Below are 111112 nucleotides of genomic sequence, written 5' to 3'. Positions count from 1 at the left end.
CGCCCCATCGCCGAGGCTGCGGTCGAGGCGCAATGCGCTGTCATCGGCAATGTGGGGTTTCTGGGTATCCCGATGCTGGCGCTGCTTCTTGGCGAAAGGGCCGTCGGGCCGATCATGTTGGTATTGGCGGTGGACCTGATCGTCTTTGGCAGCCTGATTGTCATCCTGATCACCGGGTCGCGTGACGGGCGGATGTCACCGAAAATTCTGGTGACCGTTACCCTCGGGCTGATCAAGAACCCGATGATCGTATCCATCGTGCTGGGGCTGATCGTATCGGCCAATGCCATCCCGATCCCGGCTCCTATCAACGAATTCCTGACCATCCTTGGCGGGGCGGCGACACCCGGCGCGCTCTTCGCCATTGGCGCTTCACTTGCCAGCAAATCGGCCGAACGGGTGATCGTTGCAGGTTGGCTTTCGGTCTGCAAACTGGTCCTGCACCCGGCTGCGGTCGCCATCGCGGCGCTTTTTGTCTTTGACATTGATCCCTATGCGGCGGGCGTGATGATTGCCGCTGCGGCTCTGCCAGTGGCAGGCAACGTCTATATCATCGCCCAGCATTACGGGGTTGCCCCCGCCCGCGTCTCCGCCGCCATCCTGTTTTCGACCATCGCCAGCGTGCTGACGGTTTCTGCGGTCATTGCCTGGGTGACAAGTTTCTGAAGCTGCGATAGGCCTGACAGCAAACGAGTAGGATTTGAGATGGAAACGATTTCTGAAAACCGGTGCTTTGGCGGCACGCAAGGCGTTTACAAACACGCCTCGACCACCTGCAAATGCGACATGACCTTTGCTGTGTTCCTCCCCGCCGAGGCGGCGCATGGCCCTGTGCCGGTCCTGTGGTTTCTGTCCGGGCTGACCTGTACGCATGAAAACGCGATGACAAAGGCGGGTGCGCAGAACTGGGCCGCCGAACAGGGCATCGCATTGGTCTTTCCCGATACCTCGCCGCGCGGTGATGGCGTGGCCGATGATGACGCTTATGACCTGGGCCAAGGGGCGGGGTTCTATGTTAACGCGACGCAGGACCCTTGGGCACAGCATTTCCAGATGTGGGACTATATCACCAGTGAATTGCCCGAGGTGCTGGGCAACAACTTCGCACTTGATACGGAAAGCCAGTCGATCATGGGGCATTCCATGGGCGGGCACGGGGCGCTGACCATGGCCATGTCACTGCCCGGACGTTTCCGGTCTGTGTCTGCTTTGGCGCCCATCTGCCATCCGACAGCCAGCGATTGGGGCCGCAAACAGTTCACCGCTTATCTGGGGACCGACGAAGAGACTTGGAAACCCCATGACGCCACCCTGCTGATGCGCGACAACGGGTTCGCCGGGCCGATGCTGATCGACACCGGCACGGATGACCAGTTTGGCGATTTGCTGGGCACCGAACATCTGGCATCCGCCATCGCTACCCGCCGCCAATACGCGCATATCCGGCTGCAGGACGGGTATGACCATTCCTATTTCTTCATCTCTACCTTCATGGAAGATCACGTCGCCTTCCACGCCGAGGCGCTTTATCAGTGATCGTCGCACCGAAGGAGCGCACATGATCTATGTCGATGCCGATGCCTGCCCGGTCAAGGCCGAGGTCGAACGGGTCGGCACCCGGCATAAACTCAAGATGTTCGTCGTCTCAAATGGGGGCATCCGGCCCTCACAAAACCCGTTTGTCGAAACCGTCGTGGTCCCCGACGGCCCGGACGTGGCCGACATGTGGATTGCCGACCGGGCGACCAACGGTGACGTAGTAATAACCGGCGATATCCCCCTCGCCGCGCGCTGTATCGAAAACGGGGCGCTGGTGCTGAAACATAATGGTGAGGCACTGACCGAGAAAAATATCGGCAACGTGCTGGCCACCCGTGACCTGATGACCGATATGCGCGCCGCCGACCCGTTCCGACAAGGTGGGGGCAAGCCGTTCAGCAAAGCGGACCGAGCGCGGTTCCTTGATGCGCTGGAACGGATGGTGCGGCAGGCAGCGCGACCCGCCTGATCCGCCGCAATCTGTGCGAAACAGCATGGACACCGGTCGCCCTTGCTGCGACCACTGGCGATATGATCCGCACGGCCAACATATCCCCGGCGAAACTCGGCGCGTTATGCGCAGCGATTTCGGTCATTTTCTTTTCCATCAACGATGTGGCGATCAAGTTTCTTAGCGGCGGCTATGCCCTGCATCAGGTCGTGCTGATCCGGTCGGTTATCGGACTGATCCTGATCATGGTGTTGATCGCCCCGCTGACCGATGGCTGGGCCATCGCCCGCACGAAGCGGCTGAAAATGCATATGCTGCGCGGGCTATGCGTGGTTTTCGCCAATATGACCTTCTTTCTGGGGCTGGCGGCGATGGAACTGGCCGATGCAGTCGCGATCTTTTTCATCAGCCCGCTCGTCATCACCGTCTTTTCGGTGATCTTTCTGGGCGAAACGGTCGGTTCCCGGCGCTGGGCTGCGATTGCCGTCGGATTTGTTGGTGCTCTGATCATGATGCGCCCCGGCACGGACGCCTTTCAACTGGCGTCGCTGCTGCCATTGGCGGCGGCGTTCTGTTATGCTGGCATCCACGTGATCACCCGCCGGATCGGTGGCACGGAAAGTGCGGCGACCATGGCGTTCTATATCCAGATCATGTTCATCATCGTCTGCCTTGCCATGGGGCTGGCCGTCGGTGACGGTCGGTTTGGGGATCAGTCTGACCCGTCGCTGGCGTTTCTCTTGCGGGCATGGGACTGGCCGCTGCCCGCCGACTACCCCGTCTTTCTGGTCATCGGCACCGGGATCGCCATCGGGGGCTACCTGATCAGTCAGGCCTACCGGGTGACCGAGGCGTCCTTTGTCGCGCCGTTTGAATATCTCGCCCTGCCCACGTCGGTGGGCTGGGGGATGCTGTTCTTTGACGAATATCCTGTGGCGCTCGACTATATCGGCATGGCGCTGATCCTCGGGGCTGGCCTGTTCACCATCTGGCGCGGGGCGCAGACAAAATCCCCCGGTTTACAGCGGCCTTTGCGCCGCTAAGCTGATGCCCGAGCAGGAGACACCCATGCAGCAAGTCAATGCCGTCGTTTTCGATATCGGCAATGTGCTGATCAAATGGCAGCCCGAAGGGTTTTATGACCGCGTGATCGGGCCTGACCGCCGCAAGGCGCTGTTTCACGCCGTTGATCTGACCGGCGTCAACGAAGGTGTGGACCGGGGCGATGATTTTCACATCGTCTTCCATGCGCTTGCCGATCAGCACCCGGACTGGCGCGCCGAAATCCTGATGTGGCACGACCGCTGGATCGAAATTGCCAGCCCGGCAATTGATCATTCGGTTCGGCTATTGCGGACACTGCGGCAGGCAGATGTCCCGGTCTTTGCCCTGTCGAATTTCGGGGTCGAGACATTTGAGATCGCGGCGCGCCACTATCCGTTCTTCACTGAATTCGACCGGCGCTACATCTCGGGTCATTTGAAGGTGATGAAGCCGGAAGTTGCGATCTATCAGATGCTTGAAGATGATTGCGGGTTTGACCCCCAAACGCTTCTTTTCACCGATGACCGGATCGAAAACATCAGCGTGGCCGCGGAACGCGGTTGGCAAACCCATCTGTTCGATGGCCCGCGAGGTTGGGCGAACCGGCTTGTCGATGCCGGTCTTTTGACGAAAGAGGCAGCACAATGACCGTGATGATCCCCTTTGCTGAGGGCGAGGCCAATCTGGACTGGATCGCTCTGACCGATGCGCTGGCCGCCGGGCATGTCGGGCCAAAGGCGGATGTAGCGGACGTGTTCCTTTATGAGGGCGACAATACTCTGCTCAACCGCTCTGCCTGGATCGCGGGCATGGGGCTTTTGGTGAAATGCGCAACAATCTTTCCCGGCAACAAGGCGCAGGGTAAACCAGCGATCGGAGGGGCGGTGAACCTGTTTTCGGGTGTTGATGGCACGCTCGAGGCGATCCTTGATTTTCATCTGGTGACCAAGTGGAAAACTGCGGGGGACAGCCTGCTGGCCGCCCGCCGTCTGGCCCGGCCTGACAGCCGCAACATCCTGATCGTGGGTGCTGGCACCGTCGGGCATTCGCTCCACGCAGCTTACAGCGCGGCGTTCCCGGAGGCGCGTTTCACCATCTGGAACCGGTCCGTCGAAGGGGCAGCGGCATTCCACGACACTCATCCGGATGTGGCTGTGGCCGACGATCTGGAAACGGCCGTGCAGGCGGCGGATATTGTGACGGCCGCCACCATGTCGACCGAACCGCTGATTAAGGGCGAATGGCTGCAGCCAGGCCAGCATATTGACCTGATCGGTGCCTACCGTCCCGACATGCGCGAGGTCGACGATGCCGCCCTGCAACAGGCGCAGGTTTTTGTCGATAGCCGCGAGACGACCATCGACCATATCGGAGAGCTGAAAATCCCCATTGCATCACGGGCGTTTGCCGCAAATGATGTGATCGCTGACTATTATCAGCCGGATCGGTTCCGTCGGAAAAATGACACAGACATCACACTGTTCAAGAACGGTGGCGGCGCGCATCTTGATTTGATGACCAGCCGGTACATACTCGACGCCTGGCGAAGACAGGGGAGCGACCCGGGAAGGAAAAACAGTTGATCTGGTATGTGGTTATCATTGCAGCGGTTGTCGTTGTCGCAGCGTTGCCCTTTGTAATCGAAAGGTTACGGCCTGCTGTGGGGGCAACCGCACGGCATGGGGCAGATGGTGATTTTGCCCAACTGTCGCAGGGGGTGACCCATTATCGCTGGGTGGGTCCCGTCCGCGGTCCCGTGGCTGTGTTGATCCACGGGCTCGCCTCGCCCTCTGTCGCGATGGAAGAAGTGGCCGAAGGCTTGGCCACGATGGGCTATCGTGTCCTGATGTATGATCTCTATGGGCGCGGTTTGTCCGATGCGGTGTCCGGCGCGCAGGATCGGGCGTTTTTCCTGCGGCAGTTGACCGATCTTCTGGTGCATCAGAACGCGGATGAGGAACTGACCTTGGTCGGCTATTCAATGGGCGGCTCCATCGCCACGGCCTTTGCCGCCGAAAACACGCATCAGGTCAAGCGGCTGATCCTGCTAGCCAGTGCCGGCGTACAGACCAAGGAAAGCGGGTTTGCCCGGTTTTGCCGCACAACTCCAATCCTGGGGGACTGGGTGCACGCGATGTTCGCCAAGCGGCGGATCATGAATGCCATTCCCAAAAATACCCGCCGCCCGTCAGTACAAAAGGTGCTGATGGCCCAGCGGCAGGAATTGCACCGTCGCGGTTATCTGCCCGCGATCCTGTCCAGCCGGCGAGGTATGCTGGCCGAAAATCACGAGGCCGAACACCGCAAGCTGGGGCGCGAGGATGTGCCGGTTGTGGCGATCTGGGCAGAGCGGGATCAGGTGATCCCCATTTCGGCTCTTGGGGTGCTGGCGCAATGGAACCGGGCAGCACGACAGGAAGTCGTGGACGAGGCCGAACACGCACTGCCTTACAGCCATGATGAACAACTGATCACCGCACTGAAAACCGCATTGCGGGACTAGGGCGGTTTACTTGTCATAGTTATCAGAAATTGGTTGACCGCTCACATCGCTTCAGCGTTGTTCGGCCCTTCATAGAACATCGTGATACAGGCTTCCCCGCAAAACCGGGGCGTCGCCCATAGGTGGGCGTGCGCTGCGTTGGCTGCCACCGCCGTCATCTTACGCGGCGACCTGTGTGCGGATCCGCGGCTTGGTCAGCGGACCCTGCTTCTTTTCAAAGGCCAGACAGTTGCGGCCGTGTTCCTTGGCGCGGTACAGCGCCTCATCCGCTGAAAAGCGCAATTCGTTGAACCCCGGTTTACCCGGCACCCAGGTGCAGCCGACACTGACGGACACGTCAATATCCACACCATCGGCCATCACAGGTTCGGTGGCCACTGATTCCTGGCAGCGGCTGGCGACCGCATGGGCCTGTTCCGCGCTCAGATGGTTCAGGACAATCACGAACTCATCACCGCTCATCCGGGCAAAGATGTCATCCGGGCGCAGGCAGGCCGACATGCGTGCCGAAATCTCCACCAACACTTTGTCGCCGCGCAAATGACCGTGGGTGTCGTTGATCGTCTTGAAGTGATCGACATCGATGCACAACATGGCCGCCCCTTGCGACGGGTCTTTCACCCGCGGCACCTTGCCATAGTTGCTCACCGCAGCGTCGCGGTTCATCAGCCCGGTCAGCGAGTCGGTGGATGCAGCAGACCGCAGCGTGTCTCGTTCGGTGATGAAGGCACGCTCTCTGCCGATCAATGTGCTGAGCAGGAATGCCCCGAGCACATCAGCGATAAACAGTGTTGGTGCGACGGCACCAAAAAACACGTGCCGAACGGATGCCGACAGGAATAATCCCGCGACCAGATGCGCCGAAATCGCAAGGCCAAGCGCGACATAGGCCACCATGTCGTTCTTGATGCGGATACGTATCCAGCGCGCCCAGATCAGCCCCATGCCTGCAGCGATCATAAGGGCGAGCAACCCCAGATACATCCCGTCGCCACCAATCATGACCCGGGTCACCCCGGCGGCGAGCAGGGCAATCGCACCGCCGATCAGGCCGAAATATGCCGCAGCCAGCCCGACAAACAGATTGCGCATGTCCACAATGACACCATCCGCAATCTCAATCGGGGTGGACATGGCGGCGATGGCGCAGATCCCAAAAATGCCGCCCATCACGATATTAACAGTTCTTTCAGATCGCGCCGACCGGCTGAAAAAGCTGTAGGCATAGACCATCAGCAACGCCAGACCCAAGGGTTCAACAAACAGCATGATCTTTTCAAGAAATGGCATCGCGTCGGATCCTCTACAACCTGTGCGTGCCAATAGAAACCATCACGGTAAATGGATTGTTTATAACGCCACCGACCGCCCTAATTGTTCCATCCGATGTTCCAAAACTTTGCCGAAAATTTTACAGAAACCGGAGCTATGCCGTCAGGCTACCTGTGGCGTCACCCGCCGCTCCCGGATCGGCAAATGCACGATTGCGCTGAACGCGCCGACACCGACACCAACCCACCACACATGGGTATAGGTGCCATAGATGTCGTAGAGCGCGCCACCCAGCCACACCCCCAGAAACGACCCCAGCTGATGCGAAAAGAAGATGATGCCGTAAAGCGTGCCCATATAGCGCAGCCCGTAAAGATGCGCGACCAGACCGGATGTCAGTGGGACGGTCGCCAGCCAGAGACTGCCCATCGCAACCGAAAACAGGATCACCGTGCCGGGGGTAATCGGCGTTAGGATAAACGCCGCCGCAACAATTGTCCGCGCGGTATAGATGCCGGCCAACAGATATTTCTTGGAATACCGTTTGCCCGCCCAGCCTGCCGCCAGAGTGCCCCCGATATTGGCCAATCCGATCAGCGAAATCGCTACGGCCCCCAAGGCACTTGTCGTTGAAATACCCATGCCAGCCAGAATGCCACCCTGGTCAATCGGCCCGCACATTTCGGTCACCAGCGCGGGGAAATGGGCGGTGATGAACGCCAGTTGATAACCGCAGGAAAAGAAACCAAGGAAAATCAGCGTATAGGATGGATCCTTGAAGGCACGGATCAGGATCGTGCCCATGCTTTCCTCAAGCTCGGCTTTGCTGGCCTGCGCCGGGCTGCGCATCATTGGCAGGACCAGCAACGTGGACATGATCAGCCCGGCAAAGGCGACAAACGTCATCTGCCAGGTCATGAAGGTCAGCAGATATTCCGCCAGGGGCGCACCAAACACCTGCCCGGCAGACCCGGCAGCGGTGGCCACGGCCAACGCCATGGACCTGTTTTCATCCGATGCAGCCCGGCCCACCACGGCCAAAATCACGCCAAATCCGGTTCCCGCAATCCCGAACCCGACCAGAACCTCGTATAGCTTATGCGCAAGCGGCGTTGTGGCCCCGGCCGACAACAACAGCCCAGCGGCATACATGACGGCCCCGATGATAATCGCCTTCCTGTCCCCGATCTTTTCCGCAATCGCTCCGAAAATCGGCTGGCCGATCCCCCAGGCCAGGTTCTGGATCGCAATCGCCAGGCTGAAATCGCTGCGCAGCCAGCCGAATTCCTCTGCAATCGGGATCTGGAACACACCAAACGACGCGCGGATGGCAAAGCCGGTCATGATAATGATGCAACCGGCGACCAGAACCGGGGTAATCAAGGGGGCGCGATGTTCCATGCGGGCAGTTCGCGCTGGAATTGCGGGATTGTCAATCAGGACCGGCATCCACAAAAACTCCACGCAGACTCCACACTGCGAGGCCGCTCGATCCTTTATGGTCGGTCCAGCCATGCAAACTGCAGTGCGCATGTGCCGACGGTGAAAACTTCAGAGTGAAGACAAGACTAGATTTTGATGCGGGGCCGGGCGGCATTCACCGGGCCAATGGGAACCCCGTGAAATCATTTTAGGAGAGTATGATGTTTCAATCGATAAAGGCATTTACCCAAGAATACTTTGGCCGCTATATGACAGGTCTTTGCTGGACCCTTTGCGCATTCTTGCTGGTCACCCCGGTGTCAGCCCAGCAAATCCGCCATGAAATGACCCCACGCGCCGAACAGACCATGCAATCGGCCAAGCAGTCATTGCAGACGGTTGTTCAGGATATGCGGCTGTCGCGATCACAGCGCACGGCGCTTGACCGGTCCGTGGCGCCGGTACAAGGGGAGTCCCTGGCGTCGCTCGAACGCAAGCGGGAGGCGGTGTTCGCGGTGCTGACGCGTGATCAGCGCAGACAGATCAGCCTGTGGGAACGTCAGACCATGCGTGATCTTGCCGCCGCAGGGATCGACGATGAGACCGAAGGCCCAGCCACATTCATCCTGTGCGTGCTGATCTGTGAGATGTCCTGCGACAGCGATTGCAACTGCAGCTACTGCGCGCTGACCCTGCCAATCCCGGATCCTTGATTTGGCAAAGACTTGCGGATGTCCAGCCGATCAGTCTGGGCAACCGCACCACCTTAAGGCGCAATCTGGGCGGGTCGGAAACCGGTGCTGCTTGGAAGGATGATGTTTAGACCATGTTGGTCCTGCCGCTGGCAAATGGCCGTCCCGTCCAACCATAGACTCGCTCGACCACGGGCGACGCACCAACCATCTCTTCGCGGGTCATCAACAACTGCCCGCCGGATTTTTCGTAAAACGCGCAGGCGCGGGCGTTTCCATCCAGCACACAGGCGGTGAAAGGGCGGCCACCCGGACCAAAAGCGGCCTCCAGCAAGGGACGCCCAAGACCGTACCCATCGCGGATCAGGTACATCGCATAAAGCTCTTCAGGGTACCCCTGGCCCCGCCACAGAACCTCGCGCTGCGGGCCGATATGGGCAAAGCCCTTGTCCTCGATCAGCCACACGCGGCCATGGTCCTTTGACAGAACACGTGCCCAAAGGAACTGACGTTTTTCAAACGTGCGCACGGCAATCTCGGCTGCGGGCAGCAGACCGGGATAGGCCTCTTGCCAGGCCTGTACATGGACGCGCGCCAGCATATTGACGTCGTCGATAGTAGCAGGTCGCGGTGTCATCAATTCATCCTGACTTTCCAACGCAGTTCCCCCACGCTATCCAAGCATGATGACAGTGCAAGAGGCATATGAAGCCGCCGTCAAAGACGGCACGTTAACCAGTGACCCCGCCCAGATCGCGGTCTTGGCGGAGCTTGAACGGGTCCGGTCCGGTCTGGCCGAACCGGTGAAAAAGGGGCTGTTCCGCAAGGCACCGCCGCCGGTTCCGGGCCTTTACATGTGGGGCGGTGTGGGGCGCGGCAAATCCATGCTGATGGATCTGCTTTACGAACACGTCACGGCCCCCAAACAGCGCCGACATTTCCACGCCTTCATGCAATGGGTGCACAGTGAAATGACCGAAGCGCGCAAGCGCGGGGTTGATGACGCTATCGCCCCTGTTGCCGCCAAACTGGCGGGCGAGGTCCGGTTTCTGGCTTTCGACGAAATGCAGATCAGCGATATCACCGACGCCATGCTCGTCGGGCGTCTGTTCGAGGCGCTGTTCGACGCAGGTGTGACAGTGGTGACCACGTCAAACCGGCCCCCGGACGACCTTTACAAGGACGGGCTGAACCGGCAGTTGTTCCTGCCTTTCATCGACCTACTGAAACACCACATGGTCGTGCACGAACTGACCAGCGACACGGATTACCGGCAGGACCGGCTGGCAGGAACGCCCACCTACTTCACGCCCATAGATGGAGAGGCCGCCACCGCCATCGCGCAAATCTGGCATGATCTTAGCGGCGGACAATGCGAACCACTGGTGCTGCATGTCAAAGGGCGGCAGGTCGAACTGCCCCAATTCCATAACGGGGTGGCGCGGGCGAAGTTCTTTGACCTTTGCGGCAAACCGCTGGGGGCGGCCGATTATCTGGCGCTGGCCGATGCGGTGCGGGTGCTGATCCTCGAAGACATCCCCGCGCTCTCGCGCAACAACTTCAACGAAGCCAAACGCTTTGTCACCCTGATCGACGCGCTTTACGAGGCCAAGGTGCAACTGATCTGCAGCGCCGCCGCCAAGCCCGAGATGCTCTATGTCGAAGGTGAAGGCACGTTCGAATTCGAACGCACCGCTAGCCGGTTGCGCGAAATGCAGTCGGATGGCTGGGGCAAATGACACCGGTCGCGACACGCCTCTTCACATCAGCTTGACCTGACACGACAAAAACCGGTTTTTTTGATACGCTATATTCATACGGCTGTTCCCACTCACGGACCTTTACATTGGTCGAAAAGGAGTAAGCGTCATGGTTGATACCATCGGAAATCCGGCATCTTGGTTTGTGCAGGCGATCAGGCGGCGGTCTCTCTATCTCAAGGAAGGGGCGGCAGAGCTTGGCGGCGAAGCCGCAGCACCCATTGAACTCAGGGACCTGCAAATCGCTGATCTGAAGATCGCCCTGCGCAAGGGCTACGAGGATTTTGTCGCCCTGCGGACCGATGTGATGTTCATCGTCCTCATCTACCCGATTGTGGGTCTTGTCCTGACCCTTTTTGCCGTCAACCGCGAGATGTTGCCGCTCTTGTTCCCCCTCATCGCAGGCTTTGCCCTGATCGGACCGGTCGCCGCCATCGGCCTTTATGAAATGAGCCGGAAACGCGAACGCGACGGCCAGGCAAGCTGGCGCGATGCATTCAGCGTGATGCAGTCGCCATCATTCGTGCCCATTCTGGTGCTCGGGTTTTATCTGGCCGCACTTTTCATCACCTGGATGATCGTCGCCTTCACCCTCTACGGCGTTACGCTCGGGCCGGAGCCGCCGCAATCGGCGCTTGGGTTCTTCAACGACGTGCTGACCACAGGTCCCGGCTGGACCATGTTGGTGGCAGGCGTGGCGATCGGGGCAGTTTTTGCACTGGTCGTGCTGGCGATCAGTCTGGTGTCGTTTCCCATGCTGATTGATCGGCAGGTAGGCATCCCAAAGGCTGTGGTAACATCGGTCAAGATCACCCGCAAAAACCCCGTTGTTGTTGCAGTCTGGGGCCTGATCGTTGTGGCGCTGCTCGGATTGGGTGTTCTGACACTGTTTGTGGGCATGATCATCGCCTTGCCAGTGCTGGGCCACGCGACATGGCACCTGTATCGGCAGGCGGTTGTGCCGGCAGACCCGGCAGCGGCCTAACGACTGCCCCGCACCCGAAGCGGTAAAAGCAGCTCTGGAACACCAAAAACATCAGGATGCCCTGCAACACCGCAAGCGCGCCCACAACCTGTAGCACGCGCCACATCCAACGGGACCGACCCATCATCTGATCGCTGCGCATTTCGCCGCTTTGAGGGTCATAACGACCGGACACAATATCACCCGGCTGATGCGGCTTGGGGCTGAACCAGGTCGATCCGGCATATTCCGGGCGCGGACGGTCGGTGGTCTGCAGACCGAAAACGGGGCGATAGGACCGTTTGCCGTCCGTGTCGCGGCGTTCGTCCACCTGAAGAACAATCAGCGTCGCAGGCTGTGAATTTTCCAGGAACCGGGAAGACGAGGCGGTCAGAAGCCAACCGACAAGCAGGAACAGCGCGCCAACGAAGATGTATTTAAAGGCTGTCCACCGCATCCGTGTACCGATACCCAGAAACAAGAAGACAGGCGTAACGCCTGCCCACTCGCCCTGCCAAGACTGCTCTGTTACGCCTTTTTGCCCGCGGCGCTTCGTTATCGGCGAATCTATCCCGGTAAGTGATTCGGCGTCAATCCCATGATTCGCGAATCGGCAAAAAGAAGGTTGGCGACCGGCCCCAACCAAATCCTCGATGAGGATTTGCAAACAGACTTTCCGCGAAAGTCTGACGTCCCTGCCAAGACTTGCTTTGCCGTCGCACTCACCTAAACTCAATATCAGGTCGCCAATCCCGGCCTCCCCCCTTCATCACGGGGCAGCACGCAACCTGCAGGATCAGTTTCATCGCATCAGCCTTTCGGGCATCGCACATAAGAAGGGATTGTGATCGAACGCCCGTGATGGAAGGTTCTGACATGAAGCTCTCTGCCCCGATCCCCGTTCTCAAACGCCGCGCCAAGGCACGTGCTCGCGATATCGGCATTCCCCACAATCAGGCGCTTGATCAGATCGCCCGCCAGGAAGGTTTCCAAAGCTGGAGCCTGCTTTCCGCCCGCGCAGGCCAGCTCTCTGCCGGTCTGTTCGGTCAATTGGTGGCGGGCGACTTTGTTCTGCTTGGCGCCCGACCGGGGCAGGGTAAAACCCTGCTGGGTCTGCGCACATTGCTTGATGCTATCGCAACCGGGCAGCGCGGCTATTTCTTCACCTTGGAATATACATCAGCGCAAGTTCTCGAACGTATCAGACAGATCGGTGCAAACCCGGCGCAAGTCGGGCCGCAGTTTATTCTGGATACATCCGACAGCATCAACGCGACCCAAATTGTTTCTCACACAAAAGGAGCGCCAGCCGGGTCCTGCATCGTGATTGATTACCTGCAACTTCTGGACCAGCAACGCGAAAACCCACCATTGGCCGATCAGGTCACCACCCTGCGCGATCATGCGCAGACGCAGAGCCTGATTATTATCATGATTTCGCAGATCGACCGGTCCTATGACTTATCGACAAAGACCGTTCCGGATATCAGTGACGTGCGCCTCCCCAATCCGATTGATATGGGGCTATTCACAAAAGCCTGCTTTCTGCACGAGGGCGAGTTTGTGATCAGCTCGCATTCGCCCGGCTGAGCGCCTGTTCCAGATCATAGATCAGATCATCTGCATCCTCGATCCCGATGGACAGACGCAACAGGCGCGGATGCACGGGGAATCCCTCGCCTGATACCGTCTTGCGATGTTCGATCAGGCTTTCCACCCCGCCCAGCGATGTGGCGGGGTAAAACACTTCGCAATACCGGCAGACATCAATGGCGGTCTGTTCCGATCCCTTCACAATAATCGACATCATCCCACCAAACTGTCCGTCGGTCTGTTTCTTGGCCACAGCATGGCCCGGGTCGGAGGGCAGGCCGGGGTAAAGCACAGCCTCGATCTGTGGATGCCCGTCGAAATGGGTCGCGACAGCCATCGCATTTTTGCAGGCCTTCTCGACCCGCAGAAACAGTGTCCGCATCCCCCGGATCAGCAGCCAGGCGTCAAAGGATTGTAGCACCGTGCCGTGCAGCTTGCGGATCAGCGCAATCTCATCCCAGAAATCACCTGTCTCGCGCACAGACAGGACCCCGGCGGTCACATCCGAATGCCCGCCCAGATATTTGGTGGCGGAATGAAACGAGAAATCCGCCCCGAAATCCAAGGCGCGGGTCATGCAGGGGGGTGTGCCCGTACAATCTGTCATCAGCTTGGCGCCAGCGGCATGGGCAATCTCGGCAGCGGCGGCAATATCCGTCACTTCCCAATTGGGGTTGTTTGGGGTCTCGACCCAAACCAACGCGGTCTCACCCGGGCGGACAGCGGCGGCCAGTTCATCCAGATTGCCGGCGGTATAGTCGCTCAGGCTGATGCGCCCCTTGGCGGCGGCACTTTGCAGCTGGGCCAGCACCCCGTGATACATCACCTTGGGCGCCACCACATGGGCCCCGGTCGGCAGATGGTCGATCACCGCCGTACAGGCCGACATGCCCGATGAAAACAGCAGCGACTCCTTTGCCCCTTCCAGTTCTGCAATCACAGCCTCCGCCTGTGCGGTCGTCTGGCTGCCATCACGGCGATACCAATAGGGCCTGCGCACCGCGTAGTCTTCATCGCGCGCGTAGGTCGCCGCAGGCTGGATCGCCGGGGTCACCGCACCAGTGCCATCCTCAACAAAATGCAGCGCCTGCGCGATGCGGGTATGCAGCGATAGTTTGCGGTTACTGTCTGGCATCAGATGTTCCTAACTGACGGGGGCGTAGACCCGGCACAGCGGATCAACGGGGATCGGGCTGACCAGAAACGGGGTTTCGGGGGGCATCCCGCTTTCCTCGATCCAGACGCCGTTCAGGCAGAAATCCTGCGCAAAATTCCCCAGATTGAAACCAAAGCCCGGATTCCCGCAGTCATCGGCATTGCCGTTGGCGTTCCACGCCTGACTGACGCCGAGACCAATTTCGCCTGGGGTCATGAACGCGTTGCGGGCCGGGTTGAAAAACAAGGTCCAGCTGTCATTGGCATCGCGTGTCGCCATATCCCATTTTCCGAGCAAGGTCCCCTCTTGATAGCCCGCGATCTTGAACCGGGTGACATCCGCCTCTGTCACGACAGGCTTGTTCAGCGCGCTGGGCTCAATCGTCATTTGACCGGTCATGGTGTAGTCATTGGCCCCCTTCCAGCAAAAATAAAAATCCGCCGCCTGCGCGTTGGTGGCAAAAAGGGCCAGTGCCGTCGTCAATCCGCGTATCATGTCGTGTTCTCTCGCATCACATGCCCTGCAAGATACAGCGATCCGCAGATCAGAATACGGGCATTTGGCGACTTTTTGGTGATTGCCGTGATGGCATCCCGCACCGATGAGGCCGTGGTCGCCGCCAAGCCAACGCTTGCCGCGACCTCTGCCGTCTTGTCAGCCGGGATCGTATTCGCCTCACCGGGGATGGATACCGCGTGCAGGCTGTCGGCCACCGCGGCCAGCGGGGCCATATACCCCGCGATATCCTTGGTGTTCAGCATACCGCAGATCAGATGGGTCGGGCGTTTCGGTTGCTCCTTCAGGGTCGCGGCCAGCGCGTGGCCCGCCGCCGGGTTGTGGCCACCATCCAGCCACAGCTCTGCTGGGGCAGCCAGATCGACCAGCACGCCCTTGGTCAGCCGCTCCATCCGGGCGGGCCAATAGGCACGGGTGACGGCGGCCTCGCATGCCACCTCGTCCTGCCCCAAGGCGCGCAGGGCGGCAATGGCAGCACCTGCATTCATGATCTGATGGGGGCCGGGCAGGTTCGGCAATGGTAGGTCCAGCAATCCACGCTCGTCCTGATAGGCCAATCGCCCGCGCTCGGTCGTGACATGCCAATGCTGCCCATAGGCCAGCAGCGGCGCACCCAATCGCGCCGCCTGCTCTTCGATCACCTCAAGCGCTGCATCATGCTGCGGACCAACAACGCAAGGCACCTCGCGCTTGATGATCCCCGCCTTTTCACCGGCAATTTCTGGCAGGGTCTCACCCAGATATTGCTGGTGGTCCAGATCAACAGGCGTGATCACCGTCAAGGCTGGCTTGGCCACTACATTGGTTGCGTCCAACCGGCCCCCCAATCCGACCTCAAGCAGCGTGTAATCCGCCGTTGTCTCGGCAAAGGCCAGCAAGCCTGCCACCGTGGTGATTTCGAAATAGGTGATCGGTTCGCCGCCATTGGCGGCATAACAGCGATCCAGCACCTCGGTCAGGGCGTCTTCGGAAATAAATTCACCCGCCAGTCGGATACGCTCGTGAAACCGCGCCAGATGGGGGGAGGTATATGCATGCACCCTGGCACCAGACTGTTCCAGCCCGGCGCGGATCATCGCCTGTGTCGATCCCTTGCCGTTGGTGCCAGCGATATGAATGACGGGCGGTAGCCGGTCCTGCGGATTGCCAACAGCCGCCAACAGCCGCCACACCCGATCCAGCACCAGATCCATGACCTTGGGATGCAAGGCCACCATCCGTTCAAGAATAACGTCCGATTGTGCGGTCACTTGGCCTTTTCCGGCGGCAGCGGGTCTTCCAATTGCAAGGTCGCCTCCGATGTAATCTCGGGCGGCGGCAAATCGCCTTTCACAGGGGCATCCTGCTTCATCAGCAAACGAACGATCGTCACCAACTCGTCCTTGAGATTGGTGCGCTTGGTCACCCGGTCCAGCATCCCGTGATCCAGCAGGTATTCAGCGCGCTGGAACCCTTCAGGCAGCTTTTCACCAATGGTCTGTTCGATCACGCGGGCACCGGCAAAACCGATCAGGGCATTGGGTTCGGCAATCTGCACGTCACCCAGCATGGCATAGGATGCGGTCACACCGCCCGTCGTCGGATGAGTCAGCACCACCACATAAGGCAGACCCGCCTCTTTCAGCATTTGCACGGCAATGGTCGTGCGCGGCATCTGCATCAGGCCCAGAATACCCTCCTGCATGCGGGCGCCACCGGCGGCGGAAAACAGGATCAACGGACGCTTCAGCTTAATCGCCCGCTCGGCTGCGGCCACAATGGCGTTGCCCACATACATCGACATTGACCCGCCCATAAAGGAAAAATCCTGCACGGCGACGACCACAGGTGTACGACCCATCTCGCCTTCGGCGACCAGCATGGCATCTTTTTCGCCTGTCTTGCGGCGGGCCTCCTTAATCCGGTCGGTATAGCGTTTCTGATCCCGGAAATGCAGCGGATCAACTACCGGCTCAGGCACCTCAACCTCAACAAAAACGCCGCCATCAAAGATCGACCGCAGCCGGTCGCGGGCGCCAATGGCCATGTGGTGATCGCAATTGGTGCAGACGTTCAGATTGTCGGCCAGTTCGCGGTGAAACAGCATTGTGCCGCAGGCGTCACACTTGGTCCACAGGTTCTCGGGCACTTCGCGGCGCGAAAACAGGGAGTTGATCGTGGGGCGAACGTAGTTGGTGATCCAGTTCATGGGGCGGCCTTTTGCGTTAACGGGTTTGAGATATGCCGCGACGGGCGCAATTGCAATCAGGGACGCAAGCGGTGGCGCAGTATCCGCCAACAGACAACCGAGGCCAGAAAATCCAGAACAAACAGGAAAACCGGCGTATCCGCCGCCGCATAAGGGGCCACGGCCCAGGCAAAATCCGACATCGCATCCTGCGGGCTGACGAAAGCAAACAGGATCATGTTATTGGCAAAATGCCAGCCGCAGGCAGCCCCCAGATTGCCGGTCACACGCACCAGATCAGCCCACATCAGCGCATAGACAAAGATGATCGCAATCACCGGCCATGTCAGCGCACCCATCGTGGCGGGATCATAGTGCAGCAGCGCAAATGCCGCCTGCGGAACCAGCAGCCAGACCCAGGGCGACTGAAAACGGGCGGCCATCTGCTGCATCAGATAGCCGCGAAACACGAACTCTTCGGCACTTGTCTGGATCAAGGTCAGCACGATCACCAAAGGCAGCAGGATCAACACACTGCCAAGGCTGCGCTGAAACACGGCATCAAACGGCACGGACCAGATCACCAATAGAACCGCCTGCACGGCGAAAACAACAATCACCGCCACGCCAAAATGGCGCAAGGCCGGGCGCAGCGGGCCAATAACCGTGCCGAAACTGCGGCCATGCAGCCATTTGACGGCGGCCCAGACACCCAGCGTGGCACCACTGAACGTGGCCAGCAGAAACCCCAGCGACGCTGCCCCGCTTTCAGGGTCAAACTCGTCCAGAAAGCTCAGCGTTCCAAGCGCGGCCGCCACAACGCCTATGTAAACCGCCGCGATCAGCACGAAACCCACGATAATACGCCACACCGCAGGCTTACGCCGCGCAGGGGCGATAAACTGCTCGAAAGGCTCTGCAAAGACGGTCTGGCGCATGCTCTTTCCTTCGGCCTTAGCGACGCAACGCGATCCGGGCGGCAAGCCACATGATCAGCACCGTCAAAAATATCATGATGAGGGTGCAGACAACCCAGATTACCGCAAATTCGGCAATAAACGCGCTGACTTCCTCAGGATCACGATATTCGAACAAGACCAGTGCAAAGCCCGAATGTGGCCGGTTCTGAATCCCGAAGAGCATGATTGCAAAAAAGTTCGTCGTCAGATGCAGACCAATGGCCGCACCAAGCGTGCCGGTGCGGGCGGTCAGGTCTGCGCAGACGACGCCCAGCAATGTGGCCCAGACAACATAGACGAACCCTTCCAATGGGGTATTGCCGTTCCAGTAATGCCAGATACCAAACAAAAGCGACGGGATGCCCATCCACACCCAGCGGTTCATTGATAGGCAGGCCAATTGCTGCTGCAGATAACCCCGAAACACCATCTCTTCCGTGGTGACCTGGATCAGCAGTGCAATCAGGGCGAATGGCAGCAAAAGAAACCAGCTGATCAGGGGCCGTATTTCCACGATCATGCCTGCGCCGCCCCATGGCACCACGATCTGTACCACAAACAGGATGGCGATCAGGGCGACCACGACGCGGCGCAGGTCAAACCACGCGGCATCGGTCGGACCGATCAGGGACCAGAATCCGCGCCCATGCATCCGCCGCAGCGTCCACAGAAAGGCGAACGCCGGGACGGCGAACATGGCGAACTGCAACCATGTGCCAAACGCAGTGCGCCCTTCTTCAAACGCGATCTGCCCGGACAGCGGCAGCACAGCCATGATCAGGGCTGGCGTGACCAGAAAGGCGCCGACAAAGACGGCACTGACCAGAATGACATACCGCAGATCGGTCACGCTGGCTGCGGGGCGGGCAAATTGGGTCAGGGGGCCGTAAGGGTCAGACATGACGGCCAACATGGCCCCCCGATGCCACACAGGCAACCACAGTTCCACCTTGCGTCACGAGGGGGCACTATTTAGACCCGTTTCCAACAGTTTCCGGGAGAAGATCAGATGCTCAAAGGCAAGGCCGACAAAACAAATCTACCCAGCCGCCACGTGACCCAGGGGCCCGCGCGCGCGCCGCACCGGTCCTATTACTACGCCATGGGTCTGGATGAAGAGGACATCGCCCAGCCATTTATCGGCGTCGCCACCTGCTGGAATGAGGCCGCACCTTGTAACATCTCGCTCAACCGTCAGGCGCAGGCGGTCAAACTGGGGGTCAAGGCCGCCAGCGGCACGCCGCGCGAATTCACCACCATCACCGTCACCGACGGCATCGCCATGGGGCATGAAGGGATGCGCTCCTCGCTCGCCTCGCGCGACGCGATTGCGGACACCGTTGAACTGACCATGCGCGGCCATTGCTACGACGCTATCGTGGGCCTTGCGGGCTGCGACAAATCCCTGCCGGGCATGATGATGGCCATGGTCCGTCTGAACACACCATCGGTTTTCATGTATGGTGGTTCGATCATGCCCGGCCGGTTTGAAGGGCGCGACGTAACCGTCCAAGACGTGTTCGAGGCTGTGGGCCGCCATCAGGCCGGGGCGAATTCGGACGAAGAACTGCGCGCCTTGGAAAAAGTGGCCTGCCCATCTGCGGGGGCGTGCGGTGGCCAGTTTACCGCCAACACCATGGCCTGCGTTTCCGAGGCGATCGGCCTTGCCCTGATGAACTCCGCCGGGGCACCCGCGCCCTACGAAAGCCGCGATCAATACGCTCAGGCCAGCGGTGAGGCGGTCATGAACCTGTTGGAAAAAAACATCCGCGCCCGCGATATTGTCACCCGCAAATCGCTGGAAAACGCCGCCCGCATCGTGGCCTGCACCGGCGGGTCCACCAATGCGGGCCTGCACCTGCCTGCCATCGCGCATGAAGCTGGAATTGATTTCGACCTCTTTGACGTCTGCGACATCTTCCATGACACGCCCTATTTCGTCGATCTGAAACCGGGCGGACAATACGTGGCCAAGGACCTTTATGAGGTCGGCGGCGTGCCTGTCGTGATGAAGGAACTGCGCAAGGCAGGGCTGATCCACGAGGATTGCATGACTGCCTCTGGCCGGACCATGGGCGAAGAGCTTGACCTGATCGAAGGCGAGGCGGACGGCAAGGTCATCTACCCTGCCGCCAACCCGATCACCAAAACCGGCGGTGTTGTGGGCCTTAAGGGCAACCTCGCCCCCGAAGGTGCCATCGTGAAAGTGGCGGGCATGTCCGAGGAAGAACAGGTCTTCACCGGTCCCGCCCGGGTATTTGAATGCGAAGAAGACGCGTTCGAGGCGGTCAAGGCACGCGGCTACAAGGAAGGCGAGGTACTGGTCATCCGCAACGAAGGGCCATCCGGCGGGCCGGGGATGCGGGAAATGCTGGCAACCACCGCAGCACTGTCCGGGCAAGGCATGGGCAAGAAAGTCGCGCTGATCACCGACGGGCGGTTCTCCGGGGCGACCCGGGGCTTCTGTGTCGGTCATGTTGGGCCAGAGGCGGCGCATGCCGGACCCATCGGGCTTTTGCAGGATGGCGATGTGATCACCATCAACGCCATCACAGGGGAACTGACCGTCGATCTGACCGACGAAGAACTGAACATCCGCAAGGACAACTGGAAAGGCCCGCGCGAGACGATCTATGCCTCCGGCGCGCTCTGGAAATATGCGCAGCTTGTGGGCGGTGCGCGTCTGGGGGCGGTGACCCATCCCGGCGCCAAGCACGAAAAACACATCTATATGGATCTCTGATCTTGCGGATTTTTGTTTTAGGCGCGCTGGGCGGTCTGGCGATCACCGCCTGCACGCCAACAGTGACACCGGTAAAGTCGCTTTCGCTTGTCGAAGGCGAGATCACGGCAAACGCGCCCGCAGGCTATTGCGTGGACCCATCAGCCAGCAAACCCGCTGACGGGTTTGCGGTGATGTCGTCATGCGCATCGCTCGGGGCGGGGGACAGGGTGCCCGACGTGCTGGGGGTGGCGACGGTTCAGGTCGGCCCACCGGACAGCGGGACCGTGATCGGATCGGAAGAGGCGTTGCTGACATTGCTGCAATCGGATGCAGGGGCGGTTCTTCTCAGCGCTGATGGGAGTCAGGACAAAATAAGGGTGCTGGAAGCGGTGACAGGCGAAAACACGGTGACGGTGCATTTCAGTGATGAGGGTGAACCGCCAATGGCCGGGTTGCAGGGCGAAGAATGGCGCGCCTTCACCGATATTGACGGGCGGCTGGTGACAGTCGCCGTGCGCGGGCTGGCCACCGCACCGCTGCGGGACGGGACCGGGAACTGGCTCCTTAACCTTGTAGTCAACGGGCTGCTTGCAACCGGCGGTGGCGCGCCGGATGAAACATCGACGCTATAGATTGTTTCATTCTTTACAGGTGTTTGACACAATCGGCACCAGATCGGGACGGGACAAAGGACATTCATGGCGTTCAACCCCAATGGGATTATCGGCAGGTTCCTGCATCAGCGCGCCTTGGCGCGGTGGACGGCTGCAGCACGGTCCGCCCCAACCGCTGACATCGCGATACTGCGGACCCACCGCCAGCAAGCGCGGCAGTTGCGGACGCCACTGCAGGAACTGACCTATATCGCTGATACCCGGCTGGCCTTGCCCCGGATCGGATCGAATACATTCGCGCGCCCGGCAGGCACGGACTGGTCCTGGCGGCCGCAATTGTGGCGGGGCGCTTTACCCAAACGAGGGATCGCACCTGCCCTGAACAAATCCAGCCTCGGGCCGGACCTGACGATCTTCCACGATTGTGGAACCAGCGAAATCTCGCTCCGGCAGGTGCGTAATGCGCGGGATCACGACCTTGCGGCCTTCGGGGTCACGCTTGAGGTGTTTCGCTTTGACGGGACTTTCCTGTCGCTTGTTCTTGACCTGCCGACCGGGGTCTGCGCCGGTCTGAAAAAGCAGCACCTGATCCAGCTGGCCGCCACGATAGACCGGGAAAAACCCATCAGGATACTGGCCCGGCTGAACGTCAAAAATGGACCAAACACCGAACAAATCCTGCTCACACTGCCGGATGACGACGCTGAAACAGCCGTCGAATTCGACCTCGCCTATAGCCAGCTCAATGAAAAACGGGCAGAGCGGATGTGGATCGACCTGATGTTCGAAGATCCGCAGATGAATAAGATCACCCTGCGCGATCTGAACGTCTGCAGATATCCCCGCGCCGAGATGTAGGCAGCAAAAAAGGGCTCGCCAATGACCAAAATGACGCTGACCAAAACGCGCCTTTTCGCCGGGGTCTGGGAAGGGGAACTGACCGGGGCAGGGGCGGATCAGCCCGACCTGCAGGTGACCCATCTTGGTGAGACCATCGCCGGGGTCACGCTCACCCATGATGCGGATCAGGACATCTGGCATGTCAGCATTCCGATCCCGGCACGCCTGATCAGTGACGGGGTGCAGACCTTCATCATCGGCGACGCGCAGGGCAATGTGCTCGACAGTTTCATGCTGCTCTCGGGCGAGGCGCTGGCCGAAGATATCCGGGCCGAGGTCGCGCTCTTGCGCAATGAACTGGACATGTTGAAACAGTCATTCCGGCGGCACTGCAACGAAGGCTGACGGGTGCGCCGTTACGTCGCCCGGCCCGCTTCGGATCAAAATATTCCGCCAGATCAATAGATTGTCAGAAGCACAACCATCCTGCCATGCGCCCCGTAACAAACTCGTTAACAGGGACTTGAAAGGATTTTCCCCATGAATCGTCGTTTTGCACTGAAGTCAGTCATTCTTGCCGCAGGTGTCGCCGTTGTCGCCGCCTGTACGCCTATGATGGAAAAAGAACCTGACATCGTCGACATCGCGTCCTCCAACGGTAACTTCAACACGCTGGTCGCCGCCGTTTCCGCCGCTGGTCTGGTTGAGACACTCAAGGGCGATGGCCCCTTCACCGTCTTCGCGCCAACGGATGCTGCCTTTGCGGCATTGCCAGCTGGCACCGTCGACACCCTGCTGCTGCCTGAAAACAAGGATCAGCTGGTCGCGATCCTGACCTATCACGTCGTGCCGGGTGCGGTGACCTCTGACCAACTCGCCGGTCAGCGGCTCAGCGTCGCAACCGTGAACGGGGCGGACGTACACATCGACGGTCGCAATGGCGTAAAAGTCGAAAACGCCAACGTGACCACCGCGGACATCATCGCCTCCAACGGCGTGATCCACGTGATCGACAGCGTCCTGCTGCCGTAATCAACGTATCTTTCACAAAAGCAAAAGGGCGGCCGTTTTCACGGCCACCCCCTTCTTCCCTGATCATGCTCTCAGGTGCTTGGGAACGCTGATCGTATGATCAGTTGAAGTTATAGATCACCGACACGCCCAGCGTGTTCACAGCGTCCGACAGGTCGTCATCGGATTCACTGTTGAAGTTGGTGGTATAGCTGGTGCGCAGCGACAGGGTATCTGTCATTGCCACGTTCAGCGCCAACTCGTTGGTGACGGTGGTCGCAGTTTCCGAATAAATCACGTCGGTGTCATTGGTGACATAGGTCGTCTCGGTCAGGCTGCGGAACACGTTGGACGATACCGAAGCAGCCGCTTCAGAGATATCCTCGGTCTCGCGCGGGTCGCCTTCCATCGATGTCACACGCTTTGCGGCACGGTAGCCGGGGCCAGCCTGAACCGACCACTGCGTATCGGCAGTGTTGTAGATCCGGTAACCCAGACCAGCACCCGCAAAGATGTCCTGCGTGAACTCACCTTCGCTGTCGGCCAGATTGTCATAGGCGGCTTCCAGTTTGCCATAGGCAAAGAAGGTCGCGGTCAGGTCGCGGCGATAATCAAGGCCAGCCAGCAGCGTGTCCTTTGTCTTTTCGCCGTCAACTTCGCCGTAGGCCAGGCTTGCGGTGATATCGAGGCCATTGATGCCGTCAAATGTGCCATAGCGCAGGCCAAGGCCGACATCGGTTGTGTTGTCACCGTCGCTGCTGACGGATGTACCGCGCACAGCCAGCGAACCGTAAGAGCCGATTTCGCGGCCTTCATTGCCGAAACGGCCGATGTCACGCTCGCGATCCTCCTCGATCTGCTCTTCCAGATCTTCGACCGCATCGGCAGATGCATCTTCGTTGTTGAATGTTGTGGTTTGCGCAGCAACGGCTGTCGCGATGAAACCGCTGATAGCGGCGATGATAAAGACGTTCTTTGTCATGGGTCTATCCTTTCCCAAGAAAGTGACCCGCCCTTTAAGGGGAACGGGAGCATCTCTGCTGACCCGCTATCTAGGGACAGATCATCATCAAGGGAAATTCAAAATAATCATGCTTAAAGCGATTATTTATTATGGATCAATTGTCTTGCCCATAACGTCTACCGCTTGATCCTCACTGATATCACGCAGCTTTGCGATCACCGCCTCGCCGTCGGCTTCGGCGGCTCCGGCCACTTTTGCCAATACTTGTGCGGCCCCACTGCGGATAGCGGGGTCAAGGTCCTCGCGCCACACCGCCCAGACCGGATAGGGAAAGCGCGGCGCGTCCGGGACCAGATGCAACTGCCCCGCATCCAGATACCGTTTCACATAGCGGGCGGGCAGATATCCTGCCGCCTGCCGGTTCACGATGAACTCGGCAGCCAACGCTCCCAACGCAAAGGTTAGCCCGGGATTGGTCAGGTCTGGCAGGGCCAGCGCATGGGCGCTCACAAATTCCGGGCCCCAGTCCACGAAGACATAGCGATCATCCAGATCCATCGTCGGGTCAGGCCAGGACGCGACAAGCACCAGTTCCTCCTCCAACACCTCCTCTGCCACCAACCCGGGGCGCAGCTGCGGCATATAAAGCAGGCCGACATGCATGATCCCTTCGATCAGGAACCGGGTCAGCCGATCCGGCATCCCCAGTTCGGCCCGGATATTCAGATCAGGCATATCCGCGCGCAACCCGTCGATCCAGCGAAACCCCAGCCGGGGCCACAGCGAATACTGCGCACCGATGGTCAGGGACCGGGTAAACCCCTCCGGGATCGCCACCTGCTGACGCGCTTCTTCCCAGACCCGGATCATCGACAGGGCATAACGTTCAAACTCGCGGCCCGCATTGGTCAGTTCCGCCCCGGCCTTGGACCGGGTGAACATCGGCTTGCCCAGCACATCCTCCAGCCGTTGGATGCGCAGGGATACGGCAGATTGCGTGACATAAAGCCGTTCAGAGGCCGACACGAACGATCCGGTCGCAGCCACTTCCAGAAAGGTTTTCAACAGGGTGATGTCCATTGGCTTTATCCATGCGCAAATATCGTTTTATATATATTTCTTATTCGTTTTTCTTAACTGATGATAGCGGCTAAATAAGCCTCGGCAGCCGAAAGGACCGGCATGAACGCCAGACACCTTACTAGGGAAGGATAACGAGATGAAAAAATTTGTAGCGCGCAAAGCTGTTTTGGGCCTCGCTGCCATCGCTATGATCGCCCTGAGCGCATGTTCCACAGAAAAGGTCGTCGACAACACCGTTGACGGTACGCTGTTCGTCGGTCGCGCTGCTGTCAAAGGTGTCGTGGGTGCTGGCAAACTGGCCGTGCGTGGTACAGGTGCTGCGATCAATTCGATGACTTCAGAATAAGGATCAGGGCGAATACGCCAGTGATGCAGGCAGACTGTTGTCCCGGTCTTCGCTTGTGTCGCTATAACTGATCCCACTGACCCTGCCCCATGGCAGGGTCCTTTTTCACTATCCAGTCAGTGCCTGTTCATCCGCCAGATCAACGGCACAATCGCCACGATCAGGATGGCACCGAACAAAAACGGTGCGCCGGGCAGATACAGCCCCTCACCGTTCACAAACCGCTCGAACACACCGGTCATCGCAAGCGGGGCAGCGACAGCCGCAACCGATGACAGCGACGCAATCACCCCTTGCACCAATCCCTGCCGATCTTCGCCCACACGATTGGCGGCAAAGGCCGTCATCAGCGGCGGCGCCATGTCGGACAAAGCCGCGATAGGCAGAAAGACCACCACCGCCCACACCGCGCCTGTCCCACCAAATCCGACCATGGCGATCACTGCGGCTACGGTGGCGACTTTCAGCGTCTTGAAATCGCCCAGCCGCCTGGTCAGTTGCGGCAATATACCGGCCTGCACGCCCGCGATCAGCACGCCATAGCCCGACAATGTCAGGCCGATGGTGAACCCGTCCCAGCCAAAGACTTCCCGCCCCCAGAACGCCCAAAGCGTCGGATAGACCATATTGGCGAACTCAAAGACAAAGATGCAGATCAGCGGAATGGCCAGGCCGGGGATCACGAACGCCCGGATGATCGTGCCAAACGGGTTCAGGTCACGCCGCCCGAAAGGGCGGCGGTTTTCCGGCTTCAGCGATTCCGGCAACACGAAAAGCCCAAACGCCACGTTCAGTGCCGACAGGACCGCCGCGATCCAGAACGGTGCCGTGACATGCCAGCCCGACGCCATCCCGCCCATCGCAGGCCCCAGCACAAAGCCGATCCCGAACGCGGCCCCGATCATGCCAAAGGCCGCCCCGCGCTCTTCCGGCTTGGCGATGTCGGCAATATAGGCGGTCGCGGTAATATAGGTGGCCCCCGCCATCCCTGCCACGACCCGGCCCACCAGCAGCACCCAATAGGTCTGGGCCATCGCCATGATCACATAATCAATGGTCAGCGTGACAAGGGCCGCGATCAGGACAGGTTTGCGCCCATAGGCATCCGACAGGCTGCCCACAATCGGCCCGAACAGAAACATCGCCGCGGCATAGGCCGACATCATCACGCCACCCCAGAACGCGCCCTCGGCGGTGCTGGCAGCACCCACGCGATCCATCAGGTCCGGCATGATCGGAAACACGATCCCGATCCCGATGGCGTCGATCATCAGGGTGGCAAGGATGAACAGAAAAGGACCGTTGAGTTTCATGGCGCCACACGACACGCGAAACAGGACCTAGACAAGCCCAAAAGGCTGTTTACCCGTCGCCCCCCAGATCATCCCATATCGCGCGCACCCATCGCATGATCACCTGCGCCTCTTCCCACCGGTTTGACATCTCGCGGCCCTGCGCATCGGTCATGGCATATTCCGGCGGACCAAGCTCGCAGACAAAGATGCAATCGCCCGACGCATTCCGCGCCCGCCAATCGGCCAGCCCCTCGCGCCACCAGCCCTTGAACAAGTCCACCCATTTCTGATGCTGCGGGAAGTCCAACTGCAACTGAATCTGCTGACGGGATGCCACACGCCCCTGAAAGCTGTCGGATCGCTGCAATATCCGGCTCATCAGCCCCATGTCGTGGTCGGACAAGGGAAACCAGAACTCCCGATCGACCACATAATGCGACAGGTCGGCACACATCCGCATCTGCGGAATGCGGTCCAGCAATTGCAGGGTCGTATACAGATCATTGGAGATACAGTTGCGATGCGTCTCAAACTGCACCGGTACACCAATGCGCTCCGCCATCGCGATCCATGTCTCGATCACAGGCACCATATCATCCAGCGCAATCGGCATCACCTGCCCGATCACATCCACAAACGGCGCGCCAAAATCGGCGGCCATATGCAGCGTGTCTTCAAGGCTTTCTATCGTCTTGGGAAAGGCCACTATCAGCGGCGTCAGCCCCTGCGCCTCCATATGCGGACGCACCGCATGGGCGACCGCGACATCGGACGCCCCAAGATCAATCGCCATCCCGTCAAAGCCTGCTCCCGCAACCATTTCGCAGACCTGGTCCAGCGGCAGCTTCACCGCCGTCTGGTCATGCGGCTGCATCGCCCATAGCGAGGTATAAACCTGTAATCGCCGCATGCGCTGCCCCCATGTTAGCCACAGGCACTGTCACGCAGGGCCGCAAGGCACGCAATGCAAAACTAATTCACCTCTGATCTCGCCTGCAAAGCCCGGCGGGTCATCCAGTTGGAAAACGGCACGGTCCACAACAAGGTCGCGGCGATGGCCAGCTTCTCCAGCCCGCCATCAATCCAGTCGGGGGCAAGCTTAAAGGCGGTGGCAAAAACCGCCCATAACAGCGCAGAGATTAGAAACAGACGGGCCATCGACGGTGCCGTGTCGCGAAAGGAATACCACATCAGAATCGGCCCGATCAGGTAAAGCGGACCAAGCAGGAATGTCAGCCGCGTGTGTACGCTCATCCCATCGGTTTCAGCGGTGCGACCAAAGGCATCCCACAAGCCAATCGCGACAATCACCAAGGCCAGCAAGGCAAAACACAGGATACTGGCGGTCCAGCGCTTGGTCCCAGCATGGATATGTGCCGAACCAATCGCTAGCCCCAGCAATGACGCGGCATTAATGAAAAATCCGCTATCCATGATCCAGCGGTGCGGTCCGCGGCCCAGATCGCTGACGGTATCGGCAAGGAAATCATGCTCGGCCACAAGGCTGGCCCAGATCAGCGCGCCGGTCGGGGCAACGCTGCCGATCAGGCCCAAAATCCCGCAAAAGGCCAGCAGCAAGGGCTCGATTCTGGGGGCGGACAGGGCGTCTTCGGTTGATGCAGGCATAGATCAATCCATCGTAGCAGTGCCAGTCATCAACGGCATGTGGCCCGAATGGTTCCCTGTTTACTCCGCCGGTATCCGGCTGACCCGACCACCAGCGCGGGGAATGACCCAGACCTCATCCATCGGATACTGCCTTTCATCCTTGGCCATCAGTTTGCGGATTACCTCGATCTGGAACTCGATCCAGCCCATGCGATGCACCGTGCCCGCCTTCGCCTCGATCCGGTCATTGAGGTCACGCAGTTTCCAGAACGGCACGGCGGGGAAGGTATGATGCGCGGTATGGTATGGCATCTGCCAGCACAGCCAGCGCTGCAGGGCATTGGCACGGGTGGAGCGGGTATTTTCCATGATGTCGCTTTCATGGGACAGCCCCAGATGCTCAATCGTGTTCTGCAATTGATGGATCGGCTTGGTCAGCACCATGGGGATCAGCCAGAATGTCAGCGCAGCCCAGCTTCCCAGCCAGACCGAAATCAGGGCAATCACCCCATACCCCGCCAGATGCAACCGGCTTTCGCGGATCACCTTGGCCTCTTCCTCGGCGCGGATGTAAGGCTCAATGATGATGCCCCTTGCCCGGCGGATGGTGCCCACCACGCGGTTACGCCAATAGGTAACTCCGCTCAGCCACATCAGGTAAGTGGCCAGCGTATAGGGCTCGCGAACCAACTCACCATCCCGCTCCCAGTCCTGCGTATACTGGTGATGGGCGAAATGCATGATCTGGTCGAAATCGCGGGGGAAAAGCTGGATGAACCCGATGATCCGGCCAAGATGCTCATTCAGCCTGCGGGTTTTGAACACCGTCGCATGGGACAATTCATGCTGGGCGGCATAAAGGAAATTCAGCAACACGCCCAATGCCAGCCCGGTCAGCAGCACCCACCACGTCCCGATGGCCAGAGCATGCAGGGCGGCCACGGCCACAATTGCCGCCACATGGCTCGTCATCTGCAACGCGCCGCGCAGATCAGACCGTTCCGACAGGGCGCGCAGCTCCGCCGGTGTCAGCAATTTCCGCCGTGAAAAACTCTGCTCCATGACCCGCAGGGTGGGTGCAAACCCACCATGCGTCAATCCTTAACGCGACATTCACATTTCGACCGTGCGCTGCATTAAACAGGGCAAAAACCGCTAAAGGGTCCGACGCTTTGCCGACGCAAATCCGACGCGATGCCGACAGCTCAAAATCACCAAAAGCCCTTTGTTAACTGGCGAATCACCGGACCACCGCACGCGGCCCGTTGAGCACCCCACCGAACGTTGCATCATGACGCCGCGTTTGGGGGTGACGCGCGCGTTACGCTCGGCCAAACTCGCCTCGAAACGGGAGGCGCATCAATGACCGATTATCCACATCTTCTGGCTCCGCTGGACCTTGGCTTTACCACGCTGAAAAACCGCGTGCTCATGGGCTCCATGCATACCGGGCTTGAGGAGACGAAGGACTGGAACCGCGTCGCTGAATTCTATGCCACCCGCGCCCGTGGCGGGGTCGCCTTGATGGTCACCGGTGGGATGGCCCCCAACCCTGAAGGCGGCGTTTTCCCAGGTGCCGCAGGGCTTTACACCGATGACGACATCGCCAACCACAAGGTTGTGACTGACCGCGTCCACGACGCCGATGGCAAGATCGCGATGCAGATCCTGCATGCGGGCCGCTATGCCTACAGCCCCAAATGCGTTGCCCCGTCCGCCATTAAATCCCCCATCTCACCCTTCCCGCCTCACGAGTTGGACGAGGACGGGATCGAAAAGCAGATCAGCGACATCGTGACCGCCGCAACCCGCGCGCAAGAGGCCGGTTATGACGGGGTCGAGGTGATGGGCTCCGAAGGTTATTTCATCAACCAGTTTCTTGTCACCCACACCAACAAACGCGAGGATCGCTGGGGCGGATCGTATGAGAACCGGATGCGCCTGCCAATCGAGATCGTCCGCCGGGTTCGCGAAGCCGTAGGCCCTGATTTCATTGTGATTTATCGGCTTTCCATGATTGATCTGGTGCCCAACGGATCAACCTGGGAAGAGGTCGTGCAGCTTGCCAAAGCCATCGAAAATGCTGGGGCCACAATCCTCAACACCGGCATCGGCTGGCACGAGGCACGCATCCCCACCATCGCCACATCCGTCCCTCGCCGGGCGTTCACATGGGTCACCAAAAAGCTGATGGGTGAGGTCCAGATCCCCATCATCACCTCCAACCGGATTAACATGCCGGACGTGGCCGAAAACGTGCTGGCCGATGGCTGTGCCGACATGGTCAGCATGGCGCGCCCGTTCCTTGCCGATGCGGATTTTGTGGCGAAGGCGGCAGCCGGAAAGGCTGCGGAAATCGCGCCCTGCATCGCCTGCAACCAGGCCTGTCTGGATCATACCTTCAGTGGCAAACTGTCGTCCTGCCTTGTGAACCCAAGAGCCTGCCACGAAACCGAACTGACCATCGAACCGGCTGAAACCAAAAAGAACATCGCCGTCGTGGGGGCGGGGCCAGCAGGCCTATCCGCCGCCCTGACCGCCGCCGAACGCGGCCATGACGTGACCATCTTCGATAAATCGGAAGAGATTGGCGGCCAGCTGAACATGGCCAAACAGGTCCCGGGGAAAGAGGAATTCTGGGGTCTTGTCGATTATTACCGCACCATGGTCGCCAAGGCCGGGATCACCCTGCAATTGGGTCAGGCGGCGGATGTTGACGTGCTTGCACCCTATGACGAAATCATCATCGCCACCGGCGTCGCCCCACGCGACCCGGCGATCCCCGGGCAGGACGGGCCAAACGTGCTGTCCTATATCGACGTGCTGCGGGGCAAGGCCGAGGTTGGCAAGAACGTTGCGATTGTCGGGGCGGGGGGCATCGGCTTCGACGTGGCCGAATATCTGGTAACCGACGACAGTCCCACCGAAAATCTGGATGAGTGGCTGGAAGAATGGGGTGTCGGCGACCCTGAAAACGTACGCGGCGGCCTGCGCCCTGAAGGCCCGCAGCCAGAGGCGCCGGTCCGGCAGGTCACACTTCTTCAACGCAAGTCTGAAAAGCTCGGCAAACGGCTCGGTAAGACAACTGGCTGGATCCACCGCGCGGGTTTGCAGATGAAAAACGTGCAGATGATCGGCGGCGTGAACTACGAAAAGATCGACGCCAGCGGCCTGCATGTCAGCAGCGGCGAGGGTCGTGATAACCCGCATGTCATCGCGGCGGATACGATTGTCTTATGCGCAGGTCAGGTGCCGGAGCGGTCGCTGGCCGATGCATTAATCGCCGCAGGGCGCGAGGTTCACGTGATCGGCGGTGCCGATGTCGCGGCAGAGCTGGACGCCAAGCGGGCCATTGATCAGGGTACGCGGTTAGCTGCCAGTTTATAGGCAACTTTTTGCCTTTGGTTCATCGGCCGATGAGCTTGTCCTAAGGTCAATCAAACCCCGTGAAATAAGGCACCTTGGCAGCATTGAGGCCGATTTCGTCAAGGGAATCAGCTGTTTCCACACGTGAACCAAATCCGCATTTACCCCGGTATTGTCAGGCATTGGTCCCATTCCTGCCTGATTTCGCGCCCAAGAATGGACTCAAGTTGATAGAGTTTTAGGAAGCGCGCATGGATCGTCTGACGGAAATGGAAGCCTTTGCCACGGTAGTTGACCAGGGCGGGTTCACAGACGCTGCAAAGAAAATGGGGATCTCGAAATCCGCTGTGTCCAAGCATGTTTCTTCGCTTGAGGCGCGGCTTGGTGCACGCCTTCTGAACCGGACAACACGCCGCGTCAGCCCGACCGAGATCGGGTTGGCCTATTACGACCGCGCCCGCCGCGTGCTGAATGACGCAGGCGAAGCGGATGCGCTGGTGACATCAATGCAATCGGCGCCCTCCGGCCTGCTACGCATCAGTGTTGCCACTGATTTCGGAGTTAATCATCTGTCACCCGTCTTGGGCGATTTCCTGAGCGAGTTTCCCGACATTACCGTCAATATGGTTCTGAACAACCGCTATGTTGAATTGATTTCCGAAGGCTTCGACATGGCCGTGCGCATTGGCGAGCTCGAAGACAGCACCCTGCGCGCTCGCAAACTGACCGAAACAACAAAACGCATGATCGCAAGCCCGGCCTATTTTGAGCAGTACGGACGGCCCGAGAAGATCGACGATCTCAACGAACATAAGCTGCTGCATTATTCCAACCAGGCAAATTCCGCCGTCTGGAAACTGACAGCACCCTCGGGCGAAAAACGGCAAGTGCGAACAGCAGGCTGGCTGACCGTCAATGATGGCCAGTCCCTGCTGAATGCCTGTGTGGGCGGTCTTGGCATCGCCTACCTGCCCAGCTTTCTTTACGCAGATGCCATGCGCAGCGGACTGGTGGAAGAAGCCATTCCTGACCTCCCGCAGGAAACGCAAGGCATCTACGCCGTCTACCCGCCGGGCCGGTTCACACAGCCCAAGGTGCGGGCATTTATCGATTTCCTCGTGCATGCATTTGCCGAGAAAGGCCCCGATACCTGGTAGGGCCGAACGGAGTTTTCCCAAGGTGCATGTCACCCTACTGGCGCGGCCCGTGTTGTTTGGCCGCGCTTTTTTATTGCTGATTAAATGATTGAAAAGCTTTGGTTGTCATTCTGATTCCTCTGAGGGGTCAAGATGAACAGAATTTTGCGTATGCTCGAACCGCGAAGTGGCATGGGCGTTTTCGTCCGTTTTGCGGTATTCGTATCATTGATCGGTCTTGCGAACGCGGCGTTCATGGCCTTTTACGCAGGACAGGTCGCGCCAGAGCCTCGCTTTGCCATCGTGCATGCCGTTATCGTGGGCGGGCCGTTCACCGCATTTTTCTTCTTCATGCTGATGCAGCAGGTCCGGCTGCAAAGAAAACTGTCAGCGCTGTCGCGCAAGGACGGGCTGACCGGCATCAACAATCGCCGCACCTTTATCGAGATGACAAATCGGCGTCGCCAGACGTCGCCCGTTGGGGCGCTGTTTCTGCTGGATGCCGACCATTTCAAGAAGATCAACGATACCTATGGTCATCAGACGGGCGATACATGTCTGGAAACCATTGCCTATGCCCTGCGCCGCAATCTGCGCGAAAATGACGTCGTGGGTCGCATCGGCGGCGAAGAGTTTGCAATCTTTCTGTGCGATGCAACACTGGTGCAGGCGCGCGCGATTGGCGAACGGCTGACCAAGCCGATTGCATTTCAGGGCCCACCGGACAATCCCCACCTGACCGTCACGCTGTCGGTTGGTGTGGTGATCGCGGATGAGACCCATGAACTCGATGAGCTGTTCAATCTGGCCGATCGCGCTCTCTATCGTGCTAAGGAGGAGGGGCGCGCGCGAGTTGTCGTATGGAACGAAATGACGGAGCGATCAGACATCAAGAAAGCGGGGTGATCACCGTTCCGGGATGGAGGTGATGATGACCTCGACCCTGCGGTTCGCCTCGCGCCCATCTTCGGTCGCGTTGGTGGCAATTGGGGACAGGTATCCCATTCCCTCCGCAGCCAATTGTCGGCGGTTGACCCCGTAGTCGCTGACCAACCGTTCCAGGACCGATGCCGCGCGTCGTTTGGACAGGGCGATATTGGCATCCAGCGAACCAGAGGTATCGGTGTGCCCGACCAGCGCCACTGTCATCTCTGGTGCGGCCAACAGAAAATCCGCCAGCGTCTGCAACGACGTAAATGGGCCTTCCCCAAGCTGAGAAGAACCGGTGGCGAAGGCCAGATCGTCCAGCACCACATGGCCAAGTGTACTCAACTGTTCGTTCAGGTTGCCGGTGGTGGGTGGGGTCGCGGCACGGGCAGGGGGGGCGCTTGATGTGACGAGCGGTTCATCTTCTTCTTCCGGCGGCGGACCGACGCGGGTCACTTGAATAAACCCCGCCTGCGCGGTCCGGCTGACGAATAGGCTGACATATTCGGTTCCATCTGAGACGCGACGCCGCGCTGCCAGGAAACGGAAATCGCCGATGTTGATCTGCATCTCCGGCGGGGGCAGGGTTTCGGTGCCAAAGCGGAAATCGAAACCGCCGCAAGCCTCGGTCTGGCATTCGAAAATCACGCGGAAACGCGCGTTGCGTAGCTGTTCGCGCAGCGGGCGCAGCAGTTGCAAGGTTGTGAGCGACTGGGCAGAGACGCGCCAGGCTTGCTGCGTTTTTTGCCCCTCCACAACCTCTGTCGGCAAGGTGCCGTTTTCCCAGATGCCAACCGGCATGGCATAACTGTCCAGATCGCTGACAACCTCAGTCTGCAGGCTGGCATTACTTGGAAAATCAAGGGTTTGTGCCGCAGCGGCGGTGGCCGACAACAGGACTAAAGCAACCAGCCGGACGATCATCGTGCCTGGGCGTGATAGGCATCATTGGGGCGCATATCGGTGGCCGATGCCATCCGGTTGCTCATGTTATAAAACCCGGTGACGGCGGCGATGTCCCAGATGTCGCGGTCCGAAAACCCGACCTGGCGCAGCGCGTCGCGGTCGGCCTCGGTCACCTTTGCGCTGGATACCGTCACCAGTTCGACGAATTCCAGCATCGCCGTCTGGCGCGCATCAAGCCGCGCAGCCCGCCAGTTCATCACCAGCTTTTCACCCAATTGTGGATCGCCCGACAATTGCCGGACAGCGGCGCCATGGGCGGTCAGGCAATAATAGCATTTGTTGATCGACGACACGGTGACCGCGATCATCTCGCGTTCCAGCTTTGTCAGCCCGGAATCAGCCAGCATCACATCGTTATAAAGCGCGGTGAAGGCATTGAGCTTGTCGATATCAAAGGCGTAGGCCTGCAGCACATTGGGGACCATCCCCAGCTTATCCTGGCAGATATCAAAGTATTTTTGCGTCGCTTCCGGCAGCGGATCAACCATCGGCAAATCAAGGGCGGTGGGCTGTTTGGTCAAAAGATCACTCCGGCAGGCTGCGATAATGATACTGTCCCACAACCGTCATCCCGAGGGAAGCGTAGAGCGTGTTCGCGGGCTCATTGTTCTGCGCGGCCACAAGTGTGAGGAATGCGGCGCCCTGTTCCTTGCCCCAAAGGGCCGCCGCGCGGGTCAGGTGCTTGGCCAGCCCTTGCCTGCGGTGGCCCTCGCCTACCTCAAGAGCGTGGATCATCACGCAATCGGCAGCCATCCCGACATAGACGGTGCCTGCAGGCTTGTCATTCATCCGGCCCAGCAATGTGGTCTTGGGCGGGCGGGCGCGGTCCATGATGGCGATGCGGCCCGCGCCAATGCCGCCAGCCTCCCAAATCTCGGTCTGAATGGTCAGGGGCGGCCAAACCCGGAATGCGGTGACCGGCGGAACCGGATCGGTGGCGAAGAGGTCAATCGGGGCGGCATACATGTTGACCGGGTCCTTGATGACATATCCCTGTTCTTCCAACTTGGCATCCAGCCATTCGTCGCCTTCACGGATCATGAAAAGCGGGTTTTGCCCGGCCTCCATCATCGCGGCTGCGGCCAGATCAATCTCGTGATCGGTGGCAGGCCCTTCGGCGGTGGCCGCGCTGACCCTGCTGCTGCCGCTATCATCCAGACGCACGGTCCAAGGCCCCAGCGCCTGTTTGGCAGAGGAGGGCCAGGTGCCATCAATGATGGCGTATAACTTCTGGGCACTCGGTAATGTCACGCGTTAATAATGCTTTCCAATGTTGTCATCGCCGTATCCAGTTGCGCCGCGTCAGTGCCGCGCACGACAATGTTTGACCCGTATATACCGTCTTTTTGAAAGGGATAAGAGCCGACTGACAGATCAGAGAACTGCTGCGCGAAAACGCCCAACGGGCCTGCGATGTCGCCCTCACCCCGCAACACACGCAAGGTTCTCGAAATCAGCGGTGCCCCCCCGGTCAGGGTCGGCAGGATACTGGCGACCATGGCCTGAAACACCGCCGGAACCCCCGCCATCACATGCACGTTGCGAATGGTAAAGCCCGGGGCCGCGCTGACCGGATTGTCGATCAGGGTCGCGTCGTCCGGAATGCGGGCCATGCGCAGCCGGGCGGCGTTCAGTTCTGTCCCAGCGCGGTCGTAATGCGCCTGCAGGATGGCCCGGGCGTCATCGCGCACATCAATCGGCGTATCGAACGCCGCAGCGATGCAATCGGCGGTGATATCATCATGGGTCGGGCCAATCCCGCCGCTGGTGAAAACCGTGTCATACCCGTCCGCCAATGCGCGGACAGCGGCGATGATCGCCGGGGCATCATCGCTCACGACGCGCACCTCTTTGAGGTCAATACCGGCTTCGGTCAGTTGCCCGGCCAGATAATGCATATTGGCGTCACGGGTCCGTCCTGACAGGATTTCATCCCCGATGACAAGCATGGCGGCGGTGGGGTTTGGCATTCTGGTTCTCCTGCAGGTCCGAACTGGTTATAGGGTGGCCCCATGCAATTTTCCACGCCCCTTGTGCCCGCCCGTCTGATCCGCCGCTATAAACGGTTTTTGGCCGATGTCCGGCTGGAGGACGGGCGCGAGGTGACAGCCCACTGCGCAAATCCCGGCTCCATGATGGGTCTGGCGGAGCCGGGCATGAAAATCTGGCTGGAACCGAATGACGATTCCAAGAAGAAGCTGAAATTCGGCTGGCGGCTGGTTGATCATGAAAACGGACATTTCACCGGGGTCGACACCTCCATACCGAATAAGGCGCTGAAGGCGGCCTTGATGGCGCATCAGGTGCCCGGGCTGCTGCCCTATAATATGGTGCGGTCAGAGGTGAAGTACGGCCAGAACAGCCGCATTGATTTCCTGCTGAGTGGTGAAGGCCCTGATACCTATGTCGAAGTCAAAAGCGTCACCTTGTCCCGCAGGTCGGGGCTGGCGGAGTTTCCCGACAGCGTGACCGCACGCGGGGCCAAACATTTGGCGGAATTGACGGACATGGTGCGGCAAGGCCACCGGGCGATCATGTTCTATCTCGTGCAGCGCACCGACTGCACAGCCATGACGTTGGCCGGGGATATCGATCCGGCCTATACGGCAGCCTTCGCTGAAGCAAAGGCCACGGGGGTGCAATGTCTCGCCCAGACCTGCACCATCAGCCCGGCAGAGATAGCACTGGGTGAACCGATCCCGATGCAACCCTAGAACTTGGGCATTAATTGGCCTATGTGCGTTTGCAACACCGACAAAGGAAGACACACGTGCAGACCAATAACGGCCGGATTACCAAGGATGGCATCCGTATTTACGAGGCTGGCGATTTTGCGGGGATGCATGCCGCCGGAGCGCTGGCCGCGCAGATCCTCGATGACATCGCCGACCATGTGTTTCCGGGCCAGACCACGGCAGAGATCGACCGCCTGATCACCCAGATGGTCGAGGATGCCGGGGCGACCTCGGCCACAATCGGCTATAAGGGCTATCAGCATGCCAGCTGTATTTCCGTCAATCATGTGGTCTGCCACGGTATTCCGGGTGACAAGAAGCTGAAGGATGGGGACATCCTGAACATCGATGTCACCGTCATCGTCGATGGCTGGTTTGGCGACACCAGCCGCATGTATGTGGCTGGCAATCTGTCCCGCAAGGCAGAGCGACTGATCCAAGTCACCCACGATTCCCTGATGAAAGGGATCGAGGCGGCCAGGCCGGGCAACACGTTTGGTGATATCGGCCACGCCATTCAGGTCTATGCCGAAAGCAATCGCATGTCGGTTGTCCGAGATTTTTGCGGTCACGGCCTGGGCCGCGTGTTTCATGCCCCGCCGAACGTCGTGCATTACGGTCGTCCGGGCACTGGTCCGACGCTGGAAGAAGGCATGTTCTTTACCATTGAGCCGATGATCAATCTGGGCCGCGCCGACACAAAGGTGCTGGCCGATGACTGGACCGCGGTGACCCGCGACAAATCCTTGTCAGCACAGTTCGAACATTCCATCGGGATCACGGCGGATGGCTGCGAGATTTTCACGCTGTCCCCCGGCAACCGATATCATCCCACCTGGATCACCGGGTGACGCCGAACCGGACACTGATCCCGGTTCTGAGTGCGGCGAATTTCGTCATCGGCATGGGGGCCTTTGTCCTGATCGGGATGCTGACCCCGCTGGGCGAAGGGTTGGGGATCACACCGGCCCGCACCGGCTGGATCATGACCACCTATGCATTGGCCTATGCCGTACTCTCGCCCTTGCTGGTGTCGTTGACCGGGCAGATCGGGCGGCGGCGCGTGCTCGCCTTTGCGCTGAGCACGTTTGCGGCAGCAAACCTTCTGTCCGCGCTTGCCATAAACGAAGTGATGCTGCACGGCGCGCGCATTCTGGCCGCCGCAGGTGCCGGTGTCATGACACCCGTCACCGCCGCCGTGGCCGCCGGACTGAGCGCAGAGGAAGAGCGAGGCAAGGCCCTGGCTGCTGTCTTTTTTGGCCTGACTTTGGCGCAGGTGCTGGGCGTGCCTGTGGGTAGCTGGATCGCCTACACATTTGGCTGGCGGGCGGCCTTTGGCGTTGTGGTCATGCTGGCCATTCCGGTGATCATCATGGTCTGGCGGGTTGTACCTGCCGGGCTGGCCTTTCAGGTGGTCACCCTGCGCGATCTGGGCCGTACCTTGGGCGAGGCGCGGACAATGCTGGCTGTCATGTTCACGACGACCTTCCTGACAGGGATCTATGTCGTCTACACCTATCTGGCGCCATTGCTGGAAGACACGATGGGGTACGGGCGCGATGGCATCACCATGGTCCTGATTGTTTTTGGGCTGGGGGCCGTTGGGGGCAATCTGCTGGGGGGTCGGATGACCGACCGGATCGGACCGTTCCGCACCCTTATCTGCCTGTCGATCATTCAGTTTGTCACGATGCCGCTGCTGTCGCTGCTGCCCTTGCCCGACGTTTGGGTTTTTGTGATCTGCGGGCTCTGGTCGGTGTTTGGCTGGTCCTTCATGGCCGCCCAACAGGTCAGGATCATCAGCATTGCGCCGGAAAGTGCCGCCATCGTGCTGGCCCTGAATGCCGCCGCTATCTATATCGGCGCGGCCATCGGTTCGGCCATCGGCAGCGCGGTGATCAGCGGATATGGCGTGACCGGGCTAGGTGTTGCAGGCGGGTTTGTCGCCCTTTTGGCAGTGATCCACATCTCGGTTTCAGAGGTCTGGAACCGGCAAGGGGGAAAAACGGGCGTAAATTCACCCTAAGTTCTTTGCTTGTATCCTGCTGCAGCACCGCTTACCTACCCGGTGTCGCTAGCGGTGACACCCCTTCCCAAAATCACTGATGAAAGGATGCATGACATGCACCTGACAAAGTATGCAGCCATCGCTGCCGTCTTCACCCTGACCGCGACCTCTGCCTTGGCCCAAGAGGTGACCCTGCGCTTTCAGCACTTCGTATCGCCTGCCAGCGCGAACCCGACCTATTTCATGCAGCCATGGGCTGATGCCATCGAAGAACAGTCAAACGGCCGCATCAAGGTCGAGCTTTACCCGTTCATGCAGCTTGGTGGCGCTGCACCGAACCAGTATGACCTGATCCGCGATGGCGCGATTGACGGCGGCTGGGTCATCCCCGGCTATCAGCCCAATCGTTTTCCGGAGGCTGAGGCCCTGGAACTGCCCTTCATGACCACCAAATCGGCCGAGGAAGCCTCTGCCGCTGCGTGGGAATTCACCCAAGACTACCTCATGGATGACTTCAAGGATGTGCATGTCATTGCGGCTCATATGCACGGGCCCGGCATCGTGCACAAACGTGGTGACGCGGTTGATACAGTGGATGATTTCGCCGGTCTGAAACTGCGCGGCCCATCGCGCCCCGCGACCCTGCTGCTAGAGGAATTGGGCGCCACCCCCATCGGGATGCCAGTCCCACAATTCCCTGAAGCCTTGTCAAAGGGTGTGGTCGATGGGGGCGTCATCACGTGGGAGATGTCACCATCGCTCAAGCTGAACGAGCTAACCGACAGCCACACGGATGTGGCAGGTGACCGGGCGCTTTATAACCTCTATTTCATCTGGGCGATGAACAAGGATGTGTATGACGCCATGCCCGACGACCTGCGCGCTGTCATCGACGCCAATTCCGGCATGATGGCCAGCATGTGGGCAGGCCGGGCGCATGATACTGGCGATATCGTGGGCCGTGATGTGATGGCCGCGGATGGCAACCAGATTGCGGAAATGTCAGAGGACGAAACCGCGCGCATCAAGGCGCTGGGCGAGGCGGTGACCGCCAACTGGATTATCGAGATGAACGCCAAGAGCTATGACGGTGCCGCACTTGTTGATGCCGCAAAGGCGGCGGTGCGGAACAATACTGGTGACTGAGGCGTTTACATAGCGTGAGTGGTTAACGATTATCGCGTCCGATCCTTTGGATCGGGCGTTTTTTCGTCGGTCCCGTCCAGCCTGCGCCAGATCAGACTGAGCAGTGTTTCCCCCGCCAATGGGCTGACGCAATCGGAAATCAGAACAGGCGCGCCAAATGGTACTGGCGCAGGCAGCGGCAGGCTTGCCGTCTTTTGCCTGCGCACCGTTGGTATAACGCTGAAATCGGTCGCGTCGGTCATAAGGTCAGACTAGTGGCGGCAGGCGATCAGCGCAAATCAAGCGCCAGTGCGATCTGATCAAAATTTGTCACAGGCACTGCTCCGGTCCCGTTCACCCGATCCGGATCGCCGTCAGCCACGTAGCCGAAACAGCGAATGCCAGCGGCCTTGGCCGCGTTGAACCCGGCAGGCATGTCATCAATCATCACCGTTTCGTCCGGGGTCACACCGGCATCTGCCATGATCCGCAGCAGCATATCCGGTTTCGGCTTGGGGCCGTGATGATGCCCGGTATAAATCCGCCCGGCAAACCGGTCCCACAGCCCGCTGGGGGTCAGGCTGATCTTCATCTTGGCCACGGGGCCGTTCGATGCGATGGCCCGGCCGATCCCCGCCCCGTCCAGCACGTCAATCAGATCGAATACGCCGTCAATCACCGGCACATCGTGGCGCAGCGCATCAAAGACGGCGGCGTAGAGATCATCCAGCCAGTTATCTGGCAGGGTTGCGCCGCGCCTCATCGCTTCCTCACCCACCGCCTGGATCGTCCCACCACGAAACAGGCCGGGTATTTCACTCGGCGCCAAGGGCAGGCCGTATTCTGTCAGCTTTTTCGACAAAACCACATCCGTCAAAGGCTCGGTATCGACCAGCACGCCGTCGCAATCGAAAATCACCAGCTTAGTCGCCATGGCGCATCACCGTGATCCAGGTGTCACCATAGCGGCGCTGGTCCAGCTGCATAAAACCGGGTGGCGCGATCTGGGGCTGGCTTTCTTCCCAGACGATCAAGGCACCTTCGGCGACCCAGCCGCCATTCATTGCAGCGATCAGAGCCTTGCCGCCCAGGTCCTGCCCATAAGGCGGATCAAGAAAGACTAAATCGCACGGTTCGCCCTTTGGCAGCTTTGTCGCCTCTGCCCCGATCAGTGTTACATCCGCCTGCCTGCGCAGTTTGATGATATTATTGCGGATCAGCTTTTGCGCCACCCGGCCGCTGTCGACAAAGGTCACATGAGCCGCACCGCGTGACAACGCCTCCAATCCCAGCGCGCCGGTGCCTGCGAACACATCAAGCACGCGGGCATCCGTGATTGGGTCACCAAAGCGACCCCCTTGCAGCACATTGAACAGGCTTTCGCGCACTCGGTCGGATGTGGGGCGCAGATGCGCGCCGGTATCGCCCTTGCCCACGGTCGCCAGCGCCGTACCGCGATGGGTGCCGCCGATGATCCTCACGGGTTTAGCAGTGCTTTCATATCCGTCGCCGGATCGGTGATGACCGCCGGATCAGGGCTGCGCCCTGCTTCGATCAGGCGCTTGCCGATCATATAGTTGCGCGGGTCGTTCATGGCGTCCACTGCCAGCAGTTCAGGCCCTTTGTAGTACCAGTTGGACTGCACGCCGGGGGTATCGCCCCTGCGCACATAAACATCGGTGTAGCCCCTGTTCAGTCCGGCGATCTGCAGTTTGCAGTCATACTGGTCCGACCAGAACCATGGTTTGGGCATGTAAGGCACGTCGCGGCCCATAATGTTCAACGCCACCGCCTCTGCCTGATCAATGGCATTGCCGACGCTTTCCAGCCGAATAAGCTCCTCATGAAACAGGCAAGAGGCACAGTCACCGGCGGCCCAGATATGCGGATCAGAGGTGCGGCCATAGGCATCGGTCGTAATCCCGTTATTCACCTCCAGCCCGGCACTGTCTGCCAGGATCGTCGCAGGCGTGATGCCAACGCCGACCACGGCGAAATCAAGCTGCAAGATGCTGCCATCGGTCAGCACTGCACCAGAGACATGATCATCGCCCAGCAACCGGTCCAGCCCCACACCTTCGCGAATGTCGACACCATGGGATTGGTGCAGCGCCCGGAAATAGTCGGATGTCTCAGGGGCGGCCACACGCTGCAGGATGCGGTCAGCTGCCTCGACCAGCGTGACCTCCAATCCCAGCTTGGATGCAACCGCCGCAGCCTCCAGTCCGATATAGCCGCCACCGATGATCAGCACGCGCCTGTCCGGCTGAAAGGCAGGCGCCATGGCATCGGCATCGGCCAGATCACGGACCAGATACAGCCCATCCAGCATCCCCCCGACCTCTGCAAGCAAGGTGCGCGGATATGCGCCGACGGTCAGCACAAGTTCGTCATAATGCAAGCGCTCATCGCCCGTCAGGGTCACCACCTTTGCGGGGCGGTCGATGCCCACGACGCGCGTGTCCAGACGCAGTGTGATGTTGTTGTCGTCGTAGAATTCAACGGGACGCAAATACAGGCGCTCTTCGGCCATTTCCCCAAGTAAATAAGCCTTTGAGAGCGGCGGCCGCTGATAGGGGGGCACCGTTTCAGCGCCGATCAGGGTGATGTCACCATCAAACCCTTCGGCCCGTAATTTCGCAACGAGCGAGGCGCCAGCCTGACCGCCGCCAACCACAACCACATGTGTCACGGGAAATCGCCCCTCTTCGCTGGCCCCTTGTTCAGCAGGACTCTATATGGGAAGCGTCGGAAGACACAATTACGAACAGGGGCTAATGAGATGACAATCAAAGTGGGTGACACGCTGCCGGACGCAACATTGCTGGTGATGAGCGACGATGGACCAAAACAGGTGCCGTTGGCCGACAAGGTCAAGGATCGCAAGGTGGTGATTTTCGGGCTGCCGGGGGCGTATACCGGTACATGTTCCACAGCCCATGTGCCCAGCTTCATGATCACGCATGACGATTTCAAGGCCAAGGGCGTGGACGAGATCATCTGCGTGGCCGTGAATGATCCGTTTGTGATGAAAGCCTGGGGCGACAGCACAAAAGCCAATGACGTCGGCATCACCATGCTGGCTGACGCCGAAAGCAGCTTCACCACCGCCATCGGCATGAACTTCAGCGCGCCGCCGGTCGGTTTTGTGAACAGGTCCAAGCGCTATTCGATGCTGGTCGAAAATGGTGAAGTCAAAATCCTGAACGCCGAAAGCAATCCCGGCGAATGCGAGATTTCGGCAGGCGAGACGCTGTTGGAACAAATGGACTAAGTGTGAAGCGGGCGGCCCACTGGCCGCCCATTCTTCTTATTCCGATACGTTGACAATGGTCCGTGTCGGGAAGGGGATGTTGATTTCGGCGGCGTCCAGCGCCTCTTTCACTTTCCGCTTCATATCCGCCTGATAAGCGAAGTAATCGCCACTGGCGCACCAGACACGCACCAGAAAATCAACCGAACTACTGCCAAGGTTGTTGACCTGGATAAACGGCTCCGGATCGCTCATGGACCGGGGGTCAGCCATGATTGTCTCGCGGATCACGTCTTCGGCCTGTTTCAGGTTCACGCCATAACCCACGCCAAAGGTCCATTCGGCCCGGCGGGTCGGGTAGACGGAATAATTGGAAATCGTGTTTCCCCAGACTTCCGAATTGGGAATGATGATCTGCACGTTCCCGATGGACGCCAGTTCAGTGTAGTTCAGGGTGATATCCTTGACCGTACCCATCTGGCCGTTGACCTCGACGAAATCACCAATCTTGATGGGGCGGAAGAACACGATCATCACGCCTGCTGCGACATTCGAGAGCGTGCCCTGCAAGGCCAGACCGATGGCCAGACCGGCCGCACCGATGACGGCAATGACAGATGTGGTCTGCACCCCGAATGTGTTCAGCACGAACAGGAACGCAAAGCCGACCACCACATAGCGGACGACATTGCCCAGGAAATTGAACAGCGTCACATCAAGATGGCTGTACTGTTCGCCTAGCCGGACCAATCGTTTGCGCACCCAGCCGCCAATGATAAAGCCGACGATCAAGATCAGGATCGCGGCAATTACACTGCCAAAGATCGACGCCAAAAACTCAAGCGTCAGTAAATCCGCGACGGTCCGACCATCCCAGATTTCGGTATTCAGTAACTCTTCCAACTTATTCTCCTGCGAGCGCGTCCAGTTTTGCGCCCAGTTTTGCATCCAGAGCCGACAGACCATCGGCGTCGTGGGTGGTCAAGGTCACCTCGACCATCTTGTAAACATTCGACCACTCTGGATGATGGTTCCATTTTTCGGCCCAGATCGCGGCCTTTGTCATGAACCCGAATGCCTCGACAAAGTTCCGAAACACAAATTTCTTGTGGATCGCATCACGCCCACTGACCAGTTCCCAGCCATTGTTAAGCAGGGGTTTGATCTGTGCGTCCCGTTCAGCCTCGGTCAGTTTGTCGGTCATTGGTGGTCCTCCTGATGGGATTTGCGGAAAGGTCCGTAACTGGTCAGCACCTCGATCTCGTGATCCACCGCATTGCGTTCGGCGTCAAGGTAGCGGGCGACCGCATCGCGGAACCCCGGATCGCCAAACCAGTGCAGCGAATGGGTGGGGGTGGGCAGATAGCCGCGAGCAAGCTTGTGTTCGCCCTGCGCGCCCGCCTCGACCTTGCCCAGACCCATCCGGATCGCGAAATCAATGGCCCGGTAGTAACACAGCTCAAAATGCAGGCAGGCATGATGTTCGGTGCAGCCCCAGTAGCGGCCAAACAGCGTGTCGCGCCCGATGAAATTGAGCGCGCCCGCAATGGGTCGCCCATCCCGGATTGCCAGCACCATCAGGATGTCGTTCCGCATGGTCTGGTGGGCGAAGTGAAAGAAGTTGCGCGTCAGGTACGGCGTACCCCATTTCCGGTTCCCGGTGTCCTGATAGAATTGCCAGAACGCATCCCAATGTTCCGGCTGGATCGCGTCACCGGTCAATTCCAAAATCTCACTGCCAAAGTCATTCGCCTGCTGGCGTTCCTTGCGGATGTTCTTGCGCTTGCGGCTGGAAAGGGATGACAGAAAGTCATCAAATGTCCCATAGCCATCATTGACCCAGTGAAACTGCTGACCGACCCGATGCAGCAATCCCATTTCAGCGCCAGCAATCGCTTCAGCCTCGGTGCAGAAGGTGGCATGGACCGATGACAACTCGTTATCCGCAGCGATTTGAATCGCCCCCTGGATGAGGGCGGACATGCCCGCCGCCTCGTATCCGGGGCGGGTCAGAAACCGGCGGCCCGTGGCAGGCGTAAATGGCACGGCTATTTGCAGCTTTGGATAATAACGACCACCCGCACTCTCATATGCATGGGCCCAATTGTGGTCGAAGATGTACTCGCCCTGGCTGTGCCCCTTTGCATAAAGCGGGGCGACGGCAGCAATCTGTCCGTCGATCCTGGCCGTCAGATAGCGGGGCTGCCAGCCAGTGCCGGGACCGACCGATCCGCTGTCTTCCAAGGCTTTGAGGAAACGGTGGGTCGTGAACGGGTCATCGGGCCGTCCATCCGTCGCCTCCGGGCAGGCGCAGGCGTCCCAATCGGTGGGGTCGATCCCGTTGATGCTGCCGTGGGCTGCAATTTCGATGGGTGTGTCATCCATGGGGGTTTACTTGGGGGGCTGTGGGCCGCCGTCAAGCCAGATAGCCCTCAAAGGTGACATTATCCACGATCCGCCGCGCTTCTGCCTCAGCGGCGGCGCTACGGATCGTCCAGCAAAGGATCGCGGCCCCCTGATGTTTGAGCTCCGCCACTCGAGGCCGGTCCAGATCGCCCGCTTCGTGGCTAATGAAACAGGCCCCCACGCGGTCATAATCCGGGATGTCGCGCAACCTGTCCCGGACTTGATCCGGGACCTCTGGCCAGAACTGCGCCTGATAGCTTGAGGTGACAAGGCCGCGCGGAATATCCGGTGCCAGTTCGGCCAGTTTGGTGACACTGTGCGGATTGAACGACATCAGGGCGACATCGCCAGCATATGGCTTCAGCGCATCCGCCGTTGCCTGCTCCAGCGGCCCGATATCCGGCCCCATCCCGCCATCCTGATCCTTGATCTCGATCAGCAAGGGCACACGACCGTCGACCAGCGCCAGCACATCCTCTAATGAAGGTATCGTGCCGCCGTCATCGGTCAAAGCGATCGCCTCTAATCCGGCGCGGGTACGGGCGCGAACGGCGCCGTCCTGTGCGGTCAACCGATCCAGCACATCATCGTGAAATACCATCGCATGACCATCGGCGGTCAGTTGCACATCCATCTCGATGCCATAGCCAGCCTCAATGGCCGCCTTGATCGATTTCATGCTGTTTTCTACTCGGCCCGCCTTGCGGTCATGCAAGGCACGGTGGGCAATAGGGCGATCAAAGAACGAAGCAGGTAGGCTCATTTGATCTGAAAGATTGCTTCGATCTCGACCGCGACGCCCAGCGGCAGACTTGCGGCGCTGACCGCGGCGCGGGCATGGCGGCCTTTGTCGCCCAATGCAGCCACAAAGAAATCAGAGGCGCCGTTGATCACCTTGGGTTGATCAACAAAGTCCGGGGTAGAGTTCACGAAACCGGTCAACTTGACCACGCGCACCAGCCGATCAATGTCGCCTTCGCAGGCCACTTTGAGCTGCGTCAGCAGGGAAATGGCGCATAGCTTTGCCGCTTCGGCACCCTGTTCCAATGTGAAATCGGCACCAACGACACCTTTCACCGGGCCGTTTTCGTCCTGCGAAATCTGGCCTGAGACATAAACCATGTCACCCACAGTAACGAATGGCAGATAGTTGCCCGCAGCCTTGGGTGCTGCACCCATATCCGGCAGGGTCACGCCAAGTTCCGCCAGTTTGCTTTCAATCGCGCTCATAGCATCCTCCATTGCTGCCCGGACGCTAGCGGGCAACGCAGGCGGGTGCAATCAGGACTCGCGGAAGGCCTTGGCGAAATAATCGGCCAGCGGTTTGAGGAGATACTGCATCGGGCTTCGTTCGGCGGTCCGCACAAATGCCTCCACCGGCATACCGGGGATCAGGGTCATGTCGGACGGCAGTTTATCTATCTCGCCTTCGTTCAATTGCACCTCGGCCCGGTAGTAGGACAGACCAGAATTCTCGTTCTGAAAGGCGTCAGCCGAGATCAGGGTGACTTCGCCTTTCAGCTCGGGCGTGCGACGTTGATCAAATGCGGAAAAACGCAAGGTGACCTCCTGACCCAGATGGATCTGGTCGATATCGATAACCTGCACTTCTGTGGCAATCACTAGCGGACGGTCCTGCGGGATCAGGAACAGGACCGGGTCTGCAGGCCGGATCACCGATTGTTCGGCAAAGACCTGCAGGCCATAGACGATACCCGAAACGGGTGCGCGGATATCCAGACGGTCCAACTGGCGACGCAGCGTGCGGCGGCGCTCTGACAGTTCCAGCTCGTTGAATTGCAGGTCGCGCAGACGGGTGATCGCCTCTTCCCTGCGGCTGGTGGATAAGCCAAGGATCTGGATCTCAATCTCGGTCATGCGTTCGGCGGCCTGGGCGGCTTGCGCTGTCAACTCGCCCACGCGGCCCAACAGATCGGCCTCTTCGCGTTGCAGGGCCAAAACCCGGCTCGCCTGAGCCAGGCCCCGATCCAGCAGGCTTTGCTGGTCGGTCAGTTCCCGTGCAATCAAATCACGTTGGGTCGATAATGCGGTCTGTTGCGCCTCGATCCCATTCAACTGGCTGGCGATCTGCGCCCGCTGCTGGGTCAATTGCTCGACCGCCCGCTTGCTTGACTCCAGCCGCGCCTCAAACAGACGGATCTGGCCATTGATCAGTGTTTCTGCATCGGCGTTGTCAGCTTCCAGCAAAACAGCATCAAAGACGGGGCGGTCCAGATTGTCACGCTCTGCCTCAAGACGGCCGCGGCGGGCCAGAATTTCAAACAACTGGCCTTCGACGACGGCCAGTTCCGATTGCAGGACAGACGGATCAAGCCGGATCAGTAGAGCGCCGGCCTCGACGGTATCGCCCTCATCCACCAGAATTTCCTCGACCACACCGCCATCGGGGTGCTGGACAACCTGACGGTTGCGGTCCACCTCGATCTGGCCCGATGTGATAACAGCCCCTGTAATCTGGGCCATGACTGACCATGTGCCGAATCCGCCCACAAGTATCACCAAAGCGATCAGGCCGACGGTCATATGACGCTTGGCCGACCAGCGGGTGCTTAGCGCATCGCGTTGCTGGTTCATGACACACCCCCGGTCTTGCCAACGCTTTTCTGGATTTCCTTGTGGTTCTTGACCATTTCGGCCAGCACCTCGTCCTTGGGGCCAAAGGCACGGCGGGCACCGCCTTCGATGACCAGCAACGTGTCGCATTCCTGAATGGCCGCCGGACGGTGGGCCATGATGAAAACGACTTTACCTTCGGATTTCAAGGTCTTGATCGCCTTGTTCAGCGCCGCCGATCCATCATTGTCGAGGTTCGAGTTAGGCTCATCCAGCACCAACACAACCGGATCGCCATACATGGCCCGCGCCAGACCGATGCGCTGGATCTGACCACCCGACAAACGGCCGGTGTTACTGGTCACGCGTGTGTCGTAGCCATCGGGCAGTTTCAGGATCATCTCGTGTGCGGCGGCCTTTTTTGCGGCTTTCACCACCGCGGCATCATCGGGCTGCATCGACATCCGGGCGATGTTTTCCTTGATCGTGCCGTCAAACAACTGCACGCGCTGCGGCAGATAGCCGATATGCTGGCCCAGCACGTCCGGGTCGTACTGATCCAACGCGGCCCCATCGAGACGGATCTTGCCGCCAGCAGGTTGCCACACGCCGGTCAGCACACGGGCGAGCGTCGATTTCCCGGCACCAGACGTACCGATAACACCAACCGCCATACCCGGTTTGATATCAAAGCTGATCAGACGCAGTGATGCCTGCTTTTCACCCGGTGGAACCACAGTCACCTGATCGGCGATCAAACGGGCCTTTGGCTTGGGCAATTGTGTACGCTGCTCTTCCTCGCCCACCGATCCCAACAGGATGCACAGTTTGCGCCAGCCTTCGCGGCCCTTTTGGAAAACGGCCCACTGACCGACGATCATCTCGATAGGGGCAAGCGCGCGGCCAAGCAGGATGGAACCGGCAATCATCGCACCGGGCGACAGTTCGTTCAGCAGCACCAGATAGGCACCCAGACCCAGCATCGCGGATTGCAGAAACAGGCGGAACGCCTTGGTCAGCGACGTGAATGTGCCAGAGGCATCAGCCGCCCCGATCGTGGCATCAAGCGATTTGCCACGGGCCAGTTGCCAGCGGTCAAACGCAGCCCCGCGCATCCCCAGCGAATGGACCATCTCGCTTTCGCCGCGTATCTGCGTGCCCAATTGTTCCGAGGCAAATGACGCCGCATTCGCTGCTTCAAGCGGTTTGCGGGTGGTCAATTGGTTCAGGATCGCGACGGCAACCAGAATGGCACCGCCAACCAGTGCCAGAACACCCATCGTAGGGTGAAAGATGAAAATGCCCCAGATGAAAAGGGGCGTCCAAGGCAAATCAAACAGGGCCATCAAGGCCGGCGATGTGATCAGGCGTTGGGTCGCTTCCAGATCGCGCAGGCCGGTTGCGGCCTCGCGCGGGGCGCGGTTCAGCGTCGTGGCCTTCAGGACGGCGCTGAAAACGCGTCGGTCCAGACGGGCCTGAAACCGGGCCCCGACCCGGCCCATCACGCGGCCACGGACAAAATCCAGAATACCCATCATGGTATAGAGAAACGCAACCAGCGCGGTCAGGAAAAACAGCGTCTCGAACGACCGCGAGCTCAGTACCCGGTCATAGACGCTCAGCATATAAAGCGGACCGGTCAGCATCAGCAGGTTCACGAAAAAGCTGAAGATCGCAACCATCCAGTATAAATGACGGCTTTCGCGGCGCGCCTCGATCAGTTCGGCTTCGCCCTTGGCTTTGACTTCGTCCAACATGTGCCCCAGTTCGCCTTTTCGTCGTATTCATACCCTGCGGCGGCAGGTAGCAGAAATTCAGGACAGAGTTAATGCGATTCTATGCTCTGACCTTGCGTGACGCATCCTCTAGCATGAATCGTTGATCTGGCGATAAAAATGGCCCACACAATTGGGCGATGAACCGCAAACACTATCTGACTTTGGCAGTTTTCTGCCTGCTGACGCCGGGGCATGGGCACGCCGGACCCTATGATGGCGTCTACAAACAGACGGCCAATGCTGAATGTTCTTTGGTTGGTGCCGATGGCGGATCGCTCAAGATCGCTGAAAGCATCTTTTACGGGGTCGAGGTAGAGTGCCGGATGACGAACCCCGTCGACATCAACGATATGGATGCCACGATCTATACCATGGAATGTTCCGGCGAGGGCCAGACCTGGACCGAACGGGCGATCATGATGATCGACGCGCAGGACCCGGGCATCTACATGATATGGGACGGCTACGCTTTCCGGTATGATCTTTGTGAAGAGGGTGAATATTGACCCCGGCGTCAGTTGTTCACGATCAGATCCAGCACATCCAGAATATCGTTATCCACGATTTGACCACCTTCGCTTTGCAGCAGGCCCGTTGCGGCGGGTTCTGGCGGGGCGATCATGGGCAGCGGTGTGGGCGATCTGTCCGCAAGGACGCGCACCATCGTTTCGTGCCAGATCGTGGCGGGCAGGCCGCCACCCGTTACACCTGACAAGGGGCGGTTGTCGTCATAGCCCATCCAGACCCCGGTGACATAATCGCCGGTGAAGCCGATGAACCAGGCATCGCGGGCGCCATTTGTGGTGCCGGACTTGCCTGCAACCTGCCAGCCATCAATGCGCGCCCGACGGCCGGTGCCTTCTTCAACCACCTTGGTCATCATCCATGTCAGTTGGCGGGCGGCATCCTCGCGGATGACCCGCTCACCAATGCCGGCGCCGGTGGCGTCCATCAGCAATGTGTCATCGCCCTGAATGCGCAGGTCGGTCAGGCCATATGGTGTCACCGCCGATCCACCGTTCAGGATACCGGCAAAGGCACCTGTCATCTCGATCAAGGTACTTTCGGATACACCCAGCGCCAGTGCCGGGCCAGCGGCCAGATCACCCTCGACCCCGAAGCCATTGGCGACATTGCGCACCAGTTCGCGGCCCACATCCTCGGACACAATGATGGCCGGAATGTTGCGGCTTTCGGCCAAGGCCTGAATCAGTGTCACAGGCCCCTTGAAGGTGCGGTCGTAATTCTCGGGGCACCAGTCACGCGATCCTCGCCGTTGCCAGCAGGTTGGTGCATCATCAACCATCGCATAAGGCGACATGCCCAGATCAAGCGCGGCGGCGTAGATAAATGGCTTGAAGGCCGATCCGGTCTGGCGCAGCGCTTGCGTGGCGCGGTTGAACGCCCCGGTGGCCGAGATATTGCGCCCGCCGACCATGGCACGCACGGCCCCGTCTGCAGACATCACGACAATGGCCGCCTGTGCTTCGGACCCTTCGCGCACTTCGTTTTCAAAGACCGAAATCAGGGCCTCCTCGGCGGCGGCCTGAATATCCTGATCCAGCGTCGTGCGAATGATGACGTCTTCGGTGGTGTCGCGGGTAAAGAACTCAGGCCCGCTTTCCATGACCCAATCCGCAAAGAAGCCGCCTGAATCCTGCTGGGCGGATTCGGACAGGGTGGCGGGGTTGGCAATGGCGTTCATCGCCTCTTGCGTCGAAAGATAGCCCTGTTCTTCCATCAAGCCGATCACAATCGCAGCCCGGTTCTGGGCGCGTTCGAGGTTGCGGGTAGGGGCGTTGGTGGATGGGGCAGTCAGCAGGCCCGCGAGCATCGCAGCCTGCGCCGGGTCCACCTCGGCCGCTGACACACCGAAATACCGCTGTGCAGCCGCTTCAAAGCCTCGGCTGCCTGCGCCCAGATAGGACCGGTTCAGATAAATCGTCAGGATATCTTGCTTGGAATAGGCTAATTCCATGCCTAGGGCAAAGACAGCTTCACGGGCTTTGCGGCGCAGCGATGTGCGGCGGCAATCCGCCTCATAATCGGCCTCTGATTCCCATTTGGTCGGATCGAACGGCACGCCCAGACACAAAAGCTTGGCGGTCTGTTGGGTAATTGTGGATCCGCCATGGCCTGACAGCGGGCCGCGCCCTTCACGCAGGTTGATCCGGATGGCCGACGCAATGCCGCGCGGCGAAATGCCAAGATGGCGGTAGAACCGCTTATCCTCGGTCGCGACAACGGCGTTGTGCAAATGGGGTGAAACAGATTCAGCCCTGACCATCCCGCCAAACTGATCGCCGCGCCAGGCAAAGACCTCGCCTGTCAGATCGGTCATGGTGACGGAACCACGGGTGCGGCCATCAATCAACTCTTCCATCGCAGGCATCTGGCTTGCGAAATAAAGCGAAAAGCCACCGATGATCAGGGCGGTCACCAGCCCCAGCCGCCAGCTGACGGCCCAGATGATCCGCACTGCCCAGCGGAAGGGCAGCAGCAGCCAGCCAATGGGACCTGTGGGTTTGCTCCGTTTGGGCGCTGCCTTGCGACGTTTCGTGCGGGACGACGCGGCCTTCTTCTTTGGCGCAGGCGTCTTGCCTGTGCTGCCCGCAGGATAGCGCCGTTCGGCCACCAAAGGTGTCCGTTTTTTGCCGTTTCCACTCATATTCCGCTCGACTGACTGTTCGGTCTGATTTTGCTGCACCATAGCGGGTCTTGCGACGCGCCACCACCCAGTAAGATTCCACCAGACGAGGCACAGACAGGCCGTTTTCGGACGCGGCGAAGGATCGCTGACTCGATCATCTATCTGCCCAATAAGTAGGCAGTCGACAGCTTTTGTGCAAAAAATGTGCAACAGTGGCCGGTTTAAGTGACGCTGCACCGCAGCATTGTCTTGTCCGGCGCCTTCGCGGGCGCTTTGTCTTGCCGGGCAAGCGGGCGCTGCCAAAACGGACCCGCCAAAGAATGCGCAAGGGGAAGAATGTGAAACTCATCATTGCAACAATCAAGCCGTTCAAGCTCGAAGAGGTGCGCGAGGCGCTGACCTCTGTGGGTGTGCGCGGCATGATGGTGTCCGAAATCAAAGGTTTCGGATCACAATCGGGTCATACGGAGATTTATCGCGGCGCGGAATATGCCGTGAATTTCGTGCCGAAAGTGAAGCTCGAAATCGTGGTTCAGGACAGCATGGCCGATCAGGTCGTCAACACCATCGCGACAACGGCCAAAACCGACAAGATCGGCGATGGCAAGATTTTCGTACTCGACGTGGAAAGCGCCCTGCGGGTGCGCACCGGCGAGACAAATGATGACGCGCTGTGATCGCGTAATGAGGGACAAATCAATGAATTTTTTCAAGTTTACAACAGTCGGCGCGGGTCTCGCGCTTTTGCCGACAGTCGCGCTGGCGCAGGACGCCCCGGCACCGACATTCGACGAAATCGGCCCCTATCTGATGACCACGCTGCTGTTCCTCGTGGGCGGCTTCCTCGTATTCTGGATGGCCGCTGGCTTTGCCATGCTCGAGGCAGGTCTGGTGCGGTCCAAAAACGTCACCATGCAGCTGACCAAGAACATCGCGCTATTTTCAATTGCGTCGATCATGTATTGGCTGATCGGCTTCAACCTGATGTATCCCGGCGACGGCTGGCTTGTCAGCGGCTGGCTGGGGCCGTTCTTCAGCTGGACAGAGCTTGAGGCGGTCGGCCTGGCCGCGGAAGACGCAGCATTGGATTATGCGTCTGTCGGGTCCGATTTTTTCTTTCAGCTGATGTTTGTGGCAGCCACGGCATCCATCGTGTCAGGTGCCTTGGCGGAACGGATCAAGCTGTGGCCCTTCCTGATTTTCGTCGTCGTTCTGACGGGCATGCTGTATCCGATTTCCGGTTCATGGAAGTGGGGCGCGGGCTGGCTGGACGCCGCTGGTTTCAATGACTTTGCGGGTTCGACCATCGTGCACTCTGTTGGTGGCTGGGCGGCCTTGGCCGGTGCGCTGATCCTTGGTCCCCGTCTGGGCAAGTACAAGGACGGTCGCGTGCATCCAATGCCTGGCTCCAACCTCGCGCTGGCGACATTGGGTACATTTATCCTGTGGCTTGGCTGGTTCGGCTTTAACGGCGGCTCTCAGCTTGCCGCCGGGACAGTTGGCGATATCACTGACATCTCGCGCATCTTTGCCAACACCAATATGGCTGCGGCCTCTGGCGCGGTGGCGGCATTGATCCTGACGCAGGTGATGTACAAGAAGGTCGATCTGACCATGGTGCTGAACGGTGCGCTGGCCGGTCTGGTGTCGATCACCGCTGAACCGCTGGCACCCACCTTGTTTGGCGCGCTGTGGATCGGTGCAATCGGCGGCGTGATCGTCGTATTCGCCGTGCCGATGCTGGACAAGCTGAAGATCGACGATGTGGTTGGTGCGATCCCTGTCCACCTGTTTGCCGGTATCTGGGGGACCATTGCGGTTGTCTTCTACAATGCCGAAGCGTCGTTGGTGATACAGTTGACAGGTATTCTTGCCTACGGCGTCTTCACTTTTGTGGCCAGCATCGTGCTGTGGATCGTCCTGAAAGGCATCATGGGCATCCGTGTCACCGAAGAGGCCGAAATCAACGGGCTCGATACCTCGGAACTGGGGATGGAAGCCTATCCCGATTTCTCGAAAGGCTGATCCCTTCCAAGCTGTCTTTTGAGTACTGGCCCGGGCGGAAACGCCCGGGTTTTTTTACAGGCGGGGATGGGTCAAGACCCATCTTACGACCGAATGACACGATTTTCTTGCATCAAGTGTCGATATTGCGGGAGTTTCTGCTGTAATTGGTATGATCTGCAGACGATTGCGCGATGACATTTCACGATATGCGCGCAATTTTCGCACCGAACGATTGACCAGCCAGACCGGAGCGTACCATGATCCAGACCCCTTACCTTCTGTACCTTGGCGATGCGCCTGACGGGCTTGCCGCAAAGGTGGCCCAGGGGATCAAGGACTGGCGCCCCGAAAACGCCGTTGGTCAATTCCGGATGAAAGGCTGCGGGGCTGATCTGGGCATCAATGACCTGACACTGGAAGAAGCGCGGGCCGCCGGTGCCCAGACCCTTGTGATCGGCGTGGCAAACCGAGGCGGCCATATCTCCAAGGCCTGGAAGGAGGTCTTGGTCAAGGCGCTGCAAATGGGGTTCGACATTGCATCGGGGCTGCACAATCTGTTGCGGGACGAGGACGAGCTGGTCGCCGCTGCGCGCGTGGCAGGCCGTTCGCTTTTCGATGTGCGTATCCCGTCGGTGGCTTATCCCATCGCAAACGGCAAGAAACGCACTGGCAAGCGGTGCCTGGCTATCGGGACTGATTGTTCGGTGGGCAAGATGTATACCGGCCTGGCCATGGATGCCGAAATGCAGCGGCGCGGTATGAAATCCACATTCCGCCCCACTGGGCAGACCGGCATTCTGATCACCGGCGGCGGCGTACCACTGGACGCGGTGATTGCGGATTTCATGGCCGGTGCGGTGGAATACCTAACGCCCGACAATGACCCTGATCACTGGGATCACATTGAAGGGCAGGGAAGCCTGTTTCATGTCTCCTACTCCGGCGTGACGATGGCCCTGATCCATGGCGGGCAGCCTGATGCGCTCATCCTCGCCCACGAACCGACGCGGACCCATATGCGCGGCCTGCCCGATTATGATCTGCCCAGCCTTGAGACATTGCGAGATACCGCGCTGCCTCTGGCCCGGGTGGCCAATCCGGACTGCCGGATCACGGGCATTTCAGTGAATACCCAGCATTTGCAAGAGGATGAGGCATTGACCTATATGGCCGAGGTTGAGAAACGGATGGGGCTACCAACGGTCGATACATTCCGGCAGGGGGCCGGGCGTCTGGTGGATGCGTTGGCAGAACTTTGATGCCTCCGGCGGGGATATTTATGCTCAGAAGAAGATGCGGATGCGAATTGACGTAAGCAGGGATGCCTTCCCGCTGGCACAGGTGTTTACGATCAGCCGGGGGTCGCGGACACAAGCCGATGTGCTGACCGTGACGCTGGACGGCGTCGCGCGCGGCGAATGTGTGCCTTATGCCCGCTATGGTGAAACGCTGGACAGTGTTGCGGCGCAGATCGAAAGTCTGCCCGCGACCTTAACCCGCGAAGGTTTACAAAGCCTTTTGCCAGCGGGTGCCGCACGCAACGCCGTTGATTGTGCGTTCTGGGATTTGGCCGCTAAACGGGCCGGTGTTCGTGTGTGGGAACTTCTGGGATTGACCGAACCGAAGCCACAGGTGACGGCCTATACCCTGTCTTTGGATGCGCCGGAGGCGATGGAAAAACAGGCCGCGCGGCATGCCAAGCGCCCGTTGTTGAAGATAAAATTAGGTACGCCTGACGATATGGCCCGGTTGGAGGCTGTGCGGCGGGGTGCGCCGGATGCCCCGATTATCGTGGACGCCAACGAAGGTTGGACGGCAGAGGTTTATGCCGAACTGGCCCCGCACCTGATCCGGCTTGGTGTGCAGATGGTCGAACAGCCGTTGCCTGCAGGCGATGATGAAATGCTGGGCGAAATCGTGCGCCCGCTGCCGGTTTGCGCCGACGAAAGCTGCCATGACCGCGCCAGCCTGCTCGGGCTGAAGGGCAAATATGACATGGTCAATATCAAGCTGGACAAGGCCGGTGGGCTGACAGAGGCGTTGGCGTTGAAAGAGCAAGCAATTTCAAAAGGTTATGATATCATGATCGGCTGCATGGTGGGGTCATCGCTGGCCATGGCGCCCGCAACGATCCTCGCACAAGGGGCGGCGTTTACCGATCTCGATGGCCCACTTTTGCTGGCCGAGGACCGCGCGCATCCGCTGATATTCGATGATGCGGGCGTGCATCCGCCGGATGCCGCGCTCTGGGGTTAGCTCTGAATGCCCTTGGCAGCCATGGCGTCGGCCAGTGGTCCGTCAAAGGCCACAACTTCAAGATAGGTGTGATGCTGTTTGAGTTGGCCCTGCTCAATCGCTGCGACACGCGCCGCCGCTTCTGCCGCGCTGGCAAAGACGTTGGGTGCCGCAATCAGGGCCGGTGGCCCTGAGGTCGGGACGCGGATGACGGCATATCTGGTCATGCGCGCAAGCCTATCATCAAATGACCTGCTTGACGCCACCGGCAAATCATTGGACCAACATCACAAGCGATCAGAGGGAGCCTAACCATGACCCGTATAGTTTATGTAAACGGCGCGTACCTGCCAGAGGCGGAGGCCAAAATCTCGATCTTTGATCGCGGGTTTCTGATGGCGGACGGGGTGTACGAGGTCACATCGGTGCTGGATGGCAAACTGATCGACTTTGACGGCCATGCCAAACGGTTGGAGCGATCATTGGGCGAGTTGGATATGCCGCATCCTGCGGTTCTACCTAACCTGTTGGAAATCCACAAGGAACTGGTTCGTCTGAACGAGATCGAGGAAGGGATGATCTATCTGCAGATCACCCGCGGTGCCCCGGATGACCGCGATTTCGTGTTTCCGGACCCGGAGACGACCACGCCGACAGTGGTGCTGTTCACCCAGAACAAGCCGGGCCTGGCCGATAGCCCTGCTGCGAAGAAGGGGATCAAGGTCATCTCGATCGAGGATCAGCGCTGGTCGCGCCGTGATATCAAGACGGTTCAGCTGCTTTACCCGTCCATGGGCAAGATGATGGCCAAGGCGGCCGGTAAGGATGACGCCTGGATGGTCGAGGATGGGGCGGTGACCGAAGGGACATCAAACAACGCTTATATCATTAAAAACAATACGATTATTACCCGGCATCTGGGCAATGAAATCCTGCATGGCATCACCCGCGCCGCTGTGCTGCGGTTCGCCAAAGAGGCGCAGATGAAGGTGGAGGAACGCAGTTTCACCATTGCTGAGGCACAAGAGGCGGATGAGGCCTTTATCACCTCGGCCAGCACATTCGTGATGCCGGTCGTCGAGATTGATGACGCGGCTATCGGGGCAGGTGCACCGGGGCCCGTCGCGACCCGCCTGCGCGAGATTTATCTGGACGAAAGCCGCAAGCGCGCCGTCTGATCGCGCAACGTTCGGTGGGTGGAGATCGGGGGCGCAACACCCCTGATCGGCCAAATTGACGAATCATTCGTAAACACTGGCGTTTTGCCGGATTTGGTCGGTCGGCATCGCGTCGGCAAAGCGTCGGCCTTGCGTCGGACACTTTCGGGGCAAATAGCCCAATTAACGCAGCGTGCGGTGGAAAGTGTTAAGAAAGTCTGATCCGCGGCGGGCCAAGAATATTGGAATATTCTTGGCAAAAATCTTCGAAGGTTTTTGCGGGCTGCCCTGCGCATTGGGACTTTTTACTGTCCGAGAAAGTGCTGCTGATCCAAGGGGGCGACCTGCTCCCGGTTCATATCCGCATAGATGTCTTTGCCCCTATGCGGTCCATCCGGTGTCCAGACGAGCTGCATCGTGATCTTGTCTGGCCCCGTTTCTGTGTCCAGTACGGCATAGATCAGGTTTGGGTTGTGACGCGCCTGCACCAGTTCCCGTCCTGCAAATGCGGCCAGAAAGTCGTGCCGTCGCTGCATATCGCTCGCGTTTTTGCGATAGATGTAAGCGGCAATGGCCCCAAGGAGCGGCAGTGCCACCGGGATCAGATCGACCAGCCACGCCTCGGCATGGGTTGGTGAAAGCTGAAAAAGGCGCGATAGCGGTCTGGTGTGGGCGACCAGATAAAAGGCCGCCCCAAGGTAGGCCAGAACCACGGGCGCCAGAACAAAGTACCAGACGGTCGTCCGCCGCGATGCATTTGCAACCGCACTGCCGATCAGACCTTTATCCATCTTAGCCATGCGACGTTTTGAACGCTTCCTGTGCCTCTGCGCTGGCTTCGGTCTGGTACTTGGCTTTCCATTCCGCAAAGGGCATGCCGTAGAACGCTTCGCGCCCTTCGTCCTTGCTCATCTCGATGCCCCGTTCATTGGCGGCTTCCTGATACCAGCGTGACAGGCAGTTCCGGCAGAACCCGGAAAGGTTCATCATATCGATATTCTGCACATCGGGTCGGTCCTGCATCAGGTGCTGCTGCAGGCGGCGAAAGGCGGCGGCTTCAAGTTCGATACGGGTCTGGTCGTCCATTTAGGCTCTCCTTCAAAGTCCGGATTGGGTCAGTACATCACTTAATATAGGGGCGAGCCGTTCGGCCCAAAGGGTCTGGCCGGCCGTATCGGCAATCAGATCATGCCGCAATTCGATCAGCACGTTGGGCCGTCCGTGTTGCAGCGCGTGCCGGTCGACCGCATCGCCGGGCAGGTGGCCTGCATAGGGTTCGTTGTCGCCAACGCACCAGCCCTGCGCCCGGCAGGCTGCCAGAAACGGTTGGGCCAGTCGGTCATCATCAGCGTAAAGGATCCCCACCTCCCACGGGCGGGGGTGACGCCCTTGCAGCCGTGGCGTGAAACTGTGCACCGCGCAGATCACCGGGTTTTGCATATGGGCGGCCAGATCGGCATAGGCCGCGTGGTAGGGGTGATAGAGCCGCCGGATACGCTCTGCCCGTTCCGCCTCGTCGGCATGCCTGTTGCCGGGGATGATCGTGCCGTCATAAAGGCGCATCATGATGGTCGGGTCATCTTCGCCCCGGTTGGGATCGACCACCAGCCGCGAAAAGCGCGACAGGATGGCGGGGCTGTCCAACAGCGTGGCCAGATGGCGGGTCACGCCTGCGGCCCCGATATCATAGGCGATGTGCCGGTCCATATCTGCGGGGCTCAGCCCCAGATCGCCGCCATGGACCCAGTCGGGCACATGGTTGGTGGCGTGATCACAGGCCACCAGCCAGCGGCCCGGACGGTCGGCTCCAATAATCTCAAAAGCGTCGTCAGTCATCTTGCCTGTCATTCCTTTATCACCGCGTTTAGGCTAGTTGTCGCGGGAAGGGAATTGCGCAATAAGGGCGCAAATGGGATTGTTACCGCTAACGGTCCTGCAGCATGAAGGACAGACCATGAGACGCCACCGCAACGTGAAGATTGTCGCCACGCTTGGCCCCGCTTCAAATGATTACGAGATGATCCGGGCTTTGCACGAGGCGGGCGCGGATGTGTTCCGGCTGAACATGTCCCATGGCGATCATGCAGAGATCAGGGCGCGGCACGCGATCATCCGGCAGGTGGAAAAGGATCTGAACAGTCCGATTGCAATCCTGGCTGATTTGCAGGGGCCCAAGCTGCGGGTGGGCGTTTTTGCGAAGGGCGAGGAAGACCTGGTCGAGGGTGCGGCCTTTCGGTTGGACCTGAACGATGCAGAAGGTGACGCAACGCGAGTCAAGCTGCCCCACAAAGAGATTTTCGACGCACTGGAACCTGGGGCCCATCTGCTGGTCAATGACGGCAAGATCAAGCTGCGGGTCAAGGACTGTGGAGCCGATTTTGCCGATTGCGAGGTCATCGTGGGTGGCACGATTTCCAACCGCAAGGGCGTGAACGTCCCTGACGTGACCCTGCCATTGGCCGCCCTGTCGGAGAAGGATCGCAAGGATCTTGAGTTCGTCTGCGAACTGGGGGTCGATTGGCTGGCCCTGTCATTTGTCCAGCGTGCCGCCGACGTGGAAGACGCGCGCGAACTGGCCAAGGGCCGTGCTGCCATTCTGTCGAAGATCGAAAAGCCCAATGCCGTGAAATCATTTGAGGATATTCTGGCGGCCAGTGATGGGATCATGGTGGCGCGCGGTGATCTGGGGGTCGAATTGCCGGTGCAGAATGTACCGCCGATCCAGAAACAACTGGTGCGCAAATGCCGGGCTGCAGCCAAGCCCGTGATCGTGGCGACACAGATGCTGGAATCGATGATTGAATCACCAATGCCGACCCGGGCCGAAGTGTCCGACGTGGCCACCGCCATTTACGAAGGGGCGGATGCGATCATGCTGTCGGCGGAATCCGCGGCTGGGTCCTATCCCATCGAAGCAGTCACCACGATGAACAACGTCGCAGGCGAGGTTGAGTCCGATCCGAACTATACCGAGATCATCGAGGCGTCCCGCAAATCCGAAGGGATCACGGTTGCTGACGGGATCGTTTCGGCGGCACGCGAAATCGCTGAAACCACCGATGTCAGCGCGATCTGCTGTTTCTCGCAATCCGGGACAACGGCGCTGCTCGTGTCACGCGAACGCCCGCGCGTGCCGATCATTGCGCTGACCAGCTATGTCTCGACCGCCCGTCGCCTGTGCCTGTCTTGGGGGACGAACTGTGTCGTGACCGGGGAGGTTAACCGGTTCAAGGAAGCGGTGATCGCGGCTGTGCGCGCCGCCATCGAACAGAAGCTGGCGACCGAAGACGACATGATCGTGGTAACCGCCGGTGTGCCGTTCAACACGCCAGGGTCGACGAACATCTTGCGTGTGGCGCCCTGCGCGGAACGTTTGATCTACGCCGCCGATCAGGAGTAGCATGCGTCCAAGGAAAGGCGCTGGCTATGGATATGGATCTGATCTTTGTTGTTGGGCTTGTGATTGCGGCGTTTTCGCTGCCGGGCTTTGTCAGCGCGTTTTCTGACCGGCGGTTTCCCAAGATGCCGCTGGTCATGGCCCTGATGGGCGGCGGTATGGTCTATTTCGCCATACAGCAGAATGAAGGCGCCTATACGCTGGAAACGATTGACGATGTGTTTGTCAGCGTTGTGGCCCGATATATCATCTGAATTGTCTTGCACCGGAACGGGATGCGGCCTATATGGCGGCCTTCACCCGCGCGTCCGGCCTATATGGCATGCCGAGTCGCGCGTTTCGACCGACCTTTAGATGGAGACGGAAATGCCGAAGATGAAGACCAAATCGAGCTGCAAAAAGCGGTTCAAAGTGACGGCCTCTGGCCGTGTTGTGGCAGGCCAGGCAGGCAAGCGCCACGGCATGATCAAGCGCAGCACTAAATTCATCCGTAACGCGCGCGGTACGACAACGCTGTCAAAGGCTGATGAGCAGATCATCAAGCCAATGATGCCCTACGCACGCTGATAAGGAGAATTTGATATGCGCGTTAAAGGTGGAACCGTCACGCATCGTCGTCACAAGAAAGTTCTCGACGCTGCCAAAGGATATTACGATCGCCGCTCCAAGACCTTCAAGGTCGCCAAGCAGGCTGTCGACAAGGCCAACCAATATGCAACCCGCGACCGTCACAACCGCAAGCGCAACTTCCGCGCGCTGTGGATCCAGCGGATCAACGCAGGCGTCCGTTCGGTTGACGAAACGCTGAACTATTCGAAGTTCATCAACGGGCTGAACCTGGCCGGGATCGAAGTGGACCGCAAGGTTCTGGCCGATCTGGCCGTCAACGAACCTGACGCATTTGCGACAATCGTTGGCAAAGCCAAGGATGCGCTGGCCGCCTGAGCCGAGTACTTTTTCGTATTTCAGAAACCCTGGTGAGAATATCACCGGGGTTTTTTTGTAAGATCGAAGTCCTTTTTTCTGACCGTCAGAATAACTTATGGCGTTGTCGCCTAGGTGTTTTGCAGCACGGGACAAGAAAGCCGACGAACTGATGAAATAAATCACATCGCCTGTCGCAGCGGCGGCTCGTTTGAATGAACCATACTCAACAGCCTGCAAGCGGGGGTAACTGTCAAATTCGGTGATCGCCAGTCGCTCTTAAAACACCCAACTTCCGTGCACTAATCAGTAACGTTAGCAAGTTGAACTAAACTTTACCTCCATCCGGCTTGCGCAGCGCTGGCCGGTCGTCACGTTCTGAAATCAGAAGGCTGCGATGCCGCGCAATTGTCGAATAGGTAACGACCAGCGCGCCGATCATGCCGCAAGCTCCTGTCGTGACATCGAAATGACCTGATCGCGTCCGGATGCCTTTGCCTGATAAAGCGCCATATCCGCCCGCTTGAGTACGTCGTCAAAGCTTTGGTCGCAGGTCATGACCTCTGTCACGCCGAAACTTGCGGTAATCGTGAGCTCCATATCTGAGAGGACAAACGGCGTATCACCAACAGCATCGCACAAACGTTCCGCAGTTCGTCTGGCCAAAGTGATATCAACATCCGATACCAGCACACCAAACTCCTCGCCTCCCATGCGAAATACCTCGTCGGCGGTGCGCGATCGCGCCATCAGTCGTTGCACAAAGGCGCGCAGCACCTGGTCGCCAGCGTCATGTCCGTAGGTGTCATTGATCTGTTTGAAGTGATCCATATCGACTGAAATGAACGCAAAGGGCCTGTCGTGGTCTTTCCAATTGGCCCAGGCTGTGTCGGATACCTCGTATAGATGATGCCGATTGCCCGCCCCGGTCAGTGCGTCGGTGCGCGCCATCGCCACCAGATGGTCCATCTGTTCGATCACAAGAAGCTGGGTGGCGATGCATTGGGCCAATGCCGTCAGGATCGCGGTTTCCTTGCACAGATCATCCTTGTCCTGCCGGAGCGCCACGGCTAGCGTGCCAAAGCAGCGATCCCCAGCCAGAAGCGGCACGTCAATCAGGCATTTCATCCCCGCATCGGCCAGTTTGCGGCAGTCCATAAAAGGTTGCGATGCCAGATCGCGCACAACCTCTGCCGCCCGGTTTGCAAAAACGCGGCCCAGGACCGACCCCTTTATCGGCACGGCTGTTCCTTGCGGGATGGCCTGATCGCCGTTCAACGCCTTCACGACGAGGTTATCGCCATCGGGCAATGCGATACTGCACCGATCCGCTTTGATCGCGACTGACACCCATTTGGAAAAGGATTGCAGAATTTCGTCCCTGCTTCTGGCGGACCACAAGTCAGCGACCAGCCCGATGGGGATGAACAATTGCTCTTTTGAGGTGGCATCGCATGTCACGCTGATGTCGCCTTCGCCCATGAATTGTGACCCTTTGCGGTCTGATCGCAGTTGCTTGTTCGATAGCGGCGACGCGTCAAGATATCGTAAATCCGCATGGGCCGATGGGCCTGGGGATGATGGTATGAAGCCCGGTCATGTTCTTGCACGCAGCGCGTTGGCGCGGTAGCAGGTCTGCACAGTCAAACGAGGCGCCGATATGGACGATCTGAAACAAAAATACCTTGGCCTGATAGCAGGTGCCGCCGATGAGGCCGCTATCGAAGACCTGCGTGTGCAGGCCGTTGGCAAGAAGGGCGAGATCAGCCTGAAAATGCGCGAGCTGGGCAAGATGACGCCAGAGGAACGGCAGGTCGCAGGCCCCGCGCTGAATGCCTTGAAGGACGAGATCAATTCAGCTCTGTCCGCCAAGAAATCCGCCCTTGCCGATGCTGCCCTTGACGCCCGTCTGCGTGACGAATGGCTGGATGTGACCCTGCCGTCGCGTGGTCGCCGTCAGGGTACGATCCACCCGATTTCGCAGGTGACCGAAGAGGTGACAGCGATCTTTGCCGATATGGGGTTCAGCGTTGCCGAAGGCCCGCAGATCGAAAGCGACTGGTATAATTTCGACGCGCTCAACATCCCCGGCCATCACCCGGCCCGGGCGGAAATGGACACGTTCTATACCCACCGCCGCGAGGGCGATAACCGCCCGCCGCATGTGCTGCGCACCCATACCAGCCCGGTGCAGATCCGGTCGATGGAAAAGACGGGTGCGCCGACGCGCATCATTTGTCCGGGCCGTGTGTATCGCGCTGATTATGATCAGACCCATACGCCAATGTTCCATCAGGTCGAAGGGCTGGCGATTGACCGCGATATCTCAATGGCGAACCTGAAATGGGTGCTGGAGGAATTCGTGAAAGCCTATTTCGAGGTGGATCACGTCGACATCCGCTTCCGCGCCTCGCACTTCCCGTTCACGGAGCCATCGGCCGAGGTCGATATCCGCTGTTCCTGGGAAGGCGGGACCCTGAAAGTGGGCGAGGGCGATGACTGGCTGGAAATTCTGGGGTCCGGCATGGTGCATCCCAAGGTGCTGGAAGCCGGCGGGATTGACCCGGCGGAATGGCAGGGTTTTGCCTTCGGCATGGGCATCGACCGGATCGCGATGCTGAAATACGGGATCCCCGATCTGCGGGCGTTCTTTGATTCAGATTTGCGGTGGTTGCGGCATTATGGGTTTGCTGCGCTGGATCAGCCGACGTTGCATGGTGGGTTGAGTAGGTGAGCTTTGCTGCTCTCGAGGCATATCTGGTATCATTGAGTGCGCGCAGCGCAGGGGCGATTGATTATCTGCGTGATGGTGCCTCATCCTCAAGCATTTCCCAGTACGAGTTCGATACCGGATGCGAATTCCCAACTGCATTAAAGCAGCTTTGGCGGCGTTTTGACGGTATCTCTGCAGTTGAGAGTGGACGCTTCTTTACTTTTTACCCAGATTTCATGCTGCCGCTTTCAGTTCAGGAGTCGCAAAGCGGCTACAAAATGTTCGAAGAGTTGCGGACTTCTGGAGAGTATGGTTTCGATACCCATTTTCCAAAGGGTTTTGTCCAAATAGCGCAAGTGGATGCGGGCGGGTTTTGGATAAACTGCCTGCCCAAATCAAGGACATTTGGTGCGGTATATTATCGCCTTCTCACTTCCGACCCAATGGAGCGGTTCGCTGACGATCTTTCTCAGTTCTTCAGCTTGCTGGAGCAGGCAGTTCAGGAAGGTGCTATTTTGATCGCTTCGGAGGACGATGATTATTACTACAAAGGTGATCTTGTGGCTGATGCAGACGCATTGAATCAAATTGCGCGTAGAATGCTTCCAAACTGTCCTGCCCATAACTGGGAACAAGACTGTTCGGCAGCTATGCAGGAAGAGTGGTTGAGAGTCGACTGACGCGTTGATTGAGCGGCATCCGGATGCCGGCATCTTCGAATACAGGAATCCGTCCGCTTTTCATAAATTGATCTGCTGGATCAATTTCGGAACCGCTCATACTCTTCCCCGCGGGGAGGGCGCTTTTGCAACGACGCAACCCGCACTGCCGTCACGAATAGACGCCAAGCCCCGCCAAACAGACCCGGTTCAGCCCCCCGTCTCGGTCCGGGCGCTTGCCCTTGTGTCAGCCTTCTAACCGCCCCAACACATCCAACCCCTGCATGTTCAGAAAGTGCAGGATGTCGATGAAAATCCAGTTCTCGGCCAGTTTGTCACCGTCCCGCCGATACATATCGACCACCCGCATATCGGCGGGGGCCCCAGCGGGCAGGCCCATATAGCCGCCAGCATTCGTTACGGTCAGGTTGGCCCAGCCGAAAAAGCCGCCGAAATTGCCCTCGGCCAGCCGGCAGATATGCCCGTTATAGACCCGATCCTTGATCTGGGTGCGAAACGGGCGCTGGTGTTGTGCGATGTAGCGGTCAATCGTGTAGGTCGCCCCGATCCCCTCCGGCCCCCACCAGATGAAATCATCGTGCCAGCTTTGGGCCAGTTCCTGTTGCGGGCTGTCAAAGCGCTGATGCGCGTTGATGTCACCGATCATGCGGTTGACCAGCGCGAGTGTCTGTTCGCCTTCGGCCGGTGCGGCGTCGTCGAACAGCAAACCATCATGTGTCGCCGGTCCCGGCTGGACCAGATGCATCCCCGTCTGCGGGGGCAGGGGGTATTGGCCCGCCTGCCGCATCAGGTGGATCAGGTCGCAGAACAGCGCCGTTTCGACGATCTTGCCGTCCACAACCTTGTTGAACTCGGCATAGCGCAGCATGGCGATGCGCCGGTTCGGCCTGATCCCGAGAAACGGGGCATCAAACAGGCCCATCAGATGGCCCATGGAAATGACCCAGACAGACTGGAACCCGTCAATCTCGTTCCGGCCCGCGATAAAGATATCCTGCCGTCGCTGGACCCGCGACATGGCGGTCAGAAACGGCGACCAGAACGCGTCAGCCACGGCCTGCGCCCGGTGTTGTTCATGAAACGGATGCATCCCACGCCAGTGCCAATCGGGGCTCGTGCGCTCTGCCAGAACCGAGGCCACGTTATCCGGCGTCGCCTTGGACAGCGCATCACAATGGGCGCGGACCAGCGCCTTTTCTGCCTGAAAGCTCATCCCTTTACCGCACCTGCGGTCAGGCCTGACACAATCTGGCGCTGGAAGAACAGGATCATCACGAAGAGCGGTGCCGTGACCGACACAACCGCCGCCACTGCGAACATCACGTTGCCCTTGGTTTGGGTCGTGCCAAGAAAGCTTGCGATCTTGGGCACCATGGTGTGGTTTTCCTTGGCCAGCAGCATCGAGGTGACAGCAAAGTCATTATAAGCCAGCAGGAATGAAAACAGCCCAGTGGTGATCACCCCCGGCCACATCACCGGGATAATCACATGGCGGAAGGCCTGAAACCGAGTGCAGCCATCAACCATCGCGCTTTCATCCAGATCCTTGGGGATATTCTTGAAAAACGAATGCAGCATCCACAGGGTAAAGGGCTGATTGATCGCTACCAGCACGATGATCGTCGTCGATAAATGCCCCCAGAGGTTCCATTCAAAAAACGGCAGCAGATAGCCCGACACCAGCGTAATCGGGGGCATCGCCCGAAAAATCAGCGCGAACAGCAGCAGCCAGAACGCATAGCGATAGGTCGACCGGGACAGGGCGTAACCTGCCAGTGTGCCGCAGGTCAGCGAGATCGTGACGACGCAGATGCAGACGATGGCAGTGTTAAAGGCGGCGCGCCAAAACTCTTCCTGCACCCAGGCCCCGTGATACCCATCATCGGTAAAACTGCCCCCGGTTTCAACTTGGGTCAGCGTGCCAAAGATCGAATTGGCCCAGTCTGCCTTGGAAAAGAAATCACCCTCAACCTTGAACGACCCCCATAGCGTCCAAAGAAACGGGAATGCGGCCATGATCAGCCACAGCACCAGAAAACTGGTGGCCAGAAACCGGATGCTCAGCGGGCGACGGGTGGCGACGGACATCAGGTGATCCCTTACTTTTGCGTGCCAAAGTCGCGCCAGGTGCGCACAAGGACGGGTGACAGAAGGATGGCGACGAAAACGATCGTCAGCACGGACGTGGCGGCGGCGGATGACAACAACCGCGTCTCGCCCCCCAGATCGTTGAAGATGGCATAAGATAGCGATGTCGCATGGGCCGCCGCCGCGAAACTGACGATGGGTTCGAACACCCGGAAGTTATCCATCAACTGGATCAGGGCGATAAAGGTCGTCAGTGGCACCAGATGCGGGATCACGACATAGCGGATCCGTTCCCATCGGCTGGCCCCGTCGATCATCGCGGCCTCCAGCGTGTCGGTATTTACCGTTTGCAGGCCCGCGTAGTAGACGATGAAGGCGAAAGGGGCCGAATGCCAGACGCCGTAGACCATCAGCATCGCCCACATCAGCGGCGTTGAGGCCTTGACCGACAGAGACGGATCATTGGCCAGCCATTGCAGACCGGTGCCCAGAATACCCCGCGCATCGACCATCCAGAACAGGATCAGTGACCCCACCAACGGGGTCACGATCATCGGCAGAAGCGAGAAAAAGATCGTGGGCCCGCGCAAGCGACGGGCGACCGAATTGACCGCAATGGCGATAAAGAACCCCAAAATAATGGTGAGCGGGGTCACGATGGCGGTGTAGGTCAGGGTAAAGGCCATCGCGCTGTAAAATGGCAGGTTCATCAGCGTCCTACCAAAATCGGGCAACCCGTCTGAATTCACCCATGCGCTTGCGACCTCATTAACCGCCAGGTGATTGCGATCCTTGTAGATATCCAGACCAGCCCATTTCCCCAATGGCTCCTCGGCGCGCAGGGCCTCTGTCGCCGCCTGATCCACGGTGGTCGATTGCGTGCAGCCGAACGGGCCGCAGTTCTCAACAACGATGATGACCTGTTCGTGCTTGGAATAAAGCGATTGGGTGACGACCGACACAATGGGCAGGGCGATGAAGGCGATCATCAACAGCACGGATGGAAAAACGAACCAGAAGAACGTGCTGTGTTTCATGTCGCTTGCCCCGGACTGTCTGGTCGTCGGTGATAAAGGGGGCCGCGGCCCCCTTTATCATGATCTTACTGCAAGAAGCCGTTTTCCCTGGCCGCGGCGGTATAGGCCGCCTCGATATCGGCCAGCGTCTGTTCGGCGCTTTCATTGCCCTGCAGATAGTCAGCGATATTATCACCCAATGCGGTGTGCAAAAGGCCCTGGAACGGGACCATGGGATAGGGGGTCGATCCGGCAGCAACCGAGGCAAGAACACCCTCGTTCACTTCCTGCGGCTGAAACCCTTCCATCAGCCAGACAGCCTGCGACATCGTCTCGTCATTCAGGATGTCAGGAGAGGACCCGGCCTTCATCGCCTTGAACGTCGCCACAGCGTCTTCGTCGCTGATATTCTTGGCCACGGTCCAGCCATCCCACCACAGCGTTGTTGCGGGCACACCGCTATCGCCGACGGTTAGCGGACCGCCCACCTTGGTGTTTTCATAAACCTCGGGCGCGGATCCTTCGTCATCCATCAAGACACCGGTCCGGCTGCCCCACATGTTCATCATGGCCACGTTACCGGCTTCCCATTCGGCAGATGTTGCGTTGCTGTCATGTGTCAGGAAATCGGGGTTCATATATTCCGACAGGGCCTTCATCATTTCCAGCGCTTCAACGCCTTTTTCGTTGTTGATGCTGACTTCGGCCGTGCCGGGTTTGAAGAACTCACCGCCGGTCCCGATATACATGTTGGTAAATTCCTGGGCGAGGTTCCAGCCAGCGGCATAAGCGCCACCCACAGGGTGTTCCATGATCCCGGCTTCGCGAATTTGCTGAGCGGCGGCAAGCACGTCCTCATAGGACGTGGGCACATCGGCCCCGATCTGTTCCAGCACGTCCTCGCGGTAAACAAGGTGCTGGGCATTGGCCATGAACGCCACAGCCATGACCTTGCCATCCACCGTGATCAGTTGCTGCTGCGGGATGTCGCCACCATGTTCAGCAACCAGATCATCCAACGAACGAATGACATCTTCGTTGATCAGGGCAACGATGGATGAATTGGCAACGATAGCCGTTGTGTATTCCGCCGGGTTGCCCGTCATGCCAGCCACGTTGATCTTCTGGTGATCGGCGGTCAGGTTCGCCTCTGCGGTATCGCCCGCACATTCCAATGCGGCGGCTGCCACTGACTGGATCGCCGGGAATTCATTGCCGACGATGCTCACGCGGCCTTCGGCACAGGCGTGTCCGCCCGCCAGCGCTGATGTTGCACCAAGCGCGGCGAACGCCGTGCCAAGAGTCAGATTTTTCATGATCGTCATATGCTGTTACTCTCCCAATTGTGCAGTCGTTCCGGTTGAAGGCCATGCTGCAATCATACCCGCCATACGACTTTCGGCCACGCGCGAATCGTGATCCGTTTTGCATACGTTTGCAATTAACCGGCAAATCGGGCGCTGACGCAAGAACTTTTGCGGGGTTTCAGAATGGGGCTTGCGCGAATGCCGGAATCGGGCAAGTATTTTTGCAAACGTATGCAAGGGGGCGCGCATGGCCGAAATTCAGCTGCGCAATGTGACCAAACGCTGGGGGTCGTTTGTGGGGGTCAAGGAATTTGATCTGACCATCGCTGATCAGGAATTTCTTGTGCTTCTGGGCCCCTCCGGCTGCGGCAAAACCACAACCATGCGCATGATCGCAGGGCTGGAGGATGCATCGGGCGGCGATATCCTGGTCGATGGCAAGCGGATCAACGATCTGGACCCCAAGGACCGCGATGTGGCGATGGTGTTCCAGTCCTATGCGCTTTACCCCAACATGAACGTCTACGAAAACATCCGCTTTCCATTGAAGGTGCGGGGCATTCCCCAATCGGAGCATGACGCCCGGGTCAAACGCGCCTCGGCCATGGTGGAACTGGACGACTTCCTGCATCGCAAACCAGCCGAATTATCCGGCGGACAACGCCAGCGGGTGGCACTCGCCCGCGCCGTGGTGCGCGAACCCAACGTGTTCCTGATGGATGAACCGCTGTCCAATCTCGATGCGAAATTGCGGGTTTCGACCCGCGCACAGATCAAGAACCTCAGTCATGAACTCAAGACGACCACGATCTATGTCACCCACGACCAGATCGAGGCGATGACACTAGCCGACCGGGTTGTGGTCATGAACCAGGGTGTGGTCCAGCAGGTGGGCACACCGACCGATATCTACGACCACCCGGCCAATACCTTTGTGGCGGGGTTCATCGGATCGCCCGCCATGAACCTGATCGACGGGAAATTGGAAAATGGCACCTTCACCGCCAAGAACATGACCATCTCGGGCCTGCCCAACACACATAACGGCCCTGTCACCCTTGGCTTCCGGGCCGAGGATGCCAGCGTCGCCACCGGCGAGGCCGAGGTGAACTCCACCGTCTATTCACTGGAACTTCTGGGCGAGGCGACGATGGTCACCATGCGGGCCGGGGGCACGATCATCTCGGTCAAATCCGGCAAAGAATATCGCACCGAAATTGGCGACCCCGTCAGCGCCCATATCCCCGCCGACATCTGCCACCTGTTCGACGCGCAGTCGGGGGAACGGCTATGACCCATGACACCCAATCAGCCGCATCGCTGGCCGCCGTCAAACGGATGGAGGCCGGTCTGGCCGCCGGTGAAATGGATATGACCCCCTATTTCACCGAAAACTTCATCTGGCGGGGCAATCAGGGCTGCGGCACCAAACACGGCATTGCCGAATTCCAGCGCAACTGGCAGTTTCCACTACGCGCGGCCTTTACGGACCGGGACTACAAGACCGAAAAATTCCTGGCTGACGGCGATTGGGCGGCCTGTTTCGGCCATATCGAGGCGACACATTCCGGCACCTTCATGGGGATCGCCGCCACCGGCAAGCGGGTTAGAATCCCGTATATGGACTTCTGGCGGATCGAGGATGGGCGGATTGCCGATAACCCGGTCTCGGTCGATTTCGCATCCGTGATGCAGCAGCTTGGTGTCGATGTGTTTGGCGGCCATGGCTGGGAAAACTACGACAACGGGACCGCGACACCGGCCCCACCCCAGGAAACATGATGCCACATCTGGCCAACAAACAACGTCTGAAAACTTATCTCGACGCCTTTGCGCATCCGGGCGGGCAGCATGACGCCGTGCGCGACTTCTTCGCACCGGGCGCGGTGATCCATCACAGCCATCCTTTCAATGATCTGTCCGGGCCGGACGACTACATCACCCGATTCCTGTCACCGCTCCAGACCGCGTTTCAGGGGCTTTTCCGGCGGGATTACATCCTGACCGGCGGCGCGTTTGAAGGGGCTGATTGGGTCACCGCGACCGGCTACTACGTGGGCCACTTCGCTGGCGACTGGCTGGGCATCAAGGCGACCTGCGCGCTGGCATATCTTCGCGTCGGTGAGTTTCACAGGATGGAAAACGGGCAGGCCATCGAAAGCTGGATTTATCTGGACATACCCGAATTGATGATCGCCGCCGGGCAATGGCCGATCAGCGACAGCCCGGGGCGCGACCGGGGCTATACCAGCCCGCATCGGGGACCGGCGACACAGGACGGGCTGCAACTGCATGAAAACGACCCGGCGCATAGCGAAGTTTCCGCCACGCTCGTCACGGATATGCTGCGGCAACTGGCAACACCGGACGAAGCATGGCGCCCCTATTGGCACGATAACATGGTCTGGTACGGGCCTGCCGCCTTTGGTTCCTTTGTCGGCCTCGAAAATTTCGCTGGATTTCAGGTGCCCTTTGAGCAGGCCTTTTCGCATTGGTCCGGCGGCTCCGCAGGCAATGGCGTCACCCGGCATCTGACCCGCCAGGGCGATGGCGACTATGTCTGGAGCGCGGGCTGGCCCTCACTCATGGCTGTCCGAAAGGACGTATTTCTGGGCCAGCCACCCAGCACTGATACGCTCTTGATGCGGGTCTGTGACTGGTGGCGCCGCGAAGGTGATCTTTTGGTCGAAAACTGGGTTTTCGTCGATATTCCGGATGTTCTGTTGCAGATGGGCGTTGATCTGTTTTCCGGCCAGCATGATGTGGCGCCAGGCCCCCGTATGGCAGCTTGAAAGGTATCTCGCTATGGCAATCACCTATCTGAAATCCGGCAAGCCCGAGGCCGAACGGGCCGAGGATGACGCCAAGGTCCGCAAGATCGTCGAGGATACGCTGGCCGATATCGAAACACGAGGCGATGCAGCGGTACGCGACCTGTCCGAGAAATTCGACAAATACTCTCCCCCCAGTTTCCGCCTGTCCCCTTCAGAAATCGAAGCTGCCATGGCCAAGGTCTCGACCCGTGACATGGAAGATATCAAGTTCGCGCAGGACCAGATCCGCAACTTCGCGCAGGCGCAGCGCGCCTCGATGACAGATATCGAGGTCGAAACGCTGCCCGGTGTGATCCTGGGCCACAAGAATATCCCCGTCCAATCCGTCGGTTGCTATGTGCCCGGCGGCAAGTTTCCGATGGTCGCCTCCGCCCATATGTCGGTGCTGACGGCGCAGGTGGCGGGCGTGCCCCGCATCGCCGCCTCCGCCCCACCGCAAAACGGCGCACCGCATCCGGCGATTGTCGCTGCCATGCATCTGGGTGGCGCGCATGAAATATACGTGCTGGGCGGGATGCAGGCCGTCGGTGCGATGGCGTTGGGCACCGAAACCGTTGATCCTGTCCACATGATTGTCGGCCCCGGCAACGCCTTTGTGGCCGAAGCCAAGCGGCAGTTGTTTGGGCGTGTGGGGATCGACCTTTTCGCAGGACCAACCGAGACGATGGTGATCGCTGACGATACCGTTGATGCGGAACTCTGCGCCACCGATCTCTTGGGGCAGGCCGAACATGGTTACAACTCGCCTGCCGTGCTGGTCACCAATTCCGAAAAACTCGCGCGCGGGACCCTGACGGAGATCGACCGCATCCTCGACATCCTGCCCACAGCCGAAACCGCCCGCACCTCCTGGAATGACTACGGCGAAGTCATCCTGTGTGACACCTACGACGAAATGCTGCAGGTCGCCGACGATATCGCCTCCGAACACGTGCAGGTCATGACCGACCGCGACGACTGGTTCCTTGAGAAGATGACCTGCTATGGCGCGCTGTTTCTCGGGCCGCGCACGAATGTGGCCAATGGGGATAAGGTGATTGGCACCAACCACACGCTGCCGACCAAAAAGGCAGGGCGCTATACTGGCGGGTTGTGGGTGGGCAAGTTCCTCAAAACCCACAGCTACCAGAAGGTGCTGACCGACGAGGCGGCAACACTGGTGGGCGAATACGGCTCGCGGCTTTGCATGCTCGAAGGGTTTGTGGGCCACGCCGAACAATGCAATATCAGGGTACGTCGTTACGGAGGCAAGAACGTGGCTTACGGGACGGCGGCGGAATAAATGGGCCGGATCAAATTTCTAGGAATTTGATCCCCGCAAAAGGCAGACCCCTTATGAATTTACCCCAAACCCCATCCTTCAGCCTGACCGGCAAACGCGCGCTTGTCGCCGGGGCCTCATCGGGCATCGGGCTGGGCTGCGCTGTCGCTTTGGCGGAGGCAGGCGCGCAGGTCACACTGGCCGCGCGCAATGTCGACAAGTTGCAAAACGCTGCGGCGCAGATGTCCGATGCCGGGATGCAGGTGGAAACGCTGCAATTGGATGTTTCGGACGTCGCCGGGACCGAGGCGGCAGTGGCCGAAGCGGGACCGTTTGACATCCTCGTCAACTCGGCCGGACTGGCGATCCATTCTCCCGCCACCGAAACAACCGAGGCGGATTTCGACGCTGTCGCAAACCTCAACATCAAAGGCGCCTATTTCCTGACTCGGGCGGTGGCCAAGGGGTTGATCGCCGCAGGCAAACCCGGCAGCCTGATCAATATCTCCAGCCAGATGGCCTATGTGGGCGGCATCGACCGTGCGGTCTATTGCGCCACCAAACATGCTGTTGAGGGCTTCACCAAGGCGATGGCAATCGAATGGGGCCACCACGGCATCAGGGTCAACACGATCTGCCCGACTTTCATCCGGACCCCGCTCACCGAACCGACCTTCAACAACCCCGACCGGGTCAAATGGATCACCGAAAAGATCAAACTGGGACGGGTCGGTGAAGTGGCCGATATCATGGGGCCTGTCGTCTATCTTGCGTCAGACGCCTCCGCCCTCATGACGGGCACCCATATGCTGATTGATGGCGGATGGACGGCGGATTAATGGAAAAGGTAACATCATTGCAGGTGGCCGAACTGGCCGGGGTCAGCCAATCGGCGGTCAGCCGGGTTTTCACGCCGGGTGCATCGGCCAGTGCCAAGACCATCGAAAAAGTGCGCAAGGCGGCAGAGGAGCTCGGCTATCGCCCCAATATGATGGCGCGGGCGATGATCACCGGCAAAAGCCGGATCATCGGACTGGTCGTCGCCTATCTCGACAACCAGTTCTATCCATTGGCAATGGAGCGGCTGTCGAACGCATTGCAGGAACAGGGCTATCATATCCTCGTCTTCACCGCGGACAACAGCCGGGACGATGTAGAAGAGGTGATGAAGGAACTGCTCGACTATCAGGTCGACGGGATCATCACCGCATCGGTCGGCATGACCAACGACCTGACCAACCGGTGCGCGGCGGCCGGTATTCCGGTGGTGATGTTCAATCGGGGGCAGGATGGGGATCATGTGTCTTCGGTGACCTCGGCAAATGTGGATGGCGGGCGCAAGGTGGCGGAATTCCTGCTGGCCTGCGGGCACCGCAACATCGCCCATATCAGCGGCTGGCAGGGGTCATCAACGGGGCGGGACCGGCATGACGGGTTTTGCGCAGCGCTGGCCGAGGCCGGGGTGAAACCGCAAGTGATTGACGGCAGATATGACCGTGACACAGCGGCCGCTGCCACCCGCAAGCTGATGCTGCAAGCCGACCCGCCCGATGCGATTTTCGTGGGCAATGATCACATGGCCTTTGCCGTCATGGATACGCTGCGCAGCCATCTGGGCCTGCGGGTGCCGGATGACGTCGCCGTCGTGGGCTACGATGACGTGCCGCTGGCGGCTTGGCCCGCCTATAACCTGACCACCATGCGCCAGCCGGTGAACCGGATGGTCGAGGCGACAATCACCGCGCTTCTGACCCGTATCAATGACCCGGGTGTCCCCGCCCGCCGGATCGAGATTGAAAGCCCGCTGATCCAGCGCGGCTCAACCCGTATTCCCGAAGGACTGCCATCATGAAAGGTTTTTCCAGCCGCTGGAAAGATTTCCCTGACTACATCATCGGGATCACCAAAGAGATTTGGGAAGATCGCGGCGTCGGCACGCTGAACCATTACTACGCCCCTGATATCCCCGTGCGGTCGCCCATGGGCATCCAGCGCGGCAATCAGGCGGTGATCGCCTCAACCATGGCCACGATTAACGAATTTCCGGATCGGGAGTTGCTGGGCGAAGACGTGATCTGGTCGGGTGATGCAGACACTGGCTACCTGTCATCGCACCGGCTACTGACCAAAGCCACCCATACGCGCGACGGGCAATTTGGGCCGGCGACCGGCAAACACTGGCAGGTTTACGTCATCGCCGATTGTGCAGCGAAAGAGGACACGATTTATGATGAATGGCTTGTGCGCGACTATGGCGGGATCGTGCGGCAACTGGGGATGGACCCGCGCGACTATGCAGCCTCCCTGATCGCACGCGAAGGCGGGCCAGAGACGGCCAACAAGCCTTTCACCCCGGCCATCGACGTGGATGGCGGCTATCATGGCACCGGCAATGACAATGAATGGGGTCAGCGTTATGCCAACATGCTGACCCGGATCATGAACCACGATTTCACCCATATCCGCGACAGCTATGACCGGGCGGTGATCGGCGCATATGCCGGGGCGAAACGGGCCGTTGGCTGGGATGACGTGCTGGAATTCTGGGTCGGGCTGCGGTCGTCTTTTCCCCATGCGGAGTTCAAGATCCATCACCAGATCGGGATGGAAGGTAACATGCTGCCCCCGCGCGCTGCCATCCGCTGGTCGCTGGACGGTGCACATGACGGCTGGGGCAGTTTTGGCGAACCGACGGGCGCACATGTGCATGTGATGGGCATATGCCACGCCGAATTCGGACCCTACGGGCCGGATGGTGTCGGGCTACGGCGCGAATGGGCGCTTTATGATGAAATCGCGATCTGGAAACAGATCCTGATGCAAGCGTAACATCGTCCCGGGCTTGACCCGGGACCTCGACAAAATTTCACCAAGAGGTCCCGGATCAAGTCCGGGACGGCGTAAGGAAAAGACGAGATGACACCGCAAGAGATGGAACATCGCATTGTCCGCTATGGTGATCTCCAACCCTGCAAGACCGCGTTTATTGATGCGCATACGCCGGGCTCTGATCAAAAGGAAAACTTCACCATTATCGGCGGCGGCGTGTCCGAAAGCCCCGATCAGCATGTCCATATCGCTATCCCGCATGGTTTCAACATCGGCGCCGCAGGCCAGCCGCCGAAATGCCGCAACTCGCTGCACAGTCACCGCACGGCCGAAGTCTTTTTCGTGCTCAAAGGCCGCTGGCGGTTCTTCTGGGGTCGCTACGGCAACGCGGGTGAGGTCGTGCTGGAAGAAGGGGACATCATCAACATTCCCACCGGCATCTTCCGGGGATTTGAAAATATCGGCACCGATTACGGGATGATCATGGCGATCCTTGGCGGTGATGATGCGGGTGGCGGCGTGATCTGGGCGCCGCAGGTAATCGAGGACGCGACAGACCATGGGTTGGTGCTGGGCGAGAACGGCAAGCTATATGACAGCAAGAAGGGCCAAAGCCTGCCAGATGGCGTCAAGCCGATGCCGTTGCTGACCGAGGAGGAATTGGCGGGCTACCCGGAGCCGACCACGACTGACGTGATCCCGCGCCACGTCGCCCGCTACTTGGATATGGTGGCGATGGCAGACCGCAAACCGGCCCTCGTGATCGGCGAAAACGGAATGCTGCCAGACAAGCCGGGGTTCGAGGTCGGGTTCCTGACCCGTGCCTCATCCACCACGGATATGCATCAGCATGATCGCCCGTCTGTCCTGATGCCGATGCGTGGGCATTGGCGGCTGATCTGGGAAGGCGGCGAGGCCACACTGAACCCCGGCGATACCGTATCCGTTCCCGAAAACCTGATGCACACCGCCGTGCCCGCCATGACCGGTGAGGCCAGCCTGTTCCATATCGTGGCTACCGATGATGCTGCCGGACCAACATGGACAGGTTAATGGTTAACGACCCCCACCGTACGTTGGGGTCCGACGTTTTGCCGACGCAAATCCGACGCGATGCCGACAGGAAGGAAATGCCAAAATGGCCAAAGTCTTAACAACCCACACAGGCTCTCTGCCGCGCACGCAAGAGGTCGTCGATTTCATCTTCGCCCGCGAAAATGGCGAGGCCTATGATCAAGGTGCCTTTGATGCGGCGATGACGGCGGCGGTCTCGGAAACCGTGAAAAAACAGGTGGATGCAGGGATTGATATCGTCAGCGATGGCGAGACTTCCAAGATATCATACGCCACATACGTCAAGGATCGTTACACCGGTTTCGATGGCGACAGCCCTCGCAATGCGCCCGCTGATCTGAAACAATTCCCCAGCTTTCTCAAACGTTTAGCCGATGACGGCGGCACCCCGAAATACGCGCGCCCGATGTGCGTGGACGAGGTGAAGTCAAAAGGGCAAGGCGAATTGGAAAAGGATATCGCCAATCTCAAGGCCGCAATGGCCGAACACGGGGCGAAACAGGGCTTTATGAATGCGGCGTCCCCCGGTGTTATCTCATTGTTTTTGCAGAACGATTACTACAAAACCCGCGAGGCGTATCTGGCTGCCCTCGCCGATGCGATGAAGGCGGAGTATGAGACGATCGTGGCTTCGGGCCTCGATCTGCAACTCGACTGCCCCGACCTCGCACTGTCGCGTCACATGTTGTTTAACGATTTGTCAGATGATGAATTCCTTAAAATCGCCGCCTCCCATGTGGAGGCGCTGAACCACGCGCTGGCCGACGTGCCAGAGGACAAGGTGCGCGTGCATATCTGCTGGGGCAATTACGAGGGGCCGCATGTCTGCGATATTCCGATGTCCAAGATGTTTGACACGCTGATGTCCACCAAATCGCGTTACGTGCTGTTCGAGACGTCAAACCCCCGCCATGGCCATGAATGGACCGTTTTCCGCGACCGTGCGGGCGATATACCGGATGGTAAGGTTTTGGTGCCCGGTGTGGTGGATACGACAACAAATTTTGTCGAGCATCCGGAACTGGTCGCGCAACGTATTGGAAGATTTGTGGAAATCGTTGGCGCGGATCGTGTGATTGCTGGCTCCGACTGCGGTTTTGGCACCTTCGCCGGCTTCGGCGCTGTCGACCCCGAGATCGCCTATGCGAAGTTGGGCGCATTGGCCGAGGGTGCGGCACTGGCGCAGTAAAATCCGATTGGACTGACCTGCCTTTTGGCCCATGTAATGGGCTGAAAGGACCCATGACATGCTCAACCCCGTCACCGATGCTTTTGAAGCGCAATTGCGCGCGATGCTGCCCGCCGCCGCCTTCAAGGATGACAGCGCCCCCTACCTGACCGAACCGCGCGGGCGCTGGGCTGGGCAGGGGCTTGTGATCGCCCCCGGCACGACAGAGGACGTTGCAGCGGTCGTGAAAGCCTGCGCCGACGCGCGGATTGGCATCGTCCCCTATAGCGGCGGCACCGGCCTTGTCGGCGGGCAACTTTTGCAGGATGGGCCTGCGCCGGTTGTGTTGTCACTCGAACGGATGAACCGCATCCGCGATATCTATCCATCTGAAAACGTTCTGGTTTGTGACGCCGGTGTGATCCTAGCGGATGTGCAGAAGGCGGCCGAAGGTGTGGGGCGGCTGTTCCCGCTGTCGCTTGCGTCTGAAGGATCGGCACGGATCGGCGGGCTTTTGTCCACCAATGCGGGCGGAGTGAATGTGCTGCGCTACGGAAATGCCCGCGCGCAATGCCTGGGGCTGGAGGTCGTGCGCCCTGATGGGACGATCTGGCACGGGCTGACGCGGCTGCGCAAGGACAATACCGGCTATGATCTGCGCAACCTGATGATCGGGGCGGAAGGGACGCTGGGCATCATCACCGGGGCCGCGCTGAAACTGGCCCCCCGCCCGGTTGGTGTGGGGGCCGCGATGATGGCGGTGCCTTCGCCTGCGGCTGCGCTGGACCTGCTGGCCATGGCGGGTGAGCGGATCGGCGACGGGATTTCCGCATTTGAGATCATGCATCGGCAAGGCTTTGATTTTTTGGCAGAAGTCGGGCCCGAGGTGAAACAGCCCTTTGATAATATCCCCGAATGGTGCGTCTTGATCGACGTCGGTCTGCCAGCCGGGCTGCCGCCCGAAGCGGCGCTGGAAGGGCTTTTCGAAGCGGCTTTTGAGGCCGAACTGGTCACGGATGGCGTCATCGCGCAAAGCCACGCGCAGCGCGATGCGTTCTGGCACATCCGCGAAAGCATTCCAGAGGCGAACCGTCGGATCGGATCGGTCAGTTCACACGATATCTCGGTCCCGCTCAGCGCGATCCCCGAATTCATCCAGCGCGGCAAGCAGGCGTTGGCCGAAGTGGGGGCATTCCGCATCAACTGCTTTGGCCATCTGGGTGACGGCAACCTGCATTACAACATCTTTCCCATGCCTGGGCGGACCCGCGCGGATTACGAGGCAGAACGGCCGCGCGTGAAGGAAGTGGTACATGATATGGTCCACGCAATGGACGGATCGGTGAGCGCCGAACACGGGATCGGACGGTTGAAGGTGGATGATCTGGAACACTATGGCGACCCGGTTAAGCTATCCATGCTGCGCGCCATCAAAGACGCGCTGGACCCTTTGGGCATCATGAACCCCGGTGCCGTTCTGCGCCAAGTTTGACCAAAAGGAGCGCCTGCGGCGCACGACATTTTTGGTGTGAGGAACAACCGTTGCGCAGTGTTGAAAGCACAGATGCCTCCGGCGGGAGTTATTGGGGAAGAAAGAAGATGTTAACCTTGTTCTGGGACGGTCGTGATGCGGCACAGGCTGGAGAGTTGGTGGCCGTGAAGGGAGAAGTCGCGCGGCGTCCGGACCTTAATCAGGTCAGTCTGGACCGGACAACGGGGTCGCGCGCATCTCCTGACTTCTTTCTTCCCCAATAACTCCCGCCGGAGGCTCAGTCGCCCTCGAATTCGCACAGTGCGTGGACATTCATGTCCAACGCTTCCAGCTTCTTGCGCCCGCCCAGATCGGGCAGGTCGATGATGAAGGCGCAGCCGATCACCTCTGCCCCCATCCGTTCGATCAGCTTGATCCCCGCCTCTGCCGTGCCGCCGGTGGCGAGTAGATCGTCGACCAGCAGGACCTTTTCGCCCGCTTGCAGGGCATCGTCATGGACCTCCATGATCGCCTCGCCATATTCCAGCTTGTAGGCCTGTTCGATCGTTTTGCCGGGCAGTTTGCCCTTTTTACGGATTGGTACAAAGCCGACGGACAATTGGTGGGCGATGGCACCCCCAAGGATGAAACCTCGCGCCTCCAGCCCGACCACCTTGTCAATCGGTTGGCCTGCGTAAGGGTGCAGCAACTGATCAATGGCGATACGGAAACCGCGCGCATCACCGAACAACGTGGTGACATCACGAAACATGATCCCCTCATGCGGGAAATCAGGGATGGTGCGAATGTAGTCCTGGACGGTTTTCATGGATACTCTTTCAAAGAACGCGGCCGGCGATGGCGTCGAGTTTTGCGGTCAGGGCAGGGTCCCGTTTGTCGGGGGCGGTCATCAGGGCGTATTCCAGCGCGCGGTCGCAGCCATGGGGGCAGAATGCGCGGTCTGGCCCGAGAAGTGCGGGCAGGCGGCTGACGAGGTCTTGTGCCTTGGTCCCGTTGCCCTGCAGTATTTTGATCACATCGCTGACATCGACAGCCCCATGATCGGGGTGCCAACCGTCGTAATCGGTGACCATCGCGATGGAGGCATAGCAAATCTCGGCTTCGCGGGCGAGTTTTGCCTCTGGCATGTTGGTCATCCCGATCACATGACAGCCCCATTCGCGGTAGAGCTTGCTTTCGGCCTGGGATGAGAATTGCGGGCCTTCCATAGCCAGGTAGGTGCCGCCCCGGTGGATCGTGATCCCTGCATCGCGTCCAGCGGTTTCGCAGGCGTCTGACAGCCGTTCGCAGGTCGGATGGGCCACGCTGACATGGGCCACACAGCCGGTGCCGAAGAATGATTTTTCGCGGGCGAAGGTCCGGTCGATGAACTGATCCACGATGACAAAATCACCCGGTGCCATGTCTTCGCGAAACGATCCGCAGGCGCTGACGCTGATGATATCGGTCACACCCAGGCGCTTCATCGCGTCGATATTGGCGCGATAGGGGACCGTCGTCGGCGAATGCACATGCCCGCGCCCGTGCCGGGGCAGGAAGGCCATGGGAACACCATCCAGAACGCCCGTCAGGATATTGTCAGATGGCTGGCCCCATGGACTGTCTTGACTGACCCATTCGGCGTCCTGCAGCCCATCCATATTGTAGATGCCGGAGCCACCGATGATTCCGATTTTGGTTTTCATTGGTTACCTCGTGTTAACCTGCCTGCAGGACACTGGATTGGAATGAATGAAAAGTGAACCCCGCGCGCCGTGCCGATGCAGCAACACTGCGTCACGGGGCCGATTGCAGGGGTGACAAGGGTCCTCGCGTCCTTTAGGGCGGCGCCAACACCCCCTTTATCGACAGGACATTCTATGGCCCGCGCATTATTGGCGAGTTTCGCCGACAGTCTTTCCCTTCGCGACCCTGACGCGCCGCTGACGCCGTCGCAGTTGAAGACCGAAATCCTGTCCGGCTTGACCGTCGCCTTGGCGCTGGTGCCAGAGGCCGTGGCCTTTGCCTTTGTCGCGGGGGTGGAACCGCTGGTGGGGCTTTATGCCGCCTTTATCGTAGGGCTGATCACCGCGCTGTTTGGTGGGCGTCCGGGGATGATTTCGGGGGCCACAGGTGCGCTGGCGGTGGTCATGGTCAGCCTCGTCGCCCAGCATGGGGTTGAATACCTGTTCGCGACCGTTGTCCTGATGGGACTGATCCAGATTTTTGTGGGCATCATGCGTTGGGGCAAGTTTATCCGGCTGGTGCCGCATCCGGTGATGCTGGGCTTTGTGAACGGTCTGGCGATTGTGATTTTCCTGGCCCAACTGGGCCAGTTTCAGGTGCCCGGCACGGCCCATGGTGGTGGCGGGCATGGGATGGCCAATGGCGATTGGCTGACGGGCATCCCACTTTACCTTATGCTTGGGCTGACCGGGCTGACCATGTTGATCATCTGGGTGATGCCCAAGATCACCAATGTTATCCCCGCCCCGCTTGCCGGGATCGGCATCGTGGCCGCCATCGTGATCGGCTTTGGTCTGGATACACCGCTCGTCGCTGATCTGGCGAGCATTGAGGGCGGCTTGCCGCCCTTCCACGTCCCCATGGTCCCGCTGAATTGGGACACGTTTGAGATCATTCTGCCATACGCCCTGATCCTTGCCGCCATTGGTCTGATCGAAAGCCTGCTGACCCTGAACCTTGTGGGTGAGATGACGGGCAAGCGTGGCGGGGCAAGCCAGGAATGTCTGGCCCAGGGGGCTGCAAATACGGTGACGGGATTCTTTGGCGGGATGGGCGGTTGTGCCATGATCGGTCAGTCGATGATCAACGTGAAATCCGGCGGGCGCACCCGTGTGGCGGGCGTTGCGGCGGCGCTGTTTCTGCTGGCCTTCATTCTGTTTGCAAGCGGGTTGATTGGTCAAATCCCGCTGGCCGCACTAGTGGGCGTGATGTTCATGGTGGTGATTGGGACGTTTGCATGGAACTCCTTGCGTATCCTGCGCAAGGTGCCGCGCACGGATGCATTTGTGACGATCCTTGTGACCATCGTGACAGTAGCGACCGACCTTGCAACGGCGGTGGTCGTTGGTGTGATCGTCTCGGCCCTCGCCTATGCGTGGAGCAACGCAACACGCATCCACGCCATCAAGCGCGAAAGCCGGACTGAGGCAGGCGCGCAGGTCTATGAAATTCAGGGGCCGCTGTTCTTTGGTTCTGCTGACGGGTTCATGGAAATCTTCGATGTGGAAAGCGACCCGGATGTGGTGATCGTCGACTTTGCGGCCAGTCGTGTCGCCGACCAATCCGCCCTGCAAGCGATCGAGGCGGTGGCCCAGCGATACGAAGACGCAGGCAAGGTGATCCAGTTGCGCCACCTCAGTCGCGACTGCCATCAGCTCTTGTCGAAGGCCGGGCATTTGATGATCGATAGTGACGATGATCCCGACTATGCGCTGGCCGTGGACTATAGCGTAAAAACCGGGATTATCGGGAGCCATTGAGTCCTTGAAACGGTCTCTGTGACATCATAAATCCCGTGCGCGTCCGGCAGGCCAGCGGCGCGGCAGATCGTTGCAGTTTCTGGCCCCGGATGGATCACCCATGCTGGTTGATATCCTTTTCGTTCTGGGCGGCCTGACGGCCCTGGTCCTTGGTGGCGATGCGCTGGTGCGCGGGTCCGTGGCCGTGGCCACGCGCGTCGGGCTTTCCCCGCTGGTGATTGGCCTGACGCTGGTCGGTTTCGGGACCTCCGTGCCGGAATTGATGACCAGCCTGATCGCTGCCTTCGACGGCTTGCCCGGTATCGCGCTGGGCAATGTGGTGGGTAGCAATATCGCCAATATCCTGCTGATCCTGGGTCTTTCTGCGGTGATCGCCCCTGTTGTAGCCGGTGCCGTCATTGGCCGGGATGGCTGGATCATGCTTGGCGTGACCGCCTTGTGCGCCGGCCTGATGCTGATGGGGCAGGTCGGTCGGGTCGCCGGGCTGGTCTGCGTTGTGCTGTTGGCGATCTATCTGTTTACGACCCTGCGGCAGGGACAGCTGGAGCCGGTCGCCGATATCCCGACCGAGAAAAAGCCGCTCTGGTATGGCTTTGGCTTCTTTCTCGCCGGTCTTGTCGGTGTGCTGATCGGGGCAAAGCTGCTGGTCGATGGGGCGAGTGCTATCGCGGCGGCCTTCAATGTGTCGAACGCTGTCATCGGCCTGACAGTTGTGGCCGTCGGTACGTCGTTGCCTGAACTCGTCACCTCGGTCATTGCCGCGCGTAAGGGGCAGGGTGACATCGCCGTTGGCAACGTCGTCGGTTCCAACATCTTCAACGTGTTGGGCATTCTGGGGATCACGGCTGTGGTGCATCCGCTTGACGTGCCTGCAGATATGCAAGGGCTCAGCCTTTGGGTGCTTGTTGGCGCGGCATTGGCCCCGGCTGCGATCATGCTGGCCTTTGGTCGCATCACCCGACTGGCAGGCGTTCTGATGGTGCTGGCCTATGCCGGATATACCGCCGTACTTGTCATAGGGACGTAAGCGGGCAAAAAGCTCAGTCGATTTACCGTTGTCGGTTTTTTTGCTAATATCGCGGCATTAGTAAAAAGGATCTTTATATGCCTATTCGCCTGTTTGCCGTGGGAAGCGGTGGTTTTGAGTATCGGCGCACAAGTATCAGCGTCGGCGAGGTTTTCGAGATGGCAAATATGGCCAGCGTCATGACAGCACCCAGTCGGGCGCACGCGGCAATTGCAGCCGCAGATGCCGAGGTGAATACATCCGGGCTCGAGCGCGCATTGACCGCGATGAGCGATATTCAACAGCTTCACCATTTCCGCGATGCCTGTACGACGATGCAGGCAGGCGGTGATATCATTCTGTCGTTTTCGTTTCGCAGTAGCAATTTGATGTGGGTGGACGATTCAGCACATCGCAGTTTTCGCTTGACCAACCGCATGGCAAACCCGGCTTGGCATATCCTCAATCGCATCCAGCCAGCCATGGAACGCACCGGCATGCAGGGTACTGGTGTGTTGATGAGTATTGCAATCGTCTTTAACAGCTTCCTGCAGCACGAGGCGTCGCCTGGTGGCAGCCCATTTCGCAACCCCGACCGGCCCACCAATTATCGCGGTGATGCACGGCTGAATTTTCAGTTCAGTGACTAGGGCCTGTCATCGGGGCGGTTTAGGCTGAAAACCTCGCGGATGACCGAGTAATCGCGGTAGCCAAGGCGGGTGAGAGGGTTGTATGTCGTCACGTCAAACTTGCCATCGACAATGCAATCATCGCGCAGATGCACGCCTGTGACCTCACCAAACACGGCAAAATTTGCCTCACCCGGCAGCTGCACGATCTGCGTCAGCTTGCATTCCAGCGTCGCGGGGGTGTTCGCCACGCGCGGGCAGTTGATCGTCTCACACTCTGCCTTTTCGACGCCGGCCAGCGCAAATTCATCCGTCTCACGCTCCCACGGGCCTGAGGTCTGGTTCATGATCTCGCGGGCGGCGTATTCGACGATGTTGACCGCAAACACACCCGTATCGCGGATGTTGGCCACACTATCCTTGGTATCACCCCTGTCAGGCTTCGCACTGGTTGAGGCAAACATCACCTGCGGGGGAACGTAGGCTACCGCGTTGAAGAATGAATAGGGGGCCAGATTGTCCTGCCCGTCTGCGCCGCGCGTCGCAATCCAGCCAATCGGGCGGGGCGAGACGACAGCGTTGAACGGGTTATGCGGCAATCCGTGACCATTTTCGGGTTTGTAAAACATCAAGCAGCCTTTTCGTCAGGTTTGCCAAGGGGTAGCGTGGCGCCAAGCCCTTGGCCAGACGAAAGATAAATGCAGCGAATATCCATCCAATTGGCCAGGGAAACGCCAGATGACTGGTGGGAGGTCGAGGCGCTTTATGACCTGTGCTTTGCGCCGGGGCGGACCGCATTGTCGTCCTATCGGCTGCGCGAGGACGTGCCGCCCATTGCGGAACTCTGTTGGACGGCGCGTGATCCCGACTATGTGCTGGCCGGGGTGGTCCGCTGCTGGCCTGTGAAGGTGGCCAATCAGGCGACCATTCTGCTGGGTCCCATCGCCGTCCACCCAACGCGCCAAGGCGAAGGGATCGCGGCCTTGCTGATCTACAAGATCATAGAAGCTGCCAGTGATCTGGGCTGGCCGCGCGTGTTGCTGGTGGGTGACGCGCCTTATTATCAGCGTTTCGGGTTTCAGCGGCTTCACGGTGTCAAAATGCCACCCCCCACCAACCCGGACCGGGTGCTGGGTCTGGCACTGAAAGACGCGGCGTGGGACGGGGTACGCGGCCCGGTTTGCAAGGCCAGTGATTGCAATTCGACAGGCTGACCCCATCTTAGGGAAATGAGCGAACCTGATATTATTGTCGAAAAAAACGATAAACCCGAAGCATCACGCGCCCTGTCAGCAGAGGCCCGCGAGCAGATTGCCGAAATTGCCCGCAGGCAACGCAAGGCCAAGGGCGTCCTTATGCAGGCCGTCAACTTTGTTGGTGGGCAGGTCGAGGATGGCCTGAAACTGCTGCCTCAAAAGGTCCGGCTGCAATTGAACGAAGTGGCGCGCAAGGCCCTGCGTCAAAGCTATGACGTGGCCGCGAAGTCGCGCGATGGGATGGGGCAAAGGATCGCGTCGGATCGCGCGCATAAGGTCATGGGCACGGTATCGGGTGCGGTCGGTGGTTTTGGCGGCTTGCCCACAGCGATTGCGGAGCTGCCCGTGGCCACAACGCTGATTTTCCGTGCGGTTCAAAGCGTGGCTGCGGAATACGGCGAAGACCCACTGTCAGAAGAGACGCGCTTGGAATGCCTGGCCGTCTTTGGGGCCGGTGGCCCCGGGTCAGATGATGACGGGGTCGATACGTCTTTTGTCGGCGCGCGGTTGAGCCTTTCGGGCGTGGCAGTGAACAAGCTGATCAGCAAGGTGGCCCCGAAATTCGCGGCAGTGCTATCGCAAAAGCTCGCCACTCAGACGGTGCCGGTTCTGGGCGCCGCTGCGGGTGCTGGCACAAATTACGCCTTTCTCGATTACTATGTCTCGATTGCCCATGTGCATTTCGGTTTGCGCCAGATGGTGCGCAATCATGATGAGAAAGCGGTGATTGACGAATTTCACCGCGTCCTCGCCGCTGCTGATCTGCCTCAGACCTGATAGACCAGCCAATCGGCCACGGCCCGCCGCACGGATTGATCGCCATTGGCAATGGCGTCGTCCATCACGGCTTTGACCTCTGACAGATCGACCCGGCGCAAGAGGTGTTTGACCGGTCCGATGGAGGCAGGGCGCATCGATAGGCTGCGCAGGCCAAGCGCGGCAAAGCACAGTGCCTCGACCGGGCGACCGGCATCCTCGCCGCAGAAGGAAAGCGGCGTATTGTGGACCTCGCAGCGCTTGATCACCCGCTCGATGAAAGACAGGAAACTGACATCAAGTGTGTCATAACGCTTGCGCACCCGTTCATTTTCGCGGTCTGCGGCAAAGAAGAACTGTTTCAGGTCATTGCCACCGATCGAGACGAAATCCACCTCATCAAAGAAAGCATCGGGCGCAAAGGCCAGCGATGGCGTTTCCAGCATGGCCCCCACTTCCAGACTGGACGGCAGGGGGTGCCCCAGAATTTTTTCCCTTGCGATGGCTTTGTCCATCTCGGCCTTGGCATCGCGGAATTCCCGGATCTGGGTAATGAACGGGAACATCACAGCAAGTGGTCCGCCATTCGCGGCCCGCAGCAAGGCCTGCAATTGCATGCGCAAGACACCCGGTTTGTCGAGGCCCACCCGTATCGCACGCCAGCCCATGGCCGGGTTCGGTTCATCATTGGGCTTCATATAGGGCAGAACCTTGTCCGACCCGATATCCAGTGTCCGGAACGCCACACGCTTGCCCGCGGCGGCATTCACGACACGCGAATAAAGCGCGGAAAGCTCGGCCCGCTTGGGCATCTGGTTGCGGATCAGGAATTGCAGTTCTGTGCGGAACAAGCCAACCCCTTCAGCACCCGACCCAGCCAGCGACGGCAGATCAGCAATCAGGCCAGCATTCATCTGCAGCGATATGACATTACCACATTTGGTTTCCGCAGGCAGATCACGGATCGAGGCATAGCGTTCCTGCGCGCGGGTCTGCATCGCCAGTTTGTCACGAAACGCAGCATGAACGGTATCGTCAGGTCGCAAATGGGCGATGCCCTGTTCGCCGTCCACAAGGATCGGGTCACCGTTCAGCGCCTCGCGGACAACCCCCTTGGCATTGATGACCAGCGGGATCGCCCAAGCGCGGGCAACAATGGTCGCATGGCTCCCGACAGAGCCTTCTTCAAGCACGATGCCTTTCAGCTTTTTGCCGTATTCCAGCAATTCGCCGGGGCCGATATTGCGCGCCACGAGGATCGGGTTGTCGGGCATATCGGCCTTGGCGTCGGCCCCCTGACCGGTGAGGATCCGCAACAGACGGTTGGACAGGTCATCAAGGTCATGCAGGCGCTCGCGCATGTAAGGGTCAGCGGATTTCGACAGCCGGGCGCGGGCCAGCGACTGTTCCTTTTCAACGGCAGCTTCGGCGGACAACCCGTTTTCGACATCGGCCTTCATGCGGCGCAGCCAGCCGTCTGAATTGGCAAACATGCGATACGCTTCAAGAACCTGAATCTGATCCGTGTCCGCCGACCGGGCCCCGACGAGCATATTGTCGACCGCCTTGCGCAGTTCCTCAATCGCGGCATAAAGCCGGTCATTCTCCTTTTCAGGATCGTCCGAAATCGGGTTTGTGACCACGACACGGGGTTCATGCAGGAACACCTTGCCCTCGCTGGCCCCTTCCTGCGCGACAGAGCCACGCAGCATCACGGGCTGCTGGTGACGGGCGGACAAGGCAGCCCCTTCGCCAACAAACGCGCCAAGTTCGGTCATTTCAGCGATGACCATGGCGACAATTTCGAGGGCATAGACCTCATCAGGGGTAAACTTGCGCGCGGCCTTTGATTGGACCACCAGCACGCCAAGCACATCCCCTAGGCGCTGGATCGGTACGCCGCAGAACGACGAAAACCGTTCCTCGCCGGTTTCCGGCATATAGCGGAACCCTTTTTCGGCGGGGGCGTCCGCGGTGTTGATCACACTGCGGCTTTTGGCTGTGCGGCCTACAAGGCCCTCGCCCAATCGCATCCGTGTCTGGTGAACCGCCTCGCGTTCCAATCCTTTTGTGGCGCACAGCTCCAGCGTTTCGGTATCGCGAAACAGGTAGATCGAACAAACCTCGGTCTGCATCGAATTGGCGATCAGGTTCACAACCGAATCAAGCCGCGCCTGACCCTCGTTGTCCGCTGCCAACGCCTCGCGCAAGCGGCCAAGCAGCTTGCGGCTTTCCGTTTCCAACCGATGTGGCATAAGCCCCCTTTGAGCAGACCACCCTGTGAGACGGGTTAGCCTGCCTTTTCCAATTCGAAAGCATCATGAAGGGCTTGCACAGCAAGTTCCATGTATTTTCTGTCAATCAGGACGGAAATTTTTATCTCGGAGGTTGTAATCACCTTGATGTTGATACCCTCAGCCGAGAGTACCTTGAACATCTTGGCGGCGACACCCGTATGGCTGCGCATGCCGATGCCCACAACGGAAACCTTGGCAACGCCTTCATCGGCGACCAGATCATGAAAGTTGATCTCGCCACTTGCTTTCGCTTCCTGCATGGCTTTTTCAGCGCGCAGCACCTGATCGGTGGGGCAGGAAAACGTCATATCCGTGCGTCCCTCTTCCGAGATATTCTGCACGATCATGTCCACATTGACCCCCGCATCTGACAGCGGGCCAAAGATCGCGGCGGCAATGCCGGGCCGGTCCGCGACCGAGATCAGGGTCATCTTGGCCTCATCACGGGAATAGGCGACACCGGCGACAACGTTGGATTCCATGATTTCCTCCTCATCGCAGACAAGCGTTCCGGCGCTGTCCGATGGTTCTTCGAATGATGACAGCACCCGCAGGCGCACCTTGTAGCGCATCGCCAGTTCAACCGACCGGGTCTGCAGGACCTTTGCGCCAAGGGACGCCAGTTCCAGCATTTCCTCAAACGCAATCCGGTCCAGCTTGCGCGCCTTCGATGCGATGCGCGGGTCCGTGGTATAAACGCCATCCACATCAGTGTAGATATCACAGCGTTCGGCACCAAAGGCGGCAGCAAAGGCTACTGCGGTCGTGTCAGACCCACCCCGCCCCAGCGTTGTTATCCGGCCTTCGGGGCTGATCCCCTGAAAGCCCGCGACAACGGCGACCTTCATACCTTCACCGAATTTGGCGGTGATATTGTCCGTCGGGATATCCTCGATCCGGGCGCTGGAATGGGCGGATGTGGTCATGACCGGCACCTGCCAGCCCTGCCAACTCCGCGCCGGGATATCCATCTCCTGCAGCCGCAGCGCCATCAATCCGGCGGTCACGTTTTCACCCGACGACACGATCGCATCATATTCGCGAGCGTCATAAAGCGGCGATGTTTCCTCGACCCAGCCCACCAACTCGTTGGTCTTGCCCGACATGGCCGAGACGATGACGATCACGTCATACCCGTTGGCCACCTCAACGGCCACACGCTTTGCCGCGCGTGCGATCCGGTCGAGATTGGCAACGGACGTGCCCCCAAATTTCATCACAAGCGTCGGCATCAGTCTTCCTAAGGAAACGAGGTACTTGGTCGGCGTTCCCTTTAAAGAGGCCGGGGGCGAAGGGCAATCGGTTAGTAGGGGTGCGCCTGACCGTCCCAGGTTTCGAAACAGCCAGCCGTTTCGGGGCCAAGTGCGGCGAAACGGTCTATCAACCCGCGCGCGCTTTGCTCTGTGCTGATCGCAGCGGCTGAACCGCCCATATCCGTGCGCACCCAACCGGGGTGATAGATGCCAACGCTAATACCCTCCGGCGCCAGATCAGCGGCAAGGTTCCGGCCAAGGTTCAGCGCCGCCGCCTTGCTGGCGCGATAGATATAGCTGCCACCCGGCGCGTGCGTATGCGATGCCATCTGCGAGGAAATGATGGCGATTTTGGCGTTACCCGCGCGACGCAGATGCGGCAACAGGTGCTGGATCGCCAGAAACACACCCGTGACATTCGTTGCAAATCCCTGCGCCCACATGTCAGCGGGATATCCGCCATTCAATGATTGGCCCTTGTCGGGGTAAATGCCCGCATTGCAAATCAGCAGGTCAATCGCGGTGTCTGCCAGCAACGTGGCAAGCCGGGCATGCGACGCAGGGTCGGCCACATCCAGTTCACGCATCGCCCCTGCATCCGGTTGCCGGTGCGTGCCGATAACAGTTGCGCCCGCGTCAGCATAACCATCGAACAGGGCCTTGCCGATGCCACGACTGGCCCCGGTAATCAGGATCGTCATCTATGCTTCCCCTTGTCTGGGATCAGTTCGTTTTCTTGCGCGGCACGAATGGCAGCGGCATGACGGGAATACCGTCATCAACCAGTTTCTTGGCATCGTCCAGCTTGGCCTCACCATAGATGGGTCGTTCCGGCACGATACCATCATGCATATCACGCGCCTCTTTCGCAAAAGAGGTGCCGACATAGTCGGAATTCGCCTCGACCTGCTTGCGAAGCTCGGCCAAAGCGGTCTCAGCTTTTTTGGGCACCGTGATGTCCGACGATGTGCTGACCGACGGTGCCATGACGGATTTCGTCACCGCTGTTGATCCGCAGGAGGTGCAATTGATCATACCTGCTGCCACCAGCTTGTCGAACGCGGCGCCGGACTGAAACCAGCTTTCAAAGGCATGGTTCTGGTCACATTTGAGGTGAAAACGGATCATGGCCTTAGTACCTGTACATCTGGACCGTTAAATAGGGGTTTTCGCGACCCATGCAAGTTTTGCCTACTTACGCAGCTTATGCGGGGCAAAGGTGGCGACGATGTGTTTCAGCTGGGGTTCCGACAGCTTTTTTGCCGCCTTTTTCGCGCTGAACCACTTGCGCCGCCGCTGGTGTTTTTCCGGCCACTTGCTGTGAACGTGAAGGACATGCACAGGATAGACCATCACGACAATCGGCGCCCCGTCAACCTTGAGCGGCTTGCTATAGGTATAGACCCCGACACAGTGATCAATAGCATCGCCGCTGACCCCGGCCTCTTCCATTGCTTCGGTCGCGGCGGCCAGGGCCGGTGTCTGTTTGTGCATCGGCCAGCCCTTCGGCAGGATCCAGCGCTGGCTGTTGCGACTGGTCACAAGGCAGATCTGCAACTGATCGTTCTTGATCCGCCAGCAAAGTGCCGCAAACTGCGCCCGCACATCGGTTTTCCGCCCGGTCCGAAATTTGAGGGGAAGCTGTTGTGCAGGTGATTTCGCCATGGTTCCGATCGTAAATTGGGTTACATCCCTGACATGTCTGCAGTTATTCACGCGTCACGAGGCCCGGCAACCCCCTTGCCGCGATTTATCGGGTCCGAGATCTACCGCCATTCGAGCTATGGCGCGTGGCACCCACTGCGCGTCCCACGTGTGTCGACGGTCATGGATCTGGCCCGCGCGATGGGGTGGTTGCCGCCTGCGCAGTTCATCAACAGCCCCCGTGCCAAGCCTATTGCGTTGCATGGGTTTCACACGCCGGAATATGTCGTCGCCCTGCAGGCCGCTGAAGACGCGCAAGCCGTGACCGATCATGTCCGCGAAAGGCACGGACTCGGCACACCATCCAACCCTATCTTTGCAGAGATGTATCGCCGTCCCGCCACCTCAGCCGGTGCGGCTATGCTGGCCGGTGAACTGCTCGCCAAGGGCGGTGTCATCTATACCCCGGCGGGCGGCACCCATCACGGGCTGCCCGACCGGGCGAACGGGTTTTGTTATCTGAACGATCCGGTGCTTGCGATTCAGTCCTTGCGCCGCAATGGCGCGCGCCGCATCGCCTATGTCGATATCGACGCGCATCACCCGGACGGGGTGGAACATGCCTTTGCCGATGATCCCGACACGCTGCTGATTTCCGTGCATGAGCAGAACAGGTGGCCGCGCACCGGCGCGCTGACGGATCGCGGCGCGGGCCAAGTCTATAACCTGCCGGTCCCGCCCGGCCTGCACGATGATGACATGGCGCTGATCCGCGATCAGGTGATCCTGCCGCTGGTCGCAGGCTTTCGGCCCGACGCCATCGTGCTGCAATGCGGGGCCGATGCGGTGGCCGAGGACCCGCAATCGCGCCTGACCCTGTCCAACAACGCCCACTGGGCGATTGTCGCGGCGCTGGGCACGCTCACCTCGCGCTATCTGGTGCTGGGTGGCGGTGGCTATAATCCCTGGTCTGTCGGCAGGCTCTGGACCGGCGTCTGGGCCACCCTGACCGGCGCCGAGATCCCCGACACACTGCCAGACGCTGCACAGGATGTGTTGCGCGCCTTGCGTTGGGATGGCCCGAAGCGGGCGCGCCAGCCGCAGCCGCACTGGATCACGACCTTGCGGGATGTGCCGCATAACGGTCCGATTGATGCGGATGTGCGGCAACGCGCCGATGCCCTGATTGCACGCGCAAGGGCATGGGTCTGACCCTTGCCATGCCCGCCTAACCGCCGGATAGTCGCCGCATGAAGGCGCGCATTTTCACTTTTGTTTTCTGGCTGATATTAGCGACCGCCACCAACGCGGAGGTCGTGGTTTTTGCAGCCGCAAGCCTGAGAGAACCACTGGATGCGATGGCCGCAGATTTCGGTGACGTCACTCTGTCTTACGGCGGCAGCGGCACGCTGGCGCGTCAACTAACCTTGGGTGCACCGGCGGATGTCGTTGTGCTGGCCAATGATGAATGGATGCAGGCACTTGTCACATCCGGACGGATCAGTGCGGACGGGATCGTCGATCTGGCCAGCAACCGTCTGGTGTTGATAGGTGCTGCCGACGCACCAGACGTACCGCTGACCGAGCCCGGTATCGGCACCGCCTTGAGGGACGGCCGCATCGCCGTTGGCCTGACAAACGCGGTCCCTGCGGGAATCTATGCCAAGGCCGCCCTGACATCGCTCAACCTCTGGCCCGCCTTCGCTTACAGGCTGGCCGAAACCGACAACGTCCGCGCTGCCCTGACACTGGTGATCCGCGGACAGACACCGCTGGGCATCGTCTACGCCACCGACGCTAGGGTCAGCGACGCGGTCCGCATCGTGGCGACCTTTCCCGCCGACAGCCACCCGCCCATCCGCTATCTCGGGGCCGTGACATCGGACAAGGCAGACGCAGGGGCGTTTCTGGCCTATATGTCCTCGCCCGCCGGACGCGCGCATTTCGCCGCCGCCGGATTTCTGCCGCCACAGGACCTGACGCAATGATGGAAAGCCTCGGGCCAGCGGAATGGACCGCGATCTGGCTGTCCCTGCGGGTGGCCGTGGTCGCCACGATCTGCGCGCTACCCGTAGCGGTTGCTGTGGCCTATCCGCTGGCGCGCAAGCAGTTTCCGGGTCGGCAATTACTGAACGGGCTGGTCCATATGCCGCTGGTTCTGCCGCCTGTGGTGACCGGCTACCTGCTGCTGGTTCTGTTCGGTCAGACCGGCCCTATTGGCGGGTTCCTCAATGATACATTCGGGATCACGCTGGCATTCCGCTGGACCGGGGCCGCGCTCGCCGCCGCAATCATGGCCTTCCCCCTGATGGTCCGCGCGATCCGGCTCGCGATCGAGGCTGTCGACCAAGGGCTGGAAGAAGCCGCATCAACCCTCGGTGCCTCACGCTGGCGGATATTCAGCACGGTCACCTTGCCCCTGATCCTGCCGGGTGTTCTGGCCGGCGCCATCCTCGGTTTTGCCAAGGCGCTGGGCGAGTTTGGTGCGACAATCACATTTGTCGCCGCCATCCCCGGCCAAACGCAAACCATTCCATCGGCCATCTACGGGCTGCTGCAGGTACCCGGCGGTGAACCGGCGGTGGTCGGCCTCGTCGTCGTCTCGGTCATTCTGGCCATGGGCGCACTGCTGATATCCGAATGGCTGGCGCGGCGCATGGCCCGGCAGGTGGGGCGCTGATGCTGCAGGTGAGAATCACAAGGCGGCTGGGTGATTTCACCCTTGATGTGGATGTCACAGCACCCGCAGGCGTGACCGCGATATTCGGGCGGTCAGGGTCGGGCAAGACATCCTTGGTCAACGCCGTGGCGGGCTTGCTGCGACCAGACGCAGGGCGGATCGCCGTCGGTGATCAGGTTTTGTTCGACAGCCAGACCCGGCAAAACCTGGCCCCGCAAAAGCGCCGTGTGGGCTATGTCTTCCAGGATGCGCGGCTGTTTCCGCACATGAACGTACAACGCAATCTGACCTATGGTGGCGACCACGATGCGGCGCGGGTGATCGAGGTGCTGGGGCTGGGTGATCTGTTGCAACGGCGCCCGGCGGGTCTGTCGGGCGGCGAACGCCAGCGGGTGGCACTTGGCCGCGCCCTGATGTCCGATCCGCAGATACTGCTGATGGACGAACCGCTTGCGGCACTCGACGCACCACGCAAGGCCGAAATCCTGCCCTATATCGAACGGCTGCGGGACGAGGTGCAGATACCGATCCTCTATGTCAGCCACGACATGTCAGAGGTCGCGCGGCTTGCCAGCACCCTTGTCGTGCTTGAAGGCGGAACCGTCGTCGCATCCGGCCCGGCAGGCGATGTTCTGGCACGCCCCGATGCTGTGCCGCTACTTGGCGTTCGCGACGCCGGTTCGGTCATCATCGCCAAGGTCGCCGGGCGTCTGCTGGATGACGGCCTGACCGAGGTCGCCTTCTCCGGCGGGCGCATCGTACTGCCCGGCAATCTGGGGCGGTTGGGCCAAAAGGTGCGGCTGCGGATCCCCGCGCAGGACGTGATCCTCGCGCGGGAGGCGCCCAAAGGCATCAGCGCGCTGAACGTGCTGCCCGTGACGATCACAGCCATCGAACAGGGGCGCGGTCCGGGTGTGGCAGTCGGCCTGCGGGCGGGCAATGACCAGTTGCTGGCCCGCGTGACCCGCAGAAGCGCCAAACTGATGGAACTGGCGGAAGGCCAGCAGATCTTCGCCATCATCAAGGCAACCGCCGTCGGCCCGGAAGATATCGGCGGCTAACGCGGCAAGGCCTGCGCGATGGCTTCCAGCGTCCGCGCGACCCCGCCCGCATGATCATCATAAAACGCCGTGATCTGATCTTCGGTGACCGGAACCGGGTCGTTGACGGCCCGATGCAATTCCGCCGGTGTCTGGACAAGCTGACAGACCCCCGCCGCAATCGCCTCTGTCGCGGGATATTCGATTGTCCAGATATGCGGCCCGACAATTACCGGCTTTTTCAGCGCCAGCGGCTCAATCACGTTATGCGCACCCTTGGTGACAAAACCGCCACCCACAATGGCCCGGTCGCAAAGGCCCAGATAGAAATACATCTCGCCCATACTGTCGCCCAGCAAGACGTCAACATCAGGCAGCGGACCGGCAGGTGACAGATCGGCATCCAGAAATTCGGACCTGCGGGCAAATCGGATACCCGCATCGCGCAGCATCCCCGCCACCTCGTCAAACCGTTCCGGCGCACGGGGGACATAGATGAAACAGGCATCGCGGCTTTGCCGGATCATATCAATGTACACCTGATCCTCACCCTCGACGACGCTAGTCAGGGTAAAGGTCCGCCTTCCGTTGGTCAGGTCCGCGCGAACACGCGCCGCAGCATCCAGATTCGCCTGCGGGACCGGTTGATCAAACCGCAACTCACCTGTGATATGGATGTTCGACATGCCAGCGGCAGCAAACCGGTCTTTCTGTGCCTGCGATTTCACGAAACCACCCGCGAAACCGGCCAGCAGCGTGGCCCGCAAGCCGCCCTTGTCCTTGTTGTAGCTCTTCAGCGGATATTGCGCATTGCACATGAACAGCGGCACGCCAGCGGCGCGGCAGGCCATGATCATGCGCGGCCAGATCTCGATCTCCATCACCAGCCCGTATTGCGGGGCAAAGCGGGTCAGAAACCGGCGATAGGCAAACCCGTATTCGAACGGTACCCAGACCGTGCGCACCGACCCCTCGGCGATTTCGCTGGCAAACTCGCGCTCCGCCTCGCGCCGCCCGGCCGGGGTGAAATGGGTCGTGACAACATGTTCGCCCCGGGCCAGCAGGGCGCGGATCAAGGGCGTGGCGGACCGCATTTCACCCAGTGACACCGCATGAACCCACACAGCACCCGATCGTGGATCAGGGTAACGACCGAAGCGTTCAGCAATATGCTGGCTGTAAAGCGGGTCCTTTCGTCCGCGTTTCCAAAGATAGATCAGGATCACGGGCATCAGTACCCACCACAGGATGCCATAGACCAACAAGGCGATGCGCAGCTTCGGGGGCGGAAACCTGTCAGCCATCACCGTTCTCCAGCAATTGCAGCAGATCATCAGCCAGTTGGTCCGTTCGGCTACTTGCCTGCGCGATCACGGTTCGGGCGTTTTGCGTCATTTCTTCAATCCTGTCGGATTGCAGCAGGGTCAATAAATCGTCCGCATCACTGATTTCCGCAGCCGCTTCGGCCTCGTCCAGAGCGGCAAAATCATCTGCAAAATTGGCCACACGCGGCCCATGCGCAATGGCGACATCAAGAATTGCCGCCTCCCACGGGTTATGCCCTTCGATCCCGCTGAACGTCCCGCCAATCAGCACCAGCTTGCACAGCCGATAAACCAGCCCCAGATCGCCAAACGTATCACACACCCAGATCGCATCACCTTGCGCAGGCAAGCCGCCATCAGAGCGGAACGTCACCGCCAGATCACATCCCTTCGCGATGTCATCCCGCCTGTCAGGAAAGCGTGGCGCGATGATCAGCAACGCACCGGGATCGGATTTGCAAAGGCTCTCATGCGCTGTAATGGCAATCGCTTCATCTGCGGGATGCGACGGGGCGACCGCCCAGACGGTCCGGCCCGCCAGCGCGGATGTCAGTGCGGCCAGTTCGCCTGCATCACATCCCAGCGGTGGCGCGGCAGGCTTCAGTGATCCGGTGACCGGAACCGTGGCAGGGCTGGCAAGCGCCGTCAGATGTGCCGCCGTGCTGGCATCCTGCGCGGTGATCATGTCCATCGCCCGATAGACATCCCGGTACAGTGATGCAGCCCGCCGATGCGACCTGAACGATGCCTCGTTCATCCGGGCCGCGACAATGGCCTGCGGGACACCGCGCGCGGCCAGATCGCTGACAAAACCCGGCCAGATATCCTGCTCGGCCCAGACCGCCAGATCGGGGCGAAATTGATCCAGAAACCGGCGACGATAACCCGTTGCGTCAATCGGCAGAAACTGGTGGATCGTGCAGGGCGGCAGGTTTCTGGCGAAGACCTGTGCCGACGCGGCCGTGGTAGAGGTCACCAGAAACCGCGCGGTTTCATGTTTCTCCGCCAGACGGGCAATCAGGCCACGCAACGACAACACCTCGCCCAGCCCCACCGCATGCAGCCAGATCAGCGGATGCCCCGGATGCGGCGCCAGCCCTTGTCCCAGCTTCTCCCGCCAGCGCGCCGGGTCCTCCTTCCCGCGCGCCAGACGTTTGCGCAGCAGGCGGGGCGCGATCAGCGAAAAGCCGTGGCTGGCCAGCAGATAAGCCCGCAACAACCAGCCACGCCGCATCTCAGCCCGCGGCATCGTGAAAGGTTTTCTGCATCGGCGCGTCCCAGAACGCCTCGGATTGCAGGATGCTCACGAACCTTTCCGCGGCACTGCCCCCGCCAAAAGCATCATGGCGCGGATAAGACTTACCCCATTCGCCGGTCAGGAAATCACTGATCTTCTGCGTCTCTTCGGCATCGGCAAAAAACACCGACGGGGCCTTTGCCCTGTTCGTCTGGCGGGTGCCAATATCAAGCGACGGGATGCCGATGAACGGGGCCTCGCGCACGCCCGCCGACGAATTGCCGATCATGGCGGATGCGTTCTTCATCAGTTCCGAAAAATGGGCAAACCGCATGGAGGGCAGCACGCGAAACCGGTCCGCCGGAAGCTGCGCGATCCGCTCAAAAATCGCCGCTGACCCCGGATCATTATTGGGGGCGATCAGCACGAAACTGCGGCCCGACGCATCCAGCGCATCAAACAAGGCCTTCGCCTGCGCGCCCATCGTGGCGGCTTCCGACGTGACAGGGTGGAACACACAGATCCCGTAATCATCAAACGGGATCGCATAACGTTCCTTGACCTCAGCCAGCGAAACGCCGGTCGGACCGGCATGAAAATCCAGCTCTGGCGATCCGATTGCATGAATATGGCTCGCCGCTTCGCCCAGCGACATCACTCTGCGCGCCGCATCCTCCGACGACACGAAATGATAGGTCGCCAGTTTGCTGTTACAATGGCGGTAAATCTCATCAATCGTGCCCGACACTTCGCCCCCTTCGATATGGGCGCAGCGGACATAGTTGGTGGCGCAGACAAGGGCGCAGGCCAGCGCCTCGACCCGGTCGCCATGGATGATGACCAGATCAGGGGTGTGTTCCTGCACGAAATCCGAAAACCCCATGACGGTCTTGGCCAGAATCATATCCTGCGGATCACCCTCGCGCTGGTTGAGAAACTCATGCACCTGCACGCCGCTGGTGCGATGCACCTCCAGCTTGGTCAGTCCGTACCGGTCCAGCATATGCATGCCGGTGACAAAGAAACTGACCGCGAACCCCGCATCCCGCGCCGCGATGGCAAGCGGCTCCAGCTTGCCGAAATCAGCGCGGGTTCCTGTCACGAAAAGAAGTTTGCGGGAATTCGCCACGACACCCTGTCCTTATTTGTTTCATCCGGGTTAATGGCAATCGGGCTACGGTGCAACGCGCAGCGACGCTCAGTGCCGTTGAAGATACCACCATTTGCCGACCAGATTGCGTAAACGCAGCAGGTAGTTCGGCAATCGCTTCCATTTCGGGAATTTGCGAACTTCGGAAAACCCGGTCCCTGTAATCGTGCTTTCATTGCCGTCATCGACATGGCTGGGAAATGGCTCTAACCCGTAGTGCCGGAACCGGTGAACAAAGATGCGATCAAGCTCGTGGTCGATGGGCCGGGTGATCGGAAGCATCCGGGGAAGCAGACGTTCGGCCAACCCGCGCGTGATGAGATATGCCCCAAGGCCGGTTGCTGACCCGACATAGGCGTTCAGCGTGTAGGAGCCGATCTCTCCGCGTTGTGTGGGATACTGCGCCCTTATCTTGTTGAGTTTGAGAAAGTCCCAACGGTCCTTCTGCGCAAGTGCAGCGTTCACCGCATCAACAAAGTCATCATGAAAAACTACGTCGTCTTCCAATATCAATGCCACATCCTGGTCCGTTTTCAGGAAGGCCTGCCAGACGCCCAAATGCGAATGGTATGTCCCGATTTCCGCTTTCATGACCTTGCGACCGGTATTGCGTTCAAAGGTCGGAATATCGACGGAGTCAGCAAGTTTCTCCCAATCAACCCGCCCATCGCGCGCCCTGAACCAGTGGTGCTGAAGACCCAAGGCATCAAGGCGGTTTTGCATCGTTGCGCGGCGCTTCTCCGAACGTTCGAGATTGATCAGGTGGATCGGAATAGTATCAAGGCGCTCGCGCATCGCCTAGCGCCCCACGGCCTGCGCACCGATCCGGTGTCGTTCTTCAATCTCGGCCAAGACCAACGGGATTGGACTTGGAAGGTCAGCATTTTCAACCGCTTTAAGAAACTGATCGCGGGCCACATGGTGTGGCGAGTCCTTTGGTTCACCTGAAGAGCGCTTGGTGTGATTAAGCCCTAGTAAATCCATACAGTTAACCTGAAAAGACATATGAAACTCGCTTGTGGCTTCGACATGATTGATGAACTCAAACACATTTTCACGCCACACATCATCTTTTGTCGCTGCGTCTTGCAATGCGTGCGATTGCGCCGTTTGCGCCGCATTTTTGTAGGCAGCATAACCGAGTACCTTGTTCAGATAATCGCTGGGCTTTTGGCGTAACGCGTCAAAAAAATCATCGAAACGGATCAGCGTTCCGATTGACAGTCCACCGGATTTCATCGCCTCGGTGAATTTCAACTCGCCTCGACGGATGGCATTATACTTGAAACTGGACGGCAGATAACGATCCCAGAAATCTCGAAACGCTTTTGATGAAATGGCCTTTGCATTGAACCAATAGAAGTAGGATTGCAGGTGCTGCGGGCGTTCAGACATCGCCTTTCGCCGCTTGCCAAATGGCCGGATGATCATTCCCATTAGATCGTGCTGAGATCTTTCCATGCGGGCCAGCGTCGTGTCATTTTCAAACACCGGCCACCACATGCTATCGTTCAGGATCACCATCGCATCCAGCGACAGATCGCTGTCCTGAATGAATCTCACGCCGTCACGATAGCCCCCGAAATCATACCCGAAATTCGGCCTTTCCATGATCTTCCATGTCACGGGTTTGAGCCGTTGTTTGGATTCATCCGAAAGCGCCGTGTTCGACACCAAAAGAACCGCATATCCGTGTCGTTGCAGATGCTCACAGGTGACCAGGGTCGACTCGGCAAGCTTTTTTGGCTGATAAATCAGATAAATAGCCACCTTCCGGTCGACTGGCTGTTCTCCATTTGTCATCCTGATATTGGTGTGGAAGTCGCGATCGTGGGCGTATTTCCAGTAAATCTCGAACGGGTAAAGCAGTGCCGCCCGAAGCTGATCGACCGGTCGCTTCAACTCGCGTTTCAGCTTTCTTTTGTCGAAGCTCACGCGAGATCGCCCCACTTCAACTGCGTATTGTGCGTGACAGCGCGCGTCAGCGTCTTCCCCACCACCTTGTCAAAATCATACCCCGCAATTTCGCCCGATCCAGGGCGGCGGGCCCAGATGTCGGCTTCGCCAATGACATGACCCGCCGGCAAGTCCTTGTCAGCCACAACCGACGCGCGGGCGAAGCGGTAGACATCATCTTCGGCGGTTGTTCGTTGCTTGGGGTTCATCAGCGCCGTGTGAATTTCGCGCGACCGGTCGATGATGTGGCGCAGTTCTGACGGGTCCATGGAATTGATTATATCGGGGCCCTTGCGATAGCGGGTATCGGTATAGTGCCGCTCGAGGATGCTTGCCCCCAGCGCAACCGAGGCCAGCGCCATTTCAGGCCCGATGGAATGGTCCGAGAACCCGACCACGGCGTTTGGAAACGCCGCCTTCAGGTCAGTCACACCCTGAAGCGATACGATTTCGGGCGGCGACGGATACAGGTTGGTGCATTCCAGCAGCGCATAATCAATCCCCGCCTGATCCAGGATATCGACCGACGCCCGGATCGTCTCGATACTCTGCATGCCCGTCGACATGATCACCGGTTTACCCATCCGGGCGATATGGCGGATCAAGGGCAGGTTATCGGCCTCGCCCGATCCGATCTTGAAGGCAGGCACGTCAAGGTCATTCAGAAAATCGGCCGCCGCCCGCGAGAACGGGGTCGAGATCCAGATCATGCCTAGGCTTTCGGTGTACCGCTTCAGCTCTGCCTCATCCTCCAGCGACAGCGCACAGGCGGCCATGACATCCCAGATCGACACATCTGCATTGGGCGGAAAGATCGATTTGGCCTCTTCGGTCATCTCGTCTTCGATAATGTGGGTTTGATGCTTGATCATTTCGCAGCCCGCACCGGCGGCCAGACGCACCATCTCCTTGGCCACATCCAGATCACCGCCATGGTTGATCCCGATCTCGGCAATGACAAGCGGCGGGTGTGTCGGCCCGATCTCGCGTCCCGCGATTTTCATCCTGCTACTCCTGCATCCAGTGTTGATGGATATCTATGTGGTTTGACGCGGCGGAGCAATTGGCCCCGTACCATTGCAATACGGTGCACGATGGGCCAAGTGACAGGGAAACGTGTATGGTCAGGCCGCGATGATCCGAAGAGTGCTTCAAGTTCTGGAAGAAAAGGAACGCGCCTGGCGCAATTCCTTTGGCCATGACATCACCAACCCGGCAGAGCGCCGGAAATCCACATGGCACGTGAACTGGCTGGATCACGGGATCCTGCGCAAGAACTGGCACAATTTCGAAGAATTCGCGCCCGGCGCCTATAGGTCCAACCACCCTGATCACAAACGGTTCGAACGGTATGCCGCGATGGGGATCAAGACCGTGCTCAATCTGCGCGGCCCGGCCACGCAGCCGCATTACCTGTTCGAAGTTGAAAGCTGCGAGGCGCTAGGGCTGAACCTGGTGACAACCCAGATGGCCGCCCGACGCGCGCCGACGGTTGATGAACTGACCCGGTTGCTTGATGCTTTTGAGACAATCGAACGGCCTTTTCTGATGCATTGTAAATCGGGCGCCGACCGTACCGGTTTGGCTGCAGCGATCTACTTGATGCTCTATGAAGACACCCCGCTGGAGGTCGCCCAAAAGCAACTGAGTTTCCGCTATATCCACGTTCGTCGCAGCGAAACTGGCATCCTCGATCATTTCCTCGATGTCTACGCCGCCCGCATCGCCCAATCACCCATCGCGATTGATGAGTGGATCAGGACGGAATACGATCCAAATGCCCTGACCAAGAGCTTCAGAGCCAAGCAGAACGCATTGTGGTTCTGGCAAGGCTGGCGCTAGGCCGGATCGCGCAGACCTTCGGCAATCTGTTTGCCCAGAAGGTACTCAATCACGTCCCAGTCAAACGGGCTGTCCACGTCCAGCCCCCGTTCATTCGGCACGACCAGCGGGATCACGTGCCCTTCAAACAGGCTTTGCGCGCTGCGCAGGTAGTCCGGCTTGACCACGTAAACCAGGCCCACATGGTCATAAACCATCGGCGCCTGTTGCCGGGCAACGACCCCATGCGGCAGCGGTTTGGATACATGCAGCGCGCCTGACTTATCCAATTCCAGCATATTGAAATACGGGTTTTTGCGGCTTTCGCAGCAGGACATGACCATATCCGGCGCGGCGCGCGCGAACAGGTCCAGCCCGGCCTCGATATCCTCAGGCAGGCGCAACGGCGATGTGCAATCAAGGTCCAGAAATGCAGTCGCAGGGCCCGTCTGCTTTTCCACCTCGCCCAGGGCATGCTGCCAGACATGCCACTTGGCCGCCGTATCCGTGGCCAGTTCCGCAGGACGCAGACCGATATCAAGACAACCGCGCTTGATCGCGTGCTCATACATCTTCTCTGAATCCGTGGACACGACCACATGATCCACCCGTTCGGTGGCAAAAAGCTGATCCAGCGACCAGTCGATCAGATGCTTGCCACGCAGCATCCGGAAATTCTTGTTGGGCACACCCTTGCTGCCCGCACGTGCGCCGATATGGCCGATGATCATCGCTGGTTTTCCTTCTCTTCGTCCCACAATTGGCTGATGGGCGGGTCGGGGTCAATCCGGGGTCAGGGCGCGATCAGCCGCGCCGCATCAAGGATGGAATAAACCTGCTTGCCTGTGGCAGCAGTGATCGCATCTGCATAGGGCGGCAGGTTGCCGCATTCCAGCAGGATGGCGCCAAGATCGGGGGTTTCGTCGCATAACATCAGGGCACGCGCCACCGCCGCATCCGCAATCCCCTGCCGGTCAATTCTGGCCGGCTGGTCCGATTTCCGCACAAGGATCGCCTGCGCAAAGGCCGGGCAATCTTCCAACCCGGCAATCCTGACCTGATCCGGCACGGCCCCTGCGGCCCCCAATGCCTTTGGCCCAAGCTGCTGGCGCGATGCGGTCAAGATCCCCACGGGCCTGTTGCCATGGGCAGCACGGATCAGCGGGAACAGGGACAGGGCGGACACCATCACCGGAACGGTGACCGCCGCCGCAATCCTGTCCTGCACGCTGATAAGAAAACCGCAGGTGGAGGTGATCGCGACAGCACCCGCCGCCTCCAATTCCTGCGCGGCCAGACAGAACGCGTCGACCAGTTCAGGACTAGGTAACCCATCGCGGACAATCTCGGGGCTGCCCGCATTTTCGACGACCCGCAGCCGGGCAGGGCGGTGGTAACTGTCGGGATTACCTGCATCCGCAATCACCCGCTCAAACGCGGTGTCCAGCATCAGCACCCCGATGAACCCGGTCATCGGGTCAACAACTGCTCTGGTAACCACGTTGCCAGCCCCGGAAACACCACCAGAACGCCTACCATCAGCACCATGATCCCGAACATCGGCAATGCGGCCTTGGCAATATATGTGATGTCGTGTTTGGTCATGGATTGCAGGACAAACAGGTTGAACCCGATGGGCGGGGTGATCTGGGCCATCTCGACCACCACGACGATAAAGATGCCAAACCAGATCAGGTCGATGCCTGCCGCCCGGATCATCGGCTCAATAATCGCCATGGTCAGGACGACCGCCGATATCCCGTCCAGAAACATCCCGATGATGATGTAGAACACCGTTAGGGCGGCGATCAGGGCCACCGGTGACAGATTGAACGTGGCGATCCACGCGGCCAGCGCGCGCGGCAATCCGGTGAACCCCATGGACAGCGACAAAAAAGCAGCCCCCATCAGGATCAAGGCGATCATCGCACTTGTGCGCGTGGCCCCCAGCAGGCTGTCCATAAACGTGTCCCAGTTCAGCGATCCTTGCAGCGCGGCGAGGATCAGCGCGCCGATCACGCCAAACGCCGCAGCCTCGGTCGGGGTGGCATAGCCTGTATACATCGACCCGATCACCACGACGACCAGCGCAATCACCGGGATCAGCAATGTCGAGTTCTTCAACGCCGCGGCAAAGCCGATACGCGGTTCCGGTTCGGGCCGCTCGCCCGGACGCAGATAGTACCACGCCACGATATAAGCCATGAACATCGCTGCCAGCACCAGCCCCGGCAGGACACCCGCCATGAACAGCTTGGTGATGCTTTCCTTGACCGTCACTCCGTAGACGATCAGCGTCAGCGATGGGGGTATCATCAGGCCCAGCGTGGCGGCCCCGGCGAGCGTCCCCACCGTCATGAACTCCGGATAGCCGCGTTTCTGCAACTCCGGGATCGACATCTTGCCTACCGTTGTCAGCGTCGCCGCCGACGATCCCGAGACAGCCGCAAACACCGTGCAACCGACGACATTGGTATGCAGCAACCCGCCCGGAATGCGGGCCAGCCACGGGGCCAGGCCTTTAAACATATCCTCCGACAGGCGGGTCCGATACAGAACCTCGCCCATCCAGATGAACAAGGGCAGGGCGGTCAGTGTCCAACTGCTCGCACTGGTCCAGACGGTGATGATCATCGCATTGCCCGGATTGCGCGTCGTGAACCCGACCATCCCGATATAGGCGACCCCCATCAGGGCCAGCCCGACCCAGATCCCGGTGCCCAGCAGAAAGAACATCACGAACAGAAAGATCCCGATCTTCAGCGCAACCGCATCGCGATCAAACCCAGTCATCGCCTGCACCCCGGCATAGACCACCAGCAGGACGACCCCCACCATGATCGCACGGCTGGTGCGGGACCCCAGCACGGTGGCGGCCCAGTCAATCGGGTCCTCATGCGCGTCCACGCCCTGATAATTCGTCAAAACCAGGCGGAGCAGATTATCGACAACAGCAATGGCAAAGATAACGGCCCCAATCGCCATGAATGTCTGCGGAATCCACAGTGGCGTCGCATCCTGCCCTTGCGAAATATCGTTGATCCGGGCCGACAGCAGGGTCGCCTTGACCGCGTACCAAGCCAGAAACAGGGCAGACAGGCTGGCCAGCGTATAGCACCAGATCTCAACCGCCCGGCGATAGCGTCCGGATTTCGACACGAACAGCGCAACGCGGATATGGGCATTATGATTGAAGGTATAGGCCATCGCCAGAAACGACGTTGCCGCCATCGCATAGCCCGCATATTGCGCGCCACCCGGAAAAATCTGCCCGGCCCAGCGGGCAACCATTTGGGCCGTCACAAGGGCCAGAATGGCGATCAGGGCAATCGCCGCTGCCATGCCAGAGGTTTTATAAAGTCCGTCCAGCAGGCTGCGCACGGCTGGCTCCTTCTTCATTGTCTGTGAAATGGCGAAAGGGCCCCCGCATCAGCAGGGGCCAACAGTCAACCTAGTTCGAATAGGCGTCGACGATGGCGTTGCCCGCCTCGCCTGCCTGTTCCAGCCATTCGGCCGTCATGGTCACGCCGATTTCAGCCAGATCATTGGCCAGTTCCTCGCCCGGCTCTGACACGGCCAACCCGTTGTCAGCCAGTGTTGCCAGGAACCCGCCAGCCAGTTCTGCCGCCTTGGCCGACCCGCGCGCCTCAGCCTCGGCGGCATGGGTCATCAGACATTCCTGCGATGCGGCCGGCAGGGCGTTGAACGCATCATTGTTCACAAAGATCGAATTGCGCGGCAGCCACGCCTTGGCATCGTAGAAATTGGTCAGGTCTTCCCAGACCTTTTCATCCACCCCGGTCGAACCGGACGAGATGAATGCCTGCACGACCCCTGTGGCCAGCGCCTGCTTCAGTTCCGCCGCCTCGATCTGGGTCGGAACCATGCCGGCCAACTCCGCGACACGGGCCGTCGCGGCATTGTAGGCCCGGAACTTCAGACCTGCCGCATCAGCCAGGTTGTTGACCTCCTGCGCAAAATACAGACCCTGGGGTGGCCATGGCACAGAATAGAGCAGGGTCATGTTCTGTTCGTTCAGCAGTGCATTCAACGTCGGGCGGGCAGCATCGCGCAGGGCATCGGACGCCTCGAACGATGTGGCAAGGAATGGAACGGAATCATATCCAAACACCGCGTTTTCATTGGCATGGGCCGACAGCAAACGCTCCCCAATCTGGGCTTCGCCCACCTGCACAGCGCGCTTGATCTCGTCACCCTTGAACAGCGAACCACCGGCATGGATGGTGATTTCCAGCTCTCCATTCGTGCACTCACGGACCGCATCCACAAACATCTGGGCGTTTTCCGTGTGATAGTTGTTGGCCGGATAGGCCATCGGCATATCCCAGTTTTCAGCCGATGCAGTACCCGTCAGGGCAAGCGTTGCGACCGACGTCGCCAGCAATGTTCTTAACATCATTGTTCGTCCTCTCCTTTGGTGTGTCATGCCCGGGTTATCTCCGGGTCGTGCGATTGGGGGCATAGGCCCCAAGGTCCGTATTCGGGGGACGCCCGGCAGCCAGCGCGGCCAGCCAACGCCCCGTCTTGGGACCACCCGTCAGGCCGACATGCTGATGGCCATAGCCCAGCAGCACATTCTCTGCCTTAGGCGCGCGTCCGATCACGGGAAGCGAGTCTGCCGTGCTGGGCCTGTGCCCCATCCATTCGTCCACCCGATCATATGTCAGGTCAGGAAACAAGGCTGCCACTTGCCTGCGCAGCAACGCAAACGGCGCGGCAGAAGGCGGCACATCAAGCCCGCCGAATTCCACCACGCCAGCACAGCGCAACCTGCCTTTCATCGTGTTCATGCCGAACTTGCCCGCCGCCACCATGATCGTATCCCGCAAACTGATCGACGGGTTCACGAACTCAATGTGATAGCCGCGTTCCGATTCCAGCGGCACGGTGATCCCCAGCTTGCGCGCCAGCGGACCGGACCACGCGCCCAGCGTCAGCACATATTGACCCGCACGCAGCACACCCTGATCCGTCTCAAGCCCGGAACATCGCTCGTCCGACAGGATGATGTCGGTGACGGTGGCCTGCCGGATCGTGCCGCCCTCAGCGGCGAAACGGGCGGCAAGTGCAGTGATATAAGCACCCGGATCGCTGATCCGACCATGCTGCAACAAACGCACACCAAACCCGAACCGTCCGGCCAGCGCGGGGTCATGGGCGGCCAGCATATCCGCTGTCATCTCCTCGAACCGGACACCATGTTTGCGGCGGATATCCCAGCCATAGCTTTCGGCCTCATAGGCGGCGCGATCAGGATAGCCGTAAATCCAGTCGTCATCGCTCAGATAGGCGGCGGCATCCGTGCCACCCGCCAGCGCGTGATGCTGATCGACCGCATCTTGCAACAGCGTAAACAGCGCGGCAGCGATGTGATCGACATTGCGGGCCTGCGCCAGATACTGGCGCAAGAACGGTAGCAGGCGGGGCAGATAGCGCCATTTCAGAAACAGCGGCTGGTCGGGATCCAACAAAAGCCCCGGCGCCTTGCGCCAAAGGCCCGGCACACTGACCGGCACAATCGACCCCGCCGCAAGAATACCGGCATTGCCATAGGACGTGCCCGCAGCCGGTCCTTCGCGATCCACAAGGGTGACATCAAAGCCGTCGCGCTGCAGCCACAGCGCCGTCGACACGCCGACAATCCCGGCCCCCACAACGATAATTGTCTTATCTGTCAATCAGTTCGTCCCCCGCCGGGAACTAAATGACACGAAGGGATTCGTTACAAGAGATTTGATTTCGCGATCAGGTGCGCAGCCCCTCGGCATCAAAGAAATGCATATGCGGAACGCTGAATTGAAGGCTGACTTGGTTGCCGGGTTTTAGATCTGTATCTCCCATGATGCGCACCGTAATCTGTCCCGCTGCTCCGCAATCGGTCACCACAAATGTATCCGCACCCAGATATTCCAGCACATCCACAATA

Annotated in this window: 119 protein-coding genes and 1 pseudogene (2 of these 120 only partly in view); 58 read left to right on the top strand and 62 right to left on the bottom strand. The window is 59.5% G+C overall.

The features are described 5' to 3' along the window. The 7 genes from ACFWW2_RS10575 to ACFWW2_RS10545 all read left to right on the top strand — a co-directional run. A protein-coding gene (locus ACFWW2_RS10575; protein WP_393927992.1) for an AEC family transporter crosses the window boundary here: on the top strand, positions 1–666 show its 3' portion. The gene continues 264 nt to the left of window position 1, outside the view; 666 of the gene's 930 nt are visible here — the last part of the coding sequence; its start codon lies off the left edge, out of view; its stop codon occupies positions 664–666. Positions 667–705: 39 nt separating this feature from the next. After that, positions 706–1536, top strand: coding sequence for an S-formylglutathione hydrolase (gene fghA, locus ACFWW2_RS10570; protein ID WP_393927991.1), 831 nt, complete (start codon positions 706–708; stop codon positions 1534–1536). A 22-nt stretch (positions 1537–1558) separates the two neighbouring features. Then, positions 1559–2008, top strand: a complete 450-nt coding sequence (locus ACFWW2_RS10565) for a YaiI/YqxD family protein (RefSeq protein ID WP_393927990.1) — start codon at positions 1559–1561, stop codon at positions 2006–2008. Positions 2009–2070: 62 nt separating this feature from the next. After that, complete coding sequence (locus ACFWW2_RS10560) at positions 2071–3033, top strand: DMT family transporter (protein WP_393927989.1); 963 nt, start codon at positions 2071–2073, stop codon at positions 3031–3033. A gap of 25 nt (positions 3034–3058) precedes the next feature. After that, positions 3059–3682: an HAD family hydrolase gene (locus ACFWW2_RS10555; protein ID WP_393927988.1), complete on the top strand. Its 624-nt coding sequence runs from the start codon at positions 3059–3061 to the stop codon at positions 3680–3682. Next, positions 3679–4617, top strand: a complete 939-nt coding sequence (locus ACFWW2_RS10550) for an ornithine cyclodeaminase family protein (protein WP_393927987.1) — start codon at positions 3679–3681, stop codon at positions 4615–4617. Before ACFWW2_RS10555 ends, ACFWW2_RS10550 begins: the two co-directional genes overlap by 4 nt. Then, positions 4614–5537: an alpha/beta fold hydrolase gene (locus ACFWW2_RS10545; protein ID WP_393927986.1), complete on the top strand. Its 924-nt coding sequence runs from the start codon at positions 4614–4616 to the stop codon at positions 5535–5537. Before ACFWW2_RS10550 ends, ACFWW2_RS10545 begins: the two co-directional genes overlap by 4 nt. Before the next feature lie 159 nt (positions 5538–5696). Here ACFWW2_RS10545 and ACFWW2_RS10540 read toward each other — a convergent pair whose 3' ends face one another. Together ACFWW2_RS10540 and ACFWW2_RS10535 are read right to left on the bottom strand one after the other, a co-directional pair. Beyond that, a complete protein-coding gene (locus ACFWW2_RS10540) occupies positions 5697–6827 on the bottom strand; it encodes a GGDEF domain-containing protein (RefSeq protein WP_393927985.1) in 1131 nt (376 codons plus the stop codon). A gap of 144 nt (positions 6828–6971) precedes the next feature. Next, positions 6972–8210, bottom strand: coding sequence for an MFS transporter (locus tag ACFWW2_RS10535; protein WP_393927984.1), 1239 nt, complete (start codon positions 8208–8210; stop codon positions 6972–6974). Between the two features lie 242 nt (positions 8211–8452). Between ACFWW2_RS10535 and ACFWW2_RS10530 the strand changes: the two genes are divergently transcribed. Further along, a complete protein-coding gene (locus tag ACFWW2_RS10530) occupies positions 8453–8944 on the top strand; it encodes a hypothetical protein (RefSeq protein ID WP_393927983.1) in 492 nt (163 codons plus the stop codon). A 106-nt stretch (positions 8945–9050) separates the two neighbouring features. Here ACFWW2_RS10530 and ACFWW2_RS10525 read toward each other — a convergent pair whose 3' ends face one another. Beyond that, positions 9051–9560 (bottom strand): hypothetical protein, encoded by a 510-nt coding sequence (locus ACFWW2_RS10525; RefSeq protein WP_393927982.1) that lies wholly within the window; start codon positions 9558–9560, stop codon positions 9051–9053. A 49-nt stretch (positions 9561–9609) separates the two neighbouring features. Here ACFWW2_RS10525 and zapE point away from each other — a divergent pair, with 49 nt between their 5' ends. Further along, positions 9610–10662, top strand: coding sequence for a cell division protein ZapE (gene zapE / locus ACFWW2_RS10520; RefSeq protein WP_393927981.1), 1053 nt, complete (start codon positions 9610–9612; stop codon positions 10660–10662). A 130-nt stretch (positions 10663–10792) separates the two neighbouring features. Beyond that, the gene (locus ACFWW2_RS10515) at positions 10793–11668 is read left to right on the top strand and encodes a DUF2189 domain-containing protein (protein ID WP_393927980.1); all 876 of its coding nucleotides are present in this window, start codon (positions 10793–10795) and stop codon (positions 11666–11668) included. Here ACFWW2_RS10515 and ACFWW2_RS10510 read toward each other — a convergent pair. Then, a complete protein-coding gene (locus ACFWW2_RS10510; protein WP_393927979.1) occupies positions 11586–12128 on the bottom strand; it encodes a DUF3592 domain-containing protein in 543 nt (180 codons plus the stop codon). The genes ACFWW2_RS10515 and ACFWW2_RS10510 overlap by 83 nt on opposite strands. Positions 12129–12523: 395 nt before the next feature. Between ACFWW2_RS10510 and ACFWW2_RS10505 the strand changes: the two genes are divergently transcribed. Further along, positions 12524–13237, top strand: coding sequence for a DNA helicase (locus tag ACFWW2_RS10505; protein WP_393927978.1), 714 nt, complete (start codon positions 12524–12526; stop codon positions 13235–13237). On the opposite strand, the gene ACFWW2_RS10500 is transcribed toward ACFWW2_RS10505, so the two are convergent. From ACFWW2_RS10500 to ACFWW2_RS10475, 6 genes are read right to left on the bottom strand one after another with little or no spacing between them, the layout of a single operon-like run. Beyond that, the gene (locus tag ACFWW2_RS10500) at positions 13215–14375 is read right to left on the bottom strand and encodes a trans-sulfuration enzyme family protein (RefSeq protein ID WP_393927977.1); all 1161 of its coding nucleotides are present in this window, start codon (positions 14373–14375) and stop codon (positions 13215–13217) included. The two genes, ACFWW2_RS10505 and ACFWW2_RS10500, sit on opposite strands and share 23 nt — an antisense overlap. Positions 14376–14384: 9 nt before the next feature. After that, positions 14385–14891, bottom strand: a complete 507-nt coding sequence (locus ACFWW2_RS10495) for a hypothetical protein (protein WP_393927976.1) — start codon at positions 14889–14891, stop codon at positions 14385–14387. Beyond that, entirely contained in the window at positions 14888–16129 is a 1242-nt protein-coding gene (locus tag ACFWW2_RS10490; protein ID WP_393928161.1) for a bifunctional folylpolyglutamate synthase/dihydrofolate synthase, read from the bottom strand. The genes ACFWW2_RS10495 and ACFWW2_RS10490 overlap by 4 nt, the downstream gene beginning before the upstream one ends. A 29-nt stretch (positions 16130–16158) precedes the next feature. Next, positions 16159–17100 carry an acetyl-CoA carboxylase, carboxyltransferase subunit beta gene (gene accD / locus ACFWW2_RS10485; protein WP_393927975.1) on the bottom strand — a complete coding sequence of 314 codons (942 nt, stop codon included), beginning with the start codon at positions 17098–17100 and terminating at the stop codon, positions 16159–16161. 56 nt (positions 17101–17156) lie between these two features. Further along, entirely contained in the window at positions 17157–18017 is an 861-nt protein-coding gene (locus ACFWW2_RS10480) for a CPBP family intramembrane glutamic endopeptidase (RefSeq protein WP_393927974.1), read from the bottom strand. A gap of 16 nt (positions 18018–18033) precedes the next feature. Then, the gene (locus ACFWW2_RS10475) at positions 18034–18939 is read right to left on the bottom strand and encodes a type II CAAX prenyl endopeptidase Rce1 family protein (RefSeq protein WP_393927973.1); all 906 of its coding nucleotides are present in this window, start codon (positions 18937–18939) and stop codon (positions 18034–18036) included. A gap of 108 nt (positions 18940–19047) precedes the next feature. Here ACFWW2_RS10475 and ilvD point away from each other — a divergent pair, with 108 nt between their 5' ends. The 5 genes from ilvD to ACFWW2_RS10450 all read left to right on the top strand — a co-directional run bounded on the left by ilvD (position 19048) and on the right by ACFWW2_RS10450 (position 23249). Next, entirely contained in the window at positions 19048–20781 is a 1734-nt protein-coding gene (gene ilvD / locus ACFWW2_RS10470; protein WP_393927972.1) for a dihydroxy-acid dehydratase, read from the top strand. 2 nt (positions 20782–20783) lie between these two features. After that, complete coding sequence (locus ACFWW2_RS10465; RefSeq protein ID WP_393927971.1) at positions 20784–21395, top strand: dihydroxy-acid dehydratase; 612 nt, start codon at positions 20784–20786, stop codon at positions 21393–21395. A 66-nt stretch (positions 21396–21461) separates the two neighbouring features. After that, positions 21462–22235 carry a DUF6478 family protein gene (locus ACFWW2_RS10460; RefSeq protein WP_393927970.1) on the top strand — a complete coding sequence of 258 codons (774 nt, stop codon included), beginning with the start codon at positions 21462–21464 and terminating at the stop codon, positions 22233–22235. Positions 22236–22256: 21 nt separating this feature from the next. Next, the gene (locus ACFWW2_RS10455; RefSeq protein ID WP_393927969.1) at positions 22257–22622 is read left to right on the top strand and encodes a hypothetical protein; all 366 of its coding nucleotides are present in this window, start codon (positions 22257–22259) and stop codon (positions 22620–22622) included. A gap of 135 nt (positions 22623–22757) precedes the next feature. Further along, on the top strand, positions 22758–23249 hold the full coding sequence (locus tag ACFWW2_RS10450) for a fasciclin domain-containing protein (protein WP_393927968.1): 492 nt from the start codon (positions 22758–22760) through the stop codon (positions 23247–23249). 100 nt (positions 23250–23349) lie between these two features. Here ACFWW2_RS10450 and ACFWW2_RS10445 read toward each other — a convergent pair whose 3' ends face one another. Together ACFWW2_RS10445 and ACFWW2_RS10440 are read right to left on the bottom strand one after the other, a co-directional pair. Then, positions 23350–24210, bottom strand: a complete 861-nt coding sequence (locus tag ACFWW2_RS10445; RefSeq protein ID WP_393927967.1) for a YdiY family protein — start codon at positions 24208–24210, stop codon at positions 23350–23352. A gap of 129 nt (positions 24211–24339) precedes the next feature. After that, the gene (locus tag ACFWW2_RS10440; RefSeq protein ID WP_393927966.1) at positions 24340–25272 is read right to left on the bottom strand and encodes a LysR family transcriptional regulator; all 933 of its coding nucleotides are present in this window, start codon (positions 25270–25272) and stop codon (positions 24340–24342) included. 139 nt (positions 25273–25411) lie between these two features. Between ACFWW2_RS10440 and ACFWW2_RS10435 the strand changes: the two genes are divergently transcribed. Next, complete coding sequence (locus ACFWW2_RS10435; protein WP_393927965.1) at positions 25412–25621, top strand: hypothetical protein; 210 nt, start codon at positions 25412–25414, stop codon at positions 25619–25621. 116 nt (positions 25622–25737) lie between these two features. Here the strand turns inward: ACFWW2_RS10435 and ACFWW2_RS10430 are convergent, their stop codons facing one another. The 4 genes from ACFWW2_RS10430 to ACFWW2_RS10415 all read right to left on the bottom strand — a co-directional run bounded on the left by ACFWW2_RS10430 (position 25738) and on the right by ACFWW2_RS10415 (position 29586). Continuing rightward, positions 25738–26934, bottom strand: a complete 1197-nt coding sequence (locus ACFWW2_RS10430) for an MFS transporter (RefSeq protein WP_393927964.1) — start codon at positions 26932–26934, stop codon at positions 25738–25740. A 49-nt stretch (positions 26935–26983) separates the two neighbouring features. Beyond that, positions 26984–27826 (bottom strand): sugar phosphate isomerase/epimerase family protein, encoded by an 843-nt coding sequence (locus tag ACFWW2_RS10425; protein WP_393927963.1) that lies wholly within the window; start codon positions 27824–27826, stop codon positions 26984–26986. 62 nt (positions 27827–27888) lie between these two features. Continuing rightward, positions 27889–28542 (bottom strand): DUF998 domain-containing protein, encoded by a 654-nt coding sequence (locus tag ACFWW2_RS10420; RefSeq protein WP_393927962.1) that lies wholly within the window; start codon positions 28540–28542, stop codon positions 27889–27891. A 60-nt stretch (positions 28543–28602) separates the two neighbouring features. Then, positions 28603–29586 carry a fatty acid desaturase gene (locus ACFWW2_RS10415; protein WP_393927961.1) on the bottom strand — a complete coding sequence of 328 codons (984 nt, stop codon included), beginning with the start codon at positions 29584–29586 and terminating at the stop codon, positions 28603–28605. Positions 29587–29886: 300 nt separating this feature from the next. Between ACFWW2_RS10415 and ACFWW2_RS10410 the strand changes: the two genes are divergently transcribed. From ACFWW2_RS10410 to ACFWW2_RS10400, 3 genes are all read left to right on the top strand, one after another. Next, positions 29887–31911, top strand: coding sequence for an FAD-dependent oxidoreductase (locus ACFWW2_RS10410; protein ID WP_393927960.1), 2025 nt, complete (start codon positions 29887–29889; stop codon positions 31909–31911). A 230-nt stretch (positions 31912–32141) separates the two neighbouring features. Further along, on the top strand, positions 32142–33047 hold the full coding sequence (locus tag ACFWW2_RS10405; protein WP_393927959.1) for a LysR family transcriptional regulator: 906 nt from the start codon (positions 32142–32144) through the stop codon (positions 33045–33047). 132 nt (positions 33048–33179) lie between these two features. Continuing rightward, positions 33180–33932: a GGDEF domain-containing protein gene (locus ACFWW2_RS10400; RefSeq protein WP_393927958.1), complete on the top strand. Its 753-nt coding sequence runs from the start codon at positions 33180–33182 to the stop codon at positions 33930–33932. On the opposite strand, the gene ACFWW2_RS10395 is transcribed toward ACFWW2_RS10400, so the two are convergent. The 4 genes from ACFWW2_RS10395 to ACFWW2_RS10380 are packed head-to-tail and all read right to left on the bottom strand — an operon-like array spanning position 33933 to position 36889. Beyond that, positions 33933–34877 carry an OmpA family protein gene (locus ACFWW2_RS10395; protein ID WP_393927957.1) on the bottom strand — a complete coding sequence of 315 codons (945 nt, stop codon included), beginning with the start codon at positions 34875–34877 and terminating at the stop codon, positions 33933–33935. Continuing rightward, positions 34874–35440 (bottom strand): peroxidase-related enzyme, encoded by a 567-nt coding sequence (locus ACFWW2_RS10390; protein WP_393927956.1) that lies wholly within the window; start codon positions 35438–35440, stop codon positions 34874–34876. The genes ACFWW2_RS10395 and ACFWW2_RS10390 overlap by 4 nt, the downstream gene beginning before the upstream one ends. A gap of 4 nt (positions 35441–35444) precedes the next feature. Further along, entirely contained in the window at positions 35445–36170 is a 726-nt protein-coding gene (locus ACFWW2_RS10385) for a GNAT family N-acetyltransferase (protein WP_393927955.1), read from the bottom strand. Further along, positions 36167–36889: a competence/damage-inducible protein A gene (locus ACFWW2_RS10380; RefSeq protein WP_393927954.1), complete on the bottom strand. Its 723-nt coding sequence runs from the start codon at positions 36887–36889 to the stop codon at positions 36167–36169. The genes ACFWW2_RS10385 and ACFWW2_RS10380 overlap by 4 nt, the downstream gene beginning before the upstream one ends. 42 nt (positions 36890–36931) lie before the next feature. On the opposite strand from ACFWW2_RS10380, the gene sfsA reads away from it, so the two are divergent. From sfsA to ACFWW2_RS10360, 4 genes are all read left to right on the top strand, one after another. Then, entirely contained in the window at positions 36932–37633 is a 702-nt protein-coding gene (gene sfsA, locus ACFWW2_RS10375) for a DNA/RNA nuclease SfsA (RefSeq protein WP_393927953.1), read from the top strand. Between the two features lie 56 nt (positions 37634–37689). Then, positions 37690–38505 carry a type I methionyl aminopeptidase gene (map, locus tag ACFWW2_RS10370; RefSeq protein WP_393927952.1) on the top strand — a complete coding sequence of 272 codons (816 nt, stop codon included), beginning with the start codon at positions 37690–37692 and terminating at the stop codon, positions 38503–38505. Continuing rightward, positions 38502–39680, top strand: coding sequence for an MFS transporter (locus ACFWW2_RS10365; RefSeq protein WP_393927951.1), 1179 nt, complete (start codon positions 38502–38504; stop codon positions 39678–39680). The genes map and ACFWW2_RS10365 overlap by 4 nt, the downstream gene beginning before the upstream one ends. An 87-nt stretch (positions 39681–39767) precedes the next feature. Continuing rightward, positions 39768–40808: a TRAP transporter substrate-binding protein gene (locus ACFWW2_RS10360; protein WP_393927950.1), complete on the top strand. Its 1041-nt coding sequence runs from the start codon at positions 39768–39770 to the stop codon at positions 40806–40808. A gap of 29 nt (positions 40809–40837) precedes the next feature. On the opposite strand, the gene ACFWW2_RS10355 is transcribed toward ACFWW2_RS10360, so the two are convergent. The 4 genes from ACFWW2_RS10355 to ACFWW2_RS10340 are packed head-to-tail and all read right to left on the bottom strand — an operon-like array spanning position 40838 to position 43479. Beyond that, positions 40838–41050: a hypothetical protein gene (locus tag ACFWW2_RS10355; RefSeq protein ID WP_393927949.1), complete on the bottom strand. Its 213-nt coding sequence runs from the start codon at positions 41048–41050 to the stop codon at positions 40838–40840. A gap of 26 nt (positions 41051–41076) precedes the next feature. Further along, positions 41077–41721, bottom strand: coding sequence for an HAD family hydrolase (locus tag ACFWW2_RS10350; RefSeq protein WP_393927948.1), 645 nt, complete (start codon positions 41719–41721; stop codon positions 41077–41079). Next, entirely contained in the window at positions 41711–42268 is a 558-nt protein-coding gene (rsmD, locus tag ACFWW2_RS10345; protein ID WP_393927947.1) for a 16S rRNA (guanine(966)-N(2))-methyltransferase RsmD, read from the bottom strand. The genes ACFWW2_RS10350 and rsmD overlap by 11 nt, the downstream gene beginning before the upstream one ends. After that, entirely contained in the window at positions 42265–43479 is a 1215-nt protein-coding gene (locus tag ACFWW2_RS10340) for an NAD(P)/FAD-dependent oxidoreductase (RefSeq protein WP_393927946.1), read from the bottom strand. Before ACFWW2_RS10340 ends, rsmD begins: the two co-directional genes overlap by 4 nt. Before the next feature lie 90 nt (positions 43480–43569). Between ACFWW2_RS10340 and ACFWW2_RS10335 the strand changes: the two genes are divergently transcribed. Beyond that, on the top strand, positions 43570–44061 hold the full coding sequence (locus ACFWW2_RS10335; protein WP_393927945.1) for a peroxiredoxin: 492 nt from the start codon (positions 43570–43572) through the stop codon (positions 44059–44061). A 36-nt stretch (positions 44062–44097) separates the two neighbouring features. Here ACFWW2_RS10335 and ACFWW2_RS10330 read toward each other — a convergent pair whose 3' ends face one another. The 7 genes from ACFWW2_RS10330 to ACFWW2_RS10300 are packed head-to-tail and all read right to left on the bottom strand — an operon-like array spanning position 44098 to position 50777. After that, positions 44098–44943 (bottom strand): mechanosensitive ion channel family protein, encoded by an 846-nt coding sequence (locus ACFWW2_RS10330; RefSeq protein WP_393927944.1) that lies wholly within the window; start codon positions 44941–44943, stop codon positions 44098–44100. A 1-nt stretch (position 44944) separates the two neighbouring features. Beyond that, the gene (locus ACFWW2_RS10325) at positions 44945–45244 is read right to left on the bottom strand and encodes a 4a-hydroxytetrahydrobiopterin dehydratase (RefSeq protein ID WP_393927943.1); all 300 of its coding nucleotides are present in this window, start codon (positions 45242–45244) and stop codon (positions 44945–44947) included. Continuing rightward, positions 45241–46425 carry a GNAT family N-acetyltransferase gene (locus ACFWW2_RS10320; protein ID WP_393927942.1) on the bottom strand — a complete coding sequence of 395 codons (1185 nt, stop codon included), beginning with the start codon at positions 46423–46425 and terminating at the stop codon, positions 45241–45243. The genes ACFWW2_RS10325 and ACFWW2_RS10320 overlap by 4 nt, the downstream gene beginning before the upstream one ends. Before the next feature lie 31 nt (positions 46426–46456). Then, positions 46457–47209, bottom strand: a complete 753-nt coding sequence (locus ACFWW2_RS10315) for a glycerophosphodiester phosphodiesterase family protein (protein WP_393927941.1) — start codon at positions 47207–47209, stop codon at positions 46457–46459. Then, on the bottom strand, positions 47206–47676 hold the full coding sequence (locus ACFWW2_RS10310; RefSeq protein WP_393927940.1) for a RidA family protein: 471 nt from the start codon (positions 47674–47676) through the stop codon (positions 47206–47208). Before ACFWW2_RS10310 ends, ACFWW2_RS10315 begins: the two co-directional genes overlap by 4 nt. Positions 47677–47727: 51 nt before the next feature. Beyond that, positions 47728–49041 (bottom strand): HlyD family type I secretion periplasmic adaptor subunit, encoded by a 1314-nt coding sequence (locus ACFWW2_RS10305; protein WP_393927939.1) that lies wholly within the window; start codon positions 49039–49041, stop codon positions 47728–47730. After that, positions 49038–50777: a type I secretion system permease/ATPase gene (locus tag ACFWW2_RS10300; RefSeq protein WP_393927938.1), complete on the bottom strand. Its 1740-nt coding sequence runs from the start codon at positions 50775–50777 to the stop codon at positions 49038–49040. Before ACFWW2_RS10300 ends, ACFWW2_RS10305 begins: the two co-directional genes overlap by 4 nt. A gap of 158 nt (positions 50778–50935) precedes the next feature. Between ACFWW2_RS10300 and ACFWW2_RS10295 the strand changes: the two genes are divergently transcribed. Further along, positions 50936–51304: a hypothetical protein gene (locus tag ACFWW2_RS10295; RefSeq protein ID WP_393927937.1), complete on the top strand. Its 369-nt coding sequence runs from the start codon at positions 50936–50938 to the stop codon at positions 51302–51304. Between the two features lie 8 nt (positions 51305–51312). On the opposite strand, the gene ACFWW2_RS10290 is transcribed toward ACFWW2_RS10295, so the two are convergent. After that, positions 51313–53466 (bottom strand): transglycosylase domain-containing protein, encoded by a 2154-nt coding sequence (locus ACFWW2_RS10290; RefSeq protein WP_393927936.1) that lies wholly within the window; start codon positions 53464–53466, stop codon positions 51313–51315. Positions 53467–53786: 320 nt separating this feature from the next. Here ACFWW2_RS10290 and ACFWW2_RS10285 point away from each other — a divergent pair, with 320 nt between their 5' ends. The 4 genes from ACFWW2_RS10285 to dgcA all read left to right on the top strand — a co-directional run bounded on the left by ACFWW2_RS10285 (position 53787) and on the right by dgcA (position 57711). Then, positions 53787–54125: a P-II family nitrogen regulator gene (locus tag ACFWW2_RS10285; RefSeq protein WP_393927935.1), complete on the top strand. Its 339-nt coding sequence runs from the start codon at positions 53787–53789 to the stop codon at positions 54123–54125. Between the two features lie 22 nt (positions 54126–54147). Further along, a complete protein-coding gene (locus ACFWW2_RS10280) occupies positions 54148–55473 on the top strand; it encodes an ammonium transporter (protein WP_393927934.1) in 1326 nt (441 codons plus the stop codon). A gap of 239 nt (positions 55474–55712) precedes the next feature. Beyond that, entirely contained in the window at positions 55713–56714 is a 1002-nt protein-coding gene (dgcN, locus tag ACFWW2_RS10275) for an N-acetyltransferase DgcN (protein WP_393927933.1), read from the top strand. 40 nt (positions 56715–56754) lie between these two features. Continuing rightward, a complete protein-coding gene (dgcA, locus tag ACFWW2_RS10270) occupies positions 56755–57711 on the top strand; it encodes an N-acetyl-D-Glu racemase DgcA (RefSeq protein ID WP_393927932.1) in 957 nt (318 codons plus the stop codon). On the opposite strand, the gene ACFWW2_RS10265 is transcribed toward dgcA, so the two are convergent. Further along, complete coding sequence (locus ACFWW2_RS10265) at positions 57708–57917, bottom strand: hypothetical protein (RefSeq protein ID WP_393927931.1); 210 nt, start codon at positions 57915–57917, stop codon at positions 57708–57710. The two genes, dgcA and ACFWW2_RS10265, sit on opposite strands and share 4 nt — an antisense overlap. Positions 57918–58004: 87 nt before the next feature. On the opposite strand from ACFWW2_RS10265, the gene ACFWW2_RS10260 reads away from it, so the two are divergent. Next, positions 58005–58868: a D-amino-acid transaminase gene (locus ACFWW2_RS10260; protein ID WP_393927930.1), complete on the top strand. Its 864-nt coding sequence runs from the start codon at positions 58005–58007 to the stop codon at positions 58866–58868. A 284-nt stretch (positions 58869–59152) separates the two neighbouring features. Here ACFWW2_RS10260 and ACFWW2_RS10255 read toward each other — a convergent pair whose 3' ends face one another. Genes ACFWW2_RS10255 through ACFWW2_RS10245 form a run of 3 tightly spaced genes read right to left on the bottom strand, consistent with a single transcriptional unit; the run spans position 59153 to position 60683 of the window. Further along, on the bottom strand, positions 59153–59638 hold the full coding sequence (locus ACFWW2_RS10255) for a hypothetical protein (protein ID WP_393927929.1): 486 nt from the start codon (positions 59636–59638) through the stop codon (positions 59153–59155). Between the two features lies 1 nt (position 59639). Continuing rightward, entirely contained in the window at positions 59640–59933 is a 294-nt protein-coding gene (locus tag ACFWW2_RS10250; RefSeq protein WP_393927928.1) for a DUF1244 domain-containing protein, read from the bottom strand. 12 nt (positions 59934–59945) lie between these two features. Then, positions 59946–60683: an N-formylglutamate amidohydrolase gene (locus tag ACFWW2_RS10245; protein ID WP_393927927.1), complete on the bottom strand. Its 738-nt coding sequence runs from the start codon at positions 60681–60683 to the stop codon at positions 59946–59948. 118 nt (positions 60684–60801) lie between these two features. Here ACFWW2_RS10245 and pyk point away from each other — a divergent pair, with 118 nt between their 5' ends. The 4 genes from pyk (at position 60802) to rplT (ending at position 63189) form a co-directional block, all read left to right on the top strand. Continuing rightward, positions 60802–62247, top strand: coding sequence for a pyruvate kinase (gene pyk, locus ACFWW2_RS10240; RefSeq protein ID WP_393927926.1), 1446 nt, complete (start codon positions 60802–60804; stop codon positions 62245–62247). A gap of 26 nt (positions 62248–62273) precedes the next feature. Then, on the top strand, positions 62274–62498 hold the full coding sequence (locus tag ACFWW2_RS10235; protein WP_393927925.1) for a hypothetical protein: 225 nt from the start codon (positions 62274–62276) through the stop codon (positions 62496–62498). A 112-nt stretch (positions 62499–62610) separates the two neighbouring features. Continuing rightward, complete coding sequence (gene rpmI / locus ACFWW2_RS10230; RefSeq protein WP_393927924.1) at positions 62611–62811, top strand: 50S ribosomal protein L35; 201 nt, start codon at positions 62611–62613, stop codon at positions 62809–62811. Between the two features lie 15 nt (positions 62812–62826). Beyond that, a complete protein-coding gene (gene rplT, locus ACFWW2_RS10225; protein WP_342078001.1) occupies positions 62827–63189 on the top strand; it encodes a 50S ribosomal protein L20 in 363 nt (120 codons plus the stop codon). Between the two features lie 417 nt (positions 63190–63606). Here rplT and ACFWW2_RS10220 read toward each other — a convergent pair whose 3' ends face one another. Beyond that, entirely contained in the window at positions 63607–64650 is a 1044-nt protein-coding gene (locus ACFWW2_RS10220; protein ID WP_393927923.1) for a GGDEF domain-containing protein, read from the bottom strand. 178 nt (positions 64651–64828) lie between these two features. Here ACFWW2_RS10220 and pheS point away from each other — a divergent pair, with 178 nt between their 5' ends. Both pheS and ACFWW2_RS10210 read left to right on the top strand, forming a co-directional pair. Continuing rightward, positions 64829–65902 (top strand): phenylalanine--tRNA ligase subunit alpha, encoded by a 1074-nt coding sequence (gene pheS / locus ACFWW2_RS10215; protein WP_393927922.1) that lies wholly within the window; start codon positions 64829–64831, stop codon positions 65900–65902. Continuing rightward, a complete protein-coding gene (locus ACFWW2_RS10210) occupies positions 65899–66561 on the top strand; it encodes an SMI1/KNR4 family protein (protein WP_393927921.1) in 663 nt (220 codons plus the stop codon). Before pheS ends, ACFWW2_RS10210 begins: the two co-directional genes overlap by 4 nt. A 226-nt stretch (positions 66562–66787) precedes the next feature. Here ACFWW2_RS10210 and ACFWW2_RS10205 read toward each other — a convergent pair whose 3' ends face one another. From ACFWW2_RS10205 to ACFWW2_RS10190, 4 genes are all read right to left on the bottom strand, one after another. Further along, the gene (locus ACFWW2_RS10205; RefSeq protein WP_393927920.1) at positions 66788–67774 is read right to left on the bottom strand and encodes a nuclear transport factor 2 family protein; all 987 of its coding nucleotides are present in this window, start codon (positions 67772–67774) and stop codon (positions 66788–66790) included. Next, a complete protein-coding gene (locus ACFWW2_RS10200) occupies positions 67771–68649 on the bottom strand; it encodes a carbohydrate ABC transporter permease (protein ID WP_393927919.1) in 879 nt (292 codons plus the stop codon). Before ACFWW2_RS10200 ends, ACFWW2_RS10205 begins: the two co-directional genes overlap by 4 nt. 11 nt (positions 68650–68660) lie before the next feature. Continuing rightward, the gene (locus ACFWW2_RS10195; RefSeq protein WP_393927918.1) at positions 68661–69686 is read right to left on the bottom strand and encodes a carbohydrate ABC transporter permease; all 1026 of its coding nucleotides are present in this window, start codon (positions 69684–69686) and stop codon (positions 68661–68663) included. A gap of 65 nt (positions 69687–69751) precedes the next feature. Further along, positions 69752–70990, bottom strand: coding sequence for an ABC transporter substrate-binding protein (locus ACFWW2_RS10190; protein WP_393927917.1), 1239 nt, complete (start codon positions 70988–70990; stop codon positions 69752–69754). 229 nt (positions 70991–71219) lie between these two features. On the opposite strand from ACFWW2_RS10190, the gene ACFWW2_RS10185 reads away from it, so the two are divergent. The 11 genes from ACFWW2_RS10185 (at position 71220) to ACFWW2_RS10135 (ending at position 81893) form a co-directional block, all read left to right on the top strand. Continuing rightward, a complete protein-coding gene (locus ACFWW2_RS10185; protein WP_393927916.1) occupies positions 71220–72266 on the top strand; it encodes an ABC transporter ATP-binding protein in 1047 nt (348 codons plus the stop codon). Then, positions 72263–72754: an ester cyclase gene (locus ACFWW2_RS10180; RefSeq protein WP_393927915.1), complete on the top strand. Its 492-nt coding sequence runs from the start codon at positions 72263–72265 to the stop codon at positions 72752–72754. Before ACFWW2_RS10185 ends, ACFWW2_RS10180 begins: the two co-directional genes overlap by 4 nt. Next, positions 72754–73764: a hypothetical protein gene (locus ACFWW2_RS10175; RefSeq protein ID WP_393927914.1), complete on the top strand. Its 1011-nt coding sequence runs from the start codon at positions 72754–72756 to the stop codon at positions 73762–73764. The genes ACFWW2_RS10180 and ACFWW2_RS10175 overlap by 1 nt, the downstream gene beginning before the upstream one ends. Before the next feature lie 13 nt (positions 73765–73777). Beyond that, positions 73778–75088: a histidinol dehydrogenase gene (gene hisD / locus ACFWW2_RS10170; RefSeq protein WP_393927913.1), complete on the top strand. Its 1311-nt coding sequence runs from the start codon at positions 73778–73780 to the stop codon at positions 75086–75088. A gap of 53 nt (positions 75089–75141) precedes the next feature. Then, entirely contained in the window at positions 75142–75906 is a 765-nt protein-coding gene (locus ACFWW2_RS10165) for an SDR family NAD(P)-dependent oxidoreductase (protein WP_393927912.1), read from the top strand. Continuing rightward, complete coding sequence (locus tag ACFWW2_RS10160; RefSeq protein WP_393927911.1) at positions 75906–76919, top strand: LacI family DNA-binding transcriptional regulator; 1014 nt, start codon at positions 75906–75908, stop codon at positions 76917–76919. Before ACFWW2_RS10165 ends, ACFWW2_RS10160 begins: the two co-directional genes overlap by 1 nt. Beyond that, entirely contained in the window at positions 76916–77896 is a 981-nt protein-coding gene (locus tag ACFWW2_RS10155; protein ID WP_393927910.1) for an ester cyclase, read from the top strand. The genes ACFWW2_RS10160 and ACFWW2_RS10155 overlap by 4 nt, the downstream gene beginning before the upstream one ends. An 87-nt stretch (positions 77897–77983) precedes the next feature. Continuing rightward, a complete protein-coding gene (locus ACFWW2_RS10150) occupies positions 77984–78949 on the top strand; it encodes a cupin domain-containing protein (protein ID WP_393927909.1) in 966 nt (321 codons plus the stop codon). Between the two features lie 85 nt (positions 78950–79034). Beyond that, complete coding sequence (locus tag ACFWW2_RS10145) at positions 79035–80159, top strand: cobalamin-independent methionine synthase II family protein (protein WP_393927908.1); 1125 nt, start codon at positions 79035–79037, stop codon at positions 80157–80159. Between the two features lie 58 nt (positions 80160–80217). After that, a complete protein-coding gene (locus ACFWW2_RS10140; protein WP_393927907.1) occupies positions 80218–81630 on the top strand; it encodes an FAD-binding oxidoreductase in 1413 nt (470 codons plus the stop codon). A gap of 107 nt (positions 81631–81737) precedes the next feature. After that, complete coding sequence (locus ACFWW2_RS10135; RefSeq protein ID WP_393927906.1) at positions 81738–81893, top strand: hypothetical protein; 156 nt, start codon at positions 81738–81740, stop codon at positions 81891–81893. 14 nt (positions 81894–81907) lie between these two features. On the opposite strand, the gene ACFWW2_RS10130 is transcribed toward ACFWW2_RS10135, so the two are convergent. Then, positions 81908–82438, bottom strand: coding sequence for an adenine phosphoribosyltransferase (locus ACFWW2_RS10130; protein ID WP_393927905.1), 531 nt, complete (start codon positions 82436–82438; stop codon positions 81908–81910). A 10-nt stretch (positions 82439–82448) separates the two neighbouring features. Next, on the bottom strand, positions 82449–83315 hold the full coding sequence (locus tag ACFWW2_RS10125) for an S-methyl-5'-thioadenosine phosphorylase (RefSeq protein ID WP_393927904.1): 867 nt from the start codon (positions 83313–83315) through the stop codon (positions 82449–82451). A 174-nt stretch (positions 83316–83489) separates the two neighbouring features. On the opposite strand from ACFWW2_RS10125, the gene ACFWW2_RS10120 reads away from it, so the two are divergent. The 3 genes from ACFWW2_RS10120 (at position 83490) to ACFWW2_RS10110 (ending at position 86771) form a co-directional block, all read left to right on the top strand. Continuing rightward, the gene (locus tag ACFWW2_RS10120) at positions 83490–85115 is read left to right on the top strand and encodes a SulP family inorganic anion transporter (protein WP_393927903.1); all 1626 of its coding nucleotides are present in this window, start codon (positions 83490–83492) and stop codon (positions 85113–85115) included. A gap of 100 nt (positions 85116–85215) precedes the next feature. Further along, positions 85216–86142 (top strand): calcium/sodium antiporter, encoded by a 927-nt coding sequence (locus ACFWW2_RS10115; protein ID WP_393927902.1) that lies wholly within the window; start codon positions 85216–85218, stop codon positions 86140–86142. A gap of 77 nt (positions 86143–86219) precedes the next feature. Then, a complete protein-coding gene (locus tag ACFWW2_RS10110) occupies positions 86220–86771 on the top strand; it encodes a hypothetical protein (protein ID WP_393927901.1) in 552 nt (183 codons plus the stop codon). On the opposite strand, the gene ACFWW2_RS10105 is transcribed toward ACFWW2_RS10110, so the two are convergent. Continuing rightward, the gene (locus ACFWW2_RS10105; protein WP_393927900.1) at positions 86768–87379 is read right to left on the bottom strand and encodes a flavin reductase family protein; all 612 of its coding nucleotides are present in this window, start codon (positions 87377–87379) and stop codon (positions 86768–86770) included. The two genes, ACFWW2_RS10110 and ACFWW2_RS10105, sit on opposite strands and share 4 nt — an antisense overlap. A 69-nt stretch (positions 87380–87448) precedes the next feature. Here ACFWW2_RS10105 and ACFWW2_RS10100 point away from each other — a divergent pair, with 69 nt between their 5' ends. Both ACFWW2_RS10100 and ACFWW2_RS10095 read left to right on the top strand, forming a co-directional pair. Then, positions 87449–87964 carry a GNAT family N-acetyltransferase gene (locus ACFWW2_RS10100; RefSeq protein ID WP_393927899.1) on the top strand — a complete coding sequence of 172 codons (516 nt, stop codon included), beginning with the start codon at positions 87449–87451 and terminating at the stop codon, positions 87962–87964. Between the two features lie 15 nt (positions 87965–87979). After that, complete coding sequence (locus ACFWW2_RS10095) at positions 87980–88783, top strand: EcsC family protein (RefSeq protein ID WP_393927898.1); 804 nt, start codon at positions 87980–87982, stop codon at positions 88781–88783. On the opposite strand, the gene ptsP is transcribed toward ACFWW2_RS10095, so the two are convergent. The 5 genes from ptsP to ACFWW2_RS10070 all read right to left on the bottom strand — a co-directional run bounded on the left by ptsP (position 88774) and on the right by ACFWW2_RS10070 (position 93977). Further along, on the bottom strand, positions 88774–91017 hold the full coding sequence (gene ptsP / locus ACFWW2_RS10090; RefSeq protein ID WP_393927897.1) for a phosphoenolpyruvate--protein phosphotransferase: 2244 nt from the start codon (positions 91015–91017) through the stop codon (positions 88774–88776). The genes ACFWW2_RS10095 and ptsP overlap by 10 nt on opposite strands. Before the next feature lie 35 nt (positions 91018–91052). Continuing rightward, positions 91053–92291 carry an aspartate kinase gene (locus ACFWW2_RS10085; RefSeq protein WP_393927896.1) on the bottom strand — a complete coding sequence of 413 codons (1239 nt, stop codon included), beginning with the start codon at positions 92289–92291 and terminating at the stop codon, positions 91053–91055. A 71-nt stretch (positions 92292–92362) separates the two neighbouring features. Continuing rightward, on the bottom strand, positions 92363–93013 hold the full coding sequence (locus ACFWW2_RS10080; RefSeq protein WP_393927895.1) for an SDR family NAD(P)-dependent oxidoreductase: 651 nt from the start codon (positions 93011–93013) through the stop codon (positions 92363–92365). Between the two features lie 22 nt (positions 93014–93035). After that, a complete protein-coding gene (locus tag ACFWW2_RS10075; RefSeq protein WP_393927894.1) occupies positions 93036–93440 on the bottom strand; it encodes a DUF1178 family protein in 405 nt (134 codons plus the stop codon). 63 nt (positions 93441–93503) lie between these two features. After that, on the bottom strand, positions 93504–93977 hold the full coding sequence (locus tag ACFWW2_RS10070) for an NUDIX hydrolase (protein ID WP_393927893.1): 474 nt from the start codon (positions 93975–93977) through the stop codon (positions 93504–93506). A gap of 33 nt (positions 93978–94010) precedes the next feature. Between ACFWW2_RS10070 and ACFWW2_RS10065 the strand changes: the two genes are divergently transcribed. The 4 genes from ACFWW2_RS10065 to modC are packed head-to-tail and all read left to right on the top strand — an operon-like array spanning position 94011 to position 97697. Then, the gene (locus ACFWW2_RS10065) at positions 94011–95168 is read left to right on the top strand and encodes an acetoin utilization protein AcuC (RefSeq protein WP_393927892.1); all 1158 of its coding nucleotides are present in this window, start codon (positions 94011–94013) and stop codon (positions 95166–95168) included. Positions 95169–95206: 38 nt separating this feature from the next. Beyond that, positions 95207–95944, top strand: a complete 738-nt coding sequence (gene modA / locus ACFWW2_RS10060; protein ID WP_393927891.1) for a molybdate ABC transporter substrate-binding protein — start codon at positions 95207–95209, stop codon at positions 95942–95944. Further along, positions 95944–96636: a molybdate ABC transporter permease subunit gene (gene modB, locus ACFWW2_RS10055; RefSeq protein ID WP_393928160.1), complete on the top strand. Its 693-nt coding sequence runs from the start codon at positions 95944–95946 to the stop codon at positions 96634–96636. The genes modA and modB overlap by 1 nt, the downstream gene beginning before the upstream one ends. Beyond that, positions 96636–97697 (top strand): molybdenum ABC transporter ATP-binding protein, encoded by a 1062-nt coding sequence (gene modC / locus ACFWW2_RS10050; RefSeq protein ID WP_393927890.1) that lies wholly within the window; start codon positions 96636–96638, stop codon positions 97695–97697. Before modB ends, modC begins: the two co-directional genes overlap by 1 nt. Here modC and ACFWW2_RS10045 read toward each other — a convergent pair. From ACFWW2_RS10045 to ACFWW2_RS10020, 6 genes are all read right to left on the bottom strand, one after another. Next, positions 97694–98980: a 3-deoxy-D-manno-octulosonic acid transferase gene (locus tag ACFWW2_RS10045; RefSeq protein ID WP_393927889.1), complete on the bottom strand. Its 1287-nt coding sequence runs from the start codon at positions 98978–98980 to the stop codon at positions 97694–97696. The two genes, modC and ACFWW2_RS10045, sit on opposite strands and share 4 nt — an antisense overlap. Further along, positions 98973–100250: a 3-deoxy-D-manno-octulosonic acid transferase gene (locus ACFWW2_RS10040; protein WP_393927888.1), complete on the bottom strand. Its 1278-nt coding sequence runs from the start codon at positions 100248–100250 to the stop codon at positions 98973–98975. The genes ACFWW2_RS10045 and ACFWW2_RS10040 overlap by 8 nt, the downstream gene beginning before the upstream one ends. Next, on the bottom strand, positions 100237–101367 hold the full coding sequence (neuC, locus tag ACFWW2_RS10035; RefSeq protein ID WP_393927887.1) for a UDP-N-acetylglucosamine 2-epimerase: 1131 nt from the start codon (positions 101365–101367) through the stop codon (positions 100237–100239). Before neuC ends, ACFWW2_RS10040 begins: the two co-directional genes overlap by 14 nt. 69 nt (positions 101368–101436) lie before the next feature. After that, positions 101437–102183, bottom strand: a complete 747-nt coding sequence (locus ACFWW2_RS10030) for a glycosyltransferase family 25 protein (protein ID WP_393927886.1) — start codon at positions 102181–102183, stop codon at positions 101437–101439. Positions 102184–102186: 3 nt separating this feature from the next. Then, positions 102187–103323, bottom strand: a complete 1137-nt coding sequence (locus tag ACFWW2_RS10025) for a rhamnan synthesis F family protein (RefSeq protein WP_393927885.1) — start codon at positions 103321–103323, stop codon at positions 102187–102189. Then, entirely contained in the window at positions 103320–104348 is a 1029-nt protein-coding gene (locus tag ACFWW2_RS10020) for an N-acetylneuraminate synthase family protein (protein WP_393927884.1), read from the bottom strand. Before ACFWW2_RS10020 ends, ACFWW2_RS10025 begins: the two co-directional genes overlap by 4 nt. Before the next feature lie 130 nt (positions 104349–104478). Here ACFWW2_RS10020 and ACFWW2_RS10015 point away from each other — a divergent pair, with 130 nt between their 5' ends. Then, positions 104479–105186: a tyrosine-protein phosphatase gene (locus ACFWW2_RS10015; RefSeq protein ID WP_393927883.1), complete on the top strand. Its 708-nt coding sequence runs from the start codon at positions 104479–104481 to the stop codon at positions 105184–105186. Here ACFWW2_RS10015 and ACFWW2_RS10010 read toward each other — a convergent pair. The 7 genes and pseudogenes from ACFWW2_RS10010 to ACFWW2_RS09980 form a co-directional block, all read right to left on the bottom strand. Continuing rightward, the gene (locus ACFWW2_RS10010; protein ID WP_393927882.1) at positions 105183–105896 is read right to left on the bottom strand and encodes an acylneuraminate cytidylyltransferase family protein; all 714 of its coding nucleotides are present in this window, start codon (positions 105894–105896) and stop codon (positions 105183–105185) included. The genes ACFWW2_RS10015 and ACFWW2_RS10010 overlap by 4 nt on opposite strands. 62 nt (positions 105897–105958) lie before the next feature. Then, a complete protein-coding gene (locus ACFWW2_RS10005; protein ID WP_393927881.1) occupies positions 105959–106639 on the bottom strand; it encodes an aspartate/glutamate racemase family protein in 681 nt (226 codons plus the stop codon). After that, positions 106636–107958 (bottom strand): TRAP transporter large permease, encoded by a 1323-nt coding sequence (locus ACFWW2_RS10000; RefSeq protein ID WP_393928158.1) that lies wholly within the window; start codon positions 107956–107958, stop codon positions 106636–106638. The genes ACFWW2_RS10005 and ACFWW2_RS10000 overlap by 4 nt, the downstream gene beginning before the upstream one ends. A 144-nt stretch (positions 107959–108102) precedes the next feature. Beyond that, a pseudogene (locus ACFWW2_RS09995) lies at positions 108103–108507 on the bottom strand (TRAP transporter small permease subunit); the annotation flags it as partial. Between the two features lie 109 nt (positions 108508–108616). Continuing rightward, positions 108617–109585 carry a TRAP transporter substrate-binding protein gene (locus tag ACFWW2_RS09990; RefSeq protein ID WP_393927880.1) on the bottom strand — a complete coding sequence of 323 codons (969 nt, stop codon included), beginning with the start codon at positions 109583–109585 and terminating at the stop codon, positions 108617–108619. Positions 109586–109619: 34 nt separating this feature from the next. Beyond that, positions 109620–110864 (bottom strand): NAD(P)/FAD-dependent oxidoreductase, encoded by a 1245-nt coding sequence (locus ACFWW2_RS09985; protein WP_393927879.1) that lies wholly within the window; start codon positions 110862–110864, stop codon positions 109620–109622. A 67-nt stretch (positions 110865–110931) separates the two neighbouring features. Further along, positions 110932–111112, bottom strand: the end of a protein-coding gene (locus ACFWW2_RS09980; protein ID WP_393927878.1) for an ABC transporter ATP-binding protein. The gene runs 833 nt beyond the window's last position; 181 of the gene's 1014 nt are visible here — the last part of the coding sequence; its start codon lies off the right edge, out of view; its stop codon occupies positions 110932–110934.

The organism is Yoonia sp. R2-816 (genome assembly GCF_046762905.1).
Classification (GTDB): domain Bacteria; phylum Pseudomonadota; class Alphaproteobacteria; order Rhodobacterales; family Rhodobacteraceae; genus Yoonia.
The sequence above is the reverse complement of the archived record's forward strand: the minus strand, read 5'-3'. Positions and strand labels throughout refer to the sequence as shown.

Bases quoted from the DNA above. Each gene is read 5' to 3' on its own strand.
- ACFWW2_RS10475 (WP_393927973.1), bottom strand. From the start codon at position 18,939: ATGTCTGACCCTTACGGCCCCCTGACCCAATTTGCCCGCCCCGCAGCC.
- ACFWW2_RS10480 (WP_393927974.1), bottom strand. From the start codon at position 18,017: ATGCGCCAGACCGTCTTTGCAGAGCCTTTCGAGCAGTTTATCGCCCCT.
- ACFWW2_RS10040 (WP_393927888.1), bottom strand. From the start codon at position 100,250: ATGCCGCGGGCTGAGATGCGGCGTGGCTGGTTGTTGCGGGCTTATCTG.
- ACFWW2_RS10490 (WP_393928161.1), bottom strand. From the start codon at position 16,129: ATGGTGGCCTTGCATCCCAAGGTCATGGATCTGGTGCTGGATCGGGTG.
- ptsP (WP_393927897.1), bottom strand. From the start codon at position 91,017: ATGCCACATCGGTTGGAAACGGAAAGCCGCAAGCTGCTTGGCCGCTTG.
- ACFWW2_RS10280 (WP_393927934.1), top strand. From the start codon at position 54,148: ATGAATTTTTTCAAGTTTACAACAGTCGGCGCGGGTCTCGCGCTTTTG.
- ACFWW2_RS10405 (WP_393927959.1), top strand. From the start codon at position 32,142: ATGGATCGTCTGACGGAAATGGAAGCCTTTGCCACGGTAGTTGACCAG.
- ACFWW2_RS10420 (WP_393927962.1), bottom strand. From the start codon at position 28,542: ATGCCTGCATCAACCGAAGACGCCCTGTCCGCCCCCAGAATCGAGCCC.
- ACFWW2_RS10415 (WP_393927961.1), bottom strand. From the start codon at position 29,586: ATGGAGCAGAGTTTTTCACGGCGGAAATTGCTGACACCGGCGGAGCTG.
- ACFWW2_RS10145 (WP_393927908.1), top strand. From the start codon at position 79,035: ATGGCCAAAGTCTTAACAACCCACACAGGCTCTCTGCCGCGCACGCAA.
- ACFWW2_RS10525 (WP_393927982.1), bottom strand. From the start codon at position 9,560: ATGACACCGCGACCTGCTACTATCGACGACGTCAATATGCTGGCGCGC.
- ACFWW2_RS10540 (WP_393927985.1), bottom strand. From the start codon at position 6,827: ATGCCATTTCTTGAAAAGATCATGCTGTTTGTTGAACCCTTGGGTCTG.
- ACFWW2_RS10445 (WP_393927967.1), bottom strand. From the start codon at position 24,210: ATGACAAAGAACGTCTTTATCATCGCCGCTATCAGCGGTTTCATCGCG.
- ACFWW2_RS10455 (WP_393927969.1), top strand. From the start codon at position 22,257: ATGACCAAAATGACGCTGACCAAAACGCGCCTTTTCGCCGGGGTCTGG.
- ACFWW2_RS10085 (WP_393927896.1), bottom strand. From the start codon at position 92,291: ATGCCGACGCTTGTGATGAAATTTGGGGGCACGTCCGTTGCCAATCTC.
- ACFWW2_RS10505 (WP_393927978.1), top strand. From the start codon at position 12,524: ATGAAGCTCTCTGCCCCGATCCCCGTTCTCAAACGCCGCGCCAAGGCA.
- ACFWW2_RS10180 (WP_393927915.1), top strand. From the start codon at position 72,263: ATGACCCATGACACCCAATCAGCCGCATCGCTGGCCGCCGTCAAACGG.
- ACFWW2_RS10435 (WP_393927965.1), top strand. From the start codon at position 25,412: ATGAAAAAATTTGTAGCGCGCAAAGCTGTTTTGGGCCTCGCTGCCATC.
- ACFWW2_RS10265 (WP_393927931.1), bottom strand. From the start codon at position 57,917: ATGACCAGATATGCCGTCATCCGCGTCCCGACCTCAGGGCCACCGGCC.
- ACFWW2_RS10005 (WP_393927881.1), bottom strand. From the start codon at position 106,639: ATGACCGGGTTCATCGGGGTGCTGATGCTGGACACCGCGTTTGAGCGG.
- ACFWW2_RS10430 (WP_393927964.1), bottom strand. From the start codon at position 26,934: ATGAAACTCAACGGTCCTTTTCTGTTCATCCTTGCCACCCTGATGATC.
- modA (WP_393927891.1), top strand. From the start codon at position 95,207: ATGAAGGCGCGCATTTTCACTTTTGTTTTCTGGCTGATATTAGCGACC.
- ACFWW2_RS10300 (WP_393927938.1), bottom strand. From the start codon at position 50,777: ATGTTGGACGAAGTCAAAGCCAAGGGCGAAGCCGAACTGATCGAGGCG.
- ACFWW2_RS10335 (WP_393927945.1), top strand. From the start codon at position 43,570: ATGACAATCAAAGTGGGTGACACGCTGCCGGACGCAACATTGCTGGTG.
- ACFWW2_RS10325 (WP_393927943.1), bottom strand. From the start codon at position 45,244: ATGACCGACAAACTGACCGAGGCTGAACGGGACGCACAGATCAAACCC.
- ACFWW2_RS10460 (WP_393927970.1), top strand. From the start codon at position 21,462: ATGGCGTTCAACCCCAATGGGATTATCGGCAGGTTCCTGCATCAGCGC.
- ACFWW2_RS10150 (WP_393927909.1), top strand. From the start codon at position 77,984: ATGACACCGCAAGAGATGGAACATCGCATTGTCCGCTATGGTGATCTC.
- ACFWW2_RS10400 (WP_393927958.1), top strand. From the start codon at position 33,180: ATGAACAGAATTTTGCGTATGCTCGAACCGCGAAGTGGCATGGGCGTT.
- ACFWW2_RS10160 (WP_393927911.1), top strand. From the start codon at position 75,906: ATGGAAAAGGTAACATCATTGCAGGTGGCCGAACTGGCCGGGGTCAGC.
- ACFWW2_RS10200 (WP_393927919.1), bottom strand. From the start codon at position 68,649: ATGTCCGTCGCCACCCGTCGCCCGCTGAGCATCCGGTTTCTGGCCACC.
- ACFWW2_RS10380 (WP_393927954.1), bottom strand. From the start codon at position 36,889: ATGCCAAACCCCACCGCCGCCATGCTTGTCATCGGGGATGAAATCCTG.
- ACFWW2_RS10110 (WP_393927901.1), top strand. From the start codon at position 86,220: ATGCCTATTCGCCTGTTTGCCGTGGGAAGCGGTGGTTTTGAGTATCGG.
- ilvD (WP_393927972.1), top strand. From the start codon at position 19,048: ATGCTCAAAGGCAAGGCCGACAAAACAAATCTACCCAGCCGCCACGTG.
- ACFWW2_RS10360 (WP_393927950.1), top strand. From the start codon at position 39,768: ATGCATGACATGCACCTGACAAAGTATGCAGCCATCGCTGCCGTCTTC.
- zapE (WP_393927981.1), top strand. From the start codon at position 9,610: ATGACAGTGCAAGAGGCATATGAAGCCGCCGTCAAAGACGGCACGTTA.
- ACFWW2_RS10080 (WP_393927895.1), bottom strand. From the start codon at position 93,013: ATGACGATCCTGATTACCGGGGCCAGTCGTGGCATCGGCAAGGCCCTG.
- pheS (WP_393927922.1), top strand. From the start codon at position 64,829: ATGGACGATCTGAAACAAAAATACCTTGGCCTGATAGCAGGTGCCGCC.
- ACFWW2_RS10075 (WP_393927894.1), bottom strand. From the start codon at position 93,440: ATGATCCGTTTTCACCTCAAATGTGACCAGAACCATGCCTTTGAAAGC.
- ACFWW2_RS10185 (WP_393927916.1), top strand. From the start codon at position 71,220: ATGGCCGAAATTCAGCTGCGCAATGTGACCAAACGCTGGGGGTCGTTT.
- ACFWW2_RS10235 (WP_393927925.1), top strand. From the start codon at position 62,274: ATGGATATGGATCTGATCTTTGTTGTTGGGCTTGTGATTGCGGCGTTT.
- dgcA (WP_393927932.1), top strand. From the start codon at position 56,755: ATGCGAATTGACGTAAGCAGGGATGCCTTCCCGCTGGCACAGGTGTTT.
- ACFWW2_RS10130 (WP_393927905.1), bottom strand. From the start codon at position 82,438: ATGAAAACCGTCCAGGACTACATTCGCACCATCCCTGATTTCCCGCAT.
- ACFWW2_RS10500 (WP_393927977.1), bottom strand. From the start codon at position 14,375: ATGCCAGACAGTAACCGCAAACTATCGCTGCATACCCGCATCGCGCAG.
- ACFWW2_RS09990 (WP_393927880.1), bottom strand. From the start codon at position 109,585: ATGATGTTAAGAACATTGCTGGCGACGTCGGTCGCAACGCTTGCCCTG.
- ACFWW2_RS10295 (WP_393927937.1), top strand. From the start codon at position 50,936: ATGAACCGCAAACACTATCTGACTTTGGCAGTTTTCTGCCTGCTGACG.
- ACFWW2_RS10125 (WP_393927904.1), bottom strand. From the start codon at position 83,315: ATGAAAACCAAAATCGGAATCATCGGTGGCTCCGGCATCTACAATATG.
- ACFWW2_RS10065 (WP_393927892.1), top strand. From the start codon at position 94,011: ATGTCTGCAGTTATTCACGCGTCACGAGGCCCGGCAACCCCCTTGCCG.
- ACFWW2_RS10190 (WP_393927917.1), bottom strand. From the start codon at position 70,990: ATGACGATCATGAAAAATCTGACTCTTGGCACGGCGTTCGCCGCGCTT.
- ACFWW2_RS10135 (WP_393927906.1), top strand. From the start codon at position 81,738: ATGTTAACCTTGTTCTGGGACGGTCGTGATGCGGCACAGGCTGGAGAG.
- modC (WP_393927890.1), top strand. From the start codon at position 96,636: ATGCTGCAGGTGAGAATCACAAGGCGGCTGGGTGATTTCACCCTTGAT.
- ACFWW2_RS10000 (WP_393928158.1), bottom strand. From the start codon at position 107,958: ATGACTGGGTTTGATCGCGATGCGGTTGCGCTGAAGATCGGGATCTTT.
- ACFWW2_RS10095 (WP_393927898.1), top strand. From the start codon at position 87,980: ATGAGCGAACCTGATATTATTGTCGAAAAAAACGATAAACCCGAAGCA.
- rpmI (WP_393927924.1), top strand. From the start codon at position 62,611: ATGCCGAAGATGAAGACCAAATCGAGCTGCAAAAAGCGGTTCAAAGTG.
- ACFWW2_RS10015 (WP_393927883.1), top strand. From the start codon at position 104,479: ATGATCCGAAGAGTGCTTCAAGTTCTGGAAGAAAAGGAACGCGCCTGG.
- sfsA (WP_393927953.1), top strand. From the start codon at position 36,932: ATGCAATTTTCCACGCCCCTTGTGCCCGCCCGTCTGATCCGCCGCTAT.
- ACFWW2_RS10205 (WP_393927920.1), bottom strand. From the start codon at position 67,774: ATGAGCTTTCAGGCAGAAAAGGCGCTGGTCCGCGCCCATTGTGATGCG.
- ACFWW2_RS10560 (WP_393927989.1), top strand. From the start codon at position 2,071: ATGATCCGCACGGCCAACATATCCCCGGCGAAACTCGGCGCGTTATGC.
- ACFWW2_RS10140 (WP_393927907.1), top strand. From the start codon at position 80,218: ATGCTCAACCCCGTCACCGATGCTTTTGAAGCGCAATTGCGCGCGATG.
- ACFWW2_RS10495 (WP_393927976.1), bottom strand. From the start codon at position 14,891: ATGATACGCGGATTGACGACGGCACTGGCCCTTTTTGCCACCAACGCG.
- modB (WP_393928160.1), top strand. From the start codon at position 95,944: ATGGAAAGCCTCGGGCCAGCGGAATGGACCGCGATCTGGCTGTCCCTG.
- ACFWW2_RS10245 (WP_393927927.1), bottom strand. From the start codon at position 60,683: ATGACTGACGACGCTTTTGAGATTATTGGAGCCGACCGTCCGGGCCGC.
- fghA (WP_393927991.1), top strand. From the start codon at position 706: ATGGAAACGATTTCTGAAAACCGGTGCTTTGGCGGCACGCAAGGCGTT.
- ACFWW2_RS10320 (WP_393927942.1), bottom strand. From the start codon at position 46,425: ATGGATGACACACCCATCGAAATTGCAGCCCACGGCAGCATCAACGGG.
- ACFWW2_RS10410 (WP_393927960.1), top strand. From the start codon at position 29,887: ATGACCGATTATCCACATCTTCTGGCTCCGCTGGACCTTGGCTTTACC.
- ACFWW2_RS10115 (WP_393927902.1), top strand. From the start codon at position 85,216: ATGCTGGTTGATATCCTTTTCGTTCTGGGCGGCCTGACGGCCCTGGTC.
- ACFWW2_RS10315 (WP_393927941.1), bottom strand. From the start codon at position 47,209: ATGAGCCTACCTGCTTCGTTCTTTGATCGCCCTATTGCCCACCGTGCC.
- ACFWW2_RS10030 (WP_393927886.1), bottom strand. From the start codon at position 102,183: ATGCGCGAGCGCCTTGATACTATTCCGATCCACCTGATCAATCTCGAA.
- ACFWW2_RS10155 (WP_393927910.1), top strand. From the start codon at position 76,916: ATGAAAGGTTTTTCCAGCCGCTGGAAAGATTTCCCTGACTACATCATC.
- ACFWW2_RS10305 (WP_393927939.1), bottom strand. From the start codon at position 49,041: ATGAACCAGCAACGCGATGCGCTAAGCACCCGCTGGTCGGCCAAGCGT.
- ACFWW2_RS10530 (WP_393927983.1), top strand. From the start codon at position 8,453: ATGTTTCAATCGATAAAGGCATTTACCCAAGAATACTTTGGCCGCTAT.
- ACFWW2_RS10255 (WP_393927929.1), bottom strand. From the start codon at position 59,638: ATGGATAAAGGTCTGATCGGCAGTGCGGTTGCAAATGCATCGCGGCGG.
- ACFWW2_RS10515 (WP_393927980.1), top strand. From the start codon at position 10,793: ATGGTTGATACCATCGGAAATCCGGCATCTTGGTTTGTGCAGGCGATC.
- ACFWW2_RS10535 (WP_393927984.1), bottom strand. From the start codon at position 8,210: ATGGAACATCGCGCCCCCTTGATTACCCCGGTTCTGGTCGCCGGTTGC.
- rplT (WP_342078001.1), top strand. From the start codon at position 62,827: ATGCGCGTTAAAGGTGGAACCGTCACGCATCGTCGTCACAAGAAAGTT.
- ACFWW2_RS10105 (WP_393927900.1), bottom strand. From the start codon at position 87,379: ATGTTTTACAAACCCGAAAATGGTCACGGATTGCCGCATAACCCGTTC.
- ACFWW2_RS10250 (WP_393927928.1), bottom strand. From the start codon at position 59,933: ATGGACGACCAGACCCGTATCGAACTTGAAGCCGCCGCCTTTCGCCGC.
- ACFWW2_RS10070 (WP_393927893.1), bottom strand. From the start codon at position 93,977: ATGGCGAAATCACCTGCACAACAGCTTCCCCTCAAATTTCGGACCGGG.
- ACFWW2_RS10010 (WP_393927882.1), bottom strand. From the start codon at position 105,896: ATGATCATCGGCCATATCGGCGCACGTGCGGGCAGCAAGGGTGTGCCC.
- ACFWW2_RS10220 (WP_393927923.1), bottom strand. From the start codon at position 64,650: ATGGGCGAAGGCGACATCAGCGTGACATGCGATGCCACCTCAAAAGAG.
- ACFWW2_RS10310 (WP_393927940.1), bottom strand. From the start codon at position 47,676: ATGAGCGCGATTGAAAGCAAACTGGCGGAACTTGGCGTGACCCTGCCG.
- ACFWW2_RS10165 (WP_393927912.1), top strand. From the start codon at position 75,142: ATGAATTTACCCCAAACCCCATCCTTCAGCCTGACCGGCAAACGCGCG.
- ACFWW2_RS10350 (WP_393927948.1), bottom strand. From the start codon at position 41,721: ATGGCGACTAAGCTGGTGATTTTCGATTGCGACGGCGTGCTGGTCGAT.
- ACFWW2_RS10565 (WP_393927990.1), top strand. From the start codon at position 1,559: ATGATCTATGTCGATGCCGATGCCTGCCCGGTCAAGGCCGAGGTCGAA.
- ACFWW2_RS10555 (WP_393927988.1), top strand. From the start codon at position 3,059: ATGCAGCAAGTCAATGCCGTCGTTTTCGATATCGGCAATGTGCTGATC.
- ACFWW2_RS10175 (WP_393927914.1), top strand. From the start codon at position 72,754: ATGCCACATCTGGCCAACAAACAACGTCTGAAAACTTATCTCGACGCC.
- ACFWW2_RS10425 (WP_393927963.1), bottom strand. From the start codon at position 27,826: ATGCGGCGATTACAGGTTTATACCTCGCTATGGGCGATGCAGCCGCAT.
- ACFWW2_RS10045 (WP_393927889.1), bottom strand. From the start codon at position 98,980: ATGGCTGACAGGTTTCCGCCCCCGAAGCTGCGCATCGCCTTGTTGGTC.
- ACFWW2_RS10355 (WP_393927949.1), bottom strand. From the start codon at position 41,050: ATGACCGACGCGACCGATTTCAGCGTTATACCAACGGTGCGCAGGCAA.
- ACFWW2_RS10195 (WP_393927918.1), bottom strand. From the start codon at position 69,686: ATGAAACACAGCACGTTCTTCTGGTTCGTTTTTCCATCCGTGCTGTTG.
- pyk (WP_393927926.1), top strand. From the start codon at position 60,802: ATGAGACGCCACCGCAACGTGAAGATTGTCGCCACGCTTGGCCCCGCT.
- ACFWW2_RS10550 (WP_393927987.1), top strand. From the start codon at position 3,679: ATGACCGTGATGATCCCCTTTGCTGAGGGCGAGGCCAATCTGGACTGG.
- hisD (WP_393927913.1), top strand. From the start codon at position 73,778: ATGGCAATCACCTATCTGAAATCCGGCAAGCCCGAGGCCGAACGGGCC.
- ACFWW2_RS10395 (WP_393927957.1), bottom strand. From the start codon at position 34,877: ATGATCGTCCGGCTGGTTGCTTTAGTCCTGTTGTCGGCCACCGCCGCT.
- ACFWW2_RS10020 (WP_393927884.1), bottom strand. From the start codon at position 104,348: ATGAAAATCGCGGGACGCGAGATCGGGCCGACACACCCGCCGCTTGTC.
- ACFWW2_RS10290 (WP_393927936.1), bottom strand. From the start codon at position 53,466: ATGAGTGGAAACGGCAAAAAACGGACACCTTTGGTGGCCGAACGGCGC.
- ACFWW2_RS10100 (WP_393927899.1), top strand. From the start codon at position 87,449: ATGCAGCGAATATCCATCCAATTGGCCAGGGAAACGCCAGATGACTGG.
- ACFWW2_RS10260 (WP_393927930.1), top strand. From the start codon at position 58,005: ATGACCCGTATAGTTTATGTAAACGGCGCGTACCTGCCAGAGGCGGAG.
- dgcN (WP_393927933.1), top strand. From the start codon at position 55,713: ATGATCCAGACCCCTTACCTTCTGTACCTTGGCGATGCGCCTGACGGG.
- accD (WP_393927975.1), bottom strand. From the start codon at position 17,100: ATGAACTGGATCACCAACTACGTTCGCCCCACGATCAACTCCCTGTTT.
- ACFWW2_RS10450 (WP_393927968.1), top strand. From the start codon at position 22,758: ATGAATCGTCGTTTTGCACTGAAGTCAGTCATTCTTGCCGCAGGTGTC.
- ACFWW2_RS10440 (WP_393927966.1), bottom strand. From the start codon at position 25,272: ATGGACATCACCCTGTTGAAAACCTTTCTGGAAGTGGCTGCGACCGGA.
- ACFWW2_RS10120 (WP_393927903.1), top strand. From the start codon at position 83,490: ATGGCCCGCGCATTATTGGCGAGTTTCGCCGACAGTCTTTCCCTTCGC.